85 protein-coding genes and 1 pseudogene (1 of these 86 only partly in view) are annotated in these 115343 nt (G+C 46.0%); 62 read left to right on the plus strand and 24 right to left on the minus strand.

Annotated features, from left to right (window positions below):
• Positions 1-487: the 3' portion of a phosphatidate cytidylyltransferase gene (locus BUA34_RS05800; RefSeq protein ID WP_072827790.1), read on the plus strand. 395 nt of this gene lie to the left of the window's left edge; 487 of the gene's 882 nt are visible here — the last part of the coding sequence; its start codon lies off the left edge, out of view; it ends in the stop codon at positions 485-487.
• Positions 488-573: 86 nt separating this feature from the next.
• Here BUA34_RS05800 and BUA34_RS05805 read toward each other — a convergent pair whose 3' ends face one another.
• The gene (locus BUA34_RS05805; RefSeq protein WP_072827791.1) at positions 574-1764 is read right to left on the minus strand and encodes a histidine phosphatase family protein; all 1191 of its coding nucleotides are present in this window, start codon (positions 1762-1764) and stop codon (positions 574-576) included.
• Positions 1765-3744 (minus strand): formylglycine-generating enzyme family protein, encoded by a 1980-nt coding sequence (locus tag BUA34_RS05810; RefSeq protein WP_072827792.1) that lies wholly within the window; start codon positions 3742-3744, stop codon positions 1765-1767.
• Positions 3745-3987: 243 nt separating this feature from the next.
• Between BUA34_RS05810 and dxr the strand changes: the two genes are divergently transcribed.
• The 5 genes from dxr to BUA34_RS05835 all read left to right on the plus strand — a co-directional run bounded on the left by dxr (position 3988) and on the right by BUA34_RS05835 (position 9035).
• Positions 3988-5136: a 1-deoxy-D-xylulose-5-phosphate reductoisomerase gene (gene dxr / locus BUA34_RS05815; RefSeq protein ID WP_072827793.1), complete on the plus strand. Its 1149-nt coding sequence runs from the start codon at positions 3988-3990 to the stop codon at positions 5134-5136.
• Between the two features lie 172 nt (positions 5137-5308).
• A complete protein-coding gene (locus BUA34_RS05820; RefSeq protein WP_072827794.1) occupies positions 5309-6241 on the plus strand; it encodes a DUF2157 domain-containing protein in 933 nt (310 codons plus the stop codon).
• Positions 6222-7199, plus strand: a complete 978-nt coding sequence (locus BUA34_RS05825) for a DUF4401 domain-containing protein (protein WP_072827795.1) — start codon at positions 6222-6224, stop codon at positions 7197-7199. Before BUA34_RS05820 ends, BUA34_RS05825 begins: the two co-directional genes overlap by 20 nt.
• A complete protein-coding gene (locus tag BUA34_RS05830; protein WP_072827796.1) occupies positions 7196-7672 on the plus strand; it encodes a GDYXXLXY domain-containing protein in 477 nt (158 codons plus the stop codon). The genes BUA34_RS05825 and BUA34_RS05830 overlap by 4 nt, the downstream gene beginning before the upstream one ends.
• Positions 7673-7808: 136 nt before the next feature.
• Positions 7809-9035 carry an alpha/beta hydrolase gene (locus tag BUA34_RS05835; protein WP_254794345.1) on the plus strand — a complete coding sequence of 409 codons (1227 nt, stop codon included), beginning with the start codon at positions 7809-7811 and terminating at the stop codon, positions 9033-9035.
• Positions 9036-9087: 52 nt separating this feature from the next.
• On the opposite strand, the gene BUA34_RS05840 is transcribed toward BUA34_RS05835, so the two are convergent.
• The 5 genes from BUA34_RS05840 to BUA34_RS05860 all read right to left on the minus strand — a co-directional run bounded on the left by BUA34_RS05840 (position 9088) and on the right by BUA34_RS05860 (position 11904).
• The gene (locus tag BUA34_RS05840; protein WP_072827797.1) at positions 9088-9528 is read right to left on the minus strand and encodes a hypothetical protein; all 441 of its coding nucleotides are present in this window, start codon (positions 9526-9528) and stop codon (positions 9088-9090) included.
• Positions 9529-9725: 197 nt separating this feature from the next.
• A complete protein-coding gene (locus BUA34_RS05845; protein ID WP_072827798.1) occupies positions 9726-10172 on the minus strand; it encodes a hypothetical protein in 447 nt (148 codons plus the stop codon).
• 237 nt (positions 10173-10409) lie between these two features.
• Entirely contained in the window at positions 10410-10919 is a 510-nt protein-coding gene (locus BUA34_RS05850) for a low molecular weight protein-tyrosine-phosphatase (protein ID WP_072827799.1), read from the minus strand.
• Positions 10916-11353 carry a MarR family winged helix-turn-helix transcriptional regulator gene (locus tag BUA34_RS05855; RefSeq protein WP_072827800.1) on the minus strand — a complete coding sequence of 146 codons (438 nt, stop codon included), beginning with the start codon at positions 11351-11353 and terminating at the stop codon, positions 10916-10918. Before BUA34_RS05855 ends, BUA34_RS05850 begins: the two co-directional genes overlap by 4 nt.
• Before the next feature lie 8 nt (positions 11354-11361).
• Positions 11362-11904: a glutathione peroxidase gene (locus BUA34_RS05860; protein ID WP_072827801.1), complete on the minus strand. Its 543-nt coding sequence runs from the start codon at positions 11902-11904 to the stop codon at positions 11362-11364.
• Positions 11905-12065: 161 nt separating this feature from the next.
• Here BUA34_RS05860 and BUA34_RS05865 point away from each other — a divergent pair, with 161 nt between their 5' ends.
• Positions 12066-12443: a (deoxy)nucleoside triphosphate pyrophosphohydrolase gene (locus tag BUA34_RS05865; RefSeq protein ID WP_072827802.1), complete on the plus strand. Its 378-nt coding sequence runs from the start codon at positions 12066-12068 to the stop codon at positions 12441-12443.
• Between the two features lie 69 nt (positions 12444-12512).
• On the opposite strand, the gene BUA34_RS05870 is transcribed toward BUA34_RS05865, so the two are convergent.
• On the minus strand, positions 12513-13439 hold the full coding sequence (locus BUA34_RS05870; RefSeq protein ID WP_072827803.1) for a ketopantoate reductase family protein: 927 nt from the start codon (positions 13437-13439) through the stop codon (positions 12513-12515).
• Between the two features lie 185 nt (positions 13440-13624).
• Here BUA34_RS05870 and BUA34_RS16240 point away from each other — a divergent pair.
• A pseudogene (locus BUA34_RS16240) lies at positions 13625-14395 on the plus strand (Gfo/Idh/MocA family protein); the annotation flags it as partial.
• Between the two features lie 291 nt (positions 14396-14686).
• Positions 14687-15646: a TolB family protein gene (locus tag BUA34_RS16245; protein ID WP_371555551.1), complete on the plus strand. Its 960-nt coding sequence runs from the start codon at positions 14687-14689 to the stop codon at positions 15644-15646.
• Positions 15647-15860: 214 nt separating this feature from the next.
• Here the strand turns inward: BUA34_RS16245 and BUA34_RS05880 are convergent, their stop codons facing one another.
• The 3 genes from BUA34_RS05880 to pepT form a co-directional block, all read right to left on the minus strand.
• The gene (locus tag BUA34_RS05880) at positions 15861-16616 is read right to left on the minus strand and encodes a fibrobacter succinogenes major paralogous domain-containing protein (RefSeq protein ID WP_072827805.1); all 756 of its coding nucleotides are present in this window, start codon (positions 16614-16616) and stop codon (positions 15861-15863) included.
• Positions 16617-16682: 66 nt separating this feature from the next.
• A complete protein-coding gene (locus tag BUA34_RS05885) occupies positions 16683-18236 on the minus strand; it encodes an SLC13 family permease (protein WP_072827806.1) in 1554 nt (517 codons plus the stop codon).
• Between the two features lie 102 nt (positions 18237-18338).
• Positions 18339-19586: a peptidase T gene (gene pepT / locus BUA34_RS05890; RefSeq protein ID WP_072827807.1), complete on the minus strand. Its 1248-nt coding sequence runs from the start codon at positions 19584-19586 to the stop codon at positions 18339-18341.
• Between the two features lie 117 nt (positions 19587-19703).
• Between pepT and BUA34_RS05895 the strand changes: the two genes are divergently transcribed.
• The 12 genes from BUA34_RS05895 (at position 19704) to BUA34_RS05950 (ending at position 34208) form a co-directional block, all read left to right on the plus strand.
• Entirely contained in the window at positions 19704-20414 is a 711-nt protein-coding gene (locus tag BUA34_RS05895; RefSeq protein WP_072827808.1) for a nitroreductase family protein, read from the plus strand.
• Positions 20415-20635: 221 nt separating this feature from the next.
• Positions 20636-21139 carry an RNA polymerase sigma factor gene (locus tag BUA34_RS05900; protein ID WP_083579750.1) on the plus strand — a complete coding sequence of 168 codons (504 nt, stop codon included), beginning with the start codon at positions 20636-20638 and terminating at the stop codon, positions 21137-21139.
• The gene (locus BUA34_RS05905) at positions 21136-21939 is read left to right on the plus strand and encodes a hypothetical protein (protein ID WP_139255885.1); all 804 of its coding nucleotides are present in this window, start codon (positions 21136-21138) and stop codon (positions 21937-21939) included. Before BUA34_RS05900 ends, BUA34_RS05905 begins: the two co-directional genes overlap by 4 nt.
• Before the next feature lie 5 nt (positions 21940-21944).
• The gene (locus BUA34_RS05910) at positions 21945-24218 is read left to right on the plus strand and encodes a caspase family protein (RefSeq protein ID WP_175545423.1); all 2274 of its coding nucleotides are present in this window, start codon (positions 21945-21947) and stop codon (positions 24216-24218) included.
• Positions 24219-24371: 153 nt separating this feature from the next.
• Entirely contained in the window at positions 24372-26843 is a 2472-nt protein-coding gene (locus BUA34_RS05915) for a TonB-dependent receptor plug domain-containing protein (RefSeq protein WP_254794347.1), read from the plus strand.
• A complete protein-coding gene (locus BUA34_RS05920) occupies positions 26827-28644 on the plus strand; it encodes a DUF4249 family protein (RefSeq protein ID WP_072827812.1) in 1818 nt (605 codons plus the stop codon). The genes BUA34_RS05915 and BUA34_RS05920 overlap by 17 nt, the downstream gene beginning before the upstream one ends.
• Positions 28645-28723: 79 nt before the next feature.
• Positions 28724-29554 carry a DUF3450 family protein gene (locus BUA34_RS05925; RefSeq protein ID WP_072827813.1) on the plus strand — a complete coding sequence of 277 codons (831 nt, stop codon included), beginning with the start codon at positions 28724-28726 and terminating at the stop codon, positions 29552-29554.
• A complete protein-coding gene (locus BUA34_RS05930; protein WP_072827814.1) occupies positions 29551-31176 on the plus strand; it encodes a MotA/TolQ/ExbB proton channel family protein in 1626 nt (541 codons plus the stop codon). The genes BUA34_RS05925 and BUA34_RS05930 overlap by 4 nt, the downstream gene beginning before the upstream one ends.
• Positions 31169-31933, plus strand: coding sequence for a MotA/TolQ/ExbB proton channel family protein (locus BUA34_RS05935; protein WP_254794348.1), 765 nt, complete (start codon positions 31169-31171; stop codon positions 31931-31933). Before BUA34_RS05930 ends, BUA34_RS05935 begins: the two co-directional genes overlap by 8 nt.
• A gap of 10 nt (positions 31934-31943) precedes the next feature.
• Complete coding sequence (locus BUA34_RS05940) at positions 31944-32348, plus strand: ExbD/TolR family protein (protein WP_072827815.1); 405 nt, start codon at positions 31944-31946, stop codon at positions 32346-32348.
• Between the two features lie 185 nt (positions 32349-32533).
• On the plus strand, positions 32534-33181 hold the full coding sequence (locus tag BUA34_RS05945) for an energy transducer TonB (protein WP_072827816.1): 648 nt from the start codon (positions 32534-32536) through the stop codon (positions 33179-33181).
• A gap of 1 nt (position 33182) precedes the next feature.
• Positions 33183-34208, plus strand: coding sequence for a tetratricopeptide repeat protein (locus BUA34_RS05950; RefSeq protein ID WP_072827817.1), 1026 nt, complete (start codon positions 33183-33185; stop codon positions 34206-34208).
• Between the two features lie 28 nt (positions 34209-34236).
• Here the strand turns inward: BUA34_RS05950 and BUA34_RS05955 are convergent, their stop codons facing one another.
• A complete protein-coding gene (locus BUA34_RS05955) occupies positions 34237-35235 on the minus strand; it encodes an ORF6N domain-containing protein (RefSeq protein WP_072827818.1) in 999 nt (332 codons plus the stop codon).
• A gap of 847 nt (positions 35236-36082) precedes the next feature.
• Here BUA34_RS05955 and dcm point away from each other — a divergent pair.
• From dcm to BUA34_RS05995, 7 genes are all read left to right on the plus strand, one after another.
• Complete coding sequence (gene dcm / locus BUA34_RS05965; RefSeq protein WP_072827820.1) at positions 36083-37219, plus strand: DNA (cytosine-5-)-methyltransferase; 1137 nt, start codon at positions 36083-36085, stop codon at positions 37217-37219.
• A gap of 4 nt (positions 37220-37223) precedes the next feature.
• Positions 37224-38021: a hypothetical protein gene (locus BUA34_RS05970; RefSeq protein ID WP_072827821.1), complete on the plus strand. Its 798-nt coding sequence runs from the start codon at positions 37224-37226 to the stop codon at positions 38019-38021.
• 2 nt (positions 38022-38023) lie between these two features.
• A complete protein-coding gene (locus BUA34_RS05975; RefSeq protein ID WP_072827822.1) occupies positions 38024-39904 on the plus strand; it encodes a DEAD/DEAH box helicase in 1881 nt (626 codons plus the stop codon).
• 18 nt (positions 39905-39922) lie between these two features.
• Positions 39923-41515 (plus strand): ATP-binding protein, encoded by a 1593-nt coding sequence (locus BUA34_RS05980; protein ID WP_072827823.1) that lies wholly within the window; start codon positions 39923-39925, stop codon positions 41513-41515.
• A complete protein-coding gene (locus BUA34_RS15720; RefSeq protein WP_072827824.1) occupies positions 41512-42351 on the plus strand; it encodes an HNH endonuclease in 840 nt (279 codons plus the stop codon). The genes BUA34_RS05980 and BUA34_RS15720 overlap by 4 nt, the downstream gene beginning before the upstream one ends.
• Positions 42352-42449: 98 nt before the next feature.
• Positions 42450-42686 carry a hypothetical protein gene (locus BUA34_RS05990; protein WP_139255886.1) on the plus strand — a complete coding sequence of 79 codons (237 nt, stop codon included), beginning with the start codon at positions 42450-42452 and terminating at the stop codon, positions 42684-42686.
• 77 nt (positions 42687-42763) lie between these two features.
• Complete coding sequence (locus BUA34_RS05995; protein WP_072827826.1) at positions 42764-43396, plus strand: nitroreductase family protein; 633 nt, start codon at positions 42764-42766, stop codon at positions 43394-43396.
• 6 nt (positions 43397-43402) lie between these two features.
• On the opposite strand, the gene BUA34_RS06000 is transcribed toward BUA34_RS05995, so the two are convergent.
• On the minus strand, positions 43403-43825 hold the full coding sequence (locus BUA34_RS06000; protein ID WP_072827827.1) for an RrF2 family transcriptional regulator: 423 nt from the start codon (positions 43823-43825) through the stop codon (positions 43403-43405).
• A gap of 161 nt (positions 43826-43986) precedes the next feature.
• Between BUA34_RS06000 and BUA34_RS06005 the strand changes: the two genes are divergently transcribed.
• The 8 genes from BUA34_RS06005 to BUA34_RS06040 all read left to right on the plus strand — a co-directional run bounded on the left by BUA34_RS06005 (position 43987) and on the right by BUA34_RS06040 (position 55209).
• A complete protein-coding gene (locus tag BUA34_RS06005; protein WP_072827828.1) occupies positions 43987-44874 on the plus strand; it encodes a sulfide/dihydroorotate dehydrogenase-like FAD/NAD-binding protein in 888 nt (295 codons plus the stop codon).
• The gene (gene gltA, locus BUA34_RS06010) at positions 44874-46373 is read left to right on the plus strand and encodes an NADPH-dependent glutamate synthase (RefSeq protein ID WP_015731852.1); all 1500 of its coding nucleotides are present in this window, start codon (positions 44874-44876) and stop codon (positions 46371-46373) included. Before BUA34_RS06005 ends, gltA begins: the two co-directional genes overlap by 1 nt.
• Before the next feature lie 181 nt (positions 46374-46554).
• Entirely contained in the window at positions 46555-48135 is a 1581-nt protein-coding gene (locus BUA34_RS06015; RefSeq protein WP_072827829.1) for a glycoside hydrolase family 5 protein, read from the plus strand.
• A gap of 116 nt (positions 48136-48251) precedes the next feature.
• Positions 48252-48737, plus strand: a complete 486-nt coding sequence (locus tag BUA34_RS06020) for a hypothetical protein (RefSeq protein WP_072827830.1) — start codon at positions 48252-48254, stop codon at positions 48735-48737.
• A gap of 117 nt (positions 48738-48854) precedes the next feature.
• Positions 48855-50579: a hypothetical protein gene (locus BUA34_RS06025; RefSeq protein ID WP_072827831.1), complete on the plus strand. Its 1725-nt coding sequence runs from the start codon at positions 48855-48857 to the stop codon at positions 50577-50579.
• 182 nt (positions 50580-50761) lie between these two features.
• Positions 50762-51595, plus strand: a complete 834-nt coding sequence (locus BUA34_RS06030; protein ID WP_072827832.1) for a TIGR02147 family protein — start codon at positions 50762-50764, stop codon at positions 51593-51595.
• Positions 51588-52283 carry a hypothetical protein gene (locus tag BUA34_RS06035; protein WP_072827833.1) on the plus strand — a complete coding sequence of 232 codons (696 nt, stop codon included), beginning with the start codon at positions 51588-51590 and terminating at the stop codon, positions 52281-52283. Before BUA34_RS06030 ends, BUA34_RS06035 begins: the two co-directional genes overlap by 8 nt.
• Positions 52284-52527: 244 nt before the next feature.
• Complete coding sequence (locus BUA34_RS06040; RefSeq protein ID WP_072828005.1) at positions 52528-55209, plus strand: beta-L-arabinofuranosidase domain-containing protein; 2682 nt, start codon at positions 52528-52530, stop codon at positions 55207-55209.
• Between the two features lie 108 nt (positions 55210-55317).
• Here BUA34_RS06040 and BUA34_RS06045 read toward each other — a convergent pair whose 3' ends face one another.
• A complete protein-coding gene (locus BUA34_RS06045) occupies positions 55318-55821 on the minus strand; it encodes an FISUMP domain-containing protein (RefSeq protein WP_072827834.1) in 504 nt (167 codons plus the stop codon).
• A 32-nt stretch (positions 55822-55853) separates the two neighbouring features.
• The gene (locus BUA34_RS15600) at positions 55854-56267 is read right to left on the minus strand and encodes an FISUMP domain-containing protein (RefSeq protein ID WP_083579744.1); all 414 of its coding nucleotides are present in this window, start codon (positions 56265-56267) and stop codon (positions 55854-55856) included.
• A gap of 444 nt (positions 56268-56711) precedes the next feature.
• On the opposite strand from BUA34_RS15600, the gene BUA34_RS06055 reads away from it, so the two are divergent.
• The 13 genes from BUA34_RS06055 (at position 56712) to BUA34_RS06115 (ending at position 71134) form a co-directional block, all read left to right on the plus strand.
• A complete protein-coding gene (locus BUA34_RS06055; RefSeq protein WP_014545640.1) occupies positions 56712-57395 on the plus strand; it encodes a DUF4956 domain-containing protein in 684 nt (227 codons plus the stop codon).
• 13 nt (positions 57396-57408) lie between these two features.
• The gene (locus BUA34_RS06060) at positions 57409-58518 is read left to right on the plus strand and encodes an HlyD family secretion protein (protein WP_072827835.1); all 1110 of its coding nucleotides are present in this window, start codon (positions 57409-57411) and stop codon (positions 58516-58518) included.
• Positions 58519-58587: 69 nt separating this feature from the next.
• The gene (locus BUA34_RS06065; RefSeq protein WP_254794350.1) at positions 58588-59916 is read left to right on the plus strand and encodes a TolC family protein; all 1329 of its coding nucleotides are present in this window, start codon (positions 58588-58590) and stop codon (positions 59914-59916) included.
• 3 nt (positions 59917-59919) lie between these two features.
• Positions 59920-60738 (plus strand): polyphosphate polymerase domain-containing protein, encoded by an 819-nt coding sequence (locus BUA34_RS06070; protein WP_072827837.1) that lies wholly within the window; start codon positions 59920-59922, stop codon positions 60736-60738.
• A 34-nt stretch (positions 60739-60772) separates the two neighbouring features.
• Entirely contained in the window at positions 60773-62494 is a 1722-nt protein-coding gene (locus BUA34_RS06075; protein ID WP_072827838.1) for a lamin tail domain-containing protein, read from the plus strand.
• A gap of 126 nt (positions 62495-62620) precedes the next feature.
• Positions 62621-64273: a TolC family protein gene (locus BUA34_RS06080; protein ID WP_072827839.1), complete on the plus strand. Its 1653-nt coding sequence runs from the start codon at positions 62621-62623 to the stop codon at positions 64271-64273.
• Positions 64273-65271: an HlyD family secretion protein gene (locus BUA34_RS06085; protein ID WP_072827840.1), complete on the plus strand. Its 999-nt coding sequence runs from the start codon at positions 64273-64275 to the stop codon at positions 65269-65271. The genes BUA34_RS06080 and BUA34_RS06085 overlap by 1 nt, the downstream gene beginning before the upstream one ends.
• Before the next feature lie 19 nt (positions 65272-65290).
• Positions 65291-66508, plus strand: coding sequence for an ABC transporter permease (locus BUA34_RS06090; RefSeq protein WP_072827841.1), 1218 nt, complete (start codon positions 65291-65293; stop codon positions 66506-66508).
• Positions 66501-67682 carry an ABC transporter permease gene (locus BUA34_RS06095; RefSeq protein ID WP_072827842.1) on the plus strand — a complete coding sequence of 394 codons (1182 nt, stop codon included), beginning with the start codon at positions 66501-66503 and terminating at the stop codon, positions 67680-67682. The genes BUA34_RS06090 and BUA34_RS06095 overlap by 8 nt, the downstream gene beginning before the upstream one ends.
• Before the next feature lie 95 nt (positions 67683-67777).
• Positions 67778-68494, plus strand: a complete 717-nt coding sequence (locus tag BUA34_RS06100; protein WP_072827843.1) for a zinc metallopeptidase — start codon at positions 67778-67780, stop codon at positions 68492-68494.
• A 196-nt stretch (positions 68495-68690) separates the two neighbouring features.
• Entirely contained in the window at positions 68691-69548 is an 858-nt protein-coding gene (locus tag BUA34_RS06105) for a TIGR02172 family protein (RefSeq protein WP_072827844.1), read from the plus strand.
• A gap of 11 nt (positions 69549-69559) precedes the next feature.
• Entirely contained in the window at positions 69560-70408 is an 849-nt protein-coding gene (locus BUA34_RS06110; protein WP_072827845.1) for a TIGR02172 family protein, read from the plus strand.
• A gap of 258 nt (positions 70409-70666) precedes the next feature.
• A complete protein-coding gene (locus BUA34_RS06115; RefSeq protein ID WP_254794351.1) occupies positions 70667-71134 on the plus strand; it encodes a GNAT family N-acetyltransferase in 468 nt (155 codons plus the stop codon).
• A 15-nt stretch (positions 71135-71149) separates the two neighbouring features.
• On the opposite strand, the gene BUA34_RS06120 is transcribed toward BUA34_RS06115, so the two are convergent.
• Positions 71150-73180, minus strand: coding sequence for a segregation/condensation protein A (locus BUA34_RS06120; RefSeq protein ID WP_072827847.1), 2031 nt, complete (start codon positions 73178-73180; stop codon positions 71150-71152).
• Positions 73181-73416: 236 nt separating this feature from the next.
• Here BUA34_RS06120 and BUA34_RS06125 point away from each other — a divergent pair, with 236 nt between their 5' ends.
• The 7 genes from BUA34_RS06125 (at position 73417) to BUA34_RS06155 (ending at position 90881) form a co-directional block, all read left to right on the plus strand.
• Positions 73417-74853 (plus strand): AAA family ATPase, encoded by a 1437-nt coding sequence (locus tag BUA34_RS06125; protein ID WP_072827848.1) that lies wholly within the window; start codon positions 73417-73419, stop codon positions 74851-74853.
• A 367-nt stretch (positions 74854-75220) separates the two neighbouring features.
• Positions 75221-77257: a methylation-associated defense system DNA methyltransferase MAD2 gene (locus tag BUA34_RS06130; protein WP_072827849.1), complete on the plus strand. Its 2037-nt coding sequence runs from the start codon at positions 75221-75223 to the stop codon at positions 77255-77257.
• A complete protein-coding gene (locus tag BUA34_RS06135; RefSeq protein WP_072827850.1) occupies positions 77254-78669 on the plus strand; it encodes a methylation-associated defense system restriction endonuclease subunit S MAD5 in 1416 nt (471 codons plus the stop codon). Before BUA34_RS06130 ends, BUA34_RS06135 begins: the two co-directional genes overlap by 4 nt.
• Positions 78670-78692: 23 nt before the next feature.
• Complete coding sequence (locus BUA34_RS06140; protein ID WP_072827851.1) at positions 78693-82826, plus strand: methylation-associated defense system protein kinase MAD6; 4134 nt, start codon at positions 78693-78695, stop codon at positions 82824-82826.
• A gap of 1 nt (position 82827) precedes the next feature.
• Entirely contained in the window at positions 82828-84384 is a 1557-nt protein-coding gene (locus BUA34_RS06145; protein ID WP_072827852.1) for a methylation-associated defense system protein MAD7, read from the plus strand.
• Between the two features lie 9 nt (positions 84385-84393).
• Positions 84394-89916 carry an ATP-binding protein gene (locus BUA34_RS06150; protein WP_072827853.1) on the plus strand — a complete coding sequence of 1841 codons (5523 nt, stop codon included), beginning with the start codon at positions 84394-84396 and terminating at the stop codon, positions 89914-89916.
• Positions 89917-90290: 374 nt separating this feature from the next.
• Positions 90291-90881, plus strand: coding sequence for a hypothetical protein (locus tag BUA34_RS06155; protein ID WP_072827854.1), 591 nt, complete (start codon positions 90291-90293; stop codon positions 90879-90881).
• A gap of 118 nt (positions 90882-90999) precedes the next feature.
• Here BUA34_RS06155 and glmS read toward each other — a convergent pair whose 3' ends face one another.
• The gene (gene glmS, locus BUA34_RS06160) at positions 91000-92829 is read right to left on the minus strand and encodes a glutamine--fructose-6-phosphate transaminase (isomerizing) (protein ID WP_072827855.1); all 1830 of its coding nucleotides are present in this window, start codon (positions 92827-92829) and stop codon (positions 91000-91002) included.
• A 128-nt stretch (positions 92830-92957) separates the two neighbouring features.
• Here glmS and BUA34_RS06165 point away from each other — a divergent pair, with 128 nt between their 5' ends.
• Positions 92958-93752, plus strand: a complete 795-nt coding sequence (locus tag BUA34_RS06165; protein ID WP_072827856.1) for an FKBP-type peptidyl-prolyl cis-trans isomerase — start codon at positions 92958-92960, stop codon at positions 93750-93752.
• Between the two features lie 154 nt (positions 93753-93906).
• Positions 93907-95214 (plus strand): M23 family metallopeptidase, encoded by a 1308-nt coding sequence (locus tag BUA34_RS06170; RefSeq protein ID WP_072827857.1) that lies wholly within the window; start codon positions 93907-93909, stop codon positions 95212-95214.
• 53 nt (positions 95215-95267) lie between these two features.
• Here the strand turns inward: BUA34_RS06170 and BUA34_RS06175 are convergent, their stop codons facing one another.
• The 3 genes from BUA34_RS06175 to BUA34_RS06185 form a co-directional block, all read right to left on the minus strand.
• Positions 95268-96668 (minus strand): S41 family peptidase, encoded by a 1401-nt coding sequence (locus BUA34_RS06175; RefSeq protein WP_083579745.1) that lies wholly within the window; start codon positions 96666-96668, stop codon positions 95268-95270.
• A complete protein-coding gene (locus tag BUA34_RS06180) occupies positions 96617-97942 on the minus strand; it encodes a S41 family peptidase (protein WP_072827858.1) in 1326 nt (441 codons plus the stop codon). Before BUA34_RS06180 ends, BUA34_RS06175 begins: the two co-directional genes overlap by 52 nt.
• 124 nt (positions 97943-98066) lie before the next feature.
• On the minus strand, positions 98067-98819 hold the full coding sequence (locus BUA34_RS06185; protein ID WP_072827859.1) for a leucine-rich repeat domain-containing protein: 753 nt from the start codon (positions 98817-98819) through the stop codon (positions 98067-98069).
• A 346-nt stretch (positions 98820-99165) separates the two neighbouring features.
• Here BUA34_RS06185 and BUA34_RS06195 point away from each other — a divergent pair, with 346 nt between their 5' ends.
• The 4 genes from BUA34_RS06195 (at position 99166) to BUA34_RS06210 (ending at position 109988) form a co-directional block, all read left to right on the plus strand.
• Positions 99166-101058 carry an AIPR family protein gene (locus BUA34_RS06195; RefSeq protein ID WP_072827861.1) on the plus strand — a complete coding sequence of 631 codons (1893 nt, stop codon included), beginning with the start codon at positions 99166-99168 and terminating at the stop codon, positions 101056-101058.
• 184 nt (positions 101059-101242) lie between these two features.
• Positions 101243-108418, plus strand: coding sequence for a T9SS outer membrane translocon Sov/SprA (sprA, locus tag BUA34_RS06200; protein WP_254794352.1), 7176 nt, complete (start codon positions 101243-101245; stop codon positions 108416-108418).
• A 13-nt stretch (positions 108419-108431) separates the two neighbouring features.
• Positions 108432-109499, plus strand: coding sequence for a tRNA 2-thiouridine(34) synthase MnmA (mnmA, locus tag BUA34_RS06205; RefSeq protein WP_072827863.1), 1068 nt, complete (start codon positions 108432-108434; stop codon positions 109497-109499).
• 75 nt (positions 109500-109574) lie between these two features.
• A complete protein-coding gene (locus BUA34_RS06210; protein ID WP_254794353.1) occupies positions 109575-109988 on the plus strand; it encodes a hypothetical protein in 414 nt (137 codons plus the stop codon).
• On the opposite strand, the gene BUA34_RS06215 is transcribed toward BUA34_RS06210, so the two are convergent.
• From BUA34_RS06215 to BUA34_RS06230, 4 genes are read right to left on the minus strand one after another with little or no spacing between them, the layout of a single operon-like run.
• Entirely contained in the window at positions 109989-110756 is a 768-nt protein-coding gene (locus BUA34_RS06215) for a tetratricopeptide repeat protein (RefSeq protein WP_072827865.1), read from the minus strand.
• A gap of 54 nt (positions 110757-110810) precedes the next feature.
• Positions 110811-112628 (minus strand): BatD family protein, encoded by a 1818-nt coding sequence (locus tag BUA34_RS06220; protein ID WP_072827866.1) that lies wholly within the window; start codon positions 112626-112628, stop codon positions 110811-110813.
• 53 nt (positions 112629-112681) lie between these two features.
• Positions 112682-113884, minus strand: coding sequence for a BatD family protein (locus BUA34_RS06225; protein WP_072827867.1), 1203 nt, complete (start codon positions 113882-113884; stop codon positions 112682-112684).
• 11 nt (positions 113885-113895) lie between these two features.
• Positions 113896-115104 (minus strand): BatD family protein, encoded by a 1209-nt coding sequence (locus tag BUA34_RS06230; RefSeq protein ID WP_072827868.1) that lies wholly within the window; start codon positions 115102-115104, stop codon positions 113896-113898.
• Positions 115105-115343: the final 239 nt, after the last annotated feature.

Here is a 115343-nt window from a genome sequence, read left to right on the forward strand (position 1 = left end):
CATGAACGTGCTCATGATGGGTAACGGTCAGGGCTTTGAACATTGCTATCCGTTTATTTTGGTGATGACCGCGGTGTGGCTTTGCGATACTGTCGCTTACTTCTTCGGAAAGTTCGCTGCAGGCAAGGGCCCGTTTGGTCGCCATCCGTTTGCGCCGAGTATTAGCCCCAAGAAAACTTGGGAAGGCTCTATTGCAGGCTCCATTGCAACGGTTGCATGGGTGGCATACTGGGTCAAGTGCAGTGCTGCTCTTAGCTCGTTCGAAATGAACTACACTTGGACATCGGCTATCGTCATTGGTCTTTTGATTACGGTGGCTGGTCAGGTGGGCGACCTCTTGATGTCTGCACTCAAGCGTTGGAGCGGCACCAAGGATTCTGGCAATCTGTTCGTGGGACACGGTGGTGTGCTTGACCGCTGCGATTCCTTCTTGCTCGCTGCCCCGGCTTTGTACATCTTCATGGACTTCTTGAAGAACGTCGTATAGAATTAAAAAGCTACGAAAAAGCATTGAAAAGACCGTAACTGATAATTTCAGCTACGGTCTTTTTTTGCAAGGTTCAAGTTCTTGGTTCACTTTTTGGGGGTAGAGGGCTTCTTGCTTCCCGTGCCGTGTTCTTCCATGTAAATGGCAAGATAGTCGATGACGCCGGAATCGGCGCCTTTTACAGGGACATAGCGCAGGTTGTTCTCTTTTCCGATGATGATGGCGAGCCCGGCAATGTAATTTATCCAATGGTAGTCTTCATGGTATTTGAGGGCTACTTTTTTATCGGAACCGAAAACGGCGAGCGGCATCACGAGAATGTCGTGCGAAACCATTATACTCACGCGTTTCCATTTGGATAGATTTTTGAGGATAACTTTTTGCATGAATTCTTCGGAGCGGGGCGAGAGTTCATAAAGGGCATCGGGGTAGCCGCCATCGTATGCCCAATGCGCCATAAGCTCGACGGAACTACCTTTCATGTTAAGCTTTGTGGCGTACTGGGCGAGCGAATCCGCTGAAATTTTCAGGAACCAGTTCCCGGTGATATCGTAGTTGGTGATGAGTTTCGGGAGGCTTGCTTCTCCGCGGCCTTTTGAAATGTTGTTTGCCGTTTCGTTTGTGCGCACAAATCCTGATGTGATGTAGCTGAACTCCTCGTCACTTTTTAGCGTGGCGCCTAGATCTTGTGCCATTTTGACGCCGTTTGCGGTTAGTTCTGTTTCGATGGCGACATTGTCTTCGCGTTCGGAATGTCGAATGATGAATACGGCTTTTTCGTTGTCTTGAAGGCTGCGGTAAACATCGGCGACTGTTGCAAAGCCGTTTTCGTCGAGCGTGATTTTAACGGGCGCGGGCGTAGTTGAAGATGATGAAACCTCTTTCGCCGAAGATGCGGGCGAATCTTGCGATGATGAAATTGCGGATGAACTTGTTTGCGCTACAGAAGACGAAGACCGCCGATGACTATTTCGTGATGAACTGGAAAATTCTTTTTGCCCGCTTGACGATGAACTTTGTTGAATTGCTGAACTGTTGGAACCCGTAGATGGTGCGGAACCCGTTGAATCAAATAATGCTGAACTCGAAGACTCGATGGTTGCAGTCTCCGATGACGATGGGTACTCGATGGCTGTGGCCGAGGATGAAGCGATGCTCTCAGGAGCTGTAGAGGATGTGGTGTCGCTACAGGCTGAAAGCATCGCTGTGTATGCAATTGCGACAAATAGGGGTGTTGTCGCAATTGTGAGGAGCACACTATGGTTGAGTTTCAGCATTTACGATCCCCACTGGTAATCGCCTGCTTCGTAAACTGGATTTTCTCCGTTGAAGCCGCGGGGGCGCTTGATCTTGTCGTCGAATACCGTCTTGTTGAATATGCGGAAGTCGCCGCGTTCGTAGCTCTGGAATGAAATGTGGCAGAAGATTGGGCCCGCGGGCATGTATTCGCTGTAGCTCATGGTGCGTTCGCCTGCGGTGTAGAGGTAGTTGAAGTACTTGCCGTTCAAAACGATGTGTAACCCGATATTGCCGACAGTGAACCAACGCCCCTTCGCGAGGATGTTCTCGTGGTGGGTGTCGTCGTAGTCCATCACGACAAATTCGGCATCGCCGTTTTTGTCGAGGTGGAATCGGTATTTGTGGTTTCCGCCGCAGCAACGGCCGTCAAAGAACCAGGTGTATCCGCTGGCGGCGGCGATTCGCGGATCGCGGACGCTCGTGTCGGGATGGGCGAGTTGCTCGTCGGTGACAATACGCTCGGGCTCCACGGCAGCAAGCAACTGCTGCAAGGTTTTGGGGCTGCTTACTGTCGGGAGGCTTACCTTATTTTTGGCTTCGCTTGCGGCGCGGCGATATAAACGGTAGGGGATGCCGTCATCGCTAATCATAGTAAGTTCGTCTTCGCTGAAAACGTAGTAAGCGTAAGTCTTTGTGCCGCTCTTGGTGACAACGTTAAAACTGCGGTTGTTGAGCGTGTACCATTGTCCCGAAACGTTCGGGAAACCTGAGACTGCTGCCACTCCGTTTTCGCCGATAACGACCGTGTAATCATCGCTAATCCAGGCTTCGTCTGCGGCGGTAATCAAACGGCAGTCGCGATTTTTATCGCCTTGGCAGGTGGCTGCTGACGGATTTGCCGCTTCGCATGGCGAGACCATTCCCGGCGGGAGTTCCGCAGACATGCCGAGTCTAAAGCCCATGTCTGCGGCGCCATCGCGGCTGCGGATGGCGCGACGGCTCACGCGCGCAAATTCCGCGGGTTCGCCGTAGCTCCCGCCTCTTCGCGTCTTGTTGCCACTTCCCGTGAGCTGTACGGGATTTACCTTGTCTGCATCCGTGTAGGCGACAAGCCAGTCGTAGACCCATTCCCAGGAATTCCCGCTCATGTCGTAAAGACCAAGTTTGTTGGGCTTCTTGGTGGCGACATCGTGGGATTTCCCGCTACTGTTTTCGGAATACCAAGCTACGTCATCGACGTTATTGCTACCCGAGAATTTAAACTTGTCTGCAATTCCGTCCTTGCCGCCGCGGGCAGCAAATTCCCATTCGGCGTCTGTGAGCAAGCGGTATTGCCGCCCTGTTTTTTGTCCGAGTTTGCAGGCGTAATTGTTGGCGTCAAACCAGCTGACACCAATTTTAGGCGCCTTGTCTGATTCCCAGGCGCTCTTTTTGCCGCCCATTACAGCGTTCCATTGCGCAATAGTCACTTCGGTATTGGCTATGAAGTATTCGCTGACTGTTACTTTGTGCGATGGACTCTCGTAAATTTTGTCTTGTTCGGCGCAATTGTCGCAGCCTCGTGTATAAGAGCCGCCTGCAACGTACACCATGTTGAAGGCGACACCGTTTACCGTATCGGCGAAATTTGCAGGCGAGGTGTAGACAAAAGGTCCTTCACTGGAACTCGACTTTGCCTGGATTCCAGACGATTTGCCCAGCTCGGAACCCGAAGATGAACTCCGATGGGTATGATTGCTCGAAGAACTTTTGCGCGAATCTGTGGACATTCCCGGCGATGTTCCCGACGAGCTTTCAGATACGCTTGTAATGGATGATGATGAATTTGTTCCGCCATTTTCGGCAGAATAATTCTTGTCTGGCGAATTGCCAGACTCGGAAGACCACAAATAATCGGTGGACGATGAAATATTGATATCCGACCCGGAAATGTCATTGCTTGACGAATCCGAACAACTCCAAAGCACCCCAACTGCGCAACAACACGCAGCATATACACCCGAGGAAAGTATGCGCATAAGCACCTCCTTCGAGCCACAAACCTAACCCAATTTCAAAATAACCTAAAAAAGATGGTTTCGTTTGTAAATTTTTGCAAACGTGTGGACAGGTTGTGCGGTCTGAGTAGGATGCCTGTTTTATTTAAATGTTAAAAACTAATCCCCAAAATGGGGGAGATACCTGCCTGCGCGGGGATGACTACTTCGGGTACATCCGTCTCTTTTTTTATCTTTTAACTGAATAAAAAAAGAGGCTTTAAAATGAAAAACGTCGTTCTTCTCGGTGCCACTGGTTCTATCGGCACTTCTAGCGTTGATGTCATTCATCAACATTCGGATATTTTTAGTTTATATGCTGTTGCGGCGAATAGTAGCGTCGAAAAAGTCGCTGAAATCGTGCGCAAGTACAACGTCAAACGTGTTTGCATGTTTAACGAAGCTGCCGCTAAGGAACTTGAAAAAGAACTCGGCATGAAGGTGCTCGCCGGCATGGATGGTCTTTGCGAACTTGCAGCCGACCCGAAGGCCGACATCATCATCAACGCCTTGATGGGCGCTGTGGGCTGCCTCCCGACGATTACCGCCATCGAACACGGCAAGCATGTGGCTCTTGCCAACAAAGAAACGATGGTCATGGCTGGCCCGGTCATTTGGGACAAACTTGCCGAAAATCCGAAGTCCTTCATCACGCCCATTGACTCCGAACACAGCGCTATTTTCCAGTGCCTTGAAGGCGGCAAGCGCGAATCCGAAGTGGAATTCCTCGAAATCACGGCTTCGGGTGGCCCGTTCCGCGAATGGCCTATCGAAAAGTTTGAAAATATCACCGTTGCAGATGCTTTGAATCACCCAGTGTGGAGCATGGGCAAGAAGATTACGATTGACTCTGCTTCCATGATGAACAAGGGTCTCGAAGTGCTCGAAGCGCACTTCTTGTTCCACATTCCGTATGACCAAATCAAGGTTGTGGTTCACCCGCAGTCCATGGTACATTCGCTCGTGCAGTTCCGCGATGGTTCCTTGATGGCTCAGCTCGGCGCTCCCGACATGCGCATTCCGATTCAGGTGGCGCTCACATGGCCGGAACGTCTCAAGCTCGAAACCAAGCGCCTCGATTTGCCGACTCTTGCAAAGCTCACGTTCTTTGAACCGGACTTCAACAAGTTCCGTTGTTTGGCCCTTGCATTTGATGCTGGTCGCCGTGGCGGTATTGTTCCTGCGATGATGAATGCTGCAAACGAAGTTCTCGTGGATCGTTTCCTCAAGGGTAATCTCAAGTTCACCGATATTCCGAAGTACGTGGAAATGGTGATGGACAAGGCCCCGAATGTCACCGGTCACCTTTCGCTTGAACAAGTTCTCGAAGCTGACAAGGAAGCCCGCCTCATGACGGAAGGTTTCTTGAAATAAGTTGTAGAAAATATTGTTGCTCGTTTTGTCATCCCATCGCTATGGGGTGACATTTTTTTATAACCAATAACTAATAACCAATGACTAATAACTATTGACTAATGACCACGTGAAAAGATATATTTTAGAAATAACTTCAAAAATTCAACGGTAATTTAAACCGTTATCAAATATGGAAGATACAATTACATTATCAGGGAGCGACCAAGCCAAAACTGCCGATGCCAAGGCTTGGATTCGATTCGTGCAGGTGCTTACGCTAACGTTAGGCTCGGGGTTGATGTTGGCGGGCATCATTTTTTTCTTCGCCTACAATTGGGAGCTGATGCACCGTTTTGTAAAAATGGGCATCGCTGTTGCGTTGATCCTTGCCGTTTTTGCTGTGGCTATAAAAGTAAAAATGAGCGATTTCACCCACAAAATCACGTTGTCTGTCCTATGTGGGCTTGTGGGCGTGTTCTGGGCTATATTCGGGCAGGTGTATCAGACCAAAGCCGACTCTTACGTATTTTTCCTCACATGGGCACTCTGCATTTTGGCGTGGGTGTTTATTGCTGACTTCTATCCGCTTTGGGCGATTTTTATTGTTCTTGCATCGATGGGAGTGATTCCACTCATTCCTTCTTGTGATTGGCTCTCGACTCTGCTTATGTTGTACGGTGCTGCGTGGATTTCGTTTTTTGTTTTTGCTCCAAAATATCTGCCGCGTTTATCCGCTCCGCCGTCTTGGTTTACAAGTGCCTTGTTTACGGTTGAATTTGGTGTTGCTGTGTTCACCGTGTGTTATGTGACTGTTAAAGGTTCTGAGGCTCAAAATTTATTGATGGCTTTTGCCGTAGCTGCAGCAACAATATGGTACGCGTTGAAACAAAAGGATATATGGCTTTATTCAATGTTGTTCATAGGTGCGTTGTGTGTGCTGGAATGTGTGTATTTTAGATGTCTCTTACCTACATTTGGACTATTTTATCAAATAATGATGAGTGCCGCCGCCTTGGGAGGAGCATCATTCGCTATTGTAAGACAAAACGAAAAGTGGAAGCAAGAAGAATCTGGAACATCAACAAATCAATCGGTAATGGACAATGGAAAACAACAGCCGTAAATCTAAACAATTGCCTGCACCTTTGATGATAGTGATGGCTTTTGGGGGAATCATCATTGCCGCACTGACGGTTGGCTTTGTGGCTCTTTTTGCGCGGGACAACAAAATTGTGTACGCCGTGTTGTCGGTAATTTCAATTATTGGTGCAATAATGCTTTCGCGAGATGGAAAGCTTGATGACGATGAAGTGCCGTTGCTGCTGGTGACATATCCGCTATTTTTCTCGGGATTTACATATGGGTATATCGCTGGATTTGAATATTTGACATTGACTTATGTGTTGCAATTTGTGGCTGCCGTTTTATCATTTGCTTTTAGCAAAATTCGTATGTGCCGTCAAATGCTGCTCTGCTATGCATTGGTGGTGCTGCCGCTTATTTTCTTCTCGTATTTTGATGGATTGTCCACTCTGTACTCTCATTATAGCAAAATACCTCCTGCAATCGAAATATCCTGTTTTGCAATTATTGTTGCCTATATGGGTGCATTTGCCGCCACCATTAAAGATAAATGGTTTGCATCAACAGTGCTTAAAGACTATTTGAACACAATTAGGATTGCTGCCGCTTTGATATCAGTCGCGCTTTTGAAGTTTATTCAATGCGACAATACTGTTTTTGCGGTTGTCTTTGCTGTAATCAGTTTTGCTATTGCTTTTTCCCTGCTGCGTAAATATGTTACAGGCAAAAGGTTGATTGAGAGTAGTGCCCTTGCCTTGCTGTGCTGTGCATCTACGGCGATGTATCCTGCTATGGCATTGCCGATTGTGGGGATGCTCTTGTCGTTTTTGATTCTCGACTATGCATGCTTGGTTATCTTTTCTGTAGCATTTGTCTGTGGAATTGCAAAATTCTACTACGATTTAGATATGTTGCTGATTAACAAGTCGTACCTGTTGTTGGCATCGGGTGCGTTGTTCTTGCTGATGTTTTACTTTATTAAACGAGTCTCCAAATGAGCAAAAAATATAAAATCGTATTGGCCGCCAATTTGATATTGGTACTCGCATTCTTCGCCTTTTCCGTGATACAAAAAGAAACGCTGATTGACAAGGGTACTGAAATTTTGTTACGCCTTGCGCCTGTAGACCCGCGCTCGCTGATGCAGGGTGACTATATGGCGTTGAATTATGAAATGTTTCTCGAGATTGACTATCGTTCTGAATCTGGTTACTTGGTGGTGAAGGTGGGCAACGACAGGGTTGCGGAGTTTGTGCGTGTGCAGAGCGATAAGAACGTGAACGACGGGGAACATTTAATCCGTTTTAAAAGACAATCGGGACGGTTGAGTGTCGGGGCGGACAACTACTTTTTTCAGGAAGGTTCTGCTAAAAAATTCGAAAATGCCAAATACGGCTTGCTAAAAGTAGATGCTGATGGCAATGGCATCCTCGTAGGATTGTGCAGTGAAGATGGGCAACTGATTAAGTAGAAGAAATCCTGTAAAGTGATTCCGGTTGTAATTTAGAACAACGAAACTAAAAGTTCCGCTTTATTGCGGAACTTTTTTGTGTATATATTTAGGTGGATGCGGTTCTGTGTTAGGACTGTAGTTGATTGGAGTGGAAATGAAAAAAATCGCTATGACGGTATGCTTTACCGTTGTTTCTGCATTCGCCCAGTGGGGCGGTAACATGGATGGTGGCTTTGGTGGACCACAATCTGGCCAAAACAAACTAGAGTATTCCGAAAAATTTGCTGATGTGAATTACGTCGGTGACGGAAAAACCTATCACACAATGGATATTTACTTGCCCAAAGAGGCGAAGGATTCATATCCGGTTGTTATCCATACTTATGGTAGCGCCTGGAGCATGAATAATTCTAAAGGCTCGGCGGATTTAAATACAATCTGTGCGGCGCTTCTTAAGGCGGGCTATGCGGTTGTTACGCCAAACCATCGCTCGGCAAGTGATGCTATTTACCCTGCGCAACTGCATGACCTCAAGGCTGTGGTGCGGTATTTGCGCGGAAACTCAAGTAAGTACAAAATAGATACGTCGTTTATTGCCATGTCGGGATTCTCTTCAGGAGGTCACCTTTCGAGTCTTGTTGCGACTACGTGCGGCTTAAAAGAAGGTAAGTCGGGTTCTGTGACTGTAGATTTGGAAGGTGACCTTGGAAGTTTTACTTCGTTTAGCAGTTGTATTGATGCCGCTACGCTTTGGTCTCCTCCGACGGATATTTACACCATGAATCCCATCAATAATTTTATGGGATCGGGTACCTACGAGGGCGCCTTTATTGGAGCCGAACGCGAAGGTAATAAGGATAAATGGATGGTGGCAAGTTCACCTTATTATGCCAGCGAAGATGATGCTCCGACAATTTTGTTCCATGGAACATCCGATCAGATTGTGAATCCAGAGCAAAGTAAGGAACTTTACGATTCTCTGCAAAAGTACAATGTGAAAAGTGAACTCGTTTCTGTGTCGGGCGGAACTCACGGTGGAAACGAGATGTATTCGAGTGAAAATTTGGGCAAGATGACTTCGTTCTTTGATGAAGTCCGAAAAGCCAAGGCCGAAAAAGCAGATTCTTCATCAAAAGAAACGACTCGTCTTATCGCAAATAAGAGTATTTCTAGTTTCGATGTGAAACTGGACGGAAATAAATTGCGTGTATATGGAACGGACGAATGTCGTTATAAAGTTTTTTCTGTTGATGGCTCGTATGCTTCTAGCGGGGTAGTCCAAAAACAGTTGGATTTATCGGCGTTGCCACCGGGAATTTATGGCATTGTAGTTACGGTGAAGTCCGGTGAACAAAAAGGTCTAAAATTTATTAGAAAATAGATGACGGAAAACGCGGTCCTTTGGGGACCGCGTTTGTGTTTTATGTGTGAGATTAATTCTCTCCATTTCGCATCTCAGTTTGTTCTCTATCCATCGTATACGTCAGGTATTCCAAGAAATCTCGATCGATTTGTGCAACTTCGAAATCCTCTACGTCGTCGATAATGATTCCTGTAGCTGTAGGAAGGTCCGACCAACCGTATAAAGGTAATTCGTCGAAAATGATAGTCTTGTTTTCTGCTTTTGCTACGTATTCGACTTTGGACTTATCGACCCAACCCATTCCACATGTTCCTTTGACGAGAACGGCTGTTTCGGTTTCTTTCACAAGTTTGAGCTCGTCATTGAAACTTGCAGTGCAGACTACGGAACCTCCGTCTTTATGATTGGTGAGTTCTATGTCACCCAATTTGGACTTCACATTTTTTGCCGCGAACGATGATGTGACCATGAACGCGAGCATGATTGCTGTGATAAATTTTACCGTTTTCATGATAGCCTCCTTGTTTTATTGTGAGGCGCTTAATTGCCTCAATTGTAAATTACAAAGTAACATTTCTCTAGAGTAGTAATCTTTGATTCAAATTGGAATATTTATAGTTAGCTTGTAATAAAAAACGCTACCCTAGAGGGTAGCGAAAGGTTAAGGTTGATGAGTTTAAATAATTTGTATGATGTTTTTTTTGGTTACTAGTTCTCTCCATTTCGAATTTCAGTTTGTTCTCTATCCATCGTGTACGTCAGGTATTCCTTGAAGTCGCGATTGATTTCGACGCCTTCGAAATCATTGACGTTATCCACGAGGATGTTCCAAAGGGTCGGATCGTCAGTGTAACCACCGATGGTGATGGAGTCCAATGAAATAGATTTATCACCAACTTTGGCTGCGACTGTTTCGATTTTCGATTTTTCGACCCAACCATTACCGCACTTTCCTTTGACAAGGACTGCCGTTTCTGATTCTTTAAGAATCTTCAGTTCGTCATTGAAACCTGCGGTGCAGACTACGGAACCACCGTCTTTTTGGTTGGTGAGTTCGAGGTCACCGAGTTTTGATTTGACGACTTTGTTTGACGCGAACGACGCTGTGACCAGAAACGTGAGCGCGACAGCCGTCATTAATTTTACCGTTTTCATGATTGCCTCCTGTTTTTTATTGTTAGACGGATGACCGCCCACTATGTAAACTACAAAGCAACATTTCTCCAGAGTAGTGATTTTTGATTTAAATTGGAATATTTACAATTAGTTTATAATGAAAAGCGCTACCCCAAAAGGGTAGCGCTAAGTTGAAGTATGAGTTGCTGCGCAAATTACAAAATTGAAAATCTGTAGACCAGTATTAAATGGTCCAAGTTGGAATAATCGGTCTTTTTATTTGCAAATAGATTGGAGCATGGCCTTGCAACCTTCGTTGACATCGCGCCATGTTGCTTCGAAATCGCCGGTATACCAAGGATCTGCCACATCGCGGCTTTTGCCCGCCCAATCCATCAAGAGTGAAACTTTGCTGGGATGCGCGAGTTCTCGTTCGTAAATGTCGCGAGGCAAAATCCAACGAAGATTACGGAGGTTGTTCTGGTCCATGAGTACGATGTAATCGTAATGGTTGTAGTCAGCGACGGTCATTTGACGTGCTGTCTTCCCGCTGCTATCGATTCCGTGACTCGCGAGCATGCGTCTTGCGGGTGGGTAAACTGGATTGCCGATTTCTTCGGTGCTTGTCGCTGCAGATGCTATCTCGAAGTCTGTGGCAGTCAATGCGCTGTTCGTCGTAACATGTTTTGCGGACGAACTAATGTCGCGTACCAACTTTTTCATTACAAATTCTGCCATGGGGCTACGGCATATATTCCCGTGACATACGAACAAGATTTTTATCATGCGTCTTTCCTAAGGCTTTCCAAGATTTTGTAAAGCGTGCAGTAAAGCGACTTTGCTTCGTCTTCCGGCAAATTTACGCAACTTGCCATGGACTTAGGAACGTTCGCTGCTTTAAGTTGCAGCTTTTCACCTTCATCGGTAAGGCTTACAGAAAGGCAACGCTCGTCGCTTGACTCGCGGGTGCGCTTGATGTAGCCTTTGCTCTCGAGTTTTTTCAGGAGCGGGGTGAGCGTTCCTGAATCGAGGAATAGCTTTTTCCCGAGTTCCGTTACATTGCATTTTTTTTCTTCCCACAACACGAGCATCACGATGTACTGCGTGTAGGTGAGGTCGAGCGGTTCCAGGAACGGCGCGTAGCGACGTGTGATTTCCTTGGATACCGCATACAACGGAAAGCATAGTTGATTTTCAAGTTTTAGTTGAGGACATGTCATTGCACCCCCTAAAGTAGCTTTTCAACGCAAGAACGCACGTCCTCCATTTTGGCAGTGGGTTCAAAACGGGCGACAACGTTGCCTGCGCGGTCGATGACGAACTTTGTGAAGTTCCACTTGATATCAGGATTGTTCTTGTAATCTTTGTCGATCTTCTTCAGAAGCATGGCCATTGCGGCGGCCTTGATTCCTAACCCGAAACCTTGAAAACCCATTTGGGATTTCAGGTAGGTGTAGAGCGGGAGTTCGTTCGGGCCGTTCACGTCGGATTTTTTCATCTGCGGGAACGTGGTGCCGTACTTGAGCGTGCAGAATTCATGAATTTCGTCGTCTGTGCCAGGGGTCTGGCCCATGAACTGGTTGCATGGAATGTCGATGACTTCGAAGCCCTTGTCGTGGAAGTCCGTGTACATCTGTTCGATCGGCTTGTAGTGCGGGGTGAATCCGCAACCGGTTGCCGTGTTCACGATGAGCATGACTTCGCCCTTGAATTTTGAGAGCGGAACTTCGTTGCCTTTACCGTCGGTAAGTGTGAAGTCGTAGATTGTCATATTTTTTCTCCATATACACTGTTAAATTTTATACAATTAAATTTTATAAAATTTAATTTGAAAAGTCAAGAGGTTTGGCTATATAAAATTCTTATAAGCGTAATTTTTTTTATTTTAGGCAAATTTTGACGTTAAATCTTGTTATTTCTACATTTTACACCATGAAATCGATAGAAGTTGTCGCAGGTGTTATCGTAGATGGCGGGCGCATTTTTGCTACGCAACGCGGGTATGGCGATCAAAAAGATGGCTGGGAATTTCCGGGCGGCAAGATGGAACCTGGTGAAACTCCGGAGCAGGCGCTTGTTCGTGAGCTCCAGGAAGAGCTTGCGGTTAAGGTAAATGTTGGCGAAAAAATTTGCACGGTGGAATACGATTACCCGAAATTCCACCTGACCATGCATTGCTTTTATTGCACACTCGCCACAGGCTGCAAACCGAAACTTTTGGAGCACGAAGATGCCAAATGGCTTGACCGCGAAACTTTAAATACGGTCAACTGGCTCCCCGCTGACGTGGAAGTTGTGAAACATCTATAGCATCACCGTCATTTGCGAGTGACGCAATCCTGCTTCTCCGTCATCCTCGACCGTTAGGGAGGGGATCCATTATTTCTTCTTTTGCAATTCTCGCGCGAGTTCAGTCCCTTCGATGAGTTCGCTTAAGAATTCGCAATAGGGTGTTGGAATTCCGTGCGCTTTCCCGAGCTTACTGATGGTTCCGCAGAAATACGCATTCTCCGTTTTGCGACCGGCCTCGATGTCTTGTAGCATAGAACACTTGCCGAGTGGCGTGTAGTTGCATGTGAGACGCAGGTTCTCTTCAAGGTCTTCGTTTGTGAGGGCAAAACCTTCGGCGTTTGCTACTTGGATCACTTCGTTTCCGATTTTACGCACAAGCGATTGCATCACTGGAAAATTGAAACCCGCAAATGTTGAACGGCAAATGGCTCCAATCGAATTGAATACGGTGTTCATCAAGAGTTTTTTCCACATTTCTAGGCGGATGTTTTCTGGAATCTTGTGTACAATGTGCGCTGCTTCAAAAAGCTGGTGGATGCTTTCGACGCGTTCGGAACGGCGGTTGTCTTTTTCGCCAAAGAGGATGATGCCTCGGCCTGCACAGTCGATATTTCCGTGCTTGTTGATAGACTGCAAATTGACGATGAATCCGTATAACGTCTTTTCGGTGCCGTAAACGCGCTCGATTTCTGTTTCGGAATGCACGCCATTCAAAAGCGAAAGTAACGCTGTGTTCGGTCCGACTGCATTTTTCGCTTCTGCTAGCGCTTCGTTGAATTGCAAATTCTTGGTCGCAAAAATCACAAGGTCAACGACCGGAACTTCGTCCGGCGTGACAAAGTTGAAGTCCGCCTTTTTTCCGTTGATGACGATTCCGCTGGCTTGGTATCGCGCCTTGCGTTCGGCGTCCATCACGCAATAAAGTTTGTTCCCGAGAACGCTTAAGAGCTGTTCTGCCACAACGGCGCCGACAGCCCCGAGACCCACAACTGCAACTGTTTCAATCTGCTTCATGGTGAGAAATATATCAAATTCTAGAGCGTTTGACGATGAGGGCGATGCCCGCGCGGTGGCGGGCATGACAGACTTGAATGTGGGCGGCAACTGATAAACGGGTTTGATTTTATTCGGCTACAGCGGTAAACAGGGGGTGCAAATTTTTTTGGCGGTTTTGGGCGCAGGCGATTTATATTTATGGTATGAAATCTTTTAAGTTTGCGATTCTCGGGTGTGGCCATATCGCTACAAAGATGGCGGCTGCCGTAAAGACTTTGGAAAAACAGGGGAAAGGCGTGGAGTGTTACGCCGTGGCTTCCCGCAATTTGGAAAAGGCGGAGGCCTTTGCTAAAGAATATGGTTTTGAAAAAGCGTATGGCAGTTACGAGGAACTTGCGGCGGATTCTGCAATAGATTTGATTTATATTGCAACGCCACATTCGCATCATCATGAATTTGCAAAACTTTGTATTGAACATGGCCGAAATATCCTTGTCGAAAAGGCTTTTACGGCGAATGCAAAGCTTGCTGCAGAAGTAATTTCGCTTGCGCATGATAAGGGCGTTTTCTTGTGCGAGGCGATGTGGACACGATTCTTGCCTGCGTTGGAAACAATTCGGGGGTGGATTAGCAATGGGCGCATTGGAAATGTTGAAACGGTCGAGGCTGATTTTTCGATGAAACTTAGCGATCGTGACCGTATGCATGACCCTGCGCTTGCGGGCGGTGCGCTTTTGGATATCGGTATTTACAGCCTTACGTTTGCGGACTTGTTCCTTGGCACACGCGAAACTTCTGATGGCAATTTCGTCCGTAACGAAATTACATCGATGGATTGCAGATGCGTCAAGTTCAAGACGGGCGTGGATGCGAGTGATTGGGTCAACATCACGTACGAAAATGGTCAGCGCGCTTATCTCAAGACTTCGATGGTTTCGCCAACGCATAACGAAGGCTTTATTTATGGAACCGCAGGCCAAATCCGTGTGCAAAACTTGAATGACATGGTAAAGTTGGAACTGCTTGATGTTGCGGGGAATGTCGTCGAAACGATTGAACCTCCGCGTCTTTGCAATTGTTACGAATACGAAGTTCTTGCATGTAAGGAAGCGATTGAAAACCCTGCGCAGTTCCGGCATGAACTTTGCGACCACTCGGCTCCTCGCTCACTCTCAAAACAAATTATTTGGGAACGCCCGGAAATGACTCATGCCAAAACGATGGAATTCATGACGCTCATGGACAAAATTCGCGAACAGTTTGGCGTGAGTTTCCCGTTTGAAATTTCTCCGGGTGAAACTTGGAACCGTAATGGCGACAAATCTATTTTGCAAGTCTTTGATGTCGAAACTGGCGAAGCTAAGGTTCTCAAGGAATTTGATTGCGTGATTGAAGCGCCCAACTGGAGCGCTGATGGAACATTCCTCACGTACAACAGCAATGGTCGTATTTTTAAGTACACGATAGCGTCAGGCGAAGTGAGCGAAATTGAAAGTTATTTTGTAGATAACTGCAATAACGACCATGTTCTTGATCCGGATGGTAGTGGCGTTTATGTTAGCCATCATACGAAAGAAGACGGGCTTTCGCGTATTTACAAGATTTACTTTGACGGTCGTTTGCCGCGATTGGTTACTCCGCTTGCGCCAAGCTATTTGCACGGCATTACGCCGGACGGAAAAACGCTTGCGTACTGTGCGGAACGCAATGGTTCGTATGATATTTACACGATCCCGGCGACGGGTGGCAATGAAACTCGCCTCACGACTGCTTTCGGGTTGAATGATGGCCCCGAGTATGATTGCAATGGCGAATATATTTGGTTTAATTCAGAGCGTTCTGGGCGGATGCAGGCGTTTTGCATGAGGCAAGATGGCTCCGAGCAAACGCAGATGACGTTCGATTCGCATTGGAACACGTGGTTCCCGCATATTTCGCCGGACCGTCAAAAGGTTGTGATGGTTGCTTACTCGGAAACAGATGTTCGTCCTGGAGAACATGTTCCGAATAAATTTGTGGAATTGCGCTTGATGCGTCGAGTGGCGCATGAAAATGAGGATGCTTGTGAAAATGCTGTTGAAAATTGGAGCACTCCACAAACCATATTCAAACTATTTGGTGGGCAAGGAACGATTAATGTCAATTCTTGGGCTTCCGATAGCAGACGTTTCGCTTTTGTAAGCTACATTCACGGCGATAACCCATCCAACCAAACTCCCCGATAATAATGGAGCTCTTACATAAGCGTTAAAACAAAAGCCCTCGCGAATTTTCGCGAGGGACTTTTGCGTTAAATGAATTGTTTTGTCGAGACTTGACTGGATGCGGCAAGCCCCAACCTCTTTGGCTCGGTCATATCCATAGGAGTATGGATGCGACTCTCGCCTTTCGAGGTTGTCTTCGACTTCGTGCTACGCACTACGCTCAGGATGAAGGCTGCTACACGTTTTTCACGCAGCGGATCGAAAGGGCATCGGATCTGTAAACTCCTTCGATGTCTACGGAATTGTTGGTAATGCTTAGGCGGAATGCATTAGCCTTGCCGTATTCATCCTTGCTCCAGAAACGGGCGCGTCTGCTGAAATGGCAGAAGTTGCCGTTGTCAAAGCGGTAGCCCGCGGGGAGTGCGAAGAATCCGAACGAATCCTTGCCTTTGTTCTTCCACATGAATTTGGCTCGCAGTTCGCCACCATCAGATTTTGGTTCGAGATTGCTGAGAAGTTGTTCCCATTCCTTGTTGCTTGGAATGTGCCAACCTTCTGGTGCAATGCCCTTGTAGTTCTTGTCCTTGATGCGGTTGTACATCTCGATGTCCTTTGCCGGGGATTGTTCGGCGTATTCATCAGGAATGTCAAGAGCCTTAGTCCATGTGTACAAACGACCGAACTTTTCGACGTTCGATTCTTCGTTATTTGGTGCGAAACTGCCATCGGTCTTAAAACGCAAATTTTCGGCCATCCAGACTTGGTTCCCGATTTGAATGGTGCGGTACGTTTCACCATCGCGGGCGTCCGTGAATGTTCCGTATTTGAACTTAGTCTCGTTTTCCTTGATGCAGTCTTCGTAAGGAGTGTTGTTCAAAGCTTCGGGCGCGTTCTGCTTGGTTTCCTTGCGGACTCTACGCCCAAGGGCGTATGCAGCAACGGCGACGATGACGATAACAATTAGAACGAATATAACGAAAGATATATGCATATTTGACCTCCGTATGTTTAAATGTATAATTGCTTTTGATGAATCTGATAAGTTTAACTTATATTATTAAAATGGAAAAATCAATGTTGTTATAAATATGTTTGCGGCTAGGATGATAAAATTCATCGGAAGACCGATTTTAACAAAATCTGTAAAACGATAACCTCCCGGCCCGTAAACGAGCATGTGGGTGGGGGAGCCAATTGGGGTGGCAAAGCTACTGCTTGCAGCAATCATCAATGCAATGCAGAATGTGAGTTGATTTACGCCAAGGGCATTTGCTGCGCTCATTGCGATGGGGCAGAACAAGGCTGCGGCAGCCGTGTTGCTGATGAATTCGGTGATGAATGTCGCTACAACGCACATGATGGCAAGCGTGATATAGGGGTTACTCCCGCTAACGCTCAAAATGCTGCTTGCAATTTTTGAGGCGACTCCTGTGGTTTCAAGCGCTTTACCGAGGCAAATGCTACCTGCAAAAACAATGATGATTTCCCAGTTGATGGCGCTCATCGCTTGGTTGCTTGAACAGCAACGAAAAACAATCATGGCGGCGGCCGCCAGTAAACAAGATGAGAGCAACGGCAAAATATTGAATGCCGAAAGAAGTACCATGGCAATCATGATGGCTGCAGAAATGGCTGTTTTCTTCCCGAATTTTTTGCCAACTGTGGCGTTTTCGATAACGCCTTCCAAGTGCTCGTTCTTTAAATGAAGATTATTGCAAATCCATTGGAGTTGATCGGGCCTTCCAGAAACAATGATGTGGTCTGCGCCCATGATGATGGAGTCTGGAGTCGCAACTTCCACTTCGTTATCGAATCGGCGGATGGCAAGAATTGATTTTTTGTCTTTCTCGAAACCGCGCGGATTGCTGTCGTAGATTTCTTGCAAAGTCATGCCGATAAAGTTGTGCTTTGAGGGCACACAAAGTTCCAATGTCATTTCGTCATCGCCAACGCCGCTTAACGGGGACTTGCGTTCGGGTAAGAGTTTTTGCAAAGCGATAATAGACAAAATGCCAACGGCGAGGCAGAATAGCCCGCAAATCGTTGTCGTAAAAATCCCGAGGTGGATGCCGGTCGCATCGGTGTAGAGCCCTGAAATAATGAGGTTTGGCGGGGTTCCGATCAAGGTGCAGATGCCGCCCATTCCCGAAGCGTAACTTAACGGAATCAAAAGCTTGGACGGCGAAATGCCAAGCTTTTTGGACCAAATCTTCACGATGTTGATGAACAAGGCAACGATGGTCGTGTTGGTGAGGAGGGAACTCAAAAGGGCAACGGGGAGCATGAGGCGCGTGATGGCTCCCGTGAGTGTTTTGGGAGTGCCCATCAGGTGCTTGACAATCCAGTTTAAAACGCCTGTCTGGTTGAGGCCTGCAATGACTGCGAAAAGGACTCCGATGACGAGAACGGATGGCGCGCAGAAACCACCAAAAGCACCTTTGACATCAAGGACTCCGCTTATAAATAAGATGGACATGGCGGCGACGAAGATGAGATCGGTGCGCAATTTTGAAAAAATCATTGCGGCAAAAAGCGCAATGATGACGAGGATGGTAAACCAGGCATTCCCCGAAAGACCTAAAAAATTGAAAGCAAGTATTCCCTGTAACATTTTTTCCTTCTTAGGTGAAAATGTATAATAAAATTACGGGAATGTTACGGGAATTTTTATTTCAATTTGGAATGAATCGGGCGCTGGCTGATTTAGCTCTTTTTATCCTCTTGTTTCGGCAATTTTCTTGATGATTTTGACGACCGTTTGCATGCCTTCGACGGTAACGTGCTCGAAGGGGCCGTGGTAGCCGTACCCCCCTGTGCCGAGGTTCGGGCAGGGGAGGCCCATAAAGCTGAGCTTGGCGCCGTCGGTACCGCCGCGGACGGGGTCGCTCACGGCTGTGACACCCTCGGATTCGATGGCGGTGCGGGCGCGCTCAAGGACTTCGGGCGTTTTTTCGATAATTTGCAGCATGTTGCTGTAGGAATGTTTGATTTCGAGTTCGACAACGCCTTCGCCAAATTTTTCGTTGAACTTTTCGGCAATTTCGCGCAGGAATTCCTGACGTTCCTCGAATCTTGTCTGGTCGTGGTCGCGGACGATGTAGCTGAGAGTCGCTTCGGTCACGTCTCCTTGGATGTCGGTCAGGTGATAGAACCCTTCGCGGCCTTCGGTGGTGGCTGGCGTCTCGTTTTCGGGGAGAGACATTGCAATTTCGGCGGCCATAAGGCTTGCATTTTTCATGATGCCCTTGGCTTCGCCGGGGTGCACTCCCTTGCCGTGAATCTTGAATGTAGCGCTTGCGGCGTTAAAGTTTTCGTAGGCGATATCGCCTTCGTAACCGCCATCGACGGTGTAGGCGTATTTTGCCTTGAAGTAGCTCAAGTCCAGGTGGTCGGCTCCGCGTCCGATTTCTTCGTCGGGCGTAAAGCAGACCCAGATGTCTCCATGGCCGGAAAGGTTTTCGTAGCCGCGGCTTTCGGCGTGCCTGTCGGTGTCGGCGAGCTCTTCCATGGCAGTCACGATTTCGGCAATGCCTGCCTTATCGTCAGCACCGAGGAGCGTTGTGCCGTCGGTCGTGATGAGCGTGCGGCCTTTAAGCCATTTGAGTGTCGGAAAGTCATCGACTTTTAGAGTTGCGCCCGAGCCTTTGAGGAGTACGTCGCCACCATCGTAGTCTTCGATGATTTGCGGTTTGGGATTAACACCCGAAAAGTCCGGCGATGTGTCCATGTGGCTGATGAAGCCGATGGGGGTATCGTTTTCGCGGCCTGCGGTGGCTGGTAGGAGCCCGTAAACGTAGCCGTTTTCGTCCATTTTTACTTGCGAAAGGCCGATGCTTTCTAGTTCATCGGCTAGAAATTTGGCAAGTTCCAGTTGCTGCTTGGTGCTCGGACAACTTTCGCTTGATTCGTCTGAGGTGGTAGTAAAGCTAACGTACTTGAGAAAACGATCTTGAACTTTCATATGATCCTATCCCCCAAAAATTAAAAATGACAAAATAATTGATTCACTTTGTTCATATATAATTTATCTTTTTTTTGGTGATAGCGGACACATCGGGTGTTATATAAAGGAGAAAAAATGACTTTGGACGAAGCTGTTTTTGCACGACATTCTGTACGTCGGTATCGCCCTGATTCGCTTACAAAGGAGCAAGTGGAGGAACTACAGGCGCATATTAGAAGGTTGAATGAAACTTTTGCGCTCCACATGCAACTTATTGTGAATGATGATGTGGCTTTTAGTGGCCGCTTGGCTCATTATGGGTCTTTTAGGAATGTAAAAAATTATATCGCCGTTGCGGGGTTAAAATCGACGGCTGGTTGCGAGGCTACGCTTGATGAACGTGCGGGCTACGCGGCGGCGGAACTCGTGCTTTTTGCGCAAACTTTGGGCCTGAATACTTGCGTTGTGGGCCTTACATTCAAGAAAACGCCTACCATTGAAATTGACGATGGCGAAAAACTGGAACTCGTGATTGCACTTGGCTTTGGTGAAACGCAAGGGGTGCAACACCCGATGAAACCGGTGACGCGTATTGCGCCGGATTACGATAAGGCTCCGGATTGGTTTAAGAAGGGAATTGACTACGTTATGCTTGCGCCTTCGGCTTTGAACCAGTTTAAGGCTAAGTTTACTATAGATGAAAGCGGGCGTGTTTTTGCAAAGCACCGTCTGGCTTACTTTTCCAAGGTCGATTTGGGAATTTTCAAGTATTTCTTTGAACTTGGGGCCGGGAAGGAAATTTTCCGCCGTTCCATGCAAACTTTGCGCAGTTCTGACTCGATTTAGCGCTGTCATCCCGGCCGCATCGCATTGTCATCCCAGCCTTGTGCTCTTTGACCACTTGCGCTTAAGCGCTTATGTGGTCATGATCCGCGAATGGGGACGGGATCGCCCTCTTGGGCTTGAAAAAAGGGAGATTCCCGCTCGGAGGCGGGAATGACAGATTATACTTAAATTTTTTTAAATTTTATGGTAACACTTTTAATTACCTCCGGTGTTACATAAACGTGAAAAGCCTAGAAACCTTAAAAAAAGCAGAATTTGCGAAGATTTACGAGAAGTATGCGCCTATGGTCTATAGGCGTTGTCTGCAACTCCTTCGCGATGACGCTGAGGCTAGCGACCTCATGCAAGACGTTTTTTTGCGGATTTATTCTGCAAAGGAACGTTTGGACATGCAATCGCCGAGTAGCCTTTTGTGGAATACGGCAACGAGACTTTGCCTCAACCGCATTCGCGATAAGCGTCGTCGTGGACTTGATGTGGATTCTTCTAGCCTGCTTTTGAGCATCGCTTGTGCCGAAGACGAGCATGACGATTACGAAACGAAAAATGTGCTGGCGAAGCTCTTTTCGAAGGAACCCGAATCTAGCCGCACAATGGCAGTCCTCCATTTTGTCGATGGAATGACGCTTGAAGAGACTGCCCGTGAAGTCGGACTCTCGGTAAGTGGTGTGCGCAAGCGTTTGCGCGGGTTACAGGCCAAAGTTAAAACTCTGGAGGTTCAGTGATGATTCCCGATTGGAAATTAGAACGATTCCTGACTGGCGATTTGCCGGAAGAAGAAATGAATAAGCTTCGCGAACTCGAAGCGAATGATGCCGTATTTGCAAATCGCGTAAAAATGCTCCGCGAAGACAACAAGGCAATTTTGAGCAAGTTGCCGTTTGAAACGCTTGCCGCGAATCTTGGAACGGATGCTGCCGGGATTGCCGCGAAAATTGCTGCGAAAAATGCGGGGCGCTTTACGCTCGTGAAATTTGCGGCTGCGGCGATGTTCGTTTTTGCGATTGCCTTGGTGGCGTTCTTTGCCCAAAGCGAAACTTCCGTGATGAACGAACGCGTGGGTAGCGATGTTGCAACAGTCAATGGTTCGCAAAACACGCAGGTTGCTCTTGCCGAAAATGAATCCGATACGCGAATCAAGGGACTTGACGCCCGCATGGAAGTATGGAAAAAGACTCCGGCAGGAATTGTCCAGCTGAACGATCTTGATTCTGTCGGCGAAGGTGATGAGATTCAATTGCGCTATGCCGTGCCTGAAAAATGCTTTGGACTCCTTTTTAGCATGGACGGCAATGGCGCATTGACTCTCCACATGGGCGATGGAGAAAAGGCTGTTGAACTTGCTCCGGGCAAAATGAATTCGCTCCCGTTTGCGTACAAATTGGACAACGCTCCTTACTTTGAAAAGTTCTTCTTTGTGACGTCTTCCAAGGAATTTGCTGTCGAAGAAAATGATGTCGATAAGTTGCTCAAAAGAAGCGACGTGAAGGTGATTGGTTTTACTCTCAAAAAGGTGGGTAAATAATGTTTATGATTTCGAATAAAGCTTTTGGGGTGTTGTCGGGTTTGTCTTTTGCGTTTATGCTCATTTTGTTGGTTTTTGCATCTAATGCGAATGCCGCAAATGCTACGACAGAGGGCCGTATCAATCGCTATGTGGTTGCCGTCAGTGCCAATAACGGCGGGGCTGGCCGTCCAATGCTGCGCTATGCGGAAAGCGATGCCCGTTCCTTTGCCAAGGTGCTTAAGGAAATGGGTGGCGTGCTTCCGCAGAATGTAATCTTGGTGAAGGAACCGTCTGTGGATGCTTTGCAGAAGGAACTTTCTAAGTTGGATGCAAAGATTTTGCAGGACAAGAGCGTGAGTGGCCGCAATGAAGTGCTCGTTTATTACAGCGGCCATGCCGATGAAAAGGGCCTCCGCTTGGGCGAAGAAACTTACGCCTGGAAGGACTTGCGCGATCGCATTGACGCCCTCAGTGCCGATGTGAAAATTGCTGTGATTGATGCTTGCGGTTCTGGTGCGATTACCCGTGTGAAGGGCGGTAAGGCGGTGCCTGCTTTTATGGTTGACCAGAGCAGTGACATGAAGGGCTATGCGTTTATCACGAGCAGCACGCAAGATGAATCAAGCCAGGAAAGCGATAAACTCAAGGGCTCGTTCTTTACGCACTCGCTTGTGAGCGGTCTCCGTGGCGCAGGCGACTTGAGTAGCGATGGCCGCGTGACGCTCTCGGAAGCGTACCAGTTCGCGTTCAATGAAACATTGCAAAAGACGGAAACGACACTGGGTGGCGCACAGCATCCGAGCCGTGATATGAACCTTGCGGGTACGGGTGACGTGGTGATGACCGATTTACGTGCAACAAGCGCAGGCCTCGATTTGGATGAAAGTGTATATGGACGCCTGTACATTCGCGATAATGCTGGTGAACTCGTGGCGGAACTCAACAAAAAACAGGGACATGCCATGAGCCTTGGGCTCCCTGCAGGGAATTACACGGTAAACCTGCAGCAGAATCTGGATTACATGGGAGCTACGGTTGTGCTTTCGAACGGCAAACGCGAAAAGCTTTCCATTGGCAGTTTCAAGAGCGTCGTTGCGGAACAGACGGTGCTTCGTGGAGAAATAGGTGGCAATAGGAACTGCACAAGCGGCGATACGATTGCTTGCTCGCTTGATTCCCTGGATCATAACGGTAAGTTCCGTACGACGTTTAACTTCGTGAATACGGATAGCGATCCGCGTAAGGGCTTGCAGTTGGGCTTGTTCGTCGCTCGTACGAAGGATTACATGTTGGGTACGCAGGTGAGCTTGTTTGCAAATATTGCTCAAAAGGAAATGCACGGCTTGCAGGCGACAACGATTGTGAACGTGGCAAAAGATCATTTTGAAGGCGCTCAGCTTTCGTCTGTGGCAAACTACGCAGGGTCTTTTGATGGTGCGCAGGTGAGCTCGGTTGTGAACATTGCGAAGGACAAGTCCTCGGGTGCGCAGATTGGTATCGTGAACGTGGCCGTTGATTCGCTGAATGGTTTGCAGGTCTCTGCGGGTGTCAACTATGCGAAAACTACGGATTTGCAAGTGACGGCTGGCGTGAACGTGGCTCAGGCGGCAAAGATGCAAGTTGTTGCGGGTGTCAACTATGCCACGAATTCTAAGCTCCAGATTGCGGCCGGTGTGAACGCGACTCACGTCAACGAACATTTGCAGGTAGGCGTTGTCAACTATGCCACGAATGAAAAGGGTCGCCAGTGGGGTATTATCAATATCTGTGCGCATTGCGAAAAGTCTCCGGTTGGCATCATCAACGTTGTCGGAAACGGCGTATGGAGCGCAACCCCTTACTTGAACGAAATGGGTGCACTTGGAGGATCCCTTCATTTGGGTACTGCCTACTTCTATACCAACATTGAATGGGCGGCATTCTTCAAGAAAGGCCACATCTTTAAGGAGTTCGAAAAGTTCTATGAACACGGTGTGGGTGTTGGCACCCAGTTCGGAAAGTACGGTAGCCATTGGGAATTGGAATACACCTTCTTCAACGTTTACGATAAATTTGGCGTGGATGAAGGCGATTGTAAGTTTGGATACCACCATCGCGGTCGCGTAGGCTATGTTTATCAGGTTGTTCCGGGCTTTGGCCTCTCAGTGGGCGGTACGCTGAACTTGACGAGTGAAGGCTATATAAACAAGTTGTTGCTCAAGCCGCTGGGCGATTACCACGATGATGTGAGCTACAAGAGCCATAAAGGCCGCTGGTGGCCGGGATTCTACGCAGGACTTACCTTCGGTAGATTCTAGTGTTCCATCTTGAGGCTGAGTTGTCATCCCCGACTTGTTCGGGGATTTCCTTTTTTATAAACAAAAAAAATTAAATTTTCAAATTATATGGTAACACTTTTTGCATCTTGAAGTGTTCCATTGGGGAAAGGAATTGAAATTGTAATGAATTTTATGCTGAGAATCGCTGTTTCTGTTTTAATTGTGGTCGCGTTTGCGTCGGCTCGCGATAGCATTGTCTTTAATGGGGTTGTTCAAGATGCGTCTTTTGGAGCTCACGAAAAGCTGAATGTCGAAATTCTTGAAACGGGCGAGGCGCTGCAGACAACGGTCGGAAATCCCTTTAGCGTGGTGCTCCCGGAAGATACGCTTTGGAACGTGTGCGTCACGAATTCCGATACAGCGGGGGCTGAAAAAGAAAAATGCTATGAGTTGATTTATCTTGGAAACGACAGCACGTTCAGCATGACGCTTGGTCCAGAAAGCGTTGTCTCAAGTGAAAACAATGGTGGGGAGGGCTCTCCCCTCGCGTCCGCCGCGCAGGCGGCTCCCGCTACCCCTTCTAGCGGGGACACCCCGCAACGCCCCGATGTAGAATCTGCACAGGATAGCGCGAAAAGTGTCGACGTCGATGCGCTCCTGGCTGCAGGTGGCGCAAATTCAAAAATTACCGAGCTTAAAAAAGTCGTGGTGCAGTTGCGTCGCCGTCCTAAGCGTAAACCGGGTGAATCCGTGGTGAGCGCAAAGTCCATCAAGCGCATGCCGGGCCTTGCCGAAGCCGATGTGATTAAGAGCATTCAGGCGCTCCCGGGCGTTGTCGCAAGTTCCGATTTCAGTTCCAAAATTTATGTGCGCGGTGGTGCTGCCGACCAGAACTTGTTCTTGTTCGACAATGCGGTTGTCTATTCTCCGGTGCATTTCTTTGGACTTTTCAGCACGTTCCTCGTCGAAGGTATTGACGATGTGCAATTCTACAAGAGTGGTTTCCCGGCGCAGTACGGTAACCGCCTGAGTTCCGTGCTCAAGATGGATGGCCGTGCCGGCGGTCAGGATTCTGTGGAAGAATGGTTCAGCAAGTCGAGCATTAAAATCAGTACGTTTGCGGCACAGCTCCATACTGAAGGTCATAAGGGCCCGGCTCGCTGGGTACTTGCGGGGCGTACGACTTACATCGGCTACATTCTTGATTTGTGCAATGCCATTGGGCTTTTGGACCTTGATCTCGATTATGAATTTACGGACTTGCAGGGTACATTTATGTACGACTTTTCTAAAGATACCCGACTCAAGTTCAGCTATTACATTGGCAAGGACCGCTTGGAATTTGACCCGCTTTACATGGACTGGGGTAATGTTGCGATACCGCTTGGATTCTACCACCGGATTAATGGCGATTGGGATTACAATGCGACACTCGCTTACAGCAAATTCTACCAGACGATGAAGGTGAGCGACCTCATGTCCATTGAAATGTTCCTCTATACATTTGCCGGTAAGCAGTGGTTGAATTATCGTGGTATCGACAATCATACAGTTACGATGGGCTACGAACTAGAATATGATTATGAACGCTATCAAGAAGCGATGGCTTCGATGACAATTAAGGACATTCAAAAAACTTTCCATCATGTCGCTTATGTGCAAGATGCATGGAAAATAAATCCCGATTACTTGTTGCAATATGGTTTGCGTTTCAATTATCAAACGGCTGCGAAACATTTTGGTGTGGAACCGCGCGCCTCGCTGAACATCAATCTCGATGATACAAAGTCGCTGGAACTTTATGGCGGTTACTACTTGCAATACTTGAATTCGATTGTCTATACAGACCAAGAAACGTTGAACGAATTTTATTACCCGGCAACGACAACAACGAAGGGCAAGCAGACAAAACCGTCATCGTCATGGTTGTTTGCTGCGGAATATAGCCAACGCGACCTCTTTGAAGGCTACGATTTTACAGCAGGCGTTTATTACAAGTCGCAAAGCGATTTGAATACGTTTAAGGCTGTTCTTGATAGTAATGAAGAAACTGCTTCGGATGAATTTGTAGTCGCAGATGGCTTTGGTACGGCAGAAGGCTATTCCCTTGGTTACGAGCTATCGCTCCGTAAAGATAAAGGTTGGTGGTTTGGCGGAATCAACTGGAGCCAAAGTCTTAGCGTTGCACGAACAAATGATGGGACCAAGGCTTATTTTCCGAGTTGGCATCAGCCGTATGCATTAAAGTTGGATTTGGGGATTAATTGGAAGGGCGGTGATGATGCTCTTTGGAGACACAAGAAAAAAGGGCGCTATTTCCGTTCGTCACTTGCACTGAAGTATTCGTCGGGTATGCCGATCAGTGAATACAAAGGATATTACGTTTCGCAAGATTTAGGGCACCAAAGATACTCAGATGAAGTTGTCGTGATTCCGGGAAGCCGCAATGCGGGCCGCCAAACAGATTACTTCCGCGTTGACTTGAAAGCTATCGATATAGGCCGTGAAGGCAAGTGGAATTTTAGTTGGACGATTATCAACTTGACAAATCACGAAAACATGTTCTTTACCTATTACGATACGAAAAAGACTCCTCCGAAGAAAACAGAAATTACTCAGTTCCCCTTTTTACCGATTATGCTGAATTATGAATACTACTTCTAGACGAAAGAATGAATGTGTCATCCTGAGCGAAGTCCGCAAGGACGTAGTCGAAGGATCCAGTGCCTTTTTATTGTGCATCTTGGTGATGCTTTTAGTCGCTTGCGATTTCCATGGCCCGTGGGAATACTATCCTGAGGAACGTGATATCTATACCGGCATTTATACGTACGGTTACATTGTCGCGGGTGAAAGGCCGGAGGTTTGTTTCTCGAAAGTCTATGAACTTGATGAAACAACGGCAGAAAACTTTGCATTTTACAAAAACGCCAAGGTGACTATGAAAGGTCGCTTTGGAGGTGAATTTGGTAAAGGTGAAGAAGAGACGATTCAACTTACGGCATCCGGTAGCACTCCAAATTGCTTTTATCCATCGTCTTACTTGATGGTTTCGAAATGCATTCCTGCGGCTGGATATGTTACATGCGGACCCAATTATACAGGTATCGAAGGCGAAACATACACGCTTGAAGCGACATTTGAATGGGATAGTGCAGGCCATTATGTAGAATCGACGTATAAGGCTAAAGCGACAATTCCAAACCCTGTGAAGGTCAAGGGTTTCAATATCCCCAAGCAAGACGGAAGTTTTGAATGGGTGGAGTATAATGATGGCGATGTAGTTGAAATGGATTTCTTGGAATACCCGATGGATATGGAATTTGTAAGAGCTGCATTAGACTATGACCATTCTGTCCGTGGCGTTTTATCCATAATGAATTACGGTTCCAAGAACGGTGAGGCCACGAACACGACCGTCAATAAAATGTTTGAAGGCTTTACCTCTGAAGATGAAGATGGCTACCGCGGCATTGCAATGCACGATCCTTTGGAAACGCAGCAGAATCTCGGGTATGCCGCAAACTATATAATTGGTGGTATCAAAAATTTGGATACTCTTCACCTGACGAATATGATGCTTCCGGTGGGCCAATTTTCTGTAGATCTTTATTCAACGGATGAGTCCTATATTGATTATGTGAATAAGGTAAAACAGTCTGTTTCGGATTCACGTGTTGTTCCTGAATCCAATATCGAAAATGGAATGGGCGTGTTTACAGGAATGGCGCGTACAACAGTGTTTATGAAAGTGAACTCTGAAAAATGGGTGAGTATGAAACGCATTGCGAATCGACATTGTAAAAATGAAGATGGAGATAATTCAAAAGGTTGGGATTCAAAAGGTTGTAGACTTTATTTGGATGTTTATTGTGCTGGACGTGGCCCCTCTAGCGACTTGGAATCGGCGAATGAAAATGCTTATTTGTATTATAGCAATAGCGACCTCGAATATGTCGAAAACGAAGACGTTTGCTATCCATCTCGTGTAAAAGCGGCTATGATGCAAGCAAACGAAGAAGATTGGGATGTTGACAAGTGGAGCAAGTATCTGCCTGATACCATTACTGCTGAGAAAAAGTCAATGGCTTATGCCGATGGATTAAAACGATATTGCGTGGCTAGTAATTTTAAAAATAACGATATCGCAAATTGTACGAATTTAAAGACAATGTGTAACGATAGCTTGTCTAAAAATGAATGTAATTCTTATTTGTGGCTCTGGTGCTCTGATCGCAATTGGAATTACAAGAAGTATCCGCAATGTGGCCCTGCCATGGTAAGCCGCTATGTTGTGGACGGTTTGAAATCGACTATATGGGAAAAAGAAGTCAAAAAATGGTGTGAAGACCCCTGCAATGAAGAATATGCTGTTTGCAAAGATTTAGGCTACAAGCATGAAGGTACTAAGGTTTGTGTTGAGCCTATAACATATTCGACAGGAGGAACTCGTGCTGTATATTAAAGAGGTTTGTTTTTAAGAAAATTAAATTTTCATTTTTCTGGTGACAGATTTAAGTAGCTTAGGTGTTACATAGGTGAATATGAAAAAGAAACTTGTTATTATTTTGATGTCAGCCTTTTTGGCGGTGAATGCTTTTGCGGATTACGAGTCCGAGATTCGTGACTTGAAGATGCAAAAGGAAAAGTTGAATTCCGAGATTCAAAAGCTGAATGTGAAAATCGCATCGACAGATTCGATGCTCCGTGCGGATGTTTCGCGCCATAAGGTGCTTGAACAGCGCTACAAAGCGGATTCGGATCGTCGCGTTGCAGAAATCGACAGCCTGAATGCGAAAATCCGTAAGGTGGCCGCAAGCCTCCAGCAAGAGCGCAACAAACAAGCCCGTGCAAAGAATCGCAGTGAAAATGTGGCTGCGAAGCGCCGCGCCTTGCGCCTGGAACTTGCAAAAATCAGCAAAAAGCTGGAATCGCAAATTGCACAGACTCTTCCGTGGGAACGCGAAAGCAGGCTGGATCGCGCCAAGTCGCTCACTCGTGAAATCGAAAGCGGCAATGCTTCCGAAGAAGAAGCTTTTTCTCGCCTCAAGTCCTTGCTGAATGAAGAAATCAAGTTCGGTGACGAAGTTGCGATTGTCAATAGCCCATTGACTCGCAAGGATGGCGAAATCGTGAACGCTTCGATCCTCCGCATTGGTAACCAGTGGATGGTTTATGTGGACGAAAACGGCGCACAGTATGGTCGCCTCGAACGCAAGATTGAAAATGGTAATGTTGTGTACGAATGGAATGAAAACCTGAATCTAGAGGAACGCGCAGCGGTGAAACTTGCAATTGATGTGAAACAGGCGAAAAAGCCTCCTCAGATTGTGAACTTGCCGGTAAGTTTGTCTGTTGTGGGAGGTGCAAAATGAAAACAAGCGTCATTCTGAGCGAAGAAAAAAACGTCATTGCGAGCCGCGAAACGGCGAAGCAATCTATGCGTCAAATCATTTTTGCATTTGTCTTATTGCTCGCCTCCTCCGCCTTTGCTTGGCCGTGGTCTAATGACGGTAAGAAAAGCGCCGAAGACGAAGCTCGCATCAAGGATTCTTTGTTGCAAGTCGAAGTGCGCAACTTGCAGCGCGAAGTCGAAACGCTCACTCGCATCCGTATGCAAAAAGCAGATTCCCTCGAAAAGCTCGATGCCAAGCATTGGAGCAATCGCTATGCGGAATCGCAAATGACGGAAGAACACCAGAACAAAACGCGTGAGCTTGACGGTCGCTATTCGAAACTTTCGACAGATCTTGGCCGCATCACCGAAGAAGCGATGTCGAGCAAGAACATCACCGAAGAAGCCGAAGAAAAATCTAAGAGTGAAGAAATCGCCTTTGATGCCCTCAATACGCAGGTGAAACTTTCGATTGAAAAGACGCTTGGCGATGTCGCTGGCGATTATCCGGTCGGAATGAACGCTCGCTTGTTGCGCTTGAAGCAGGCGAACATTGAAGCCGAAAAGAAGGTGCCGAATACGATTGCTGCGGTACAAGGCTTTATGGATGATTTGCTGAAACGTCACGAAGTCACTTATACGCAATTCTATGGCAATGAAGTTTCGCAGGTGGGCTCTCGCCCGGATGTGAATGTGACTCGCATGCGCTTGGGAACTGTGTTCCTCGGTGAAGTTGCAAACGACAATGGCGATGTGCAGGCACTGATGCGTTCTGGTGCATTGCAAGGAAAAATTTTTGAATGGAATGCAGGTTTGCCGACTGAAATGGCGACGAACATCAAGGCTGCTGTGAAACAGGCAGAAACAGTGACGAGTTCTGCAACGGGCAATCAGTCTGCGACTATCGCAATTCCTCTGGATGTGCTGCAAAATAAGGCTATCAAGAATTCTATTTCTGATGTTAAGGAACTCACCTGGACGGAACAGTTCCATGCGTTCTTCAAGAAGGGCGGTATCGTGATGTATCCGCTGATGCTTGTGGCGATTATTGCGCTCCTCCTGTTCCTTGAACGTTTCGTGATGCTTTCTTATCGCGGTCATCTCGGTCGTCGCTTTACCAAGACGATGAATGAACTTGTTGCTGAGAAAAAGTACAATGAAGCTGCAAACCTTTGCCTTAAAAAAGAGACGAGCCTTGCAATGGTGCTGTTTGCCGTGCTCAACAAGGTGAACGATACACGCGAAAATGCGGAACGCGCCTTGCAAGAAGCTTTGCTCCGTGAACAGCCGAAACTCGAACGTCGCATGGGCCTTTTGGCTGCGATGGGAACTATCGCTCCGCTTTTGGGCCTGTTGGGTACGGTGACTGGTATCATCACGCTCTTTACCGTGATTACCGAAGTTGGAACAAATGATGCTCGTGTGCTCGCTGGTGGCATTTCCGAAGCGCTTGTCACGACTGAAACCGGCTTAATCATCGCTATCCCCGTGATGATTTTGCATGGCCTGTTGAGCGAAAAAATTGAAAAGATTACCAGCGAACTCTATGTACAAAGCACCTCGCTTATGAATAAAGTCTTCGGGAAGGAAAAAGTTGACTGATTTTCATTACATATTCATAGAATCCCTGCGGAATACGTATGAGGCGGGTGGGGTGGTGATGCTCCCCATTCTCTTGGCGGGTGTTGTCGGGTTCTACTTCCTGTTTGCGAGCTGGCTGCGCATTGGTAGCGACTTTTTCAAGAATGATATTCATAAAGTCGTAAGGCGCATGCAACGCAGCTTGACTGGCGAAAAAGCTGGTGACGGAACAGAGTCTAGCACTGATGAACAGCGTGTTCAGGTGACTTTGACAAAACTTCGCAAACGTGGTGGATTCCTCTCGCGAGAACTTTCGTACGCAATTGAAGTCGCTCGGAAAAATTATGATGAGTTCCGCGACTATATGCAAGTGCGTATGATGAAAAGCGTGCGTTACATGGAACAGGGAAATCACATTGTTTCTGTGATGGCGGCTGCCGCTCCGCTCTTGGGCTTGCTTGGAACAGTCACGGGGATGGTTTCTACTTTCGAAGTGATCACGCTATACGGTAACCAGAATCCCGTGCTGATGGCGGATGGAATTTCGGAAGCGCTGATTTCGACGCAGAGTGGACTTTTAATTGCGTTCCCGCTGACGCTCTTGAAACAACGTTTGGACGAACGCATTGAAATCTTGAAACAGGAAATGGAACTTGGCGCAACTGTGATTGACAACTATTTTGCAACCCGTGCTGATGACTCTCGCATTAATGAAACTTATGCAGACGACTCTTGCATTTTACGTCATTGCGAGCCGCGAAGCGGCGAAGCAATCTAAGAGGTTTATTATGGACTTTAATTTACCGAGAAGAAAACAGAAAGACGTGGGCATCGAAATGGGCCCGCTCATGGACATAGTGTTCATCCTCCTCATCTTTTTTGTGGTGACGTCGTCATTCACTCGCGAAACGGGCGTGGATGTGACAAAACCGCAGGCGCAATCTGCAAGCCAACTTGAAAAAGAAAACTTGCTCATTGCCATCACGCGCGAAGGAACAATCCACATGAATGAACGCCAGGTGGATTTGGCGAGCCTGCAAGATATCTTGAAGCAGTCGCTTGCGAAAGCGCCCGATCGTGAAGCCGTTGTAATTGCGGATAAAGAAGCCGAAACCGGCGTGCTCGTTCAGGTCATTGATATGTGCAATTTGGCCGGAGTCAAGAAAGTCTCCATCGCCGCCCAAGCCGAGTGACGGTTTGTGTCACCCCGGACTCCGTTCCGGGGGCGCCATTCGCGGAAAATCGTCCTGAGGACCATAGGGTTCAAAAATACGTCATTGCGAGCGTAGCGAAGCAATCCAGTAAAAATCTTGAAATTGCATCTTGTCATCCTGAGCGAAACGAAGTGTAGTCGAAGAATCCAGTGAAGTTTTTAATTATGCAAAAGTTTATAAAAAAGTTTTTAAAGCGTTTTACAATCCTTCTCGCAGCGATTCTCGCGAGTCTGGTTCTCGTATTTTCTGTGACGATGGCGAACTTGTTCTTGAACGGCAAAGTATTCCATGAAAGAAAATTTGTCAAGACCGAAGTCTCCGTGAAGAAAATTGAAGAAGTCGAAAAGAAAGTCGAGAAAAAACATACCGCGCGCAAACCGAACCGCCAAAAGTCCAATTCGCGCTCGCCCAAAGCGGGGCCGCGTTTTGCAATGAACCTTGGTGTTGCTTCGGGTACGGCTGGTGCTGCTATTAGCGACGAACTTGTGGCCGATTTCCGTGGTGGCGCCATGTCTACCGGAAAGGGCGATGTCGATAAAAAACCGGAAAGCCGCTCTATTGCAAATTTCCAGGTGCCGCCGCAAATTCGTGACCGAGAAATTGATGCAATGCTGCGCTTGAGCTTTTGTGTTGACGTTGGCGGCCGCGCTTACGATATCAAGGTGATTGAAGAATCTCCGGTAGGCTCGGGACTTGCGCAAGCGGGGAAGGATGCTATCGCTCGTATGACTTTTGCACCTGCCGAAAAAGATGGCAAGGCGGTCGCCTTCTGCGGAATGGAACAACCCTTCGAAGTGAAATTTAGAGACTAGTATGAAATCATTTTTTCTTGTTTTGCTTTTTGTAATGTCGTCGTTTGCGGCCCAGTCCTCCTTTGACTTGATGGAACGCGCAAACGCCCTTTATCGTGATGGAAAGTTCAAGCAAGCTATTATGCTGTACCATAAAGCACAAGACCGCGGCGCCGATCCCGTTGCCGTGAGTTTCAATGTCGCGAACAGCTACTATCAAATGGGAAAATTCCCGGAAGCCGCCGCCGCTTACCGTAAAGCCGTAGATTTTTCCGAAGGCAATTTTGCTCCTGCGCTTTTCAACATGGCGAGCGTCTATTTCCGCCTCAGACAATATCCCGAATGTATTGCCGTTTATCACAGGGCGTTAAAACTTGACCCGAACAACATTTCTGGCTGGCTCTATCTAGGCGAAGCCTATTCCAAAACTGGCGACAAAGTTGGTGCCCTCCGTGCCATCGAAAATGCTTACGGTCTCGACAAAAATGACATTAGCATAGTTTATCAGCTCTCCGAGGCAAACATAGCTTTGAACGATTTTGACCGAGCCGTCACCGTAATCCGCGAAGGCTACACGCTCCATCCCGAAGAAACGGATTTCTTGGTTTATCTTGGTGATGTTCATCGTTTGAACAAAAATTATGACGAAAGTGCAAATGCCTACCGCGAAGCGCTCAGCATCAAAAACGATGATGTGCAGATTATGTATAAACTTGCCGATGTCCTCGCCGAAGACAAAAAGCCCTACATTGCAATGGAAATCTTGAATAACATTCTGCAAATCAAACCCGATTTTTCTGATGCTGCAATCTTTATGGGCAATCTCGCGTACGATGCCAAGTTCTATGATCGTGCGGAATCAGCTTACGAACTTGCCGCCAAGAACGGAAACTCCGAAGCAGTCTTTGGCTTCAAGAATATGGCCTACGATGCCCACGCGCAAAAACGCGACGATGAGGCTGTGCGCCTGCTGAATGTCGCGCTTAAATATTACCCGAACGATGGTTCCTTGCAAGCCGATTTGCTGGAATTGCAATCCGAGAAGTGAAATGAGGAAAATAACCCCCCGCAGAACTCTAATCCGCATTGTCACCTTGTAATGCCTGGCTTTCTTTTTCTGCCTGAATCTTCTGCGATTCCTTCAGCACTTCGTCCAATGTGAAATCTTCCTGCGTAAAGAAGAACGTATTCTTGCCAAGGTCCTTGAGCGAAGCCCCGAAGTGGTAGGCCGTATCGTCTATGAACAAGAATCGGTCGTGCATTCCGTAACTTGGCAAGACTTGCATCGGGCTGTCAGGATATTGTTCGTTGTAAGTGGCTAGGTCCATTTCAAGGACTTTGCTTTTGTCGTAGGTGTAGATTGTCACAGAAACGCCCTTTTCCCGTTTGAGCATCATGGTCAACGTTTTTTCAGTCACGTACCTGTCGACAAGTACGATTCTTTTCTTTGCCTGACGAATCAGGTCGCAGACAAATACATAGGCATCGAACTCCTGGTTGTTGTAAAATAAACCCTTGGTTTTGAGCTCGCCACGGTCCATCGCCTCGAAAAGTTCGTCAAATTTTCGGTCATGGTCAAGCAGATGCTCGTCATGACCAGTCAAGCGGCTGTCCTGTTCCAAATCCTTTGCTTCTACATTTGAAAGACGGTTGATAAGACCGCCGTTACCCATCATAAGGTGACGCAATTGCACGAAAGCCCGCATGATGGCTATGTTGACTTTGATTGCTGTCTCGCTTTTTAGAACCGAAGACAGCATCGCAACGCCTTGTTCGGTAAAAACATATGGAAAATATTGTCGGCCTCCTCTGGTTTCGGTTTTTGTGGTCGCAATTTGCGATCTCAAAAATTTATGCTCCGTGGCATCCAGTTGAAAGCAGAAATCTTTAGGAAAGCGCTCAATGTTGCGCTTTACCTGCTCATTTATACGCTTCGTTTCCACCCCGTAAAGCGTTGCCAAATCGCGGTCTAGCAACACTTGCTTGCCTCGAATGACTTGAATCATCTTTCCGATGCCCGACTCCATAAGCGGGTTAAGTGCGATATCATCCGTTTTTTCGGTCTTTCTAGCCATCTTCTACTCCTTCCGCCTACAAGCAAAAAAAGGCGGGGTAAAGTGTTCTCGATACAAATATACATTCTTCGGATGTCACATTATGACAATTGGCGATTTTCGCGAAAATTTTGATAATTTCGAGGAAAATCGACCCCTGCAGGCGGTTGAATTCTGCGTTTTTACGCTTTTTTCTTGCCTTCCGAGCGTGGCGTCACCTTTTGACATCGGAATAATCTATATTTCACCCGTAAAATAGAGTTTTCTCTTGTTCTCTATCTGAAACTTCGACAATTTCAACAACGGGAACAAGACGGACGCTCACGTCTGCGACAGGTCACCGCCTGCCGCATCGTTTGGTTACATAGCAAATTTGTATTTGTTTATGCCGCACGACCTTTTGGGGCGTGAGTTGTTTGCGTTTATTCGTTGTGGGCAGTCGAAGGCCTCAGGTAGGTAAATGCATTCAACTCCACGCCTTTTTTGTTTCCAAAAAAGACTGGACTAGTGCCGAACAGGGGTAGACTCGCTGAGTTTTGCTCTTGTCCTCTATCTGGAACTTCGACAATTTCAACAACGAGAATAAGACAATGACTCGCCATCGCCCGTGGATTGCATGGGCGTAGTGTACCCTGGGCGTGCTGTATCCGCCCGGGATGTTTTGCAACGTCATTGCGAACCCTGAAAGGGTGAAGCAATCCATTGCAAGATTGTGCGGGTGTATTGTATTCTTTTGAAAATGTCGCGCTTTTAGGCGAGGAGTGAGTCGGCTCCCCGCCGTTTTTTTTGCTTGCACCCCGGCTAAGCGAATCGGCCAGAACCGCTCCCGTGAGAGTGAACTCGTTCACTTTCAAAACGGAGCGAAAAGATGCCCGAGAAAAGCGCCAAGACAACGGCAAAGAATAAGCCCAGAGCGACAACATTCACTTTTATTGATTTGTTCGCAGGAATTGGTGGATTTCATCAGGCAATGCATAGTGTCGGCGGCAAGTGCGTATTTGCCAGTGAGTGGGATGAAAACGCTCGCTTATCCTATGAAGCCAACTATAAGAAAATTGCTCCACAACTTTTCAAAAACGATAATAAGAATTTCAATAGCGATATAACAAAAGCTGACCCGAAGGAAATTCCTGATTTTGACGTATGTTGCGCCGGTTTTCCTTGTCAACCATTTTCCATTGCCGGACTTCGTCGCGGATTTGAAGATACTCGCGGAACACTGTTCTTCAATATCGCCAATATTATCAAAACAAAAGAAGCGAAAAAAAGCCCACCCAAAGTTCTTTTGCTTGAGAACGTGAAAGGTCTCAAAAATCACGACCATGGAAATACATTGAAAGTGATTTTAGCCACGTTAGAAGAACTCGGGTATCGCTACTCCATTGAAGTTCTGAACGCAAAGTATTTTGGCGTCCCGCAGAACAGGGAGCGTCTTTTTATTGTCGCATGGAATAAAGAATCTGTCAAAGCGAAAAATTTCAAATTCCCCTATGGCATAGACGAAAAGGGAAGGACCCTTTACTCAATTGATGAAGCAAAAGAAAAAGCAAAACAGACTAAAGTATCGGACATCTTTGAACCTAAAGATAGCTTAGACCTCCATTACACAATTAGTGATAGAATGTGGGAAGGTCATCAGAAACGGAAAGAACGAAACCGTCAAAATGGCAAGGGTTTCGGGTATTCTCTATTCAATGATGATTCTCCCTATGCAAGTACAATCTCTGCAAGGTATTGGAAAGACGGCAGCGAGATTCTAATAGACCAATCTGCTGAAGGGAAAAATCCGAGAACGCTGACTCCTGTAGAAGCAGGACGCTTGCAAGGTTACAACATTGCTGGTGCCGGATGGGAAACCAATCACCATGATCAGATATCGGAACAGGTGCCGTATAAGATTGTGGTTTCTCGAAAGGAAGCGTATCATCAATTCGGAAATAGTGTTGCTGTTCCGGTAATCAAACGACTTGCCAAAGAAATCAAGAATCAACTTTTAGAGGGGTGAGTATATGCCGCAAACTCATATATTAAAAAATCTCAACGTTGTCATGAAGAGTGCGGAATTCCGGTATCAAAATGAGTTCCAATGGCAAGAGTTTTCACTAAAAAATGATTTTCAGGATAACTATCGTCGATATTTGGCAGAGAAAGGTTGCGAGATTGAGTATCTGTCAAAATCATCCATAATTACAACAAAACAGAATCAGTACATCTTCTTGCCCAATCAATGGTTTGTCATTGCTTCTTATGTGGTGGATTTTTGTACAGAGCTTTTTACGTACAAAGAATATGCAGTGGATATATGCTCAAGTTTAAGTACCAATATAAAAGATTATATAAAAAACTGTAGAGGTAGTAATAGCGAAAAAGAACATTTCGAACGATGTGCTATTAGAATTTTAGAAAGGCAGTTTCCTGGTCGTGACGATTATGTGAAAACGGCTGAATATTTGTGGAAATTTTTAAGTGATTACTCTTGGTGGGATGGCGGAAAAACAATTGACAGGAATGATTTTTACGTTTCCCCTGTTTTGAACAAATTGAATCTCGTCCATGAATCTCATGGCTATGTGGCCGAAATTGTGAATGCTTATGCTTCAAATTATCTTCTCAGAAGAACAGCTTCTGATATAAGCAGCATTGCGGCAGATTTCAAAAAGAAAGCAACTGTGTTGGAAGTAAACGAGTTGGTAGAAGAAATTGTCCCTAAAAAAATAACCTTAAAAGAAAATGTTGAATTTCAGTATGACGCATCGCCTATAAATATAAGTATTGCGAGTCTCCAAAGATTTCAATCAAGGAAATAAGCATGGCTTGCCGTTGGATCTTAAAAGACAATCATCTTGCGATTAGTATGGCGGATGGCATATATTTTCCATCGGCATCAAATATTGTTTCGGCTAGAGAATCTTGTGGAAACGTTTACATAAATGGTTGTGAATGTGGTTCACCTGAATTAGATATTCCAGATTTAAAGTTTTCAAGATTTAATTGCACTCTTAAAGTAGAACTAGCCTGTCACAATAATGATTTCACGCTATCCCCATATGTGGAGAAAAATGGAAATCGTTGGTCGGTGATTTTATGTCAAGGAAAAATCATCGATTCTATTGTTGTAGAGAATCGATGGTTTTTTATATCCAATGTTGATGAATTTCAGGAGGTGTTTGATGAAGTTGACGTTACATCTTCTGGTACCATTTCTCTTTCCCAATATTTAAAACTAAAGAAGTTTAATTTCGAAAGACCTCTTTTTGAGGACAATGTTGATTCCTATTCGTTATTAAAAACTCCTAATGATGGTTCTCCGTTGAACGGGCTAGGACTAAACGCAACCTTGTATCCTTACCAAAAAATTGGTTTTGAATGGATGGCTTTTATGCTTGAGCAAACGCATGGTTGCATTCTTGGCGATGAAATGGGTCTTGGCAAAACACTACAAATAATTGCAATATTGACATTGGAAAAGCGATTCGATAGAGGACCTGCCTTAGTTATAGCACCCATTTCTTTGTTGGACAATTGGGTGAACGAGTGTAGAAAATTTTCGCCGACATTAAAGACTCTAATTCATCATGGTAGTGATAGAACCGGTTATTACAAGACCTTTATGGATTACGATGTGGTAATTACATCTTACTCAACCTTGTGCAATGATATTCACTTCATGAATATGATTTGCTGGAATATAGTCATTCTTGACGAAGCTCAAAACATAAAAAATTTTGATAGTGAACGAGCGGAAAAGTGTAAGGCCATTCGGCGTAATCAAAGTATCGCTGTAACGGGTACTCCTTTTGAAAATCATATTAGCGATGTTCTGTCTTTATTGGAATTCATTCAACCGAACATTTTTAATAATGCCAAGGAATTGTCCGAGCAATATTCGGATGATGTGAATGGTGGAAAACAAATAGCATCATTCCTTTCAACATTGATGATAAGAAGGGTTGTGACGAACGTTTCCAATGACTTGCCTGCAAAGGTTGAAATTAATCAACCTATTCGAATGTCTAGGGAAGAAAGCGAAAGGTACATTTCTTACATTAACGAGATAAAACAGGGTGATTCTGAAAATATCAGCATAGGAATGTTTACAAACTTAAGAATGTTCTGTACCCATCCTTTTATTGTATCTCCAGAAAAAAATGAAAAGGACCCTTGTAATATATCGGTGAAGTATCAACGTCTATGTGAAATTATGCAGAATATAATTGATTGTGGGGAAAAAGTTTTGATTTTTACCTCATATGTCAAAATGTTTGAGCTGATGAAGACGGATTTTATTAATAGATGGAAAATCCAAGCTTCTGAAATTAATGGAAGTACTCCAATAGAAGAACGCCAAAAAATTGTAGATGCATTTAATGCGTCTGACAAATCGGAGATCCTCTTACTTAATCCAAGAGCCGCTGGAGTTGGGTTGAATATAACCGGCGCCAACCATGTTATACACTATAACTTAGAGTGGAATCCTTCTTTGGAAGCGCAAGCTACCGCACGGTCGTATAGAAATGGACAAAAGAAAAATGTTTTTGTTTATCGATTGTATTATCAGGACACGATAGAAGAAATCATTCAAAATAAGTTGGATGAGAAAAAGGACATAGCAGATGTTATTGTAACAGAAAGTAATACAATTCATAATAAAAAGTTGATTTCTGAAATCTTAAACAAATTACCTATTTAAAAAAAGGAGCGTTCACACATGTCAGACTTTGAACTTCTTCCGGACCCAGACCGAATCGTTAATGGCCTACGTGATACAGGCTACAATTTCAATACTGCAATAGCGGATATTGTGGATAACTCCATTGCTGCGAATGCAACCCAAGTGTTAGTTCGTGTTGATGTAGATCCAAGTCTACATGTAAGTATTTGTGTTGCTGACAATGGTATCGGTATGGATCTAGATGGGTTAAAAAATGCAATGAAATATGGATCCAAAGAACGTGAAAATAAAAGTAGCTTGGGTAAGTTTGGTTTGGGCTTAAAAACAGCTTCAACAGCATTTTGTCGTCAACTTTCTGTGATATCAAAAAAAACTAGAGAAGATAAACTTCAAAAGGTTCAGTGGGATTTAGACCATATTTGTGAAAAGAATTCTTGGGCTTTAAAGATACTTGAGGTTGATTCTGATGAAATCGATTTTTTTGATAGTGTTGCGATTGATGGCCATGGAACACTTGTTGTTTGGGATAAGGTAGACCGTCTTTTAAAAGAATATAAAAGTGATAGTACTGCCAAAAGAGCGCTTCAAAAGAAAATTACCGATCTAAAGTTCCATTTATCAATGGTGTTTCAGCGTTTCCTTGATGAAAAGGACTCAAGAGCTTCTGATGTTGAAATCTATGTTAACGATGAGAAACTGGAACCTTGGGATCCATTCTGCACACAAGAAGAAAAATCAGAAAACGTCCAAACGCAAAATGTACCAATAGAAGTTGATGGTCGTAAAGTAGGATCGTTTAAGATTGCGGCTCACATTATTCCTAGAAAGTCAGAATTCAGCTCTAAGGAAGCAAGCGATAGGGCTCGCGGCAATAATGATTATCAGGGATTTTACGTTTATCGAGAAAATCGTTTAATACATTATGGTGATTGGCTGGGTTTCTTTACAAAGGAACCTCACTATTCTCTATTACGAGTCGATTTTTCGTTCACCCATGAATTAGATGAATTCTTGAATGTGGATATAAAGAAGTCGAGAATTCTTTTGATTTCGGAAATCGAAAATTTCTTGATGGAATTCTTGGCTGCACCACGAAGAGAGGCGCAAAAGAGATATCGTGACGGAGAAACGAAAAAGATTTCGACAACGGGAAAAGACGCCCATGCTCCGGCAAACAGTAATATTGATGCAAAGGGGAGTTCTGTTGAATCCTCTAACATTACGCCAACAGGAAATGAAAACGAAGCTCTTGTAAAAAACAACAGAGGCGAATTTACAAAAACGATAACTATTGTAAATGAAGTTGATCCAAAGCAAAATAGAGTCGTTCCTGTTGATGACATTGATGGTGGAGCTCTTTGGGAGCCTGCTTTGGTAAATGGAAAGCATGCTGTAAATATTAACCAAAGCCATCCGTTCTATAAAAAAATATATGGACCTATTTTGGCTAAGAGTGTTGTTGTCGAGGGTCTTGATGATTTGTTGTGGTCTTTGGCGGAAGCAGAAAATTCAACCTGTAATGAAGCAAGTATTGAAAATTATGAAGATATGCGATTCACCGTATCACGAATATTAAAGAAATTGGTTGCTGATTTGCCGGATCCCGAAATTGACGAGGATGAAAAATGACTTTGTCACCGGATTCTCTAAAAGAGTTCTTAGAGATTACATTTTCAATGCCTTTTGATGTCCGGACCGAAAACCGTGATGGGACGGAAATTTTTATTTCATGTCCGCAAAATGATGGTTTTCTTTTCTTTGATGTAGTCACATATATTTCAAATTCGATACGTATAGTTATTGAAATCAAGCCACAACTCCATGCTGGTGCGCTTGTTCATGAAATGAATTCTGCTTCAACGGAGAAAATAGAAAGATTCCTTGATTATACTAAGACAATAACGAAGCGCACTGGAGTTAAGCTCGTTTTCTCAGTAAATGGAAATAATGTTCAGAAAATCAATCCATCGCTATGGTCTTATAATTGGAGGACTTTTTCTTGTCGAATTACAAAAATTCCCATTATCGAAAGCGAGTCTTTGTACGACGAATATCAAGTAATTTGTGAATGGACCAAGCAAGCGTATTGCCTAATCTTTTCCTTATTAACAATTTCTGAAAAGGAACCGGAAATAGAAGGCTTCGTAGAAGGTAGTCCTTTTGAGGTCAGAGCAACTAGATATGAAAGAAATCCTATAAATAGAGAATTATGTTTATCCTATTATGGGTATCAGTGTAGGATATGTGGACTTGACTTTAGATCTAAATACGGTCCTATCGGTCAGGATTTTATACATGTTCACCATATAGTTCCTGTTTCAAAAATTGGGAAAGATTACAAGATAAATCCAATCAAGGATTTGATTCCTGTATGCCCCAATTGTCATGCAATGCTGCATCGTCAAAATCCGCCTTTTGAGCCAGAACAATTAAAAAAAATAATTGATGATGTGAGGAAAACTTAAAAAAATACTACAACCAACTTTGAATCCAGACGCTTTCCCTAATAGAAGATCTCGCCTTCGCGGGGATGACATCGCACGGGGTTTACAATGCTTTCATTATGCCGTATTGTGCGGACGCTGGGAAATGGGATGAGATTGCCGCGGTCACGGAGCTCCCTCGCAATGACGTTTATGCAATGAAGCGCGCTGGCTACATTTACGGCGATTGGAAAGACCGTTCAAAGCCTTACCACAAAATCCACTGCATCCTTCTCGACATGAAATCTGTCATGCGGAATTATGCAAACAACCTCGCCGCACAGGATGAACTTGCAGAGTTGATTAAGAACTCTTAGTTTATCCTATTTTGTTGTTCATAAAAAGGGTATATTTAATTTGGTATTATCAATGCCATTTCACCAAGGAGAAATTTATGAAAAGACAAATTTTTTCCATGCTTTTGACGACGCTTCTTTGCTGCGCTCTTTCCATGGCTCAGGTTCAGAAACTTCCGGCACCGGCCAAGTCGCTCGGCAAGAATGTGATGGAGGCTCTTTGGAGCCGCAGTTCGGGCAATGAGTTCAGCGACAAAATGCTGAGTGACCAGGACTTGTCGAACTTGCTCTTTGCGGCTATCGGGGTGAACCGCCCCGCCGAAGGCAAAATTACGTCGCCCACAGCACGTAACTTCCAGGAAGTTCGCTTGTTCGTGTTTACGGCTAAGGGCGTTTCGGAATATTTGAACAAAGAAAATTCTTTGAAGCAGGTGGCGAAGGGTGACCATCGTGGGCTTATTGCCGACCGTCAAGATTGGGCTAAGTCCGCGCCTGTGAGCCTTTTGTTTGTGGCCGACGAAAAGAAATTCGGGAGCAGCGATGCGCATGCAAAGCTTGCGATGGCTATTGATGTCGGTATCGTAAGCGAGAACGTGAACTTGTTCTGCGCAGGTGCAGGCTTTGTCACGCGTCCGCGAATGACGATGGATACCCCTGCTATCAAGAAGTTGTTGAAGTTGTCCGATACGGAAACTCCGCTGTTGAACAACCCAGTGGGTTACGCGAAGTAAAAACTACTACTTCGTTTTGGTCGGCTTCTGTTTCACGAGCTGGCTGATGGTAATTCCCGTGAAGTAGTCCTTGATGATTTTGGCCAAGTCCTTCCACATCGGAAGTGTCGGGCAGACGTCTGCACGGTCGCAACCGCTTTTTCCGTCGGTGACGCATTCCACAGGTCCCATGGAGGTCTCGATGACGTTCAGGATTTCCCAGACCGTGAGCTCAGCAGCCGGCTTCGCGAGCTTGTAGCCGCCGCCTTTGCCGCGGGCACCTTCGAGCACATTGTTTTTCACGAGTGTTCCAAGAATCGCTTCGAGATATTTTTCAGAAAGTCCCTGACGTTCCGCCAGATTGTGCAACGGGTGGAATTCTGTTTCTCCGTTTTCTGCCATATCAATTATAACGCGGACGGCGTATCGACCTTTCGTTGATACTCTCAAGATTCATGACTCCTTTGAACCTAAATATACATTAATTATTGGTAAAACCTATAGCATCGGTTGGAATTATCGGGCGTTTGCGAAAACGGGGCTTTTGCTACCTTTCATTCATATAATTTTACTATCAGTGGTCAAAAAAAATTTCTATATTGCCTCGCATTATGGCAAAAATTCTCTTTAAAAAGCAGTTATCTCCCGCGGTATTCCAATTCCGCGTCCACGCCCCGCTGATCGCGCAAGAACGTAAGGCAGGACAATTTATCATCCTCCAGACGAACAAGGACAATGGTGAACGCGTTCCGCTCACCATCGCCGATGCCGATACTGAAGAAGGTTCTATCACCCTCATTTTCCAGACGGTTGGCAAGACGACGACCGAACTCTCCAAGTTCGAAGTCGGTGACGATATCCCGGTCTTGGTTGGCCCGCTCGGTTCTCCGACCCATATCGACAACTTTGGTCACGTGGTCTGCGTTTGCGGTGGTGTCGGTATTGCCCCGATGCACCCGATCGTTCAGGCTCTCAAGGCTGCAGGCAACAAGGTGACTATCATCATGGGTGCCCGTAACGAAAGCCTCTTCCTCATGAAGGAAGAAATGACCGCTCTCGCTGACAACATCATTTTCATGACCGACGACGGTTCTTATGGCCGCAAGGGTCTCGTGACTGAACCGCTTAAGGAACTTTGCGAAGACACCAAGGGCAAGCCGGACATGGTCATCGCTATCGGTCCTCCGATTATGATGAAGTTCTGCGCCCTCACCACCAAGCCGTATGCCGTGAAGACTGTCGTTAGCCTCAACAGCATCATGGTCGATGGTACGGGCATGTGCGGTGGTTGCCGCGTCACTATCGGTGGCAAGACGAAGTTCGTCTGCGTCGATGGTCCGGAATTCGACGGCCACGAAGTCGACTGGAACAACATGCTCCAGCGTATGGGTGCTTTCAAGCCTCAGGAACAGGAAGCCATGCACCGCTTCGGTGCAAATGACGGCCACAAGTGCAACATTGATAAGATGGCCGATGCCAAGGCTAAGGAGAGCAAATAATGTCTGAACATATGACTCGCGAACAGTTGGACGCCGCCGCCAAGGTGGAACTTGAAAAGATTAATGCCCTTCCGAAGCCGCTCAAGCCGAAGGACAAGACTGCTATCCCGGCTCAGCCGATGCCGCAGCTCGAACCGTCCTATCGCGCACGCGTGATGGAAGAAGTGGCTCAGGGTTATACCGAAGCACAGGCTATTGTGGAAGCCAACCGCTGCCTTAACTGCAAGAAGCCGTTCTGCGTCGAAAGCTGCCCGGTGCACATCGACATTCCGGCCTTCATCGCAAAGATTGCCGAAGGCGACTTCAAGGCTGCTATTGCAAAGATTAAGGAAACGAGCTTGCTCCCGGCAATCTGCGGTCGTGTTTGCCCGCAGGAACGCCAGTGCCAGATGAACTGCACCATGGGCAAGATGCACAAGGACGTGAACCAGGCTGTCGCAATCGGTCGCTTGGAACGTTTTGCTGCTGACTATGAACGCAACAACGGTGGTGCTTCCGTTCCGGCTGTTAAGCCTGCAACGGGTAAGAAGGTGGCTGTGATCGGTTCCGGTCCTGCCGGCTTGGTCGTCGCTGCTGACGTCCGCCGCGAAGGCCACGACGTGACCATCTTTGAAGCTTTCCACAAGCTCGGTGGCGTGGTCCGCTATGGTATTCCTGAATTCCGTCTTCCGAAGAAGATTGTGGACAAGGAAATTGAATCTCTCGCCGCTATGGGCGTGAAGTTCGAAACGAACTTTGTGATTGGCCGTACCCGCAAGCTCAAGGACCTCATCGAAAAGGATGGCTTTGACGCTGTGTTCGTCGGTACCGGTGCTGGTCTTCCGTTGTTCATGAACATCGAAGGTGAAAACCTCGTCGGTGTGTTCGCAGCTAACGAATACCTCACCCGCGCAAACCTCATGCGCGCCTACGACAAGGAAAATGCCGATACGCCGATGTGGCCGGGCAAGAACGTTGTCGTCCTCGGTGGTGGTAACGTCGCTATGGACGCTGCCCGTATGGCTCTCCGCCTCGGTGCAGAAAAGGTCCGTATCATTTACCGTCGTAGCATGAACGAACTTCCGGCCCGTAAGGAAGAAGTTCTCCACGCTCAGGAAGAAGGTGTCGAATTCTGCGTCTTGCAGAACCCGGCCAAGATTCTTGGCGACGAAGCCGGTCACGTCCGTGGCATGCTCGTCGACAAGTACGAACTCGGCGAACCCGACGAAAAGGGCCGTCCGCGTCCGGTCAAGGTCGAAGGCGCAAGCTTTGAAATCGAATGCGACACCGTGCTCGTTGCAATTGGTAACGGTTCCAACCCGCTTATCAGCAACACCACTCCGGAACTCTCCGTCGACAAGAAGGGTCACATCCTTCTCGAAGATGCAACCGCCAACAAGACCTTTATGGAAAAAGTCTACGCCGGTGGTGACATCGTGCTCGGCGCAGCCACTGTCATCTTGGCAATGGGTGAGGGCCGCAGAGCCGCAGCAGGCATCAACGAGTTCTTGAAGAAGTAATTCTTGCTTGGACTGTCATTCCGGCCTCCGTGCCGGAATCGCCTTACGCATTTTAAAAGAGGATGGCTTCGGCCATCCTTTTTTGCTTTCGTTCCTTTTTGTCAATTCTTCCTTTTTTGTGACATCGCCTTTTTGCAAATCTTTTGATTATATTCATAGTGGGGATATTTAAGGAGATGTTATGGTTCAATCAAAATTTTTTGGAATTGCCTGTGGCGTAGCGATGCTTGCAGGCGCCGTTTCTGCAGCGACTCTTCCGACCGCAAAGGATGTTCAGGCCAAGATGGGCATGGGCTTCAACATCGGTAACTCGATGGAAGTGCCGAACAGCCCGACTTTGTGGGGCAACCCTTACCCGACTCAGGCTTTGCTCGATTCCGTGAAGGCGGCGGGCTTCAATACGGTGCGTATTCCTTGCGCTTGGGACAGTCACACTAGCGGTGGCAAGGTCACCGAAACTTGGCTTGATTCCGTGAAGACGGTTGTTGATTATGCCATGCGCGCTGGCCTCTACACGATTTTGAACATCCACCACGAAGGTGAAGGTGGCTGGTTCCAGAGCAACATCGGTACGAGCGTTGATAACACCATCGACAACAAGATGAAGACTTACTGGACGCAGATTGCGAACAAGTTTAAAAACTACAACGAACGCTTGCTTTTCGCGGGTGCAAACGAACCCGGTCCGAATGTGAACACGTGGACATCGCAGCATGTGTCTACGCTTATGCATTACTACCAGACGTTCATTGACGCAGTACGTGCTACGGGTGGCAACAACGAAACCCGTACTTTGATTATCCAGGGCCTCAATACTGACATCGACAAGTCCGTCGCAAGCGCTCCGGTAAGCACCTTCCCGAAGGATAAGGTTGAAGGTCGCTTGATGTTCGAAGTGCATTACTACGATCCGTACCAGTACACGCTTATGACAAGTCCTCAGGACTGGGGCGCCAGCGAACCGATTCAACCGCAATACTACTACGGCGATTACACCAAGGCTAGCGAACCCAAACGCAATGCGGGTTATAACGCCTGGGCTGGCTCTGTCGATTCCAAACTTGGGAGCATCGTGCATCCGCAGGAACAGTTCGCCAAGATGAAGACGAATTACGTGGACAAGGGCTATCCGGTCATTGTCGGCGAGTTCGGTGCAAACGTTCGCTCTCCGGAATTGAATGGCTCCGATTTGAATCTCCACAAGCAGGGCCGTGTACAATGGCACAAGGATGTTGTTTCTGCTGCTAAGCAGTATGGCCTCACGCCGATTCTTTGGGACATGGGCAACGAAAGCAATTCGGGCTACGACAACATGGCTTACATCCGCCGTCAATCATCACCGGTGGGCAAGGTTCTCGAAACAGACGTTATCAACGCCATGCGCGGTGTGTATGGTCTCGGCAATTACGTGAACAATGGCGTCACGCACGTCGAAGACTTTATCAATGGCGGCTCGGAAACGCAGTCTAGCAGTTCCGCTGTGCAGCCGAAATCGTCTAGCTCCAGCGAAATTACGCAGTCTAGCAGCTCGGCTACAATTGCTTTGCCGACCGTTCTCGCGGGTGCCCAAGTGAAACTTCACCGCAATGGCAATGTGCTTTACGGCTCTGGCAAGATTATGCTGTTCGACATGAACGGAAACCTTGTCCGTAGCGTCGGCGTGTCGACCTCCGAAAAGACCGAAATGCATTTGAACGGTCTTCGCCAAGGCAACTACATCGCCAAATGCAAAAATAGCGTCTTGCAAGTTCAAGTTCGCTAACAAAGTCACCCCGCGGATATTTCCTGGCATCGTTTTGAATAAAAATCTCCGCCTCATCGGCGGGGATTTATTTATATTATTTTGTAGGATATTCAAATATAAAGAGGGAGCCCCCTATGAAAAAACTTTTTCCTGTTTTGACGGTTGTATTTGCGCTTCTCACTGGATGTGCTAAAACCATGCAATTGGATGATCCCAATCTCTATGACCAGTACCTTACTAAAAGTTATAACCAGCCTGTTGGAACTTGCTTCAATGCGGTGAAAGGGGCGTTTGCCGAGAAAAAGGTTGCGCTGACTAAAGAAGATGCCGAAAACGGGCGAATTGTGACAGAACGTCATGACGCTTTAGTTTATGCCACATATACAGGCTACCGTACAGGGAATGTAACTAACTATAGCGGAGGCATGGGCAAAATAACGCACCGCTACTATATTGATGTAAAGGGTGATGAAAAATCATGCACCATAAAAGTGACCAAGTACAAGGCATGGAATAATGAAAACGAAGCAACCTATGTGAAGGTTGATGATATTTATAATTATTACTGGGGTCCGCTTTTCAAAAGCTTCGAAAATCATTTCAATCCTGACGAAGAATAGGTGTTTAAATTTTGCTTCGGTATAATAAGGGACGGCGTAAACCGTCTCTTAATTTTATATTTGGTCATCATTTTTGAAATTTTATATTTTGTTGTAAAATTGTAGTGAGACGTTGATATGAGTGAAGTGAAAAGAATTATTGGCATTCTGTATATCCTTTCTGCTTTTTGTTTTGCAGAATGGTCGGGTGATGCGTCTCAACCGTCTTCTTCGCGAGAGGTTGGCGGAAAAATTTATTGGTCTATTACAAGTCCTGAAGAACTGGCCTGGTTCAAGGCTCAAATTGAGGCTGGCAATGATTCCATAAATGCAGTCCTCGAAAACGATATCTTCATGGGCAAGGATTCTGCAAGTGTAAGCTCTGCAGTTTGGACTGCTATTGGAGCCCCAGACAGCATCGTGTTTAAGGGAGTGTTTGACGGAAATCACCATGCCATATATGGCCTTAAGAGCGTTGGTTCTGTTTCGAATCATGGCATGTTTGGCCTTTTTGGAATTGTTGGCGGTCAGGGCGTTATAAAGAATCTGAACCTCAAGAATATCGATATGAATAGTGACTTTTCCAATGAAATTGCGCCTTGTGGGGGAGGTATTGTTGCGTATTTGCTAAATGGAACGGTAGATAGCAGCTTTGTTTCGGGCCGCATGAATGCAAAACGTACGAGTTTTGCTGGCGGTCTTGTGGGGCAGAATGCGCGGGGAACTGTTTCTCATTCAACGAATAAAGTAGTTATAACGCATACAGGCGAATATACAGGCTATTATGTTGGTGGTATTGTCGGGAAAAATGGCGGGACAGTTTCGAATTGCGTTAATTATGCGGCTATGTCCGGCAGTGGAGCAAAGTCCATTCGTGTAGCTGGAACTATTGGCGGTATTGTCGGGTATAATGCAGGCGGAAAAATCATGGAATGTGTCAATGTCGGGAACATCCATGTGGATACGAAAACAGAAATGTCAACTCGGAACGCCGAGGCTCGCGTTGGCGGAATTGCTGGATTTAATTACCAAGGCTCCGTTTCAAAATGTGCCAACTATGGTTCGATGAAAGCCCAGGCAAGCTCGGAATTGAGTAAGGATTACGATACCGGAAATCCAGTCATTAACTACCCGGAAGCCGGTGGAATTGTTGGCGTTTCTTTAGATGGACTTGTCGAAAATGTCGTGAATTACGGCACTGTAGAGGCAACGTGTCCTAATGTTGAAAATAGTGCCGCTGCCGGCGGGATTGTAGGCATGTTGAATAATTCCGGCATTACAAACAGTTATTCGATGGCTTCCGTGCAGTCCGACAATATGGCTGGATCCTTGGTGGGGATGGCTAAAGATACGTCGTCTTTAAGTCGAATATATGCGGTTGATGGCGATAAATTGAAGACCGTGGCATCCATTGATTCGCTTGCAACAATAAGCGAAACTAAGGGTGTTTCGAAGACCGAAGCGGAAAATTCCAACTTTGTGGATTTGTTGAATCAAAACGCTTCTGCGGATAACAAAATTTGGTCCAGATGTGCTGACAAAGGCTTGCCCATTATTGCGTCTCTTGCGGAGTATATGTGTTTGGAAGATTTGTTGAGTCTTGCGGTGCCTCTTGATTCAACGGGTAAAGGTACAACCGTTTTGTCGGGCGTCAAAAACATAGGACTGCACAATGTCCAAGTTGTTGGACGTGACCTTCAAATTACGACCCCTGATTTTAATGCCTTGGTGTCCGTTTTCGATTCTCGGGGCAAAATGCTTTATCAGAGTTCTTGGGGGATGAACCGTCGGTACCGCGTGGCACGAGCTGGCCGGTATATTTTAAAGATTGATCAGGACATCCGTGTCATTACCATAAAATAATATCGCCTTTTGTTGAATTGGCAATACTAATTACGTCCTTTTTCTCTATTATACAAGGTGTATTATATAGCTTTAAAAAGTTGAGCTTTTTTATAAAATCACCCCTTTTATAGCCTAAAAATATGGTTGCGTGTATAATACAGATATTGCTTTTAGAATTGTAAAAATTTATTTTGTGTATTATGAAGTCGATTTTTGAGTACCGGGATTACCACCTCTACTTGCAGGATTACTACGACGAACGCAAACGTCTAGGTTCGTTCTCATGGCGCGAATTTTGCAGAAATGCCGGGTTTTCTTCGCCGAATTTTTTGAAACTCGTTTGCATGGGACAGAGCAAACTCAGCAAAATCAAGGCGTGCCAAGTTGCAAAATCCATGGGACTTGTCGACTACGAAGAACAATATTTTTACCAGCTTGTTGCATTTGGAAATGCCGAAAATAACGAATCCCAGCGTGCGGCGCTCCTCGAAATGCAGCGAATTGCCTTGGAGCACGAAGTTCGCGTTGTCGATAAAGAAGCGTTCCAGTATTATGAATCCTGGAAATATCCGGTTATCCGTGAACTTGCACCGCTCATGCCGGGGGCGACCCCTCGCGACATTGCCGAGGAGTGCAAGGAATACGTCTCTGCCGAAGAAGTTCGCGATGTGCTCAATTTTCTCGTGAAGGCCGGCTTCTTGAAAAAGGAAGACGAAAAAGTCTACACGCAGACGGCGCAGACGGTTATCGGTTCCAAGGAAGCGCTCCCTATTGCTATCCGTGCTATGCACAAAGAGATGGCAATTATGGCTGCCCGTGCCGTAGACCGCTATTCAGCAAGTGAACGTTTCTTTAACGGCATTACTCTTGGCGTAAATCAGGACGCTTATAAGAGAATTGTCGAAGAAATTAAGGCTTGTTGCAAAAAAGTTGTTGCAATTGCGAATGAATGTGGTAATTTTGATCAAGTGTGCAGAATAAACTTTCAATTTTTTCCCGTCACCAATAAAATAATTGGGAAGAAACATGCTTAAAAAGAGCTTTTATATAATCGGATTCATCTCGTGGCTTGCATTGGTTGCATGCTCTAGTGGAACTGTTGACCCGAACGCCAATCCCATGGCGGGTATTAGCGAGGAACAAAATTCTTCAAGCAATAGTTCCTCGAGCAGCGTTTGGATTAATTTCCCGCCGGAATCTTCTTTGAGTTCCAGTTCTGTTACGCAGCATGTTTCGGGGAATGCGCATGCAACTTATATTGTTGTGGTTAAAGAAAAGCTAACGGTTTCTGTCAACATTGATTTTGCCAGTAATGCTACTAAAGAGTATGTCATTGATGCTACAACAAAAGGATATGACAAAAAGACTGAAGGTAAAATTGAGGTCTATGAGGTCGAAAAAGGAGCTGCTGTTTCTTGTTCTGTCGATGAAAAATCTTATTCTGCAAAGTTTAAGTTTGGTCTAGATAATCGTATAGAACGAATAGTAAAAGTGGAAAAATTTGGCCAAGGCTGTGAAGCGATTTTTGAACAGTTCAAAGACTTGTGCTTGCTTCAAAATGTAAATGACCAGCTCAGTGGCGCCTGTGATGATGACGGTTCTCTAGAAGCCTATTGTGCCTATACTGACGAACAAGCCGATTATGACGCGTATTTGAGCAATTTTACCGTCGAATCAAAGACCAATTGTGGCGATGATGGGGTTCACATAGATTCCTTCTGACCGTAAAACCCTATTGTAGAATTGTCAAAACTAATTGAATCCACCCCTTATCTGACCCCTATTTTCCAATCTATTTTCTAGAGTGTGGGGCTTTCTTGCATGAAATCCTTGCATGTCATTCCTCTTCGAGGCATGACTGCTGCGGTTTTCTAATGAGAATGTAAACTTTCTCGCATGAAATCCTTGCATGTCATTCCCGCCTCCGAGCGGGAATCTCCCTTGGGCTAGAAAAAAGGTGGAAACAATGAATTTCGGATGGTTTGGTAAACGTGTTCGCACGGCTCTTGCTTTGACGGGGCTTGCGTGCGGTCTCGGATTTTCACAGGATTTGCTATACCCTGACATGTTCGCGTTGTCGGATGTACAGCTTTTGGATGGCGTTTTGAAGGAACGCCAGGACTTGAACGTCGAAACGCTCCTCAGCTACGATGTGGACCGCTTGCTGGCGCCTTTTTACGAAGAAGCGGGAATGCGCCCCAAGGCGAGCAAGTTCCCGAACTGGGCGGGCCTCGACGGCCACGTGCTTGGGCATTACCTGAGCGCCTTGGCCATGCATTATGCCGATAACGATGATGTTCAGGTCAAGGAACGTCTCGAATACATCTTGAAAGAACTCAAGACGATTCAGGACCAGAATTCCAAGGACAACAATTTCAAGGGCTATATCAGTGGCGTTCCCAACGGCAAAAAGATGTGGCTCAGCATGAAGAGCGGCAATGCGGGCGCCCAGAACGGCTATTGGGTGCCGTGGTACAATATCCACAAGCTTTATGCGGGTTTGCGCGATGCTTACGTTTATGCGGGCTACGAACAGGCAAAGACGATGTTCTTGGCGCTTTGCGACTGGGGCATTACGATTACGGACGGTCTCAACGATTCCAAGATGCAGCAGATGCTCGGTACGGAACACGGTGGCATGCCCGAAGTCTATGCGGACGCTTACTATCTCACGAAAAACGAGAAGTACCTGAATGCGGCGAAAAAGTGGTCGCACAAGTGGCTTTTGGACCCGATGTCGCAAGGCAACGATAACTTGACGAACGTGCATGCCAATACGCAGGTGCCTAAAGTTGTGGGTTTTGCCCGCATTGCTGAACTTTCCGGCGATCAGAATTTCAAGAAGGGCTCCGATTTCTTCTGGCAGACGGTTGTGAACAAGCGTAGTATCGCCATTGGCGGCAACAGCATTTCGGAACATTTCCCGGCGCTCAACAACCATAAAAAATTCGTGGAAGAACGTGAAGGACCGGAATCTTGCAATACGTACAACATGTTAAAGCTCACGGAACGTCTGTTCAACATCAAGCACGATGCCCATTACAGCGACTTCTATGAACGCGCCCTCTTCAATCACATCCTTTCGACAATCCACCCGACGCATGGCGGCTACGTGTACTTTACGCCGGCTCGTCCGCGCCATTACCGCGTGTATTCCAAGGTCAATGCGGGCATGTGGTGCTGCGTGGGTTCGGGCATGGAAAACCCGGCAAAGTACAACCAGTTTATTTATACGAAAGACAAGGACGCTCTCTACGTGAACCTCTTTGCGGCTTCCGTCTTGAACTGGAAAGACAAGAGCGTCAAAATCAAGCAGGAAACCGCCTTCCCGAAGGGCGAAAGTTCCAAGTTTACGATTACGGGTAGCGGTGAATTCGATATGCAGATTCGCCACCCGTACTGGGTCAAGGAAGGGGAATTCAAGGTCATCGTCAATGGCGATACCGTCGTGAAAAAGTCGACGCCGTCGAGCTATGTTTCGGCAGGGAAGTCCTGGAAGTCGGGCGATGTCGTCGAGGTGCTTTACCCGATGTACACGCACGTCGAAGATTTGCCGGGCGTGACCGATTACGTGGCGCTTTTGCACGGTCCGATTGTGCTCTCGGCAAAGACGGGTACGGCTAACCTGAACGGCCTTGTCGCCGATGATGGTCGCTGGAGCCACATTGCCTCCGGTGCGCTGGAATCGCTGGACCAGGCGCCGATGCTTGCAAGCAAAAAAGAAGATATCCCCTCGAAAGTGGAACCCGTGAAGGGCGAACCGCTGCACTTCAAGGCGCCTTACCTCTTCGCAAAGCAAAAAGACGCAAACCTGCTTTTGCAGCCCTTCTACGAAGTGCATGACGCCCGTTACATGATGTACTGGATGGTGCTTACGGACCCGAGCATTCTCGACCGCCTTGAAAAAGAGCAAAAAGAAGCCTTGGCGCTTGACGAAAAGACTGTAGATAAAGTCTCTCCGGGCGAGCAGCAGCCAGAAGTCGATCACAAGATGGAAGAGAAAAATTCCACCAAGGGCACGGCGAATGGCGAATTCTACCGCGACGCAGGCAAGTGCTCGGGTGGCGATGGCGGTCTCATCAGCTATGAATTCGAGACGAACAGCGAAGATTCCTTGAGCCTCATGGTGCGCTATTGGGGCAACGAAGGCTGCACTCGCGAATTCGACATCTCCATTGACGGCGAAAAGCTCGTGACCGAAACGATTTCGAACCGCTGGAAAAAAGATGAATTCGTGAACGTGACTTACCCGATTCCGGATAAAATGGTGAAGGGCAAAAAGATTGTGCGTATCTCCTTCTCGGCAAGCTCTGGAATGGTGGGCGGAATCTATGGCGTGCGCCTGCTGCGCAACAAACCAAAGCCACAACCAGTAAGTATCAAGCCTGTTGCCGCCGCAAATCAGGGATTCCGCGTGCGTGCCACTTCGCAGACTCTCCAAATCGAATCGAACCTCCCGCTTGCAAAAACGACAAGCGTGAAAATCTACTCGATGGATGGGCGCCTGAAACTTTCGCAAATGCTCCCCGCAGGCGCAAGCGAGTTTAATGTTGATATTGCGGGCCTCAAGAACGGCAATTACATTGTACGTCTTTACGAAGGCGGCCTCGTTCGCGGCTACACCCTGTTCAACAAAAACGGCTTATAAATAAAACACTCCTCAACACCCCCAAAAGTCCTCGCACCCGCGAGGACTTCTTTTGCTAAGTCATCCTCGCGAAGCGAGGATCCATACATTTCATATTGCAAGTAGGTGCTATTCGTCCTTTATGCAACGAACGGATAAAGCAGATGTTTTATCTTCACCTTTGTAAGCGGCATTTCCGCTTTTACTAGAAAAACAGAAAACTCCTGCAATTTCGTAATAATTATTGGTTCCTGTTTCATCTAATACATTTGTCCCTTGTAAAGGGGTCCAAAAACATGTGATTTCTCCGATATTGTTGTTTTTGTCTTGGTTCTTTTTTGTTCCTGCAGGAAGTAATCCAAAACCAAAAATATCTGTTCCATTACCATCGTCAATCCATCCGCTAGTACTTTTTAAATCAATTGTATTTACCAAGTCTAACAAAATAAACCATTCATTTACTGATGGAATATGCCAATTTTCAGGACAAACTCCTAAAATATTAAAACCTTTGTATTTTTCAAAATTTGTTCCAATTTGCCAATTGACACCGAAACCACATTTTTCACAATCGTGAGTACAAGACTTTAAGCAATTGTCATTTTCTTCTTTAAAATAGGCTATGCTGTCCATAGCTGCCGCCCATGTATAAAGTCTTCCGTATTTTATGCAATTTTCAGGATCGTTATTTTATTATAACAATAGCTTGCTGAGTCTAATCCTTTAAGTGATAAAGGGTATGCGTAGTTTAAATTTTCAGCCATCCACGTTTGATTACCGATTGTTACAGTCTTATAAATTTGTCCATCACGTTTGTCGGTCATTACTCCATGTGAAACATATATCGAAGATGAGGATTGTTCTAAACTTGAAGAACTGATTTCAGAACTGCTGGTGGATACTTCGTTTGACGATGACGATTTGGCAATATCTGACGATGATTCTACGTTTTCAATCGATGAGGAATATGTTTCAATAGCGGAGCTTGATGAAACTTCTGCAAAAGAACTAGAGGGATTCTCGTCACTACAACCCCAAAATAAAATCCCAATAAGTAGACAAAAGAATACATTCCGCATAAACGTCTCCAACTCTTACAAAAAATATATGATTTTTTCTTTCAAAATACTTCAATCACTCCATTCAGTTCGCCTTTACTCCGCAAGGACTTCTTTGTAACTTTCTGTTAACTAGACGCTGTAAATTGCCGGTATCAACCGCCTTCAAACCGCTGAATTGTTACCTAAAATAAACATACGTTGCGGTTTCCTCAATGCGTTGTTAGAGTAACCAACATGTAATTAATTTTTTCAAGAACGAAAAAACTAGTTTTATTATTTTTAGCGTGGGTTCTACAGCCTGTAATAAAAAAATTGGGTGAGATTCGCCCAAATCCGGAATAAAAAAGCGGATTGTAATTTTTTTGTTAGTCCATTATTTACATAATTTCGAGTGTGTTTTGCTTGTTTTTAAGTAGATTTTGGGGAAACGGGCAAAAAAAAGAATTAATTAACGGAGTTACTATGCTTGACCTTCTTGCTGTCCAGTCCAGCTCAACAAATGCAACGATTATTACGCTTGCATACACCTTGATTTTGGCTTTTGTCTTGTCTTCGACGATTGCCTGGACCTATGAAAAGACGTTCCTCGGACTTTCGTATTCGCGAAATTTTGTGCAGGGCATTGTGCTTAGTGCCGTGGTCGCCGCAATGGTGATGCAGGCCATCGGCGATAACGTTGGTCGTGGTCTTGGTATGATGGGTGCTCTCTCGGTGGTCCGCTTCCGTACGAGCTTCAAGGACCCGCGCGATATCATGTTCATCTTTGCCGCTCTCGGTGCCGGTATCGGTTGCGGTGTTTATGCCTGGGGTGCCGCTGTGGGCGGTACAATCGCTTTCAGTTGTGTCGCGTTCCTCCTTTCCCGCACGGGTCTTGGTACCAAGCACTTCTTTGACGGCATGCTCCGCTTTGCCCTCCCGAACGAACCGAAGGTCCGTGGCCAGGTTGAAGATATCATGAAGGGCAATTTAAAGACGTTTATTTTGATTACGATGCGCGAGGTCGATGGTGGCGCCCGTCTGGATGTCGCTTACCAGATTCGCCTCCGTGCAACAAAGCCCGCTGCCGAAATCCTCACGCTTCTCTCGAAGGTCGAAGGCATTTCGGATGTCCAGTTCATGATGCAAGACGCAACGACGGAAATGTAAGGAGGATTGAAAAATGAATAAGCTCGAAGATCTTCTCGACAATTTCTGGAATACCCACAAGAACAATGCGGGTGTCGCTTACGTCTATACCCACAAGCTTTCTATTGCCTGGGTGGCATGCGTCGTGTTTGCCGTGATGCTTGGCTTTATCTACCAGGGCAAGGCGGCCATGTTCCGTGGCATTGCCGAATCTAGCGAAACGATTATCAGCCTTCCGTCTCCGACTGAAATTGTAAAGGTCTACGTGGTGCCGGGCCAGGAAGTCAATGTGGGCGATACCATCGTGGTGATCAACCGCCCGGACTTGACTCTCCGCATTACAGAACTTACCCGCGAACTCGACGCTCTCGAAGGCCGCAGCAACTTGAGCTCTGCCGAAATCGACCAGAAGGTGGCCGAAGTCAAGGCTAACCTCGAATCTCGTCGCCTCACACTTTTGGCTGAAATTCGCAACCTTGAAGCGGAATACGAAAGCAACAAGGCTATTTCTGCCAAGCTCAAGAGCCTCTCGAACTCCAAGTCCAAGGCCGATGGCAACGATGCCATGGCTATGCGCATCAAGAGCCTCAAGAACGAACTTGCTGTTGCAACCAGGAGCGCCAACGAACAGATTGCCCTCCTCCGCGGTAGCAACAAACTCCAGAAGTCTAGCGGCAAGACCGAAGCTGCAAACATCCGCAAGGAACTCGCCGAACTTCGCAAACAGCAGAAGGAACTCACTCAGATTGCCAAGGAAAACTGGGTTGTCGGTGATGTGAACGTGCGCGATGGCGAAAAGGTCTCTAGCTTTGCCCCGATTGTGACGCTTGCCCACAAATCCCCGACGCTTATCCGTGGCTACATCAACGAACAGATTTACGAAAACACGAACCTCGGCGAAGCCGTGAAGGTGACTTCCCTTACCGGTAAGGGCAAGGCCGTGATTGGCGAAGTGGTCGGTCTTTCGAGCCGCATCGTGCCGTTCCCGACCCGCATGTGGAAAATGCCGGAAATCCCGGTTTATGGCCGCGAAGTGACCATCAAGATCCCTGAAGAAAATAAGTTCTTGCTTGGCGAAATGGTGACCATCACCGAAACGAGCAAGCGCAACCTGGAAAAGCAGCAACAGAAGGCTAAGAAGTAAATGAAAAACGTAACGTTAATAACACTGGCTCTTTCCGCAGCTGTTTTTGCGCGCCCCCTCAATTGGGATATGCTTATCGAATCCGCAAAAACGGACCCGAGATACCAGGCCGCGGAAAAACGCGCCGAAGCAACATCGAAAGAACGCAACCTCAAGCTTTGGGACAAGATTGAGCTCCGTTACCAGCTGGACGGTTTTAGCTTTGCCAAGCATGACTTTGAACTTCGCGTGACTCCGCAGGCTTTTGGCGAACGCGCTGCCGACAAGGCTCACTATGAGGCGGTTAAGAATTACCAGCAGGCTACATTTGCCGTTGAACGTTCGATCCTCCTTTACGACCGCTACGAACGCGGTGTGCGCTATGTGCTTCGCCAGAAGATTAACGAAATCAACAAGCAACTTTTGCAGGTTATTCAGGACCGTATCGAAGTGCTCCACCTCAAGTCCGGCTCTGCTTCGTTCAATGCCGAAGACTTGATGACTTCACTTGAAAAGAGCGCCTCGCTCAAGGCGAACTTGCTTTCGGACAGCACGGCGCTCCGCGATGCCGAACTCAAGATGATGATTTGGGCTCCGGACTTTGATAACGTCGCCTTGGATCCGTCGTTCCTCCCGACGATGGAAGAACTTGCCGAATTCCTTAAAAACGGCGTGACTGTTGACGAAAGCTTCCCGCTTGTGGCTCTTGCAAAAGGCAAGCGCGATTCCGATATTTCCAAGGCACAACAGGATGCAAGCAAGGACCGCAACTACATTTCTCATGTCGGTATCGGCTACTCGCTCCAGGTCGAATCCTTGATGGAAAAGTATAAGGACTTGGATTACAGCGATGTGAGCAAAGCCAAGTATAATAAGTATGCCAAAGAATGGGATGAAAAGGCTTGTACTGGTGGCTATATGGATGGCGTTTGTGTCCGCTATGATAATTCTTATACACTCCGCAAACTTGTTGCCGAAACGGATGACCGCAAGACTGCAGACAAGTTCTTTGTGAACCTCGCGTTCCGCTTGCCGTTCTTCGATAGTAACAAGGACGCCACCCTCCGCGAACAGGTCGAAAAGCTCGATGCCGAAAGCAAGTACTTGGACGAAGTCCGCGAAGTGAACCAGAAGGTCGCTCGCCTCACCGAAGAAGTGCTTACGCTTATCGATCAGTGGAAGGTCTTGAAGGAATATGCCGAACAAGTGAATGCAAGCGGCTTTATGGAACAGTTTGCTCACAAAGCCGGCTCCGACCCGCTCCTTCTTCTCCGCGCCCGTGAAAGCGCTCTCGAAAGTGACTTGAAGGCTGCAAAGCTTGAATACGATATTTTTGCCCGTTACTTGGCTTTGCTCGATTACTCCGGTGGTCTTGCTCGTCAAGATGTAACGAACCATCTTCGTGAAGGAATCAGGTAGTTTATGGCTGAAGCCCGCGGATTTAGTCTTCTTGAACGCTTCGAACTGAAGTACCATATCCCCGTCGAATGGGCGGACCGGATTGGTGCGTTCTTGGCGCCGTATTGCGAAGAAGACTATTATTCCAAGATTACTCCGGGTGGATTCTATTGGATTACGAATCTGTATCTGGATACTCCGACGTGGACATTCCTCGGCTGGAAAAAGAAACAGCTCCTCGACCGTTTCAACATGCGTATCCGCACGTACGGTGAACACCCCGCTCAGGACGGTACGTTCCATTTCGAAGTCAAGCGCAAGATTCGTAACATCTGCTACAAGAGCCGTGCAACGATCAAGGGAATCAATCCCGGTGAAGTTTGGCACATGAAGCCCGATGAATGGCCGTGCAAGAGCAGTAAAGACCGCATGTACCTCAAGGACTTTTTGTACAAGACTGAACTCCATGGGGCTCATCCGCGACTCCTCACGCAGTACAAGCGTCGTGCATGGTTCGGGCTTCGCGAAGAGTATTCCCGCGTGACGATTGACACCGGTATGCGCTTCCGTGAAGAAAACGGTTTTGACTACACTGTGGATCCGCACTACATGCACTCCACGGGGCTCCCGCGATTCTTCCAGCCGGGTGCCGATGCCGTGCTTGAACTCAAGTGCCCGGCCGCCCAGATGCCTTACTGGATGTTTGACCTGATTCGTGCATTGAATTTAAAACACGGTGCATTCTCCAAGTTCGGAAACGCAGCTGCTGAATGGAAACGTGTTTACGAAAATCCGCGACGTTTCAAGAGCCCGTACTGGACTTCTCTCGCGGGAAATTTCTAAAATGGATTTAAACTACAAAACAAGGAAGGCGCTTATGAATACTAAAAAATTGCTTGCTGTTGGCACCTGTGTTTCTGTGCTCGGCATGTTCTCTGCCTGCTCCGATGACGCTAGTCCCGTAACACCGCCAGAAAGTTATACTTCGAGCAGCTCTGCTGTTCAGCCGAATAGCAGCGGTGATGTTTTGACATCTTCTTCGGATATTGTTGTATCTTCGTCTTCCGCTAACAATCCTGTTCCGGTGTTGTCTAGCTCCAGTGGCGAAGGCGTCGTCGATAGTTCGATTACGAACATGGGTGTTTCTGAAATCATGTACAACGCTGCGGGTGGTTCTGCGCTCGAATGGATTGAAGTTTATATCAAGAAAGGCCCGGATATTACGGACATGCAGCTCAGCAATCTCCGCTTAGATGGTGCCGTTTCTTTCAATTTCCCGACCGGATCCTTGAAAGCGGGCGAATATGTCATCGTCACGAACGATGTTGCCTTGTTCAATCAGACTTATCCGAGTCTTCCGGCCGGCTGTAAAGTTTATGGCCCGTGGGATAATGATCCCAAGACTGGAGCTGTCGCAAAGCTTGTGAACGAAGGCGATGTTGTCGATGTCAAGCTTAAGGGCGAAGGTGACGTCAGTGCCGCATTCAGCAACAATCCTCCTTGGCCGAGCCTTGCCAATGGCAATGGGCGTACTCTAGTTTATAGGGGCTCCGGTAACGAAGCTGACCCGACTTCTTGGGGCGCAAGTGTTGCTGTCAATGGTAATCCGTGCGTAGGTAACGATCAGGTTCTTGATGCCTCTACGGTCCGCTTGAACGAAATCAAGCCGTATGACATTAATGCTGCCGCTAATAAGGATGGTTGGGTGGAACTTTACAATTCTGGTGCCGCTCCTGTTGATGTTGCCGGCTGGGAACTTGTATCCAAGCGTAAAAACGATGGCAAGGGCAAAACTTGGACAATTGGTGGTACGAATACTGTAGTTCCGGCTAATGGTTATTTGCTCCTTGAAGCAACTGAAGCCGTATTTGGCGATGGTCTCTTTTTGAGCGATAACGGCGATGAAATTTATCTGTACGAAGTCGTTGGTGGCGCTCGTACGGGTCTGGAATCGAGCTTGCTGCTTTCTGCGGGTAAGCAGTCCAGTGGCGTTGTCCAGGTTGCAGGTACTGTAGCTCAGGGCGCTATGGCAACGGAAACTCCGGGTGCTGCAAACTCCGCTCTCAAGGCCGGTCCTATTTTCATCAGCGAAATTCACTATCACGAAGATGAAAACAATCCGAATGATCTTGAATTCCTCGAACTTGTAAATAAAGGAACTGAAGCTGTTACTTTGGTCGAAAGCGTGAATAACACTCCGCACGGCTGGAAGGTTGAAGGTGTAAACCTTGAATTTGCTGCTACCGATGTTATTCCTGCAGGCGGAAAGATGGTTCTATTTAACGACTCCTTGAAGGGAAAGGATGCTTTGCTCCGCGCTCGTTATACGATTCCTGAATCCGTTCCTATATGTTACTATGCCGGTAAGCTTTCGAACCGTGGTGAAACTGTCGCCGTCAAGAAGCCGTATTCGTTTGTGGAAAATGGCGGTGTCAAACAGTGGTATTATGAAATTTCTGACGCAACGCTCTACAGTGACCGTTGGGCTGGAATGACAGATACTGATGGTAAGGGCAAGAGTCTCAACCGTAAGGAATTTACTACGGCGGGCTACGGCTACACCGCTTGGGAAGCTAAAGCACCGACTCCGGGTAACTAGTTTAGTTCATTTTGAGTTTTACGCCAAAAGTTCCGACATTTTGTCGGAACTTTTTTTATTACATGAGTGTATTGCGCCGTTTTGGAATTGCTACTATTGACATCTTTTTGTATTATTAATGTAGCTATGAAACGGTACTTTGCTTTTATTCTCTGTGGTTGCGTGGCCTGTAATGCTGCAGCGCTTTCTTTGCAAGATGCGCTGGATATGGCCATGGCCAACAATTCCAAAATTAAGGCTGAAAAGGCAAAAGTTGATATTGCCCAAAGTGGCAAGGACGAAGCTTTTGCTCGTTTCCTCCCGACAGTGAGTCTTTCGGCGGGTATTACAAAAATCAATGACCCGATTTCGATAGATCTTGGGCGAATGAGCGATGTCGCGGGTGCGGCCGCTTATTCCAAGGCTTATATCGATGCCTACAACAAGGCTTCCGCTGGCTATAAGCAGGCTTATGAAGGCGCCTATGCCAAGACGGGGAACGAAGCCCAGGCAAAGGCTTATGCCGAAAACGCCCTCAAGGAAAAGCTTGGCACGGGTTCTCCGGAAACGTTTGCCCAGCAGACTGCGGAAAAGTATGGTTCGGCCGCAGAGAATGCCGATTTCAACATGAAGGTGCAGGACGATTGGTTCTTTAATGCTCGCCTTAGTGTTGTGTGGCCGATTTTTACCGGTCTCAAGATTTATTCTGCATACGATGCCGCCAAGGAAAATGTGAACGCCCGCAAGGCTGAATTCGAAATGGCGCAGAACACCGTCCTCATGGATGTCGCGACAAAGTATTTTACGCTTCGCTTGTGCGAAGAACTTGTTGTGATGCGCGAAACAACCAAGAAGGATCTTGCCGAACATCTTGAACGTTCCAAGAAACTCGAAGAGGGTGGTCAGATTAGCAAGACCGAACGCCTCCGTGCCGAAGTGGCCTTGGCCGAAGCCGAGAACGCTTACGAAGATGCTCTTCGCGACCAGTCGCTTGCCCGCATGGCCCTTGCAAGTCTTTTGCACACGGACACGAGCCTTACCGCCACAACGCCGGTGGAATCGCCCGAAGGCATCCGCACGATGGATGAATTCAAGGCTCTTGCTATTGACAAACATCCGGGTCTCCGTCAGTTGCGCATTGAGCGCAAGCGTAACCAGAACGCCATTAGCGCCGCCCGCGCGGATTATTTCCCGACAATTGCATTGTTTGGCTACAAGGAACTTTACACCAAGGACTTGACGATTTTGGAACCGGAATGGGCTATTGGTGCCAAGATGCAGTGGGACATTTTCAAGGGTGGAGATACCCGCGCAAAGGTCAGTTCCGCAAAGGCAATGGACCGCTCCTTGGGTAGTCTCGAAGAAGAAACTATTGACAACTTGAAGCTCCTGGTCGAAAAGCGCTGGCGCGAACTGGAACACGCAAAGGGTAGGCTTGTAAGCCTCGCCAAGACGCGTGAACTTGCCGACGAAGCGTTGCGCAGCCAGAACAAGGCTTATGAAGCAGGGCTTGCAACAGGCCTTGATGTGGTGGATGCTGAACTTGCACTATCACGCTTGCAGGTGGCTGACCTCAAGGCTCATTACGATGCCGTTATTGCTTGGCTTGGACTCCTCGAAGCCGCTGGCGAAGTCTCTACGGCGGGTACAGTTCTTGTGTCTAAGCAGCTTGTGGTTGAAAAGCCTGTCGATGCTTCGGAAAGCTCAGCAACCGACGCCGCTCGTCATCCTGAGCAGAGCGAAGGATCCAGTGAAGTTGTACAGCCTGCCGAACAAAATTTAGAAACGGAGAATAAATAATGAACGCGTTAAAGATGATTGGAAAAGTAGTAGTCGTTATTGCTTTGATTGTGTTGGTTATTATGGGAATTTCCCAGCTCCAACAGTTTGCAACGCAACCGCGCGAACAGTTCTTGCAAGGCCAGATGGAAGCCCGCCGCGTGCTTGTGGCAGGTAAGGTTCCGGGCCGTATCGAAAAATTGCTCGTTCACGAAGGCGATGTCGTGACGAAAGATTCTTTAGTGGCTGTTATCAGTAGCCCAGAAATCGAAGCCAAGAAGATGCAGGCGCAAGGTGCTCTTGGTGCTGCTAAGGCTCAGGCAAGCAAGGCTCGCAATGGTGCCCGCAGTGAAGATATTACTGCTCTTAAGGCCATGGCTGACCGCGCTCAAGAAGCCGCAACTCTTGCAAAGAACACCTACAACCGCGTGCAAAAGCTTTATAACGAAGGCGTGCTCCCGTTGCAAAAACGCGACGAAGCCGAAACGCAGATGAAGGCTTCTCAGTCCGCTGCCGATGCAGCTCGCGCTCAGTACAATCAGGCTGTTGCCGGTGCTCGTAGCGAAGACAAGGCTGCTGCTAACGCTCTCGTGATGCAGGCGAAGGGTGCCAATGCCGAAGTCGATGCCTACCTCGAAGAAACCAAAATCCGCACACCGATTTCTGGCGAAGTATCTCTCAAGCTCGCCGAAGAAGGTGAAGTCGTTGGTTCTGGTATGCCGATTATCGCAGTGACTGATTTGAACGACTCCTGGGCGGTATTCCATCTCCGTGAAGATTATCTCAAGAATGTGTTCAAGGGCAAAAAATTCTATCTCCAGGTTCCGGCTCTCGACAAGACTGTCGAAATGGTCGTAAGCTACATTGCTTCTGTCGGTGACTATGCCACATGGCGCAGTTCCAAGGAAAGCGCTGGCTTTGACCTCAAGACATTCGAAGTCCGTATGCGCCCGACCCACAAGGTTGAAAATCTCCGCCCGGGCATGAGCGTTCTGTTCCCTGTTGACGATATTCAGTAAGCTGCAATAGAAGGTTATTGTGCTGAAAGGTCTTTTAAAGACAATCGGGAAAATTTACTTTGGCCACAAGATTGTTTTGTGGATGATTCTTGCGGTGCTCCCCGTAGGCGTCTCTGTGTTTATGCTGGAGATGTTTTCGAGCGAAATCGTGCAGCACATCCCGATTGGTATTGTCAAGCAAGATAATAGTCAACTTGCCGATCGCCTTGAACGTGCTCTCCAGTCTAGCCCTGTGCTTGATGTCAAGCTGATTTGCCATGACATGGGCGAGTGTGAACATGCGGTAATTCGTGGCGACTTGCAAACGTTTATCGTGTTTCCGAATGAATTGGAACGCCGTGCACTCCGCCTTGAAGCGCCTGTGATTCCTGTTTATTCCAGCGGCCAGAATTACCTCACGAACATGTTTGCAACAAAGGAAATTCGTGCGGTGCTCACCGATGTGGGTTCTGAACTTTTTACGGCTTCATTTGAAGATCCTATAAAAACAGAAATCCATTCTGTCGGTAACATCGAAGGCAATTATCAGGGATTCCTAGCGCTTGGACTTGTATCGGCAATGTTCCACTTGGCGGCGATGCTTGTGGCGGTATATATCGCTTCGTTCCCGTTGCGTGACAAGCGCGTGCGTGAATTTTACCAGTATGCAGAACGTTCCTGGGTGACGCTTGGCGTTGCTTCATTTGTTCCTGCCGTTATCATTCTTTGGCTTGAATACATGGGATGTTATGCGTACACGCATCGCATGCTCATGCCGATGGGCTTTGAAGAATTTGTGATGGTCTCCGTGGCGCAACTCTTGATGGTGATTTGCTGCGTGGGGGCGGGAATGGTATTTGTAGGTGTGACTGGCGTGATGCGTATTGCCACAGGCGTTTCGGGCGTGATTGGCGGCCCTGCGTTTGCTTTTGCCGGCCAGACGTTCCCCGTGATGGCTATGCCGTTTGCCGTGCGTTGCTTTGCGTTTGTGTTGCCGTTGACTCACGTGCTCCGCGTGCAGTCCATGATGCTTCTTGGCGATGTCGGCATGGCTGCATCTTGGGAAGTTGTCAAGCTCATGGCTGGCATGGCGCTCTTCTGGACCTTGTTCGGGTGCTTTACAATGGTTCTCCGTTGGAAGTACCGCTTGAAGCATGATTCTCAAATGCCGGTCGTTGTCGAAGAAGATGGCGAGATTACCGTAGATGCGCTGTTTAAAAGTGTGCTAGAGAAAATCAGGAGGCGAAAACATGATTAGTCGTCTTTTGAAAGTAACTTTGACGGAATGGAAGTTGTTTTTCACTGATCCTGCGGCAGTGCTTTTGCTTGTTGTTGCTGGTATCCTCTATGCGTTCTACTATCCGACTGCGTATATGAACCAGACCGTTTCTCGTGTTCCGGTGGCAATCGTGGATTTGGATCATTCGGCAAAGTCCCGTGAACTGACGCGAATGGCTTCTGCAACGCAACAGGTCGAAGTCAAGGCCGTCTATAACGACATGCTCGAAGCAGAAACCGCCATGGCCCGCGAAGATATTTTCGGTTTCATGGTCATTCCCGAGAACATGGAAAAGGACTTGCTGAACAAGAAGCCGACAAAGATAAACATCTTTACGCATGGCGCCTACGTGATGCTCCACGGTACAATCGGTACTGCATTTTCGACTTGCGCTTTGACGGTCGGCGCGGTCAGTAAAGTCAAGGCGATTGCACTTGGCAAAAAAGTGCCTTCGGCTAAAGCGATGGCCATGCGCGATCCGATTCCGCTATCCATCCAGACGATGTTCAACAATACCGGCAGCTATTCGAATTATGTTGTCCCGAGTGTGCTTGTCGTGATATTGCAGCAGTCGTTGATTATCGGCATTTGCATTATGGGCGGTGCTCGCGGTCACCGTCGTTTCCGCAGGAACCAGCGTTATTCCGAAGTCGAGAATGAAAGCTTGCCTTATCGTTACTTGGGGCGTTCGCTTGCGTACTTCTTGCATTATTGCGGATTCATTCTGTTCTACCATTGCTTCATTTACAATGTCTTTGATTTCCCGCGGCGTGGTGAACTTTTGCCGATGATGGTTTTTGCAGTGGTGTTCCTTGCGTCGGTCATCAACTTCGGGATGTGCCTATCGCAAGTGTTCTTGCACCGCGAATCGAGCATGCAGTTGTTCCTGAACCTCTCCATTCCTATCTTGTTCCTTGCGAACTTTAGCTGGCCAAGTTACTTGATGCCGAGCTGGATGGTGGGATTTTCGTACATTCTGCCGAGCACGTTTGCTGTACCTGCCTGGCTTTCAATTGAGCAGATGGGCGGTGACATTTACGATGTGGCGCCTAAGCTTTATCTGCTAGCGATACAGGCGGTCATCTACTTCGTGCTGGGCATGTTCCTCACGCATTTGCGCGACAAGAGCAAGTTCACCACCGGTGACATGTAAAAATCGGCGACAATAAGCAAAAAAGAGTGACGAAATCACAGTCGCTTTCGCCATTCTTTTTGTAAATTGAATAGTGAAATTAAGGAACTAAAATTATGATGTTCGATCCTTTATACATGGGAATTCTCGTAATCACGCTCGTCCTTTCGGGCGCGGTTTCTCTGTTGGTCAAAACGCGTTTTGCTGCTGGCCAAAAAGTCACGATTTCTAGCGGCCTTACCGGTGCCGATGTTGCCAAGGCTATCCTAATGGAAGCTGGCATTACCGATGTGAAAATCCTCAAGCACCAGGGCTTTTTGTCGGACCATTACAACCCGCTGAACAAGACTCTGAACTTGTCTCCAGAAGTTTATTCCGGCCGCAATGCAAGTGCCGCAGGAGTTGCCGCGCATGAAGTTGGTCACGCCATCCAGCATGCCGAAGGTTATTTCCCGCTGTGGCTCCGTTCTGCCATTGTCCCTGCTGCAAATATCGGCTCGAATCTTGGTCCGTGGCTTGTGATTATCGGCATTATGCTCATGAGCATGGGCAAGGCGCTTGGCCAATCTCTTGCGATTGTGGGCGTTGTGCTCTTTGGTCTTGCAACGCTTTTCTCGCTGGTGACCGTGCCTGTTGAATTTGACGCTTCGTCTCGCGCCAAGAAGGCTTTGGCTCGCATGGAAGTTGTTGCCCAAGGGCGTGAATATAACACCGTTTCGGGTGTGCTTTTTGCCGCTGGCCTCACGTATGTTGCTGCTGCAATATCCTCTGTTTTGCAGTTGCTCTACTGGGCTTATCGAGCCGGATTACTCGGCGGCCGCCGCGACGATTAACGATTGCTTTGTTATCCCGGACTGTGTTCCGGGATCGCCTGTTTTTTTTTGCCTCGCTTCGGCGGGGCTTTTTTGTTGATTTCGCAATAAAACTCGCTATTATCAAATAATTTGGAGTATCTGCCAAATTCTTTTTGTTCTTTTCTGTAGAAAAAGCGATATCTTTATAAAGAGAAACATTTTCTAGGGAGCAAAAATGGAATACCAGAATATTGATATTAGTACCTGGACACAGGTGGGCGAGGGCGGTAACGGAAAAACTTATGTGCATCCCGGTCATCCTGATTTCCTCTTGAAAGTGAATAACCCGCCTCGTTGCGATGAGGCAACCGTAAAGCAAGAACGTGACGCAGCCCAGCATGTTTTTGATTTGGGAATCCCGACTCCTCGTATGTTTGATATGGTGCGTGTGGGGGATGGTTACGGTCAGCTCGTAGAAATCATTAAGGGAAAAAAGTCTCTTTCGCGTATTTGCTCCGATGATCCGTCTCGTATCAGTGAAATGGCTAAGTTGCTTGCTTCGATGGGTTTGCAACTGCATGCAACGCCTTGCGATACGGAGTTTTTCCCAAGCCGCAAGGATCTTGCCCTGAAGGGTATCGATGCGTCTGATTTTGTTGCAGATGATGATAGAGAAAAAATGCGGGCGTTTGTTCAGAGTATAGAAGACGAGAAAACCTGCTTGCATGGTGATTTCCAGATGGGTAACCTGATTATTTCTGGTGACGGTAAACCTTATTGGATAGATCTTGGCTGGTTTAGTCACGGTTCGCCAATGTTCGATATAGGGCATTTTTTCATGACTTGCCAAGTTTATTCTCAGTTCCCGGCAGCGCAGGAAATTTTCCACATGTCGCAGGAACAGTTGAAAAACTTCTGGAATGCGTTTGCTGAGGCCTACACGGGGAATAAGGACATTTCCGCCTTCACTGCTCTTGCTGGCAAGTTTGCTCCTTTGGATGCTTGTATCCGTTCAATCTTGATGCCGACTCCTGATGCCTACAAGAAGTTGTTTGCAGGACTGGTTCATTCCTTAGTTGAAAAATTTTATTAAGAGAGGCTGTTATGTCTGAAGAAGTTGAAAAAATCAATTTAGATGATTATGTAGCGACCGGTGAAGGTGCGACTTCAATCGCATACACGCACAAGACTCGCGATACGATTGCGAAACTTTATCACCCCGGATTCGAAGCGGACTGTGCTAAAAAAGATTTTTTGACATCTTGCTCAGCTTTTGATTTGGGAGTTCCGACTCCAAAACCAATTCGCTTGATAACGGATGGCGAACGCTTTGGTGCTGAATATGAACTTATCCGGAACAAACGCTCTTTTTCGAGAATTATTTCAGAAGAGCCGGGTCGTTTGCAAGAACTTTCTTTGATATTTGCAGAAATGGCTAAGAAACTCCATTCGACGAAAGCGGATACGACGAAGCTTGTGTCTACAAAGGAAAAATTCCGTCGCTTTTATCTTGAAAAGGCTGTAGTTCCTGACTTTTACAAGCAAAAGGCCTTGGCTTTTATCGATACGGTTCCCGATACTCCGTATTGTCTTCATGGCGATTTGCAAATCAGCAATGTCATTACCGATGGAAAGCGAACACTTTGGATTGATATGGGTGATTTCGGCTATGGTGACCCTGGTTGGGATTTGGGAATGTTGTGGAGCATGACGAACAGAATGGATGAGCAAAAGGCGGATCTTGTTTTCCACATGAATAAAGAAGAACTTTTGGCTCATTGGAACATTTTCTTCTCTGCTTATTTGGGAACGACGGACCCGCAGAAAATCGCGGAAGCCACGAAACGGATTTTGCCGTTTGCAGCAGTCAAGATTCCTTATATGTTCTATATCGCAAAGCATTTCACATTGCCGGATGAAGCCTACCCGTATATCGCTAAATTATTTGGATAGCATGTTTTCGCATATATTTTGCATATATGGTGGAAAAACATATCATAGCGCTAGAATTGTTTCTATTTTATGTAGAGAGAACGGAGCTTTGTAATGGGAATCGAATTTGGTGTACTGAAACGGGAAGAGCTAAGCGATGCTGTGGAACTTTCGTTTCGGGCCTATGAATACTATGAGTATTTTTTAAATTTTTTCCCGGATTTGGGCTTGAGGCATAAGGTGATACGGTCCGTTTTGTACGGAACGTGGCGCGCGATTTTGAAAAAGTCGCATTTCTTGATGGCTAAAGTAGACGGGAAAATTGTAGGCTTGGCTGTGCTCGAAGATCCGCATTACAAGAGACCGTCGGATTTACAGTTCCTACTTCATGGCTGGTGGAATGTCTATTTTAGCGCAGGCATAAAACGTGTGAATGCTTGGGTTAATATGGATGAAACAGCAGGGACTCCATGTCATGATTACCAGCACAATGGCGAAAATATTTGGTATTGCAGTTCGTTGACAGTGGACCCGCCATATCAAGGAAAGGGTGTTGGTACACAGCTTGTTGCGTTTATGGAAGAATACATTCGCGAACATGGAGGTAAGCAACTGACTTTGTTCACAAACTCAGAGAAAAATCTTGCGTTCTATAAGAAGAATAATTTTGAGGTTTTTGATGAACGCGATATTGCTGTCCGAGATGGCTTGAAAATGAGAAGCTGGAGCGTTAAAAAATCGCTTTAGCGCTATCAATAAAAATTAATTTTTGCCGGCTCCGTAGACAACGGGGCCTTCTTCGTCTTCATCATCGTCGCCATGCTCGGCGAGATAAGCCTGGTATTCTTCGTCGGTCATTCCGCCTTCGTCATCTTCGGGCATAAAGGACTTTTTCTTGGGCTTCTCGGATGATGTGGACTTCTCGGGAGCTGCGCTTGATGTGGATGCCGCTGACTTTGATTCTTCCTTGCGGCTAGCGCGGGCACTACGGTTCAAGTAGGCAATGTATTCTTCGTCGGTCATTTCGTTGCCGAAACTGTAAGATGAATACTTGTCTTCTTCGGGCTCTTCTTTTTGAACTGATTGAACTGCCGCCGGTGCGGGCTCGTCCCAAGCGCTGGATTTGTATGAATCGTAAGAGGACGTGCTGCGAGATGCCGCGGAGCTTGGCTGCGCGGATGTTGACTGAGCGGATGTTGCTGACTGCGCAGAGTGAGTTGCTGACTGCGCGTTGTTAGACTGCGCGGAACTTGCGTTGTTGTAGAAAGCCTGTGCCTTCTGCATAAAGGCGGCAAACTCTTCATCGCTCATCTGCTGGACCGCTTGTTCGTTCAAACCTTGAACATCGTTTATGTTGCCTGCAACAATTGTGTCCGCGGATTCACCTTCATCTTCGTCAAGTTCTTCGACTTCATCAGATTCATCCACCGGTTCGAATGAGTGAGCCGGTTCAATGAAATGTGACGTTTCGACAATGTCTTCGAGAACACTTGCGTTTGACTCTGTTCCTACGTCGGCTTCAGAGTCCGCTTCGCTATGAGATGCGCCAGATTCGATTGTCGGGATGGCTGCGTCTTCGATTGTGGATGCTTCTGTGGACTGCGCGGTGTCTTGACCCGGTACAGCTTCGACGTTTTCCGGAGTTGCGGGCTGCGCTTCGCTAAACTGCGTCGGTGCTGATGCTGACTGCGTATCGCTAGACTGCGCTGCATTTTGTGCCGGCGTTTGTGCGTTTGTGTCTGGTGCGCTTGCTGCCTGCATTGCGCCTTCGGCAGCATCTGCTTCCGCAATCATATCGGCAAACGGATTGTCCTGCACTTCGGAAATATCTTCGCGACCTTCGAGCATGGCATTGAGGTCTTCGTCCGTAACGTTCCTGCCACGCTCCGTCCAAAGGACGGCCTCGCGCATCGTCGCGGCAAGGTCGCCCACGCTCTTTTCCTTGGAACGTGCAATCGCCTGGCTGCGGATGGTATCCACGAGTCCCGATTTGACTTCGGGATCCTTGCTGAAGAACACGGTCTCGTGTGCCATTTCGTCGGCATACTCGGGGTTGTTCTTCTTGCGGTAAATCCAGATCGGTCCGAAAAGTTCACTCTGACGGAAAACGATATCATCCGTCTTGATCATTTCGAGCATAGCCATGAACGTCACCGCCGCGACAATCGGATGCGAATCGTTGTCGAGCAAGTCTTCGAAAAGCGCACGACCATGCACATTCAAGAAATTGTTGATTGCCTGCTGACGGTCCTGAATCGTCACGTAGTCCAATTCAATATGGTGGATCGTCTCGGAAATCTTTGTCTTTAAGCTCTTTTGGTAGGCACGGAAAAGCTGCCAAATGTTTGCGTCGGCGAGCGTGTCGTCGTCGCTCTGCGTCTTTTCAAGACGCCCACGGGAATACGTTCCGAAGTTCTTCGCTTCCATTTCCTGGAGACCACTTGCGACCTGCTTGAAACGCTGGTATTCCAACATTTCCTTCATGAGCTTTTCGCGGTCTTCGTTGTATTCCTCTTCCATCTCCGGATCGCGTTCTTCGGCCGGGAGCAACTCCTGCACCTTGAGCGCCATCAAGCGGCTTGCCATAAACAGGAAGTCGCCAGCCTTGGAAAGATCTGTTTCGGAATACTCGTTCACCCATTTGAGAAAGTCGTCTGCGATTTCTGCAATGGGAATCTGGTCCAGCGTCATTTCCTTTTTCTGAACGAGATAGACAAGCAAATCCATCGGCCCGTTAAACGAACCGATTTTCACCTCGTAGTCATCTTGTTCAAGAACTTCGGAATCAACCATTGAACGATAATATAGAAATATAGCCCTTTTGTTTGGGATTCAACGCAGCCCATCGCTTCGAAGAATTTTCATAAAAGTCGCATGATTTCCCAAAATGCTGCTAAAATTTTGAGATTTGGGGAATTATCGGCTATTTTTGATGGATAATTTCCTAAAATCTCGTAAAAAAAATCACTTTTGGGGAAATATCTGATTAATTTTTATATATTTTGAAAAAAACAACATGGGGGATTCCGATGAACCTGATTGGACGAAATCGTGAAATAGGGGAGCTCGACCGGTGCCTAAAAAGTGACCAGTCGGAGTTTGTTGTTGTTTATGGTCGTCGCCGAGTAGGCAAAACCTTCCTTGTCGAAGAATTCTTCAACCGTCAATATGACTTTTCTTTTGTCGGCGGTCACAATCTAACCGTGAAAAAGCAATTGCGTAATTTCGCAAAGGCCATCAAACATTATGCGCATTTGCCGGAATTGCCTGTGTTTACCGACTGGTCTGATGCGTTCGATTCATTAACTGGATGGATCGAGTCTCAATCTAGTGACCATAAAAAGGTCATTTTTTTTGACGAAATGCCCTGGATAGATACCCCAAAATCGGATTTTATTGAAGAGTTCGAGAATTTTTGGAATGGTTGGGCCGCACGCCGTAAAGATATATTGTTTATTGCAACGGGTAGCGCAACTAGTTGGATGATTGATAAGCTCGTCGAGAACCAAGGTGGGTTGCATTGCCGCATTACGAACAGCATCTACCTGAACCCTTTTACGCTTTATGAATCGGAACAATACCTCCGTGCCAGAAAATGCGCATGGGACAGATACCAGATTCTCCAAGCGTATATGATTTTGGGCGGTGTCCCGTTTTACTGGAGTTTGTTGGACACTCGTTTGAGCCTTGTCCAAAACATTGACCGTCTTTTCTTCCGTAAAAACGCACTACTGAAAATTGAATTTGACGAACTGTATAACGCGTTGTTCGCCCATGCAGATTACTACGTACAGGTGGCACAATTATTGGCAAACCATAAGGAAGGCTTGACGCGTTCCCAAATAGACAAAGAGGTCGATTTTGATGGCAAAACACTGACTGTCGTGCTGAAGAATCTTGAACGATGCGATTTTGTTTTGCGATATAGCCAGCTTGGTAACAAGGTCAAGGACGCCATCTACCGGTTGTCTGATTTTTATACTCTCTTTTATTTCAAGTATGTGCAGGCGAATAACTCTCTTGATGAACAATGGTGGAGTAAACATTTCAACTCGCATAGCGTAGAAACTTGGCTTGGACAGACTTTTGAACTTGTCTGCATGACGCATGTCGATGCCATAAAGCAGAAACTGGGTATTGCTGGCGTTGCGACGGAAGTGTCTGCGTGGAGATATGTGCCGAAAAGCGATTCTGAAAAAGGAGCCCAAATTGACTTGGTTATTTCAAGGGCTGACAGAACGATAAACTTGTGCGAAATTAAATTCGCTATGGGCAAGTATCAAATGACGGCGGAATACGCCGATTACATTCGCGATAGGGCTGAACTTTTCCGAACTAAAACGAAAACCAAATACGCTATCGTACCAACAATGGTGACTACCTACGGTGTTGCCGAAGGTGCAAACAGCAGCGTTGCACAACAAGAAATCACGATGGAAGATTTGTTCAGGGAAAATACGGTATAAAGGTTTTTCCCGTAAAGCGTTGTTACTGCCACTATAGCTTGTCTATTGAGAATAAGCAAAATAGGATGCGGGAAAACAAGAGAAAAATTGATTTTATGGGAAGAATACGATAATTCTAATAGTTGAGGAAGTTCATTTATAATGACAAGACATACATTGACATATTATTTACTTAAATTATAGTAGAGTTTTTGCTTTTGTATAATACATTGGTTATGCGAAAGCTTTTAGAATGTAATGATCGGGTCGACGTTTGTATTGCTATATCAGGTCGAGGTTTATGTAGCCTCGTGTTTAGGTTTGTTTGCAAAGAAGTTCGTTGTCCCTCATTCTCGTAGTATTTTCTATTACATGTAGCGGAGATCCCATGGCTAATAAATCTGTTGAATCGGAACAGACCGAAGAAATCGTTCTAAACGAGGACCAGCTTATTTGCATCCTGACAAACAAGATTGTCAAGGCGACCGAAAAAGAGCGGAACTTGCAATACATGATTCAGATGATGTCAGAAGAATATGGCTTTGACATGTCTGATTTGCAAAGGGATTTCCAGATAGCGTTTGAAAACGATGAAGGAAAGAAACGCCGTGTTAAGATTGACTTGGCCGTTTTTGAGTCGGGTCGTGAACACGATCAGGCGAATTTGATTCGTGCCGTCGTCGTTGCGAAGGATGCTAAAGTAAAATCGAATGATTCTAAAGCCGGAGTCCATGCTGTATTGGACGATATTCTTTCCTATACGAATTGTGACTTTGGGTGCTGGACGAATGGCGAGGATTTGGCGTTTGTCTCAAAGACGGAGGACGCTTTCGGTCAAGTCGAAATCGAGGACATTTCTGATTTCCCGGCGGCAGGGCAAACTCTGGAAGATTTGGAAAAAGCGGGTGATCACGCGATGCCGCGAAAACCCGCCAACGAATCTTTAGTGAAGGCTTTCAAGCGTTGCCACGATTACATCTATGGTAACGAAGGAATGAAGAAGACTGCTTTCTGGGAATTGCTGAATTTGATATTCTGCAAACTCTATGATGAAAAGAGACGCTTTACGGATGCTCGTGAAGGGAAATCTTATCGTCGCCAGTTTTGGGTGGGCGTCAAGGAGCAGAATACCCCTGAAGGGCAAAAGGCTGTCGCGGATAGAATTAAAGGCATTTTCCGCAAATTGAAAGAAGATGGCTTGTATAGCGATGTCTTTGATGGAAACGAGTCTATCAACTTGTCTGATCGTGGCTTGGCCTTTGTTGCGGCGGAACTTTCCAAGTATTCTTTTTTGGACGCAACTGTCGATGTCAAGGGTACCGCTTACGAAACTATTGTTTCGAATACGTTAAAGCAGGAAGCGGGCCAGTTCTTTACGCCACGCAACATTATCAAGTGTATGGTGGAAATGTTGGACCCTGATGAAAATACTCGCGTTCTTGACCCTGCATGTGGTTCGGGTGGATTTATCGTGATGGTGCTGGATCATGTTCGTCACAAGATTGCGAAAAATATTTGGCCGGAATTAGATGATGTTCGCCTGGAAGCGAAATGCAATTCGGAAAAGGTTGAAGAGAAAGTTCGCGAATATGCGCAGAATATGATTTTCGGTTTTGACTTTGACCCCGATTTGAAGAAGGCGGCAAGGATGAACATGGTGATGGCTGGCGACGGTCACGCCAATGTGTTCAATATTAATTCTCTTGACTATCCGAAAGGCTCAAAACCCGATGTTCCTAAGGTTGCAGAAAAAGTTAACGAAAGTATTGCTGTAAGTAAGGATAAAAAATTCAAGTTTGAAACGGCCGATGATAACGCTCAGGGTAAATTTGATATGATTTTCACAAATCCGCCGTTTGGTTCCAAGGTGGAAGTCGATAAGGAAATCGCCGAACGTTACTATTTAGGCCGTGAATTGGGGAGTAACGCTCCTGAAGTTCTTTTTATCGAAGCCTGTTATAATTTCTTGAAGCCTGGTGGAAAAATGGCGATTGTCTTGCCGGATGGCATTCTTGGCAATCCGAATATGGAAGAAACGCGAATTTGGATTTTGAAGCATTTCAAGTTGTTAGCGTCTGTAGATTTGCCGGTGGAGACATTCTTGCCGCAGGTCGGTGTGCAGGCTTCGCTGTTGTTCTTGCAAAAGAAAACTGCCAAGGAACAATTGATTTCTATCAATGATGAAGATTACGATGTGTTTATGGCAATTGTGGAACATGTCGGCAAGGACCGTCGCGGTGTTCCTATTTACAAGAGGGATGATGATGGTGCGGAATTGTTGTTCGACAATGTAAAGAAGTGGCTGACTTATGATGAACGTGGTCGAGAAGTAGTCCGTGAGCGTAAGGAAAGAATCAAAAAACTTGATGACGACCTTCCTGAAGTTGTAAATGCGTATGCAAAATTTAAGGAAGCGCATAAATGAAAATTTCCAAGATAAAAACACGAGTATTCAAATCGAATGGCTTTCGTATCGATGCCTCTTTCCATTTGAGTGATGGTGTTGTTGTTCGCAGAAAGATTGCTGCTTCGCCATACAAAATTATGAAAGTTGGCGATGCTGCTAACCAAATATTCTACGGCAATAGAGCGAAACGTGTATATGTCCAAAAACGTGAAAATGGGATTCCGTTTTTGAGTAGTTCTGATATTTTACAGGCCAATCTTGAAAATGTCAAACTAGCGTCAAAGAAATACACTCCGTGTATTGAACAGATGCGACTGCAAGAAGGGTGGATTCTGATATCTCGTTCTGGAACTATAGGTAATACGGCCTGGGCTACTAAGCAACATGCTCAGAAGCTAGCTTCTGAGCATGTTATTAGGATAGATCCTAATAACATCCTCAGGGCGGGTTTTGTCTATGCGTATCTATCGAGTTCTTATGGACATTCCTTGTTGACGCAGGGAACCTTTGGTGCGGTTATTCAGCATATAGAGCCTGATTTTGTTGCATCTTTGCCTATACCACAGTTTCCTGCAAAGTTTCAAGAAAAAGTAGATAATTTGATTAAGGAAAGTGCCCGCCTCCGCGAAGAAGCAAATGATGTTCAGAAAAAAGCTTTACAGATTTTGTTTTCTAAAACAGAATTAAATGGCATTAGCATTGATGAATACAACTATTTTGGTCCCTCTGTTGAAAAAAGAGCGGTTTCATCTTTTGTAATAAATAAGAAGCTTGTTACTCCGGTTACAGTAAATGCTTTTAACTTATCGCAACGTAATCGTAATCTAGTAAAGAGGATAAAAAAGACTATAGAAACAAAGCCTTTGATTGATTGCTTAGATAAAAATGGCCTGTTCTCAACAGGGAGTTTTCCTCGAATTGAGTTGGAATCTGGTCATGGTGTAATGCTCATAAATCAGAAAGATATTTTTGATACCGTCATAAAGGGCAAGTATATATCTAAACGCAATGTAAAACTTGATAGAATGGTTGAACTCAATGAAATAATGATTGCTGGAGTGGGAACCTTGGCGGAAACGGAATCGTTTTGTAGATGTATTTATGCGAATGAATATTTGAAAGGAAAATTGGTTTCTGGTGAATTTATTAGAATGAAAACAAATCTTTCTGTTCCGCCAGGTTATTTGTATTTGTGGTTGTCATCTGAATATGGATTCCGTCTTATTAGAAGTACTCAAGCTGGGACAAAACTCTGTAGACCGATTCCAAAACTTTTGGAACAAATTCCTGTGCCTGTTTTAGAAATAGATGTAATGAAAAAAATCAACGACATGGTGTTAGATTCTCAGAGTAAATTATATCTATCGATTATGAAAGAAATAGATGCAATTTCCCTAGTCGAAAAAGAAATTGATGGTTGGAAAGCATAACTTCTGTTAGAAAAGGTTTTTATATGGCTCAAGTAAAATTCCCTGTTCATAGCGATGGTTTTGTCAATGCAGGCGAAAAACGCCTGATTGATTATTTGCAGAACAATCTTCCTGCCGATTACTGGATTGTTCCTAACGGAGAATATGCCAATAAAAATCCGCAGGGTCTTGTGGCTAGCAGTGAATACGATTGCATTGTGGTTGCTCCCCATGCCATTTACCATATTGAAAATAAGGATTGGGGTGGCAATCTTCAAGGTGATGATTATGCGTGGTTTGTAAATGGGGCCGAACGAAAAAATCCGTTTGTGGCTGCAGAACGCAAAACACGCATCTTGGCTTCTATGTTAAGGTCTCATAACCATTTGTGGGGCGGGGCCTTCGTACAGACTGCGGTAACGCTGAGTTTTCCGGGTCAGTCAAAAACAGGTATTGACCATTACAGCAAATCGTATGACCAGATTTTTTTGCTAGAAAAACCGCTTATTGATTTTATTAAAGATAACGCAAAAGTCCGTAAGGCTCCAGATGCTATAAAAGCATATCAGAAAGACATTGTCGATTTTTTAACTGGTAGTGCATCGGTTGCACAATATCGTCGAAGAAGAAAAGTCCTTCTGGACTATCAAATCATCGAGGTTTTGCAAGAGACAGATTCGTTTACGGAATACTTGTGTAAGGCAAAGTTCTTTGCAGATAGAAAGTATAAAATTAGAGAGTATCCGCTGGATTACGCGGAAAAGTCCAAACAAGAACTTGATACTATTCGCAGAAAGGCTGAAAATGCCAAGTATGTTCATGAAAAACTTGGTTTCCGCGGAAACATTATTCCGTGTGAAAGTATTCTAAGCGAAGACGGTTGTTTTTATTATGAAAAAAGCCTGTATATGGAAGAATCTACATTACGGGCTCATATAAAAAAGAAGACTTTGACCGATCTGGAAAAAATCCAGATTGTCCTTGATATTGCAAATGCCTTGAAAGAGGCTCATTCTGAAGGAATATTTCATCGTGATGTTTGCCCGGAAAACATTTATGTGACAAATTCTGGGGCGGCACTTGCGAATTTCAGGCTTTCGTGGTTTACTGAACATCAGACGATGGGTTACACCGTTGCAACCGAACTTGTGCCGACAAAGGACTCTCCTTATGTTTCTCCTGAACAAGATGACAATGATGTCTGTGCGTCTAGCGACTTGTTCTCTTTAGGAGTAGTCTTTTACGAACTGATGACGGGTAAGTTGCCATTTAATGATTCACAGTCTTTCAGGGTGCATGGTGGAAAACTAGATGAATCGCTGATGCCATCCAAGGTAATTTCTCAATTGCCACCATGGTTCGATGAACTGGTGCGAAAGACTGTTGTTGTTGATGTCAATAATCGTTTTGCCTCCGCTGAGGAAATGATTGAGTTTATCAACATCAACTTAAAGCCTGCTGCCCAGGAATCTATTCGCAAAAAACAGGCCGAGTCTCCCATTGCTAATCAAACGCAAAAGAAAATTGAGGATTTGAAACCCGGTGATCAGGTGACTCCGGAGATTGTCTTGTACGAACCGCTGGGGAAAGGTGGTTTTGGCCGTGTTTTTAAGGCAAAGCAGACGTTACAGAACAAATTTTACGCCATCAAAATTTTTGACAGAGATTCTTCTGCACAAGAAACGATAAATGAGTACCAGACACTCAATAAATTGTCTCACGATAATATCGTAAAGTTCATTTACAACGGAATAACAACTCAGGGTTTCTTCTATACGTTAATGGAGCTGCTTGAGGGCGACAACTTGAATAAGTTTGTCGAAGGTGATTTGAAGATGACCATGAACGAACTATATAAAATGGTTCGTCAAATCCTTTATGCTCTCAAGTACATGCAGGAACAAAATCCGCCGATGTACCATCGTGATGTCAAGCCCAATAATATTATTTGGGATAAGTCCTCTCGATATGTGCTGATCGACTTTAACATATCATCCCAATTAGACGATAAGGCTTTTGCAGGAACATATCCTTATCTAGCTCCAGACTTGATTCAGGGAAGTTCTGTTATCAACTGGGATTGCTCTGCAGATACTTTTGCTCTTGGAGTATCAATTTATCAGTTAATTGCTCATACATATCCCTGGCTAGGAAAAAATAATCAGCCTATCGTTGGCGTAGAGCCTGCAGATATTGCGCAATATGCAGAAAGACTTTCTCCAGAATTTGCAGCATTTGTCATGCGTTCTATCAAGACTGACAAAGCGGAAAGATTTGCGAATGCGGCGGAAATGCTTGCCGCTCTTGAAAAAATTGGGCTGAACGGAATGCTTAAGGAAACGGAAAAAATAATCCGTTTAGATTCCGATGGCAAAAGAACCGATTATGTAGATTATCTTAATACCCTTTATAGCCAGAGTAGTCATGGCAATAGTGGTGTTGTCGCCAAATCAAAAACGACTAATAGTTTTGATGATTTGACCTATATCGAGACAAAGTTGGATAAACGCCTCATTGACGATATCACGAACTTGAAATACAAACTGGTTGTAATTACCGGTAATGCAGGTGATGGTAAGACTGCGTTTATCAAGCAAATAGAAAGCCGTAATGCTCCCGTGCAGGCTAAAACCGTCGGTAATGGCAGCACGTTCACCATCAATGGCGTGAAGTTTGAAACCAACTATGATGGCTCACAGGATGAAGATACAAAGCTGAACAATGATGTTTTGAATTCTTTCTTTGAGCCGTTCTTTGATTTGGATGATTATACCAAGGCTCCGGAAGGTCGCATTATTGCTATTAATGAAGGCAGGCTTGTAGATTTCCTCAGCCAACAACCAAGATTAAAGAAGTTTGAAACAAACATTGAGGAATTCTTCTTCAACGAAGGCCATGTAGAGTTGCTTCCCGGATTAATTGTAATTAATCTCAATTTGAGGTCGATTACAGCAAGAGAAGGCGATTCTCAGAGTTTGTTGGGCCAGCAAATTCAAAAGATGGTTGCAAGCGAATTGTGGACAAAATGCGAAGGTTGCCCTGTTGCAGAAAAATGCTTTATCAAGTATAATGCAGACACTTTCAGGGATAGTAGTGTTGGTCTTGAAGTGACGAACCGTCTGGAATGGTTGCTACGCACAATAGTCTATAAACGCGAATTGCATGTGACAATGCGTGATTTACGTTCAATGATTGCTTATATGCTTACACGTGATTATTCGTGTGAACAAGTGAAAAAGCTTATCGATATTGTGCAAACGGAAGGATTGCGGAGCTATTATTGGCAATACTATTATTTCAATATTACAGCACCGGCAATAAAGCCGAATGTCGCCTCCTTTGATTTACCGACATTGGATTCTAATGACCGTTTAATTCGCATGCTGCGAGAAACGGATATTGCCGAAGTGGCTTGGCCTGCAGTTGACCGCGATTTGTATTATAAGGAGAAAACTTCGGAAAATTACTTACTGTTTAGTGATAGGAAACAGAACCTCATTGATGACTTTAATGCGGTAGGGATGAAGCCGATTTGGCAAATGGATGATGAAAATGAACGTAATGAAATTGAATGCGTACAGAAGGTTTTTGTTCGACATCAATATTTTGAAGGCAACCTCAAATTCAAACGTCGCTTGCCATATCGCTATATTACGGATTTTTACGAATCCCTACGTGATGAAAGTGCCGATAAGTTGGCAGAATCTAAACTGAATTTAGCAAAAGCTATTTCCATTAGCGAAGGTTGCGAAAATGCGGAATTGTCAAAGGCTCATCTTCTTTTGGCCAGTTCGCAGTCGAATGATCCGATATCAAAAAGTTATCGAAGATTCCCGATTGATGAATTTGAATTGTATGTGAATAAAACAGACCATTTGACACAATATGTTGAATATGAAAGTGACAGTTTTATTTTTAGGCATAAAGCTGAGAAACATATTCAATTGACGGTTTCACTTGACTTGTACGAAATGCTCAAGTTTATCCAGAATGGTTTCAGCCCGTCTGTAAACGACTTGCAAGGGCGATTTATTGAATTGCAGGTGTTCAAGAATCTGTTGCAGAGTAAGACTTACAAGGAAATTATTGTCACCAAGAATAATCAGAAGTTTACAATTGTTCGTCTTGACGAGAACAAACATATTGTATTCGAATCCTTAAAGCAGGAGAATAATTAGTATGATGTTGAAATTGAAAATGGGTACGGTGACATTCCGAAACCCTCAAATTTTTGCCGTCAATACTAAAAGAATCGCCTTGGAGCGAGTCCTTACAAAATTATTTATGCTCATTTATTCGAATGGCGTTGATTTATCCTTAAAGGTAAAAAAAGAGCATGATGTTAAATCTTTGATAGAATATATTGATATTTTGGAAAAAAGTGGTGTAGTTTCAGGAGCGATAAATAATCAGGATGCCGTTGAGGATTGGCTGCGTAGTAATTTGCTGGAAATGGTTTTTCGTGGTAATGTTGTCAAAGAAAAAGTTTGCAGCCTTAAACCAATGCATCTGTTAAGTTTTAGGGTGTTAAATTTAAAGTACTGTCGTGATTATAACACCGCCGAGCAGCTTTTTTTGATGTTAAAAAGTAACCCAGAAGTACTCTTCGGATTAAAGCAGTATCTTAGTAAAGGATGGGATGCCAGTTCCAATTCGGTTGTGCGATTTACAGATCTTGATGTTGACACGACTGGAATTTTGTATCTAGTTAAGGAATTGAAAGAGTCTAAATCTCTCAATACTAGAGAAACTCCGGCACCTTTGTTAAAAAAGCAGTCTGATCTCTTTAATGATGATGTTCGCCGTCTTCTTGTTTATCAAGAAAAATTGCCCAGATCTGTATTTATTGAATACTTCAAGATTCTTTGTGGATTTCATCTCGCTTTATATACGATGAAATTGGTTTATTTGTTGCCTCAAATGGTTGATCAGGGAAAAATCGATGTTGATGATGATTGGTCGATGATTGTTGATGCAACGGATAACTTAAATAGCAAGATTTCAAAGTATGCCCGATCAGACTTTGAGAGAAATGAAAATAATTATCGACGTTATATTAGGGCTACTTATGCAATTGACGTAATACAAGGAATGCCTACAAAAGATGGGAAAAAAGCGTCTATTGCAGAATGCTTGATGAAAATGAAAAATGGGGTAAATGACGAATATTTTGGTTATCGACTACAAGAAATACTAAATGGTCTTCCCGACAATAATGAAAAAGAGTTTGATAAAAATGACTATCAAGCTCAATTTAGGTATTTTGAAAACTCATCATCATTCGATAGGTTTGTTTATTTGTTGGAATCATCAAACTTGGGGCAATCGCAATTCAGATTTTTAAGAGAGTTCCTTGATGCCGCAACAATGAAAAATTCTCCTTCAAAATTACTTGCAGATGGACGTTCCAGAAAGTATCCAAGACGAGGTGCCTTAGGCTCAAAATTACTGGAAACTTTAGTTCAGATTTTGGTTTTGGAACCTGTTGATGGCGGAAAATATCAATCCAGATCATTGTCCATTGATGAATTGGCTCGACAGATTCGTTCTCGGTATGGTTTGATTATCAATGGTATTGGTGATACTCGTTTCATAAATGCGGATGTGGAAACATGTTCGGCATTTAAGGAAAATATGGATGCGTTCAAGAATAAGTTGCGACAAATCGGTTTCTATACGGATTTGAGCGATGCCTGCTTATTGCAAAAAATTCGTCCCCGTTACAATTTTAACTAAGGTGTTGTCATGAGTATTCAGGAGTTGTATTACGACAAGTTTCTCAGATTCGTTGTTTCTCGTTATGAGAAGACTATTAAAGAAGTTAAGCCGGGACACCGAATGAAAATTACAGGTTTGTCGCTTGGCAAACTTCAGCGGCTGATTACGCCTTTGCGAGAGATAAACCCCTCCGTTAAGACGTTTATTCTTTCGGATTCACTTTCGGGTGATGATTATGTTCATGCTTCGAAATTGATTGAACTCAGAAATGAATGTCCTGATGCAATTCTTGCCTTGATTCCGTCGGATAGTTCGACATCTGCCGAAGATTCCTATGGTGCAGCATTTCAGGAATTGTCTGTGTCGGATTTGCAGAAAGATTTTTTTGACTTTTTGCTTGCGAAAATTCCTCAAGATAAATCGCATCTCTTCCAGATATTTTATAACGCATTTGCAGAGTTTAAACTATTTGCATCGGATGATTTGAGCAATCTAGTAAACTATTTGCTTTTTGTTGATGCTGAAAATTATTCTTTGGAATCGTGGGGAGATGGTCTCCAATTTATGGGGATGATTCCCGATTCAGATTTGGCGAAAAATGAACAGGACCTGAAACGTTATTTCAAGTTGAATTTTGAGATGTGCACATCTCTGCTTTGTGATTTTTCTTTAACAGAGCTGGATCGTGTCAATAAACTTCCTTTAAGCCCAGATTCTATACAAAACGAAGTTATTGATTTCTTGACAAAAGAAAAAGATGTTCGTGATAGCATTGAACTTTGCAAAAGAATTTATGAGAAATATCCTAAGCTTAATTTCTCCAGATGGAAAAGCTATCTCACTGTTGCTGTAAACAAGAAAAATGTTAAAGTCTATGCTGACCTGACACCTGGTAAAAAAGATGGCGAGGAATTAATAAAAGATCCCTCTGGAAATTTGGTGCTGAATATTAAGGATGGAAAGAAAAAAGGGAAAATCTCTTTTACAGTTGTTGTTGATCCGGCTCCAGCACAAAACCCAGACATTATGGCGTTTGAGATATGCTTGATAAGGCGAGAAGACTTTACGTTGGTGGATACGCTTAAAAAAGCGAAACTTGGAGCCAACAGAAAAAGTGCTAAACGAAAAATGTCTGTCAATATCGAAAATGAAGCGTACGAATCTGGCGATTACATGCTTCGTGTCAATGCTATTGACGAAAATGATGTTGTGCTTAATGTTGACAATGATTTTAAGGACGAAGAAAAACAAAGTAAATGGGAGGAAGAAAAGGCTGAAAATCCGGAAAAGTCCAAAGAACAATTTCGATTGGATAATCAGGCTGCCTATTGTAATGAAACCGTTGTGTTTACAATAAACAATGCCGTATCTTCTGACGAACTTGAAGAGTCTGAAGAAGTTGAAAAAAGAGCGAAGGTCAATACATTTTTGCAGGGGTTCATCCGTCAACGAGTATCGCTGTTAGTGAGTGATAAAGAAATTGAACTGGATGAATACGATGAACCCAAAAATGGTTGGCAGCATGGTTCCTTGAATGACATTTTCCAGTTTGATTTGTCGTCTAAATTTGCGTTCCAAATACAGTTGCCAAAGAAACTTATTGCCCTAGAAACATCCTTCTTAAAAAATCGAGATACATTTGGATATATCAATGCTACAGTCGGTGCGAATATAACTGATGTAAATTTGCAAAGTTTACGATTTAGCGCTTTGTCTCAAGATAAAATTCCAGTCGAATTAAAAAAATTAAGGTCTGAATTGTTTGAGGTTATTTCGCAGTCGGCAAAAGAAGATTCTGGCTTGCTTGAAACATTTGATATTGCAAATAACCAAGACTTGATTATAAATTATTTGGCGGAATATAATTCCTGGTTGGCTGATTTGTCGGCTCAGAATCTTTCGGAAAGTGACTCTGTTGCCGTTCAGTTTATTGATATGGTTAAATTGGAGGTGGAACTTCCTAACGGGACTTACACCGATGTTTGCCTTATTTCGCCTTTGCATCCACTTCGTTTGGGTTGGATGGTAAATCTATGGGGTTTGTTCCAAAATTGGGAAAACAGTACAAAAGAGTTTGATGCATACCGGAAATCTTGGACAAAAAAGCTGGACCAGCTTTTCTATGGCAAACTGAAAATGGATGTAGCTCCATTAATCTTGGCTGATGAAAAGTTGCAAGACCCGTATCAATATATTGGTGAAATAACATTTGGATGGGGAATTTATTCTCGCCCCGCAATAAGCAAGGATAAGTCTTTGTCTTCTGATGCAAGGCAAATAAAGGCTTATACATCGTCCTTGCTCAATATCTCCAGCGATAAGATTATTGACAGCGATGTTAGTGCTGAATTGGTGGAAAAATACATCAACCGATTTGCCAAATCGCATCCTTATGCGAAAAAATTAGTTCTGAACTTGTTCAATGCGGGTGATGCGATTTCTTTTGTAAATGCCTTGAAGTCAATTGAATTGAAAAACTCCGCATTGACTTATGAAATAAGAATTTTTTCAGAGTCGAATTTAATAAAATCCGGAAGTGCTCTTCGAGAACTTATAAATCCCGAGTCCAATGTTGCTGAAGGTGCGGAGGCCTTTTCGCAAGCGTCGCGTAATCGACTTTTTCCGAAAATACGATTTTCCTTGAATGATACGCAGCAATTTATTCAAGACCCGAACCATTATCAAGCTCATATTTCATTCTTGATAAATCCGTTCCAGATACAATCTTCTTTGGTGCGGCCCAATAAACTGGATAGATCGTTCTACTTGAATTCCTTAATTTGCCGTAGCGTTATATCTTATGAAGAAAATGGAAACGATTCTACATGGTATCGCTATATATCTGAAAAAATCTTGCCGAATCCTGTAGAGGAATTTGCTAACACAGAAGTTGATTTGTTGAAAAATATTCAAAATTTGGTGGGTAAGATAATGTCTAATACCATAGACAGTTCGTTGCCTACGACAACATTAGTTTTGAAGGAATCCGACCGTGTTCTCCTTAATTTGGTTCACGATGTTTCTGATTGGGTGGTGACATTCGATAAGAACATGGGACCTGAATTCTTCGACCTTCCGGCAAATTCGGGAGAAAATCAAAAGATTCCTTATTTGCTGGACTATATTCCAGGACAAGAATCCGCAGGAACATCAGCTTTCTTGACTTCTAAGCCCACAAGTGAAATTGAGGGGCTAATGAAGCCAATGTTTAGCGAGTATGGAATTGATTTGTCTGGCAATGAACAGTTCTTGGAATTACTTGAAGATGTAAGAACTGTTAGCAGTTCTCTCATAATGCAAGCAGGAACGACGAAAAATAAGGCTTTTGAAGTTTTAGGGACGACCCTGACAAAGCGGTTCCTGAAGAAGAAAGGTTTGTTAAACGAGGCTTTTATTATCCCTATCGATTTGCATCAAGAACTGTTTGCGGATCTTGATACGGGCGATCGTGAACGTGCTGACAATTTGCTTGTAAATATTGATGTTGAATCCAAGGAAATTGTATTTACCGTTGTTGAAATAAAGTGCAGAAAATCTCTGAGTGAAAGCGAAGAAAATGACTTGAAATGTAAAATACAGGCTCAACTTATCAATACTGTGTCTGCTTTGCAACAACGATTTGGTAAACCGTTAGATGGCAGTCCAGAGAGATTGGATAGAGAACTCCAGATTTTGGAATTAGTTGATTTGTTGAGTTTCTATATCAAGAGGTCTCAGCGCTATGCACAATTAGACCCGATTGTTGCTGAAGAATATTTGGTATTCTTGTCAGAATTGGAAAAGTTGGATTATAACCTAAAGTTCAAGCAAATTGGTGTGATATATAACTTTAGCCAACATGAACGTCAAAAGAAATGTTTTGAAGGCGATAGTTGCATTTTTACGATGGGCGAATCTGTTATTGGAGAAATTCTGGGCGACAATGCAACACTGAATACAGAACGATTGAAGCAACTTGATAACGATAAGGAATTCTGTGATGCGTTTGAACCGAATCGTAAAGAAAATATTGTACGGATTAGAACTTTGCGAGATGGCGGTGATTTACCTGCAGAAACGCCTGTTGAACCAGAATTCGAAGAGACTGAAAATATTGAGAATATAGTTTCTACTGCAAATTCGTCAGAAGCGGCAGTTTCTTCAACATCAGAAGTGTTGCCAGAGACGGCGGAGAAGCGTTCGGAGGTGGTTGAGGACAAACCTGTAACAGTTCCAGACGTTTCTGTACCGACATCAGAAATTTCTGCATCAGGACAGATCCCCATTGTAGAAACAGCACCAAAATCAGATGAAAATAATGGTGTGGAAAAACAGGAAGCAGAAGATGCCTGTTATGAACTACCTGTATGCGATGTTTTGATTGGAAAAACTGATTTTTCGCCGCAATTTGGGATACTCGGAAAAACGATAGACAATAAAAGGCTGGTTGGTATTGACTTGAATGAATGCAATACTGTCAGTTTATTTGGTGTTCAGGGTGCAGGAAAAAGTTATACAATTGGAACTGTTGCAGAAATGACATTGAAACAGTTCAGTAAAGTAAATAAACTTCCGGCGCCTCTTGCGAGCGTTATATTCCATTATAGTGAAAGTATGGATTATGCTCCGGAATTTACATCGATGGTTTATCCAAATGATGATGCAAGACAACTTGCACGCTTAAAACAAGAATATGGTGCCGAAGCAGGATCTGTAAAAGATGTAATACTTCTTACGCCTGAAAGCCAAGTCGAAAAAAGAAAGAGCGAATACCCTGACATAGAAATTGCGCCAATTGGGTTTGCTGCCTCGGAATTGAATGTCGCTGATTGGATGTTCCTGCTTGGAGCAATGGGCAACGAGTCCACATATGTGAAAGAACTAAAGCAGATAATGAAGGCATGTCGCCATGATATGACGCTAACAAACATTAGGATGGGCGTTAATCAGAACGCATTCCTGTCAAGTTCTCAGAAGAATTTGGCTTTGCAAAAACTGAAGTTTGCCGAAGACTATATTTTGAACGATAGTTTGCTTAAACAATATATGCGTCCTGGTCGCTTGATTATTGTGGATCTGCGTGATGAATTCATTGAGAAGAATGAAGCGCTAGGATTATTCGTTGTGATGCTCAATATATTTGCAAGTGTCAAGGCCGTTGATGGTAAACAGTTTAACAAATTCATTGTTTTTGATGAAGCCCATAAATACATGAATGACAAGGACCTTGTCGCCTCTATTACTACTGCAATTCGTGAAATGAGACATAAAGGTGTGTCCATTATGATTGCTAGCCAAGATCCGATGAGTTTGCCAAGTGAAATTATTGAACTTAGTTCTATTGTGATAATGCACAAGTTTAGTTCGCCTGCGTGGGTAAAACATGTCCAAAAGGCGATTACGGCTTTACAAACATTGACGCCTGCAGCGATGTCTTCACTCTCATCTGGTGAAGCATATTTGTGGGCAAATAAAGCTACGGATAGGGCATTTACGCAAAGGCCCGTGAAAATATCGATCCGCCCCCGTGTTACTAAGCATGGTGGCGATACGATAAATGCGGTAAAGTAAAGCTTTAAAATAGAAGGATTGTTCTATAATTCTCTAAATGTCCTCAAAAACAAGACATTTAGAGAATTATAAGCACTTTTCTGCAGTATAACTCTCTAAATGTGCCTTTTTTCGGTGGTATGAGGGTGCTTTTTCCTCGAAATTGCGCCCTCTTGACTACCAATTCTCCCTTATTGTATATTTGAGGTATAGAGGTATAATTATGACTGAAAATTTAATCAAAAACGCAATGCATGCCATTGAAACGATGGATCATTCAAGGGAGGCTGCTCTTCGCCGATTGCAAAGAGCGGGAATTCTCACAAAGACGGGCAGAATGACTGCTTTTTATCGTAGGTGTATCCAGGCTCAAACGCCTAAAGGATAGACCTTGTATGGACGATATCTATTTGGACCGTCCTAATTTATATATTGGTTTTCATGGTTGCGAAAAGAATGTTGGGATAGATTTAATTCTTCATCCTAATCGCATACACATGAGTGCTCATGATTACGAATGGCTTGGTCATGGATTCTATGTGTGGGAAAATAACTACGATAGAGCTTTAGATTGGGCAAGTAATCATTACCCGAAATTTAAGGAACCGTTTGCAATTGGTGTAGTCTATACGTTGGAAAAATGTCTTGATTTAACTGACAAGCATTTTATCGAATTGCTTTCTATGGATTATCCTGAATTTCTCCTAGATCTAAAGAGGATGGGAACCTCTGTTCCGCAAAATACGGATTTAAAAGGAATGCCTAATCCTAGTGGTGTTCTGAGGTTTCTTGATTGCTTTTTGATTGAGCATGTTCATTCAGTAAATGATATCGCGGAGGATATCCCTTACTTTGATTCTGTTCGCGGTGCATTTACTGAAGGAGTTCCTGCTTATCCAGGAACTCAATTTGGGGATAAAAACCATATCCAAGTATGTGTTCGTAATAAGAAGTGTATAAAGGGATTTTTCTTGCCCCGATATTGAACTAGTGTTTTTTAACATATATTTTGAGTTTATATGTAACGCGAAACCCCTCCCGTCAGGGAGGGGCTTGCGCTTTAAGCTTTTGGCTTTGCCAACTGTGGCAAAACCCTAAGACCTATTATTCCACTGTCACGCTCTTGGCGAGGTTTCTCGGCTGGTCTACGTCGTTTCCGCGCAACACGGCGATGTGGTAAGCGAGCAACTGGAGCGGAATGCAAGTGAGAATCGGCATGAGCATCGGGCGGGTCTTCGGGACCGTGATAATATGGTCTGCGATTTCGTCGAGCGGGTGGCAGTCTTCTGTTGTGATGGCGATGACCTTGCCACCGCGAGCCTTGATTTCGCGGATGTTGCTGATAATCTTGTCGAACAGCGCGTCCTTCGGAGCGATTACCACGACCGGCATGTTCTCGTCGATAAGGGCAATCGGGCCGTGCTTCATTTCGGCAGCGGGGTAGCCTTCTGCATGGATGTAGCTGATTTCCTTGAGCTTCAAGGCGCCTTCCATGGCGACCGGGTAGCAGAAGTGGCGACCGAGGTACAAGAAGTTGTTTGCCTTGCAGAGTGTCTTTGCAATTTCGGCGATACTGTCAGAAAGCTTGAGTGTTTCGGTGACGAGATCCGGAAGTTCCAAAAGGTCCTTCGCGATGTCGGCACCTGTTTCAAAACTGAGTCTGCGCTGGCGTCCGAGCAAAAGTGCAATCATGGCAAGAACGACAACCTGGCTTGTGAATGCCTTGGTGCTGGCCACGCCGATTTCGGGACCGGCATGCAGATAAACACCGCCATCACTTGTTCGTGCGATTGTGGAACCGACGCCGTTACAAATAGCAAGAGCGGTTGCGCCCTTCTGCTGGGCTTCCTTGAGTGCGGCGAGCGTGTCTGCGGTTTCGCCTGACTGCGAAATGGCAAGCACAAGCGTACCCGGCTTGATAATCGGGTTTCTGTAGCGGAATTCCGAAGCGTATTCGACTTCGACCGGAACGCCAGCCAGGTCTTCAATCATGTATTCACCGACCATGCCTGCATAGTAGCTTGTACCGCAAGCGGTGATGATGATGCGATTGATGTTGCGGAGTTCCTTGATATTTGTGTCGAGGCCCGCAAGTTTTGCGTTACCTTCGGCGGTGAGCAAACGACCACGCATGGTGTTGCGGAGCACTTCGGGCTGTTCAAAAATTTCCTTGAGCATGAAGTGCGGGAATCCGCCCTTGGCCACGGCGTCTGCATCGAATTCCACGTCTTGGACTTCGCGTTGCACTTCGTGGCTGCTCATGTTGACGATGGAATAACCGCTGTCTTTGATTTGGACAACGTCATTGTCATCGAGATAAACGACTTTTTGCGTGTGGTTGATAATGGCCGAAACATCACTGGCGAGGTAAAAGTCACCGTCGTTACCGATACCGAGGATAAGCGGACTTCCGCGGCGGGCGCCAATCAAAACATTCGGTTCTTCATTACAGATAACACCAAGGCCGAAAGTACCTTCAATTTGTTTGAGTGCCTTGAGGACGGCTGTCTTCAAATCACCATTGTAATAGCGGGCAATGAGGTGTGCCACAACTTCGGTATCAGTTTCAGATTTGAATTCGATACCTTCGGAGATGAGCTTTGCCTTGAGGCTTGCGTAGTTCTCGATAATGCCGTTATGGACAATAGAAATCTTTCCGTCGAAACTTGTATGCGGATGGGCGTTTGCTTCGGTAGGTGCACCATGGGTGGCCCAACGGGTATGAGCAATGCCCACAGAACCCTTAATCGGGGTGTTCTTTAATTTGTCTTCGAGAGCTTTGATTTTTCCCGATGCACGGACAACTTTTATTTGATTATGGTCGATGACTGCTACACCAGAGCTATCGTAGCCTCGGTATTCCATTTTCTTGAGTCCTTCGACAAGAATCGGCAGAGCTTCGGCTTTACCGTTATATCCAATAATTCCGCACATAGTAAACCTGGTATACTGATTGTTAGCTGAAAATATACAAAATGTAAAGGTAAAAAGAAAATTATTGTAAGTTTTAACGGAAATGTTTTACTATTTTAAAGAAGTCTATTTTTTCATAGAGGATAAACATGAAGACTAAATTGATTGTTGCAGCTGGCGCTCTTGCCATGCTTATGACTGGTTGCGAACCGTGCAAAACTGCATCTACCGAAAAGACTTCGCTTGTTACTGAAAAGGACAAGTATAGCTATGCTCTCGGTGCTCATTTCGGTAACCAGGCACGCTTCCAGTTGGTAACTCGCGATTCCATCGATCTCGACCTCGACCTCTTCATTCAGGCTTTCAAGGAACGCTACAATAGCGATTCTGCCAAGTACTTGATGAACGACTCCATTATCATGGAAACGCTCAACAAGCTTTCTGCTGATCGTCAGGCCGAAAAGGTAAGAAAGGATAGCATCGCAGCTGCCAAGAACAAGGCTGAAGGCGAAGCATTCCTCGCTCAGAACAAGACTGCCGAAGGCGTTGTGACTACGCAATCTGGTCTCCAGTACAAGATTGTTACTGAAGGTCAAGGTGCAACTCCGACCGACGAAGACAAGGTCAAGGTTCACTACACTGGTACGCTCCTCAATGGCGAAAAGTTCGACAGCTCTGTCGATCGTGGCCAGCCGCTCGAATTCCCGGTTACTGCTGTAATCCCGGGCTGGACGGAAATGCTCAAGCTCATGAAGGTCGGCGAAAAGGTTATCGCATGGATCCCGAGCGACCTCGCTTACGGTCCGCATGGCAACCGTGCTATTCCGGGTAACTCCGTCCTCAAGTTCGAAATGGAACTTTTGGAAGTGATCGCTCCTGAAAAGCCGGCAGAACAGGCTAAGCCGGATCAGAAGAAGCCGACTAAGAAACCTGCTAAGCAGTAATCTTAAGCAATTCGCTTGAATTTGAATGCCTCGCGCCTACCCGCGCGGGGTATTTTTTTTGCGCTGTCATCCCGGCCCTAGTGCCGGGATCGCCATCTCGTTGGTGGTGTAAAAAATTTTATCTTTGCTTTTGAAATTTTAAGAGCGGGTGATTATGTCCAGATTTTTCTTTTTGCTGTGTGTTGCAATTATTGCGCTTACCGGATGTAATGAACAGAAAAAAATTGACGCGTTGACGCAAGAAAAAGCAAAACTTGAAGCGACGGCCGATTCGTTAAAGGCCTTGATTGCAAAAGCTCAAGTGGCGACTTCGAAATGGATTGTGAAAAACGATACCGTTCGTGCGGGCGATGGACTTTTCCAGGTGCTATACCGCATGAACATCAACGAAAAAGAACGTGGCAAGATTGTGATTGCCTTGCAGGACTCCGTTGAACTTGCTGCACTCCGCGTGGGGCAGGTGTTTTATGCCGCTCTCGATACTGCTGGCGATGTCCAGCGTTTCCGCTTTGCGCCGAACCCGGCTACGGTTCACATGTTGAGCAAGGTCGATTCTGGTTTTGCCTATAGCCGCATTGACAAGCCTGTAACGATCCGTCAGTCTGTTTTTGAGGGCGCCTTGGAAAACGGGAGCACGTTGAGCGGCATCTTGCATAAGGTCGGCATTCCTAGCCGCATGGTGGGTGTCGTGAGCGCCGTTTTGCAGTGCAAGGTCTCTTTCCAGCTCGCACGCCCGGGCGACAAGTTCCGCATCTTGCTCGAAGAAAAGTTCTATCAAGACTCTATCTGGATTAGCGGTAAGGTGCTTTACGCTGAATTTAACGGCTACACGGTTGGCCATCACGAAGCATTCCGCTACGAAGACCCGGATCCGAAGAGTACGTTTAACGCCCATTACACTGAAAAGGGCGAAGCGCTCATTTTCGAAGGTCTCCGCTATCCGCTTGACCGTTTGCATATCACGAGCCCGTATGGTGCCCGCATCCACCCGATTACTGGCCGTCGCACGGTGCATCACGGTATCGACTATGGTAGCCCCAAGGGCTCACCGGTCTATGCGGTTGCTGCTGGTGTCGTGACTGTTTCTGGTTACGATGACTTGAGCGGTAACAAGATTGCTATCCGCCACAGGGACAATACCGAGAGCTGGTACATGCACCTCTCCGTGCGTGGCGTGAATGTCGGCACGAAGGTCGCTCCGCGTCAGGTAATCGGTAAGGTTGGTTCTACGGGTCGCAGCACAGGTCCGCACTTGCACTTGGGTTTCAAGGACAATCGAGGCAACTGGATGAACCCGGCCAAGAAGACTATGATTGCAACGCCGAAGCTCGAAGGTAATCGCATGGCCCGCCTCAAGAAGCAGGTGGCTGATATCCGCAAGGAAATCGAACTCACGCTTGCATCGCCGGCGGTCAAGGTCAACGATACGGACGTCATGGTCCGTATGCGCGTGCTGAAATAAATCTTTTATCTAATCAAAATCAGTATCATATTAAGTTGCTTGTTACTAGCAACTTAATACTTTAATTTGATATCTGCGCTGTATTCTTTAGAAAAGTGGAAAAATCCCGGCATGGTATCGGGTTCCATAGCCGCTTTGGCAAAGTGCCCTGTATTGGTGGTTCCGTATCCGGCGACTCTCACATAGTTTTGTTCCTTGGCAAGTGCTATTGCTTTATCAAGCGCTATAGCATCGTCTAGGATTGCAAAATCAGGAACGATTCCATACTTGTGATATGATTCTCCATGCTTGTCTATGGTTTTCATGCTGGTAATAGATACAAGGGCGTAAGAGCGCGTGTAGAAGCTTGTTTGTCCGATGCCTTTTCCGTAGGTTACTGAACCGACAACTGGATATTTTTTGTTAGAGACAACGCTTGCAATCATGATTTCGGAACAGCTTGCTGTAAAGCCGTTTGCAAGGAATACGAAGTATCTGTCTTTGAAAATGCCGTCACGTTCGTTAATGTAGAAGGTCGTTTTTGACGCCTGCTTCTTGTGAACTGTGTCAGGAACCATTGAGTAAATTCCTATGGCGGTATCGCCTTTAGAAAGTAAAAGCTGAGACATGGCAATGCACTGTGATACGTCCCCGCCTCCATTATTTCTCAAGTCGATGATGGTTGTCTTGTATTTTTCTGTTTCATGGAGATAATGGACAAATTCACCGAATGTCCCTGAATCATTAGAGGTCTCTTGAACGAATTCGTTGATCTTGATGACGGGAATAGAATCTTTGAACGAAAGCTCTACTGTAGGCAAACTGTATGGTTCAATAGTCACTGGAATGGTCTTGTTTGTAGAGTCTCGCTTGATGGTATAGGTTATGACATCACCTTCGGACGCGACCGACAGACGGTCAAATACTGTAGAAGATATCGGTGAAACGCCTTCGATTTCGACAATTTCGTCTCCGGCTTTGATTCCTGCAATATCAGCGGGGGACTTTTCTATGACTTTCTTGACAACATATTTTTCGGGAATGTAGGCCGAATCAAGTTCGAATCCTGCATCGATTTTTTGCTCGGAACTCATCCATGTGCTCAACAGACTCATGGCTCGCGACGGGTCCACATAATATGTGTAAAGGTCGTTCATTTGGGCGTACATGTAATAAATATCATGATAATCCCAAGGAATACCTCTGTCGAGCATTGCTTCGGTATCGACCCTTCCTAGATAGCTTGTGGGGTTGCGAAGATATTTGTCCTTATCAATGTACAGGTAAAAGAGGTTCATGTAATTCTGCTGAAACTCTGGAGTCCCCATGCTTGCATTCAGTCCATTGTATGGGGCAACAGTATCGTCAGAAGAACATGCGGTAATGCCAAAACTCGTGATGACAGCCGCTGCAATAGCAGCAATTATGGACGCGTTTTTTCGAATGCCTTGATGTAAAAGTCCGAATTTTCCCATTCTAAAGCTCCTCCCTCTAAACTCGAAAATTTATTCTCTGTAAATTCAAAAGCGCGTTTGGCCAGGGATTCATCTTGCGTTGGAATCTTGACGCCATAAAGCTTATTTGCAACTTGGGCGACGCAGTTTTCGTAAACGGTTCCGCTACATTCGTATTTGGGGAAAATTCCCTGGAGGTGGTAGTTGTTTCCTTTAGGGGTTAAAAATTCACGGTCGGTAATTGTTGCAAGTCCACCTGCGTATGTCTTAAAATTCGTTTGTCCAATTCCCTTGCCGTATGTTTTGGAGCCTACGAACGGGATGTCCGTTGTTTCTATGACTGCAGCAATGAATATTTCTGCACAACTTGCAGAGCCTCCGTTTGCAAGGATCATGAATTTACCTTGCTCGCCTGGGTCACCAGCCTTTGCTCTGAATGTCGTTGTTGATTTTCGGGAATCTCCATTGGCATCCATCGAACGCCAATTGTTTGTGGAAAGTGTTCCTTCCTTGACGAATAGGTCAGCCATGTTGACGCATTGCTTGACGCTTCCGCCTGGGTTGCTTCTCAAATCGAGAACACGGACGTGATTGTCCGAAATTGTGGAGTCTAGATAAGCTTTGAGTTCCCCGTAAGAACCATGTTTTTTGTCTTCGGTGGTGTCCTTGAATATTTCGATACTGACAAAGACGATGCCCGGATAGCCTTTGGCTGAATCCTCAAATAACGTGTCGACAAAAACGGTCGGTGCGTAGACAATCTCTTTTTCGAGCTTGTATTCTGTAGTGTCGCCTCTATAGGCAATACGCAAGTTGATATTCTTGTTGGTACTTAAAATGGAATCGTAAACAGCCTTGGCGTTTGAACCGACGAGATCGTAATCGTTTACGCTGAGGATGTTTCCATACCGAGGAACGTTTGCTCTCCCGGCTGGAGCTTTGGGATAAACGCGGCTGATATAGATGGGGTGTTCCCTGTCGGTCAAGTTATAGTAGCGAAGCCCGATATCTCCGCCGATGATGATGCTTGTTCTTATCTGTTGCCCGACAATTTCACTTTTTGAGGGGGGAGTGTAATTTGTGAACCGGTCACTAAGTGTATTGTAGAGTGTTTGTACGGAATCTCCGTCTTCGTCCAAGTTGACCAGTTCATCTTCGTACAGATATTGCCTTTGCAGGAGCCAATAGTTAAAGGAATATTCTGTGGGGTCGGGGGTACTTTTGACCGGATGGATAAAATCCGAGCATCCGAGTAAGCTCAGGAGCAAGACAGCAAACATTATTCGGGTTTTCATGACTTTATCCTTTAATCGTTTGGTTTGTGAATGCTCCTAAAAAGGAGATTCCCGGACTATGCCGGGAATGACAATTGGATATTTCGTGATTTCAAATTCCTAATTCCGAACTCTGAAATCCGAATTACTGGTCTATGCTCAGACCTTTCTTGTCGAGGAGTACACGCGGGATACCTTCTTCCATCGGGTTCTCTATGACGGAGATTGTCTTGAGGTTGTCACATTCGGCAAGGCTTTCCGGAAGTGTGGCGAGCTGGTTTGCGTCGAGCACGAGTTCGCGGAGGTTCTTTAGGTTGCTGAATTCAGACGGAATAGCGCCCAAGCGATTGCCCGAGACCATGAGAATTTCGAGGTTTTCGAGGTGCGAAAGCGTTGCCGGGATGGTCGTAAGTTCGTTGTTGTCGAGGTAGAGCTTCACGAGGCTCTTCATCTTGCCGATGGTCGGCGGAATTTCGGAGAGCATGTTGTCGTGGAGCGAGAGCTTGAACACCTTCTGCCAGTTGCCGATTTCGAGCGGCAAATCCAGGAGCTGGTTCTTAGCAATGTTCACCGTCTGGAGGTTCACGAGCTTGCCTACCGATTCCGGCAGGTCCGAAAGGCTGTTGTAACCGAGATAGAGATTTTCCAAATTCGTCAGTTCACCAATGGATTCTGGCAATTCCATGAGGTCGTTTTCGCTCACGGAAAGGCTCTTGAGGTTCTTCAAAAGGCCGATATCGTCGGGAATTTCGACGAGCATGTTGCGGTCGAGGTTCAGTTCCTCGAGGGATTCAATTTCGAAAAGTTCGGGGGGCAGCAGGCGGAGGCCCTTCTGAGACAAGTCCAACGTCTTTGCTTTTTCTTTTTTTGCTTTCGCTATAACATCTAGTAAATTCATAAAAAGACTCCTAATGTTTAAATCATAGCTTTTTTGTTTCTAAAAACGTAAAAGAGAACGAAAAAAACACAAAAAAATGCAAGAATGGGGGAGGAGAACCCGAATGTCAAGTTCGTTTTTCTGGAGGGCTGATGACACGGAATTCTCGAAAAAATGTCCTTTTTTTTATATTTGCTATACAATTGTTCACTAAAAATAAGCATTTGTGGCAAAAAATTGCAAGTTTTATCTTTTTTTGCACGCAAATCTTAAGATTTGAAGCTATTTTTAGGGTGCGAATTACGGAAATACTCCAATATATAATATTATTGTATATTGGTCTTGCAGTGTAATTATTGAGGAAAAAATGGAACTAACAAAATCGCAGGAACGCCGCTTAGCATTTGTCGCTAGCCTCTTGAGCTTAAACCCTAACGACCCTAACGATCGAATTAAGGCACTCCGGCATCTGAACCTAGATGAAAATGGATGCTTCCACGGCTTCCAGTATTCACAGGGCTTCATGGAATTCTTCATCTTCTTGGACGAAGATACTCCGCTCGAAAAGGTTGTCGCACACCTGAACGCCGATCTGAAGCAACTCCAGATTGCCGTGTTCCGCACTAGCGACCCGACCAATCCGTTCTTCCTCTCGCTCCGCGAAGAAGCTGATCCGTGGGCAGTCAACAAGATTTCCGATGAAGAAACGGAAGAAGATGTGGATGCCCCTGCAAGTCGCCCGTACATGGAAACGCTCGAAATTACGGTGCTCCGCACTCGCGCTAGCCGCGATATCACGGACTCCGAACTCGAACGTACCCTCAAGGATATGCGCCGCAAGCTCACGCTTTGGAAGGCTGATGTCAAGGCAAAGCTCGAAATCATTGCCGAACACGATGACCTCACTCGTGACTTCCGTAGCGCAGATGACAAGCTTGAAATCGAGATGGATTCCGAACCGCTCCACCTCACATCGGATCATGGCGAGCTCTTCCTCGGCTTCTGCCCGATCCGCACGATTTTTGACTACCATGTTGCTCTTGGTAAGCGCCTCAAGACCAAGCATAACATGGCGATTGTAAGCTCTAACATCCGTACTTACCTCGGTAACCTCACTCATACGAACGCCGCTCTTATCGATGCCTTCCAGACGATGGAAAGGAATGACGACAAGAACGTGAACGTCGATGACTTCCCGTTCCTCCACAACGGTATGACCCTTACGGGTGATGACCTGCGTCTCAAGGAACGCGATGGCAAGAAGGTGCTCTTCATTGAACGTCCGAAGATCATCAACGGTGCTCAGTCTCTCTTTACGTACGAACAGTATGCCAAGAAGAGCAAGCATCCGGTGAATCCGCAGGTGCTCGTGAAGGTCGTTGTGCCGTACCAGGGCGCCGACAACTTCTTGAACCAGGTGACCATGGCTAACAACCGCCAGAACCCGGTGTTCAGCTACCATCTGCGTGCTGCTGACGACTTGCAGTTCTTCATTTGGCAGCGTTACCAGGAAGAAGGATTTACCTACGTTTATAAGGACGGTGTCCGCCTCAAGGCCCGTACCCGTAAGCTCGAAGTCCGCATGCGTCCGGAACTTGCAAAGACTCTCTTTATGATGGATGGCAAGCTCAGCGAATGCCGCTCCAGCGACTGCATCTTCGATAAGGAAACGCTCTACCAGCGCTGCTTCGGTGCGTTTGTGCGCGTTGCCCCTGAAAAGGAAAAGGATTTTGTCCGCAAGACCATCGCCTTCACGAAGGCATGGCAGCTCCTTAGCCGTCTCCCGATTAAGATCCGCAAGGTCACTCCGGGTAAGGGCGTGTCTATCGAAGCTAACGACGATAACCCGCTGACCCGCATCACGTGGAACGGCCGCCTCGAAGACAAGTTCATCTTCCGCAGTGCAGTGAAGGACCTTGTGGTCGCTCTCGCTCTCCGTCACTGGCTCATCTACGGCAATCCGATCCAGGACTTCGAATGGCTCGTCGAAAACGAACTCAACTTCAACGATTCCATCCTCAAGTATGCATCCCGCATTTACACGGACGACTTGAAGAACATCTTGATTTCTGAATTCAAGGACAACACGAACTACTACGATACCATCACGACAATCGACAAGGATTCCGGTGAATCCGTGGAACGTCGCTTGTGGAAGGGCTTCTCCAACACGGCTACTTATGACAAGATGATTGAACTCTTGTGCAAGAAGAATCCGGCTTGGGAAAAGTGCCGCGGTGGCATTGAAGTATTCCTCTAGTTTATCCTTTAATTAGGGCCTAGAATCAGGTTTTGAAACGCATCCATAAAATGGGTGCGTTTCTTTTTTTCTATGTTATCGGTGGTAATTTTGAACGTCCCGTTTTTGTATTTTGTGACCGTTGCGTTTTAGAAAGTTTTTTAAATCCGCCCTTTGTGGCTTTGCTGCGTGCAGCTTTGTAGCTGTGGGTTCCGTCTGGTCTCAAGATGGAACGCTTAGCTCGTATGAATCCCTTTTTGACGATGAACTTTTCCAGGATGTGCCTGCTCCGAAGTCGACTGCTTCTGTAGCTTCGTCATCGAGTGTGGCGGCGCCTGTTTCTAGTGCTGTGTTGCCTGCTTCGAGTGCGGTTCAGCCTACGTCGTCTGAACCGTCTGTGGCGGTTTCGTCTGCTGCTCCGGTGTCATCGGCAGCTCCTGTGTCGTCAGCAGTCCAACCTGCGTCTTCGGCTGTGGTTCAGTCCTCGTCGTCTACGCCGGTCTCAAGTTCTGCAAAGCCGGCATCAAGCGTGGCTGAGTCCTCTTCTGCAATTGCTCCGGTTTCTTCTGCGACCGCTCAGTCATCGTCTGCAGTAAAGTCTTCGTCGAGCGCTGCAAAAGCACCTGTTGTCGCTCAAGCAGAAACATCGACGGACAATGCTTCCGAAGTCAGTTCGGATGATGCTTGGACTCCTACTGTAAAGTATTTGCCTGTGCCAAAGTCTACGTCTCCGCTTGATGGCTTGCTGCCGTTTGGTGGCGTGGGTGCACGCCCGGGACTCATGAATACGTCCAAGGGTCAAGTTTTCTCGCACGATATCGATGTTGCTACTCGTGAAATTGATGTGTCTGAAAAACGCGTAAATTCGCTTTCTCGCACGGACACGACGGTTCTTTGGACATCGCATTATCCGGAACTTGCTGATTACGTTTCGGACATGTACGATATTGGTCGCAAGCGTCTTTGGCTTAACGGTCTCGTTGGCCAGAACGATGGCTATGAGGCGCCTGAAACCGGTTCTGTTTTCGATATCACGATTCCGGTGAACATGCCTGCCTGGATGAAGGACTTTGGTTTCAACAAGCCGAAGCTCATGCTCAAGGGGTCCATGGATGTCCGCTTTAAGGGCTATGGCGAAAAGGATGATGCCGAGGGTAGCACCAAGACAAGTCTTTGGCCGTCTCCGTCTTTGGACTACAACCCGAGCTTCATGGTCGAAGGTAAGATTGGTCCGTATATCACTGTTGAAATCAAGAACGTCGATGAAGGTCTTGGTTCGCAGAACGAAGTCCGCGTCGTGTACGAAGAATCGTTCAAGGGCGAATTCGAAGATTACATCTTGCAGCGTGTCGAAGCGGGTACTACGAACTTGTCGCTTGCCGGTACGGAATTCACCGGTTATTCCGAAAATCACCAAGGTCTTTTCGGTATCAAGGCTGAATGGAAACTGGGCGACTGGAAACTTACGACGATTGCTTCTCAGGATGGAGGCCAGCAAGAAGAATATTCCATCAAGGCCAATGAATCGACGACGGAATTCCAGGTTACGGATAAGCAGTTTGTTGCATATCGCTATTACTTCTTGGACCACGACACGAGGAACGCTTATGTCGATGCTGCGATTAAGGGTAACACCATCAACAAGCCGCTGCCGGACTTGAAGTTGTACAAGAGAAGTTCGCTGAACGAAACGAACAATGTCTTTAAGGATATCAAGGTCGTTTATAAAACTCCGCAGGGAACGCCTATTACAAAGACGGTCAACCGCATGGAGGAAATCAAGGACTTTACTTACGATTTCAAAACGGGTATCGTAAAGATCAATGGCGTGAACCGCAATACGTTGATTGCTGCCAAGTGGGGTTCTACATTACGCGATAACGATGAAGCGGTCCTTATCCAGTGGGATGCTACGCTGAGTGAACTGACTGACATCGACAAATTGATGTTGCGTAACGTTTATTCGATCGGTATTACAGATGCTAGCGCCAACAGTTTTGTTTTACGCATGAAGAACAAGTCGGGTGTTTCTGGAACTTATTTGAAAACGCTTGGCCTTGCTGATGAAAAATCTGGAACTCCTTTGGTGAGTGAATCTAAAATCTTTACGAAGGATGCTTCGGGCAGTTACACGGGCGAAATGTGGTTGCCCTGCCGCATGTGGACGGATTCGATTTATACTGAATATGGTTCAAAGGCTCAGGAAGTTGCTAAGCGAAACTGCTTGGAACCGTTGCGTAACTTGGATACGACATCGACGATTGCTCAACTTTATACTTTGCCTGTCTATAACCTGAACCGTTATACGAGCCAGTTCTATTTTGAATCTGTGGGCAAGCGCCGTAATTCCATGCTCAGCGTGCGTGACCCGAATTCCAGCTATTCCGTGAACAGCGGAAGCTGTATGGATATTTCTCCGGGTTCTGAAAAGGTTACGGCTGGTTCTACAACGCTTATTCGCGGTACGGACTACGAAGTCAACTATGAACTGGGCCAGATTGAACTTTTGAGTGATCGCGCTCTTGACCCGAACAAAGAAATCAAGGTCAAGTTCGAATGTGAACCGATGTTCGAAGTCGATAATAAATTGCTCTTGGGCGCTCGTGCCGAATTGCCCCTTGACTTGTACGGCTTCGGTGCTGGTTCTGTCTTTGGTGTGACAGCCCTTTACAAGAGCCAGAGCACAACGGCCGAAGTTCCCACGCTCGGTAACGAACCGTATTCGAGCTTCCTCTGGGGCTTCAATATCCGCTTGCAGGATTCCGTAAAGGCTTTGACGGACTTGGTGAATGCTATTCCGGGTATCCAGACAACTGCGACTTCGAACTGGCGTGTCGAAGCTGAATTTGCCGGTAGCCGCCATAACGCAAACACGAGCAAGACACAGACCGCCCTTGTAGAAGACTTCGAATCGACCTCGACAGGTCTTGTGTATCCGCTATCTAGACAGTCTTGGACGCTGGCTTCGCCTCCGGGTGGTGATTCTGCACATTCCAGAACGTACATCGAAAGCTTGAACTACAAGCATCAGGGTGAATTTATTTGGCATAGCAACACAACGGAACTGTACAAGTACATTTATGATAACGTTGGCAATTCCGATGTGGATAACCAGCATTTGACCGTGCTCAAGATGACGCTTCGTCCGAATGATAACCTCATGGGTAATTCTTGGGGCGGTATTATGCGCGCCAATAGCTCGTATTACCAGGACTTGAGCGAAATGAAGTACCTTGAGGTTGTTGCCCGTGGTAATTCTGGTTCTATTTTCATTGACCTAGGTCTTGTCAGCGAAGACATCTCGATTAATGGTTATGCTCCTGATGGTAAGTACAACGGTGAAAATGATCTTGGTATGACAACCGCCAAGCATGACCGTGGTCTTGATGAAAAGACGGGGACTGATGAAACATGGATGTCTTGGGACTGCCGTGTTGAAGGGTGTAAAGGAACTGAACATGGTGTAATGTTTGGAAATGTAGATCCGTCGACAAGAGATATTGCTGGTGATGACTTCAAGGATTTGGATGATGAAAGTGATCCGCCTAAGAGCATTAACGGAACTGAAGGCAACTTGGGTGAACGTGCTTACGATACCGAAGATATCAACAGGAACGGTTCTTTTGATACAGACATTAGCTTTGTCCGTTACCGCATTGACCTTTCTAGCACAAATTCGACTGAATATGAAGTCTTGAAAAACGGCTGGCGCAGATGGCGCATTCCGCTGAACCAGTACGATACAATTGTTTCTCCGACGGGTAGCGGCTATAAGGAAATCCTTGCGGAATCCCAGTATACCCGTATGTGGTTGGGCCGCCTTGGTCCGGGTGTTTCCGAAGCAAAGGTGCAGGTGGTAAGCCTTGGCGTTCTGGGTAACGCATGGGAAGAAACGACGGTTGCTGACCTTTATCGCACATCGACCAATGAAAATTCGCAGATTGTCGAAGTGAATGGTGTCGAAAGCCGTGTTACGGAATCGCAAGCAACGCACGATACCACGTACATCAAGGTTTCGACCATCAACAACCGCGAAAATGCAAAGACATATTTCAAGTCTCCGAATACGGTGACGGAACGTGATGCCGATTCGAACGCTCCGCTCAAGGAAACGGCTCTTGTTTTGGAATACCACAATATGAGTCCGGGTCAGGAAGTGGGTGTTACTCGACTGTTCGAAACGGATACAAAGAATTTCTCGGCGTACAAGTCATTAAAGATGGAAATCCATTATGAAAATGGAGCTGAATCAAAAGCGGAGACTGCTCCGATTCGCTTTGCCTTGCAATTCGGTGAAGGCTCGATTGATGGCTCCAAGGATTACTACGAATGGAGCTTCCGCCCGAAGGATTTGGATTTGTCGGCTTGCACTCCGGACCGTGTGCAGGATTGCCATGAACAGAACTGGCTCGATAACGCCTTTGCCATGGACTTGTCCGATTTCTCGGACCTCAAGCGTGGCCGCCATCCGCCGTATCTTGAACCGGTCGTGAAAAAGCTTTCGGGTGATCGTGAAGAACAGCTCCGCTTGGTGGGTAACCCCTCTATTACGAAGGTCGATTGGATTCGCTTTGTGATTATCGCGGACTCTTCTGCTTCGCCGGCCGATCTTAAGGGTAAGTTCTGGATAAATGATTTGCGCCTTTCCGAAATGGATACGGAATGGGGCTATGCAGCACGTGTGAATGGCCAGGTGAACTTTGCTGACTTCATCTCGCTTTCGGGCGCTGTGCGTTATCAGGATGGTGACTTTGCAACGCTTTCGAATTCGGGACGTTCTCCGAAGCCGGATATTGCAACGGCTGCATCTCAGCTCGATGTATCTGCGGACATTTCTATTGCGCTCAACAAGTTCTTGAATGACTCGCTTGGATTCCACATCCCGATGTCATTTAGCTACCATAGCTCTACAAAACGCCCGTACATGAAGCCTACCGACGACATGATGCTTAAAAAGAGCAGTTTTGTGGACCTTACGGGTGATATGTTCCAAGGCGACCTTGCTGTTGAATCGGAAAGTGAAGAAAACAGGTTGAGGGATAACGCTGAATCGAAGGGCTATGAATCCTATGTGCAAGACTTGGGCTTTAGCGTGAGCTACCATAAGGATTACAAGGCCAGCGAAACAAAACTTGGCGAATTCTTGTCGCAGGCATTCTTGGAACGTCCGGCATTCAGCTATTCTTACCACCAGTCCGAAGGCCGTTCGACGACTTCTGCTGACTCCACTTATTCGTACCATACGTTGTTCGAGTACAAGTTGGGTACGTTTAGCATGTTCAAGTTCAAGCCGTTCGAAGGACTTGCCAAATACTCTTGGCTCAAGGACTTTGCAAAGACTGAATTTGAACCGTGGCCGCAAACGTTCGACGTGACGCTCTTTGATTTCAACTATGTGCGCTATGTGAACCAGACTCGAGATCCGGACTTTGTGGAACCGCAAGTGGACAAGGTTGTGACCTATACGGCAGAACTCAACCACAAGTTGAATTTGCGCTGGAACATTCTCTCGTTCCTTTCGACAAGCTACTCTATCAATATCCGTCGTGATATGTTTGGCGGTGGCGACCGTGAAGGCTTTACCAAGGAAAACTTCTTTACGACATCTGAAGGTGGTCTCTTTGCTAGTGGCTACATCTTTGACCATGACCATTCCGACAGAAAGGTCTACGTGTCTCGCGATAGTCTCGTGATTATTCCGGTAGATACGATTGCAAAGACTGACGCAAATGGTAAGAAGCTTACGATTGATATGCAGAATCCGGATTCGTACGACATCAAGTACGATACGACTGCCTTCTACAGGGTCGATAGCGTGGGCCATCGTGAGTACGGCCGTGCTTATGGTATTCTCCGCAACGAACGTTCCAGAAATCAGCAGTTCAGGATAAACTTTAATCCCAAGCTGATTCCATTCATTCCGTTCAACATGCAGTTCTCTTCTGACTTTAACCAGCAAAAGAGCATTCCGGATGATTTCAGCTTTACGGATCCTTCGAACATCGAAAAGAACTACTGGACGATTTCGCAGACGAACCGATTTGAATTTACGCCGTCTCTGAGAATTATTGAACTTGCTAACTTGTTCGGAAAAGACAATGCTGTCTCTGGATTCTTTAACAAGCTCAAGTGGCGTGAAGTCAAGTTTAACTGGAATGCAAGTACAAACACCGTTGGTGAAAACTTTACGCTTGCCCAATTGTACGAAGAACAGGGCGTGACTCCGTTCCAGTATTACCTCTATGGCTTGGGCCTTGGAGATGGTCGTGGCGGCCGTGGACTTTGGAATATCATGACGGGTAACATGGGACTTACAAGCCGTGATGATTTTACCGGCTTTGCGCAGTACAGGAACAAGAATGTGGATACGCTTGTGTATCAGGGTAGTTTCCGCAATTCTGTATCTCGTTCTTTGCAGATTTCTACAGGTCTTACGCTTCCGATTTGGGATATTTCGTTGACGACCGATTTCCAGTGGAAGGAAGACTTCTCGCAGTCTCGTGAATATCCGCTGTACATCGACACTACGACTACGTTCCCGAAGTTTGGTATCGGTATTTCTATTCCGAATATAGCCCAGAAGGTTTCGTTCTTGAATAGCTTCCGTAGCGTAAGCTTGAACAGCCGTTTTGACTATAACCGTACAATGACTAGTCGCCCGTTCCAGAGTGCCGAAGATTCTTGGGCTCGCGTTTGGAACTTTAACCCGCTTATCCGTGTGACGTTCTTGTTGCAAAACAACATGCGTATTGAAAACAACGTACGCATGAAGATTGAATCGACAAATCGTCGCCCGAAGGAAGAAGTGGTTTCGAGTCCGTGCTGGCCGAAGAACGATGACGAACTTTGCACTGATACCACTCGCTACTTCCTCGAAACACCGTGGATTCCGACATGGCTCTACAATGACTTTGGTATCAATATCGGTGATGATTTCTCGATTTCGTATCCGCTCAAGCTCGACAAGGGATTCCAGCTTTGGAAATGGTACTTTAAGCTCAAGAATAATATTGACTTGAAGCTTACCGCCGGTTACGATTACAAGAAGACTATCCGTAAGGAATACAAGCCGGTGGAAGGCTATGACATGAGAAACAAGGAAACTGGCGACGGAATCTTTGTGCAGTGGAAATATGATTCTGGAATTCCTGAATCGGATAGAACGATTTACAAGCCGAAGCTTGAACTGAGCTATCGTACGGTTCCGTCGAGAACTCATGAATGGTTCATTCGTCCGAGCGCATCGTACACGTTCAACAAGATGGCTTCGCTCAGTTCTTACATCGAGTATAGGCAAATTCACGAAAAACTGGATGACGAAACGGCTCACATCCGCCAGATTCTCCAGTTCGAACTTGCTTTGATGTTGCGTTTTGACTAGGAGCGCTTGCGCCATGTCTAAAATAAGAGTAGCGGTCGGCATGAGTGGTGGCGTGGATTCGTCCGTGGCCGCTCTTCTTTTGCAACAGCAGGGTTATGAAGTCGTGGGCGTGACGCTCCGCGTTTTGCCTGATGTCGATAGCGCCTTTGACGCCGAGAACGACCCGAGTGTAGTCCGTGCGAAGATGATTGCCGAAAAGCTAGGCATCGAACATTATGTGGCGAACTGCTCCGATGCTTTTACGGGTGAAGTCTTGAAGCGTTGCCATGCGGATTTTTCGCATGCGCGTACGCCGAATCCTTGCTGCTATTGCAATCGCTTTATCAAATTTGGCTGGATGATGGATTATGCCAAATCGCTCGGCGCCGAATTCTTGGCAACAGGGCATTACGTGCGCATCGAAGAAGTGAATGGCGTGCGTAGGCTTTTGCGTGGGCGAGACCCCGGCAAGGACCAGAGCTATTTTTTGTTCTGGGTTCCCGATGAACGCCGCAATCACGTGCTCACGCCGCTTGGAACGTACGTGAAAAGCGAAGTGCGCAAAATCGCCGAACAGAACGGCTTTGTGAATGCCAAGACGGGCGACAGCCAAGACATTTGCTTTGATATTTACGGTTCGCAATACACGGAGTTTTTGAAGGACCGCTTTGGCGAGATGACACGCCCGGGCCGCTTCGTGGATGAAAAGGGCAAGGTGTGGAATACGCACGATGGGTTCCATAAGTACACGGTTGGTCAGCGCAAAGGTCTGGGCGTGGCAATTGGCGTGCCTGCGTTTGTGAAGCATGTGGACCCGGAAACGGGTGATATCTTGGTGACAGGCGACAAGTCGTCGGTTTGCTTTGACCGCGTGGAAATGGTGAACTGCGAATGGCATGGCGGTGCGCGGGAGGTCGGGATGACGTTCCGCGCCGAAGGCATGGTGCGTTATCGCCAACGTGCAGTTGGTTGCGAAATTACAATTGTCGATACAAACAAAGCGGTCGCCGTTTTAGACGAACCGCTCTTTGCCGTGACACCGGGCCAATGTGCCGTCTTTTACGATGGCGACATGGTCCTCGGTGGCGGTCAAATTGTGTAATTTGCGTGTAAAATGAAACGGTATATAATTTTAATTCTGTCTTTACTTTTTGTCGGGTGCGCATCTCGTTACGAAATGAGGGTTTCCGTATCCGATGGCAAAGGGGATTATTCCATTTATTGCGATGGGGAACAGGTTTGTCCGACAAGTGATTATTGCCGCTTTAAATCTTCAACAAGTGATGACGCAATTTATTTGGAAGCTCGTAAAAATGAAATTGTTTACGGAAGCTTGTGGGTATATCGCGGCGAGTCCTCATATCATTTTAGCGCAGGCTTGTTGCGTTACTGGCCGTTCTTTTCGGATGGTAGAGGTCATGGTAGCGTTGCAGTGACTATGTTGTTTTTGGATATGGTTGCGCTTCCTGTAGCTGTCGTTACAGCTGTTGTTCCGACGAGGGAATCTGGAAAATTCCCTACAGAAGTCACCATTCCCATTATTCGAAATGATTCTACATGGGTTAGTCCCTGGGACAAACCCTTCAATTAATTACTTTACAATTCCGACTTCGCTGAGTTTGATGAAACCTCGGATTTTTTCGCCGAGGCGGATTTCTGCAAAGTTGCCTTGTTCGCCGATGACTTCGAAGCTTGTGCCTTCGGAGAGCGTGTTGAGCGTTTGAGATTTGTCGCTCGGGGCGCTTGTCACGTCGGCGCTAGAGGCGGTCACGACGCCCATGATGTCTGTTTCGAGCGTGTACATCTTGTAGAGAGCGCTTGCGCCAATGGTGCAGAGAATGACGCTCATGCCGAATACGACACCTGTACAGATGTTCTTGCCGCGGCTGCTGTTCACGAATCGGCGGGCGAGAATCACGAGTGCAATTGCCCAGAAGAGAACAAGCGAAATGTTCATCTGGCTCTTGAGCGAAAGCGCATGATGCAAATCCATGAGTCCTTCGAGAATCGGGTTCTCCTCTTCGTCGCCTTCCTTGTCGCGAGTTTTTGTCTGTGCGAAATTCAGGTTGTGCTGGATATCGTCATCGCTTGGATGCAAACGGAGGGCGGACTTGTAGTAGAAAATGGCGAAGCCGAGTTTGCCGCTGCGGTAGTAGGCGTTACCCAAGTTGTAATAGAGGTCTGCATTGACGATACCTTCATCGACACATGTGCGCCATTCGTCAATAGCGCGTTCAAAATCGTTTTCATTATACGCTTTGGTTCCGGCATCAATGCCGGCGCATTTTTCGGAGGCGCTTGCTGCTGAGGTAAGGAGGAGCGCCATGGCGATCGTCAAAATAATTCTATTCAGTTTCATAAAAGCGTCCATTGGAGATTCCCGCGCGGTGGCGGGAATGACATGTTAAAGTTTTTATAGCTTCAGCGCCTCGCAAAGTTTTTCGACATCTGCGAGCATTTGGGACTGTTCTTCGGTCGAAGCTGTGACCGGAGCAAAACGCACAAACGAGCATTTTTCAAGCCAGCTGTTGATGGCTTCAATCGTTTCATCCTTGACGCCACGCTTTGAAAGTTCCTGCTTCATTTGCGGGCGGGTCATGCCCTTGAATTCGACGTTTGTCAAGTTGCTGAGGTAATCGATAAGACCGTTTTCAAGTGCTGCAAAGAATGCCTTGCCGTTGCCATTCTTGAGGGCGGTGCGGGCGTTTGCGAACTTTTCCTTGAGGAGTTTGTTTGCCTTGCCCTTGCGGACGAGCGCCGTGTTACTGTTGCGCTTGCGCTTTCTTGTGATAGCGAAGTTTGCAATCAGGTAGAACGGAATTGCTGCGAGGAAAAGAATCCAGAATAATGCGCTCCTGTGCGGTGCGGCGGTTTCGGACTTGTCCGTAATCGGGTGGATAAAGCGGATGTCGCTGCCGAGGAATTCAATTTCTTGCTTTTGAACGACTGGGGTTGAAGAACCCGGTGTCGTTGCAACAGGAGCCTGGTAAGCTGGCTCTGCGGGGGCATCGCTCTTTTCGACTTCGATGGTCCATGGGCCAGCCGAAGCGGTTTCGTACTTCTTTTTAGCCGGGTTGAACCAGGAATATGTAATGGCCGGGATTTCGAAGGTGCCTTTCTTTTTGGGGTAGAGGAACACCTTGATATCCTTCGAGGTGATGACCTTGTTGCCCTTGACTTTCTTGTCGATGCTGTTTTCGGGAGGCACGGAGCGGAAATCGCTAAAGTCGGGGAGTTTAGGATCTGTAATCGTACCCGGAGTGCCGTCGCCCTTGATGCTGATCGCAAGCGTTAAGGCTTCGCCGACCTTGAGGTTTGTGCGGTCGAAGTTCGCGCTAAAGTTATAGTTACCGACCATTCCCGAAAAGTCTTCGGGCTTGCCTTCAGTCGGGAGCGGGAGAACGGTGATGGAAAGCGGGGCGGTTGTAGTTTCCGTTTCGATGGATTCCTGCTTGACGCTACGGCTTGAGAACGACATGGCGCCCATCTGCTTCTTTTCTTCGACGACTTTGGGCTCGCCAAGCTTGGTGTACTTGAATTTGAAAGATGGAATTTGGAGCGTGCCGCTCTTGGTCGGGCTTAACCATGCATATTTGGCGGAAGCCTTCATTTCGCGGCGGGCACCTTCGACCGGTTTGAAGTCCAGATTCGAGAGGTCGTTGCGGTGGACGATAAAATCGTTGCCGGTGCTCATGTCGGTGGCCTGGAGACCGCCCTGGAAATGCTCAAAAGTGTGGAGACTGAGGGTGACACTGAACTGTTCACCTTCGTAAATGGATTTTTTGCTCGGGGTAAGGCTTACGGCGAGAGCGTCGTCGTTGTAGGAACGTTGCACGGTGATTGGAATTTTGTTACTGATGGTGTTGGCTTCGCCGCCAATCATCCATGTGAGCGTTCCGAGTTCTTGCGTGCCTGTCTTTTTCGGGGCTTTAATTTTGAAAGAATAGACACGGGCCTTGTAAGCTCTTCCGCCACCGCCGAAGAACGAATTGAAAAGGTCTTCCATGCCCGGGCGCATTACCTGATCGGCACTGTCGAGCCCGAGGAATTTAAAGTTGTTGCGTGTCTCGAGGCGGAGTGCGCCTCTGTTTTGTGGCAGTTCTTGAATCGGAACGATGAACTGCAAATTGAATGTCTGACCCGCTTCGATGCGGTCGCTATCGACTTGAAGAGAAGGCTCTGCGCTTACAAATGCTGTTAAACCGAGACATAAAAGCAAAAATCGTTTCATGCCTCATAATTTACCAAATTTTAGCGGGCGAGATGGGGTCTATGGTCGGATTTTTATTCGACTTCGATGGTCCACGGGCCTGCGGATGCTGTTTCGTATTGTTTATTGCTTGGATTGAACCAGGAATATGTAATAGCGGGGATTTCGAAGACTTTCTTTTCCTTAGGATAAAGAATCACCTTGATATTTTTTGACGTGATTGTTTTAGAATTTTCGTTTTTCTTGACGATGCTTATTTCAGGAATTTCCCAGCGGAAACCGATCAAGTCGGGGAGTTTCGGGTTGGCGATGATTCCTGAAACGTCATCTCCGCTGATGTTTATGTTGAGCGTGAGTGCATCACCGATTTTCAAGTGTGTACGGTCAAAGTTTGCATCGAAACTGAACTCTCCGACCATTCCCGAAAAGTTTACGGGCTTGTTGTCGGCTGGGAGCGGAATAACCGTTATAGATTGCGGGGCGGCTGTGGCTACCTTTGAAATGGAATCAGTTTTGATTTCATAAGATACGGTATTTAGTGTTTTTGTCTTGACGACTTCATCTTTAGTGCTCTGTGTATAGTTGACCTTAATGGGCGGAATTTCGAGTTTTCCGCTCTTGGTCGGACTGAGCCAAGCGAATAACATGGACGCTTCGAGTTCGTTGTTGGTGTCTTCGACGGGCTTATAGTCTGTTTTTGGTTTTTCAATGAGAGTGATGTTAAAATTGCTGTTTGTGTCTATGACGGGTTGTTGCAAGGGCGTGTGGAAATGATCGTATAAATGGAATTTGAGCGTGATGCTGAAGGTTTCTCCTTCGTAAACGGTTGTTTTGCTCGGAACGAGACTTATATCGATAGCATCTTTACTGTAGGGTCGATGCACGTAAACCGAAATGTTGCTTTCGATAGCCGTTGTTTTTCCATCGGCATCCCAGTAGAGCGATCCGAGAACCTGCTTTCCTGTTTTTTCCGGAGCTTTGATATGGAATGAATAAATGCGTGTTCTTTGTGCTTGGGACCCACCGAAAAACATGGTAAAAGCGTCGTTTTTGTCTAGAGGCCTTAATTCGTCTGTACTGTCGATTTTAAGAAGTTTAAAGTTGTTGCGTGTTTCCAGTCGGAGTGCGCTTCTGTTTTTGGGAAGATCCTTGTGCGGGACGATGAGTTCGTAAATGAATGTTTCATCGGCTTGAATGACGTCATTGACGATGTTCGAATGGGGCTCTGCGTTTACAAATGCGGCGAGACTGAAAAATAAAAGGAAAAATCGTTTCATGTTGTTAGATCCTATTCGACTTCGATGGTCCACGGGCCAGCAGATGCCTTTTCGTATTTTTTCTTGCTTGGATTGAACCAGGAATATGTAATGGCGGGGATTTTGAAGGTTCCCGCGTTTCTCGGGTAGAGGGCCATTTTGATGTCTTTGGTGGTAATAACTTTTGTGTCTTCGATTCTTTCGTTAATGTCTATTTCGGGGAGTTCCCAACGGAAATCGCTTAGGTCGGGGAGCTTCGGGTTTGTAATTTTTCCTATCGCGCCGTCACCGCTGATGTTGATGATTAGTGTAAGGGATTCGCCGATTTTAATTTTTGTACGGTCGAAAGAGACTTTGAATTTGTAAGAGCCGACCATTCCTGAAAAATCCGTAGGCATGCCTCTAGTCGGGAGCGGGAGAACTGTAATGGAGATGGGGGCGGTAAAGGCTTCTTTTTCGACGTGTTCCTGTGTGGTGCGGGTGCTAGTGTACGTATGGCCGTTCACTTGTTTTTCTTCTTTAACCGTCTTTGGTTCACTTTTTGAGGTGTATTTGAACTTGTAGGCCGGGATTTCGAGCGTTCCGCTTTTGTTCGGGATGAGCCACCATGCAAAAGGAATCGTTGTCAGACTTTCATGATTTCCGAAGCTTTTGCTTTCCGTTTTAAGATTGTCGTTGCGGTAAGAGGTGAAATTATTGCCGAAGTCAACACTGTCAGAACCCAAGACGCCCATGCAGTTCTCGTATGAATGCAACTCGAAGCTAATGCCGAATTGTTCGCCTTCATAAACTCTTTGCTTGCTTGATGTCATGCTTGCTTCTAAGGCTGGAGCGCTGTAAGGGCGGGATATGGTTACTTGGTATTTGTCGCTGATGATACTTTGCTTACCATTGACTTTCCAACTTAGTGACCCGAGGTCGAATTGTCCTGTTTTTTGCGGAGCTTTCACTTGGAATGTATAGATTTGTGCTGTATCGACGGTTATTCTGTGACCGGCATGAGCGGTTGTCAGAGCCTCGTATGTCATCGGCTTTTTTGCACTGTCGAGTCCAAGAAGTTTAAAGTCGTTGCGGGTTTTGAGCCTCGGTGTACTTCTATTTTTGGGCAGTTCTTTTAATGGAATTTGCAGTTGCAAATGGAATGTCTGGCCGGCTTCAATGCGGTCCTCTTTTATCGTTATCTTATGCGTTGCGTTTGCAAATGCTATTAAACCGAGACATAAAATCAAAAAACGTTTCATGTAGGCAATTTATCAAATTTCCACCCCGGAGATTTCGATATATATAGAACAATCGCAAGATTTGTGTTCTTTTGAGTCTTGAATTGTATGTTGCGGGATGTTGTCATTCCGCTTTCGCGGGCATGGCTGTCTTAAATGCACGTTTCAAAAAATTTGGCCAAATTTATATTTTTCCCCCTTGAAACGTTAGTAAAATTTTGTTAATATTGGCGCCGTCAAAAACAAGGAGTCAAAACAAT

The organism is Fibrobacter sp. UWB12 (genome assembly GCF_900142485.1).
In the GTDB taxonomy this organism is placed as follows: Bacteria; Fibrobacterota; Fibrobacteria; order Fibrobacterales; family Fibrobacteraceae; genus Fibrobacter.

What these genes read in the sequence shown, in the direction of transcription:
- BUA34_RS06035 (WP_072827833.1), top strand. Translation starts at nt 51,588, where the DNA reads ATGCTTAAAAAGAGCTTTTATATAATCGGATTCATCTCGTGGCTTGCA.
- BUA34_RS06105 (WP_072827844.1), top strand. Translation starts at nt 68,691, where the DNA reads ATGGAATACCAGAATATTGATATTAGTACCTGGACACAGGTGGGCGAG.
- BUA34_RS06135 (WP_072827850.1), top strand. Translation starts at nt 77,254, where the DNA reads ATGAAAATTTCCAAGATAAAAACACGAGTATTCAAATCGAATGGCTTT.
- BUA34_RS06020 (WP_072827830.1), top strand. Translation starts at nt 48,252, where the DNA reads ATGAAAAAACTTTTTCCTGTTTTGACGGTTGTATTTGCGCTTCTCACT.
- BUA34_RS06210 (WP_254794353.1), top strand. Translation starts at nt 109,575, where the DNA reads ATGAGGGTTTCCGTATCCGATGGCAAAGGGGATTATTCCATTTATTGC.
- BUA34_RS06185 (WP_072827859.1), bottom strand. Translation starts at nt 98,819, where the DNA reads ATGAATTTACTAGATGTTATAGCGAAAGCAAAAAAAGAAAAAGCAAAG.
- BUA34_RS05850 (WP_072827799.1), bottom strand. Translation starts at nt 10,919, where the DNA reads ATGATAAAAATCTTGTTCGTATGTCACGGGAATATATGCCGTAGCCCC.
- BUA34_RS06085 (WP_072827840.1), top strand. Translation starts at nt 64,273, where the DNA reads ATGAACGCGTTAAAGATGATTGGAAAAGTAGTAGTCGTTATTGCTTTG.
- BUA34_RS05990 (WP_139255886.1), top strand. Translation starts at nt 42,450, where the DNA reads ATGCCGTATTGTGCGGACGCTGGGAAATGGGATGAGATTGCCGCGGTC.
- BUA34_RS05925 (WP_072827813.1), top strand. Translation starts at nt 28,724, where the DNA reads ATGAAAAAGAAACTTGTTATTATTTTGATGTCAGCCTTTTTGGCGGTG.
- BUA34_RS05945 (WP_072827816.1), top strand. Translation starts at nt 32,534, where the DNA reads ATGCAAAAGTTTATAAAAAAGTTTTTAAAGCGTTTTACAATCCTTCTC.
- BUA34_RS05950 (WP_072827817.1), top strand. Translation starts at nt 33,183, where the DNA reads ATGAAATCATTTTTTCTTGTTTTGCTTTTTGTAATGTCGTCGTTTGCG.
- BUA34_RS06170 (WP_072827857.1), top strand. Translation starts at nt 93,907, where the DNA reads ATGTCCAGATTTTTCTTTTTGCTGTGTGTTGCAATTATTGCGCTTACC.
- BUA34_RS05970 (WP_072827821.1), top strand. Translation starts at nt 37,224, where the DNA reads ATGCCGCAAACTCATATATTAAAAAATCTCAACGTTGTCATGAAGAGT.
- BUA34_RS06195 (WP_072827861.1), top strand. Translation starts at nt 99,166, where the DNA reads ATGGAACTAACAAAATCGCAGGAACGCCGCTTAGCATTTGTCGCTAGC.
- BUA34_RS05865 (WP_072827802.1), top strand. Translation starts at nt 12,066, where the DNA reads ATGAAATCGATAGAAGTTGTCGCAGGTGTTATCGTAGATGGCGGGCGC.
- BUA34_RS05840 (WP_072827797.1), bottom strand. Translation starts at nt 9,528, where the DNA reads ATGAAAACGGTAAAATTTATCACAGCAATCATGCTCGCGTTCATGGTC.
- BUA34_RS06130 (WP_072827849.1), top strand. Translation starts at nt 75,221, where the DNA reads ATGGCTAATAAATCTGTTGAATCGGAACAGACCGAAGAAATCGTTCTA.
- BUA34_RS05910 (WP_175545423.1), top strand. Translation starts at nt 21,945, where the DNA reads ATGATTTCGAATAAAGCTTTTGGGGTGTTGTCGGGTTTGTCTTTTGCG.
- BUA34_RS05895 (WP_072827808.1), top strand. Translation starts at nt 19,704, where the DNA reads ATGACTTTGGACGAAGCTGTTTTTGCACGACATTCTGTACGTCGGTAT.
- BUA34_RS05885 (WP_072827806.1), bottom strand. Translation starts at nt 18,236, where the DNA reads ATGTTACAGGGAATACTTGCTTTCAATTTTTTAGGTCTTTCGGGGAAT.
- BUA34_RS05940 (WP_072827815.1), top strand. Translation starts at nt 31,944, where the DNA reads ATGGACTTTAATTTACCGAGAAGAAAACAGAAAGACGTGGGCATCGAA.
- mnmA (WP_072827863.1), top strand. Translation starts at nt 108,432, where the DNA reads ATGTCTAAAATAAGAGTAGCGGTCGGCATGAGTGGTGGCGTGGATTCG.
- BUA34_RS05870 (WP_072827803.1), bottom strand. Translation starts at nt 13,439, where the DNA reads ATGAAGCAGATTGAAACAGTTGCAGTTGTGGGTCTCGGGGCTGTCGGC.
- BUA34_RS05920 (WP_072827812.1), top strand. Translation starts at nt 26,827, where the DNA reads ATGAATACTACTTCTAGACGAAAGAATGAATGTGTCATCCTGAGCGAA.
- BUA34_RS15720 (WP_072827824.1), top strand. Translation starts at nt 41,512, where the DNA reads ATGACTTTGTCACCGGATTCTCTAAAAGAGTTCTTAGAGATTACATTT.
- BUA34_RS06230 (WP_072827868.1), bottom strand. Translation starts at nt 115,104, where the DNA reads ATGAAACGTTTTTTGATTTTATGTCTCGGTTTAATAGCATTTGCAAAC.
- BUA34_RS05820 (WP_072827794.1), top strand. Translation starts at nt 5,309, where the DNA reads ATGGAAGATACAATTACATTATCAGGGAGCGACCAAGCCAAAACTGCC.
- BUA34_RS05825 (WP_072827795.1), top strand. Translation starts at nt 6,222, where the DNA reads ATGGAAAACAACAGCCGTAAATCTAAACAATTGCCTGCACCTTTGATG.
- BUA34_RS06155 (WP_072827854.1), top strand. Translation starts at nt 90,291, where the DNA reads ATGGACGATATCTATTTGGACCGTCCTAATTTATATATTGGTTTTCAT.
- BUA34_RS06220 (WP_072827866.1), bottom strand. Translation starts at nt 112,628, where the DNA reads ATGAAACGATTTTTGCTTTTATGTCTCGGTTTAACAGCATTTGTAAGC.
- BUA34_RS05805 (WP_072827791.1), bottom strand. Translation starts at nt 1,764, where the DNA reads ATGCTGAAACTCAACCATAGTGTGCTCCTCACAATTGCGACAACACCC.
- BUA34_RS06015 (WP_072827829.1), top strand. Translation starts at nt 46,555, where the DNA reads ATGGTTCAATCAAAATTTTTTGGAATTGCCTGTGGCGTAGCGATGCTT.
- BUA34_RS05810 (WP_072827792.1), bottom strand. Translation starts at nt 3,744, where the DNA reads ATGCGCATACTTTCCTCGGGTGTATATGCTGCGTGTTGTTGCGCAGTT.
- BUA34_RS06070 (WP_072827837.1), top strand. Translation starts at nt 59,920, where the DNA reads ATGGCTGAAGCCCGCGGATTTAGTCTTCTTGAACGCTTCGAACTGAAG.
- BUA34_RS15600 (WP_083579744.1), bottom strand. Translation starts at nt 56,267, where the DNA reads ATGCGGAATGTATTCTTTTGTCTACTTATTGGGATTTTATTTTGGGGT.
- dxr (WP_072827793.1), top strand. Translation starts at nt 3,988, where the DNA reads ATGAAAAACGTCGTTCTTCTCGGTGCCACTGGTTCTATCGGCACTTCT.
- BUA34_RS05835 (WP_254794345.1), top strand. Translation starts at nt 7,809, where the DNA reads ATGAAAAAAATCGCTATGACGGTATGCTTTACCGTTGTTTCTGCATTC.
- BUA34_RS06100 (WP_072827843.1), top strand. Translation starts at nt 67,778, where the DNA reads ATGATGTTCGATCCTTTATACATGGGAATTCTCGTAATCACGCTCGTC.
- BUA34_RS06055 (WP_014545640.1), top strand. Translation starts at nt 56,712, where the DNA reads ATGCTTGACCTTCTTGCTGTCCAGTCCAGCTCAACAAATGCAACGATT.
- BUA34_RS05880 (WP_072827805.1), bottom strand. Translation starts at nt 16,616, where the DNA reads ATGCATATATCTTTCGTTATATTCGTTCTAATTGTTATCGTCATCGTC.
- BUA34_RS06180 (WP_072827858.1), bottom strand. Translation starts at nt 97,942, where the DNA reads ATGAAAACCCGAATAATGTTTGCTGTCTTGCTCCTGAGCTTACTCGGA.
- BUA34_RS06125 (WP_072827848.1), top strand. Translation starts at nt 73,417, where the DNA reads ATGAACCTGATTGGACGAAATCGTGAAATAGGGGAGCTCGACCGGTGC.
- BUA34_RS06075 (WP_072827838.1), top strand. Translation starts at nt 60,773, where the DNA reads ATGAATACTAAAAAATTGCTTGCTGTTGGCACCTGTGTTTCTGTGCTC.
- BUA34_RS06025 (WP_072827831.1), top strand. Translation starts at nt 48,855, where the DNA reads ATGAGTGAAGTGAAAAGAATTATTGGCATTCTGTATATCCTTTCTGCT.
- dcm (WP_072827820.1), top strand. Translation starts at nt 36,083, where the DNA reads ATGCCCGAGAAAAGCGCCAAGACAACGGCAAAGAATAAGCCCAGAGCG.
- BUA34_RS06165 (WP_072827856.1), top strand. Translation starts at nt 92,958, where the DNA reads ATGAAGACTAAATTGATTGTTGCAGCTGGCGCTCTTGCCATGCTTATG.
- BUA34_RS05845 (WP_072827798.1), bottom strand. Translation starts at nt 10,172, where the DNA reads ATGAAAACGGTAAAATTAATGACGGCTGTCGCGCTCACGTTTCTGGTC.
- BUA34_RS05830 (WP_072827796.1), top strand. Translation starts at nt 7,196, where the DNA reads ATGAGCAAAAAATATAAAATCGTATTGGCCGCCAATTTGATATTGGTA.
- BUA34_RS06060 (WP_072827835.1), top strand. Translation starts at nt 57,409, where the DNA reads ATGAATAAGCTCGAAGATCTTCTCGACAATTTCTGGAATACCCACAAG.
- BUA34_RS06225 (WP_072827867.1), bottom strand. Translation starts at nt 113,884, where the DNA reads ATGAAACGATTTTTCCTTTTATTTTTCAGTCTCGCCGCATTTGTAAAC.
- BUA34_RS06145 (WP_072827852.1), top strand. Translation starts at nt 82,828, where the DNA reads ATGATGTTGAAATTGAAAATGGGTACGGTGACATTCCGAAACCCTCAA.
- BUA34_RS06080 (WP_072827839.1), top strand. Translation starts at nt 62,621, where the DNA reads ATGAAACGGTACTTTGCTTTTATTCTCTGTGGTTGCGTGGCCTGTAAT.
- BUA34_RS06120 (WP_072827847.1), bottom strand. Translation starts at nt 73,180, where the DNA reads ATGGTTGATTCCGAAGTTCTTGAACAAGATGACTACGAGGTGAAAATC.
- gltA (WP_015731852.1), top strand. Translation starts at nt 44,874, where the DNA reads ATGTCTGAACATATGACTCGCGAACAGTTGGACGCCGCCGCCAAGGTG.
- BUA34_RS06065 (WP_254794350.1), top strand. Translation starts at nt 58,588, where the DNA reads ATGCTTATCGAATCCGCAAAAACGGACCCGAGATACCAGGCCGCGGAA.
- glmS (WP_072827855.1), bottom strand. Translation starts at nt 92,829, where the DNA reads ATGTGCGGAATTATTGGATATAACGGTAAAGCCGAAGCTCTGCCGATT.
- BUA34_RS06030 (WP_072827832.1), top strand. Translation starts at nt 50,762, where the DNA reads ATGAAGTCGATTTTTGAGTACCGGGATTACCACCTCTACTTGCAGGAT.
- BUA34_RS05930 (WP_072827814.1), top strand. Translation starts at nt 29,551, where the DNA reads ATGAAAACAAGCGTCATTCTGAGCGAAGAAAAAAACGTCATTGCGAGC.
- BUA34_RS06150 (WP_072827853.1), top strand. Translation starts at nt 84,394, where the DNA reads ATGAGTATTCAGGAGTTGTATTACGACAAGTTTCTCAGATTCGTTGTT.
- BUA34_RS06045 (WP_072827834.1), bottom strand. Translation starts at nt 55,821, where the DNA reads ATGGACAGCATAGCCTATTTTAAAGAAGAAAATGACAATTGCTTAAAG.
- BUA34_RS05915 (WP_254794347.1), top strand. Translation starts at nt 24,372, where the DNA reads ATGCTGAGAATCGCTGTTTCTGTTTTAATTGTGGTCGCGTTTGCGTCG.
- BUA34_RS06140 (WP_072827851.1), top strand. Translation starts at nt 78,693, where the DNA reads ATGGCTCAAGTAAAATTCCCTGTTCATAGCGATGGTTTTGTCAATGCA.
- BUA34_RS05860 (WP_072827801.1), bottom strand. Translation starts at nt 11,904, where the DNA reads ATGACAATCTACGACTTCACACTTACCGACGGTAAAGGCAACGAAGTT.
- BUA34_RS06215 (WP_072827865.1), bottom strand. Translation starts at nt 110,756, where the DNA reads ATGAAACTGAATAGAATTATTTTGACGATCGCCATGGCGCTCCTCCTT.
- BUA34_RS05855 (WP_072827800.1), bottom strand. Translation starts at nt 11,353, where the DNA reads ATGACATGTCCTCAACTAAAACTTGAAAATCAACTATGCTTTCCGTTG.
- BUA34_RS06110 (WP_072827845.1), top strand. Translation starts at nt 69,560, where the DNA reads ATGTCTGAAGAAGTTGAAAAAATCAATTTAGATGATTATGTAGCGACC.
- BUA34_RS06005 (WP_072827828.1), top strand. Translation starts at nt 43,987, where the DNA reads ATGGCAAAAATTCTCTTTAAAAAGCAGTTATCTCCCGCGGTATTCCAA.
- BUA34_RS06040 (WP_072828005.1), top strand. Translation starts at nt 52,528, where the DNA reads ATGAATTTCGGATGGTTTGGTAAACGTGTTCGCACGGCTCTTGCTTTG.
- BUA34_RS05995 (WP_072827826.1), top strand. Translation starts at nt 42,764, where the DNA reads ATGAAAAGACAAATTTTTTCCATGCTTTTGACGACGCTTCTTTGCTGC.
- BUA34_RS05955 (WP_072827818.1), bottom strand. Translation starts at nt 35,235, where the DNA reads ATGGCTAGAAAGACCGAAAAAACGGATGATATCGCACTTAACCCGCTT.
- BUA34_RS06095 (WP_072827842.1), top strand. Translation starts at nt 66,501, where the DNA reads ATGATTAGTCGTCTTTTGAAAGTAACTTTGACGGAATGGAAGTTGTTT.
- BUA34_RS05975 (WP_072827822.1), top strand. Translation starts at nt 38,024, where the DNA reads ATGGCTTGCCGTTGGATCTTAAAAGACAATCATCTTGCGATTAGTATG.
- pepT (WP_072827807.1), bottom strand. Translation starts at nt 19,586, where the DNA reads ATGAAAGTTCAAGATCGTTTTCTCAAGTACGTTAGCTTTACTACCACC.
- BUA34_RS06175 (WP_083579745.1), bottom strand. Translation starts at nt 96,668, where the DNA reads ATGGGAAAATTCGGACTTTTACATCAAGGCATTCGAAAAAACGCGTCC.
- BUA34_RS05980 (WP_072827823.1), top strand. Translation starts at nt 39,923, where the DNA reads ATGTCAGACTTTGAACTTCTTCCGGACCCAGACCGAATCGTTAATGGC.